At 62.4% G+C, this 115,343-nt stretch carries 75 protein-coding genes, 2 pseudogenes and 1 riboswitch (2 of these 78 running past the window's edge); of the genes and pseudogenes, 25 read left to right on the forward strand and 52 right to left on the reverse strand.

Annotation, left to right across the window (positions count from 1 at the left end):
• On the forward strand, positions 1-1,839 hold the 3' portion of the coding sequence (locus BTIS_RS03710) for a lysylphosphatidylglycerol synthase transmembrane domain-containing protein (protein WP_094662774.1). The gene continues 594 nt to the left of window position 1, outside the view; the window shows 1,839 of its 2,433 coding nt (coding positions 595-2,433); the start codon falls outside the window, past its left edge; it ends in the stop codon at positions 1,837-1,839.
• 182 nt (positions 1,840-2,021) lie between these two features.
• Entirely contained in the window at positions 2,022-2,303 is a 282-nt protein-coding gene (locus BTIS_RS03715; RefSeq protein WP_093959424.1) for an HU family DNA-binding protein, read from the forward strand.
• A 179-nt stretch (positions 2,304-2,482) separates the two neighbouring features.
• Here BTIS_RS03715 and pafA read toward each other — a convergent pair whose 3' ends face one another.
• From pafA to arc, 5 genes are all read right to left on the reverse strand, one after another.
• On the reverse strand, positions 2,483-3,934 hold the full coding sequence (gene pafA, locus BTIS_RS03720) for a Pup--protein ligase (protein WP_094662776.1): 1,452 nt from the start codon (positions 3,932-3,934) through the stop codon (positions 2,483-2,485).
• Positions 3,935-4,138, reverse strand: coding sequence for a ubiquitin-like protein Pup (locus BTIS_RS03725; RefSeq protein WP_094662778.1), 204 nt, complete (start codon positions 4,136-4,138; stop codon positions 3,935-3,937).
• Between the two features lie 76 nt (positions 4,139-4,214).
• The gene (locus BTIS_RS03730; RefSeq protein ID WP_094662780.1) at positions 4,215-5,057 is read right to left on the reverse strand and encodes an inositol monophosphatase family protein; all 843 of its coding nucleotides are present in this window, start codon (positions 5,055-5,057) and stop codon (positions 4,215-4,217) included.
• 106 nt (positions 5,058-5,163) lie between these two features.
• Positions 5,164-6,729 (reverse strand): depupylase/deamidase Dop, encoded by a 1,566-nt coding sequence (gene dop, locus BTIS_RS03735; RefSeq protein WP_169713048.1) that lies wholly within the window; start codon positions 6,727-6,729, stop codon positions 5,164-5,166.
• A 76-nt stretch (positions 6,730-6,805) separates the two neighbouring features.
• On the reverse strand, positions 6,806-8,323 hold the full coding sequence (arc, locus tag BTIS_RS03740; RefSeq protein WP_211279426.1) for a proteasome ATPase: 1,518 nt from the start codon (positions 8,321-8,323) through the stop codon (positions 6,806-6,808).
• Between the two features lie 363 nt (positions 8,324-8,686).
• On the opposite strand from arc, the gene serB reads away from it, so the two are divergent.
• From serB to BTIS_RS03755, 3 genes are all read left to right on the forward strand, one after another.
• On the forward strand, positions 8,687-9,316 hold the full coding sequence (gene serB / locus BTIS_RS03745; RefSeq protein WP_094663088.1) for a phosphoserine phosphatase SerB: 630 nt from the start codon (positions 8,687-8,689) through the stop codon (positions 9,314-9,316).
• A gap of 141 nt (positions 9,317-9,457) precedes the next feature.
• Positions 9,458-10,807 carry a TrkH family potassium uptake protein gene (locus BTIS_RS03750; protein WP_245819252.1) on the forward strand — a complete coding sequence of 450 codons (1,350 nt, stop codon included), beginning with the start codon at positions 9,458-9,460 and terminating at the stop codon, positions 10,805-10,807.
• Between the two features lie 76 nt (positions 10,808-10,883).
• Positions 10,884-11,546 (forward strand): potassium channel family protein, encoded by a 663-nt coding sequence (locus tag BTIS_RS03755; protein ID WP_375137734.1) that lies wholly within the window; start codon positions 10,884-10,886, stop codon positions 11,544-11,546.
• Between the two features lie 34 nt (positions 11,547-11,580).
• Here BTIS_RS03755 and BTIS_RS03760 read toward each other — a convergent pair whose 3' ends face one another.
• The 6 genes from BTIS_RS03760 to rpoZ form a co-directional block, all read right to left on the reverse strand.
• The gene (locus BTIS_RS03760; RefSeq protein ID WP_245819254.1) at positions 11,581-13,110 is read right to left on the reverse strand and encodes an RsmB/NOP family class I SAM-dependent RNA methyltransferase; all 1,530 of its coding nucleotides are present in this window, start codon (positions 13,108-13,110) and stop codon (positions 11,581-11,583) included.
• Positions 13,103-14,065, reverse strand: coding sequence for a methionyl-tRNA formyltransferase (fmt, locus tag BTIS_RS03765; RefSeq protein ID WP_094662784.1), 963 nt, complete (start codon positions 14,063-14,065; stop codon positions 13,103-13,105). The genes BTIS_RS03760 and fmt overlap by 8 nt, the downstream gene beginning before the upstream one ends.
• A 120-nt stretch (positions 14,066-14,185) precedes the next feature.
• Positions 14,186-14,890: an HAD family hydrolase gene (locus BTIS_RS03770; protein WP_094662786.1), complete on the reverse strand. Its 705-nt coding sequence runs from the start codon at positions 14,888-14,890 to the stop codon at positions 14,186-14,188.
• Positions 14,891-15,070: 180 nt separating this feature from the next.
• Positions 15,071-17,311, reverse strand: coding sequence for a primosomal protein N' family DNA-binding protein (locus BTIS_RS03775; RefSeq protein ID WP_094662788.1), 2,241 nt, complete (start codon positions 17,309-17,311; stop codon positions 15,071-15,073).
• 183 nt (positions 17,312-17,494) lie between these two features.
• Positions 17,495-18,712 (reverse strand): methionine adenosyltransferase, encoded by a 1,218-nt coding sequence (gene metK / locus BTIS_RS03780; RefSeq protein WP_094662790.1) that lies wholly within the window; start codon positions 18,710-18,712, stop codon positions 17,495-17,497.
• Positions 18,713-19,091: 379 nt separating this feature from the next.
• A complete protein-coding gene (rpoZ, locus tag BTIS_RS03785; protein WP_093960326.1) occupies positions 19,092-19,376 on the reverse strand; it encodes a DNA-directed RNA polymerase subunit omega in 285 nt (94 codons plus the stop codon).
• 155 nt (positions 19,377-19,531) lie between these two features.
• Between rpoZ and ilvD the strand changes: the two genes are divergently transcribed.
• Positions 19,532-21,394: a dihydroxy-acid dehydratase gene (gene ilvD, locus BTIS_RS03790; RefSeq protein ID WP_094662792.1), complete on the forward strand. Its 1,863-nt coding sequence runs from the start codon at positions 19,532-19,534 to the stop codon at positions 21,392-21,394.
• 1,586 nt (positions 21,395-22,980) lie between these two features.
• Here ilvD and gmk read toward each other — a convergent pair.
• From gmk to glmM, 12 genes and pseudogenes are all read right to left on the reverse strand, one after another.
• On the reverse strand, positions 22,981-23,577 hold the full coding sequence (gene gmk / locus BTIS_RS03795; RefSeq protein ID WP_094662794.1) for a guanylate kinase: 597 nt from the start codon (positions 23,575-23,577) through the stop codon (positions 22,981-22,983).
• A gap of 344 nt (positions 23,578-23,921) precedes the next feature.
• Positions 23,922-24,770: pseudogene (pyrF, locus tag BTIS_RS03800) on the reverse strand (orotidine-5'-phosphate decarboxylase); the annotation flags it as partial.
• A 62-nt stretch (positions 24,771-24,832) separates the two neighbouring features.
• Positions 24,833-28,210, reverse strand: a complete 3,378-nt coding sequence (gene carB, locus BTIS_RS03805; RefSeq protein ID WP_094662798.1) for a carbamoyl-phosphate synthase large subunit — start codon at positions 28,208-28,210, stop codon at positions 24,833-24,835.
• Positions 28,203-29,438 carry a glutamine-hydrolyzing carbamoyl-phosphate synthase small subunit gene (gene carA / locus BTIS_RS03810; protein WP_245819257.1) on the reverse strand — a complete coding sequence of 412 codons (1,236 nt, stop codon included), beginning with the start codon at positions 29,436-29,438 and terminating at the stop codon, positions 28,203-28,205. The genes carB and carA overlap by 8 nt, the downstream gene beginning before the upstream one ends.
• 67 nt (positions 29,439-29,505) lie before the next feature.
• Complete coding sequence (gene nusB / locus BTIS_RS03815) at positions 29,506-29,931, reverse strand: transcription antitermination factor NusB (protein WP_094662800.1); 426 nt, start codon at positions 29,929-29,931, stop codon at positions 29,506-29,508.
• A gap of 21 nt (positions 29,932-29,952) precedes the next feature.
• Positions 29,953-30,510 (reverse strand): elongation factor P, encoded by a 558-nt coding sequence (gene efp, locus BTIS_RS03820; RefSeq protein WP_094663098.1) that lies wholly within the window; start codon positions 30,508-30,510, stop codon positions 29,953-29,955.
• Positions 30,511-30,702: 192 nt separating this feature from the next.
• Positions 30,703-31,902, reverse strand: a complete 1,200-nt coding sequence (gene tuf / locus BTIS_RS03825; protein ID WP_094662801.1) for an elongation factor Tu — start codon at positions 31,900-31,902, stop codon at positions 30,703-30,705.
• Positions 31,903-32,111: 209 nt separating this feature from the next.
• Positions 32,112-34,238 carry an elongation factor G gene (gene fusA / locus BTIS_RS03830; RefSeq protein ID WP_094662803.1) on the reverse strand — a complete coding sequence of 709 codons (2,127 nt, stop codon included), beginning with the start codon at positions 34,236-34,238 and terminating at the stop codon, positions 32,112-32,114.
• A gap of 30 nt (positions 34,239-34,268) precedes the next feature.
• Positions 34,269-34,739 (reverse strand): 30S ribosomal protein S7, encoded by a 471-nt coding sequence (gene rpsG, locus BTIS_RS03835; RefSeq protein ID WP_093960335.1) that lies wholly within the window; start codon positions 34,737-34,739, stop codon positions 34,269-34,271.
• 5 nt (positions 34,740-34,744) lie between these two features.
• On the reverse strand, positions 34,745-35,116 hold the full coding sequence (gene rpsL, locus BTIS_RS03840) for a 30S ribosomal protein S12 (protein WP_093960336.1): 372 nt from the start codon (positions 35,114-35,116) through the stop codon (positions 34,745-34,747).
• Positions 35,117-35,469: 353 nt separating this feature from the next.
• On the reverse strand, positions 35,470-36,126 hold the full coding sequence (locus BTIS_RS03845; protein WP_094662805.1) for a peptide deformylase: 657 nt from the start codon (positions 36,124-36,126) through the stop codon (positions 35,470-35,472).
• A gap of 184 nt (positions 36,127-36,310) precedes the next feature.
• Positions 36,311-37,681 carry a phosphoglucosamine mutase gene (gene glmM, locus BTIS_RS03850; protein ID WP_094662807.1) on the reverse strand — a complete coding sequence of 457 codons (1,371 nt, stop codon included), beginning with the start codon at positions 37,679-37,681 and terminating at the stop codon, positions 36,311-36,313.
• Positions 37,682-37,924: 243 nt separating this feature from the next.
• Here glmM and BTIS_RS03855 point away from each other — a divergent pair, with 243 nt between their 5' ends.
• On the forward strand, positions 37,925-39,133 hold the full coding sequence (locus tag BTIS_RS03855) for an ATP-binding protein (protein ID WP_094662809.1): 1,209 nt from the start codon (positions 37,925-37,927) through the stop codon (positions 39,131-39,133).
• A 241-nt stretch (positions 39,134-39,374) separates the two neighbouring features.
• Here the strand turns inward: BTIS_RS03855 and thiC are convergent, their stop codons facing one another.
• The 3 genes from thiC to BTIS_RS03870 form a co-directional block, all read right to left on the reverse strand.
• Complete coding sequence (gene thiC, locus BTIS_RS03860; RefSeq protein WP_245819259.1) at positions 39,375-42,107, reverse strand: phosphomethylpyrimidine synthase ThiC; 2,733 nt, start codon at positions 42,105-42,107, stop codon at positions 39,375-39,377.
• Positions 42,104-42,209, reverse strand: a riboswitch (TPP riboswitch). Its footprint overlaps the gene before it by 4 nt.
• A gap of 97 nt (positions 42,210-42,306) precedes the next feature.
• Positions 42,307-44,529 carry a YhgE/Pip domain-containing protein gene (locus BTIS_RS03865; protein WP_094662813.1) on the reverse strand — a complete coding sequence of 741 codons (2,223 nt, stop codon included), beginning with the start codon at positions 44,527-44,529 and terminating at the stop codon, positions 42,307-42,309.
• Between the two features lie 93 nt (positions 44,530-44,622).
• Positions 44,623-46,722, reverse strand: a complete 2,100-nt coding sequence (locus BTIS_RS03870) for an efflux RND transporter permease subunit (protein WP_158216827.1) — start codon at positions 46,720-46,722, stop codon at positions 44,623-44,625.
• Between the two features lie 235 nt (positions 46,723-46,957).
• Between BTIS_RS03870 and BTIS_RS03875 the strand changes: the two genes are divergently transcribed.
• Positions 46,958-47,602 carry a TetR/AcrR family transcriptional regulator gene (locus BTIS_RS03875; RefSeq protein ID WP_094662817.1) on the forward strand — a complete coding sequence of 215 codons (645 nt, stop codon included), beginning with the start codon at positions 46,958-46,960 and terminating at the stop codon, positions 47,600-47,602.
• Here BTIS_RS03875 and BTIS_RS03880 read toward each other — a convergent pair.
• From BTIS_RS03880 to BTIS_RS12280, 19 genes and pseudogenes are all read right to left on the reverse strand, one after another.
• On the reverse strand, positions 47,599-47,856 hold the full coding sequence (locus BTIS_RS03880) for a helix-turn-helix domain-containing protein (RefSeq protein ID WP_211279421.1): 258 nt from the start codon (positions 47,854-47,856) through the stop codon (positions 47,599-47,601). The genes BTIS_RS03875 and BTIS_RS03880 overlap by 4 nt on opposite strands.
• 58 nt (positions 47,857-47,914) lie before the next feature.
• Positions 47,915-49,462 (reverse strand): ABC transporter substrate-binding protein, encoded by a 1,548-nt coding sequence (locus BTIS_RS03885; protein ID WP_158216828.1) that lies wholly within the window; start codon positions 49,460-49,462, stop codon positions 47,915-47,917.
• Positions 49,459-50,403 carry an ABC transporter ATP-binding protein gene (locus tag BTIS_RS03890; protein WP_158216829.1) on the reverse strand — a complete coding sequence of 315 codons (945 nt, stop codon included), beginning with the start codon at positions 50,401-50,403 and terminating at the stop codon, positions 49,459-49,461. Before BTIS_RS03890 ends, BTIS_RS03885 begins: the two co-directional genes overlap by 4 nt.
• A gap of 2 nt (positions 50,404-50,405) precedes the next feature.
• Positions 50,406-51,338 (reverse strand): ABC transporter ATP-binding protein, encoded by a 933-nt coding sequence (locus BTIS_RS03895; RefSeq protein WP_094662825.1) that lies wholly within the window; start codon positions 51,336-51,338, stop codon positions 50,406-50,408.
• Between the two features lies 1 nt (position 51,339).
• Positions 51,340-52,230, reverse strand: a complete 891-nt coding sequence (locus BTIS_RS03900) for an ABC transporter permease (protein WP_158216830.1) — start codon at positions 52,228-52,230, stop codon at positions 51,340-51,342.
• A gap of 14 nt (positions 52,231-52,244) precedes the next feature.
• Positions 52,245-53,189 carry an ABC transporter permease gene (locus BTIS_RS03905; protein ID WP_094662829.1) on the reverse strand — a complete coding sequence of 315 codons (945 nt, stop codon included), beginning with the start codon at positions 53,187-53,189 and terminating at the stop codon, positions 52,245-52,247.
• 338 nt (positions 53,190-53,527) lie between these two features.
• A complete protein-coding gene (locus BTIS_RS03910) occupies positions 53,528-55,252 on the reverse strand; it encodes a helix-turn-helix domain-containing protein (RefSeq protein ID WP_094662831.1) in 1,725 nt (574 codons plus the stop codon).
• 19 nt (positions 55,253-55,271) lie between these two features.
• Positions 55,272-57,869, reverse strand: a complete 2,598-nt coding sequence (pepN, locus tag BTIS_RS03915) for an aminopeptidase N (protein WP_094662833.1) — start codon at positions 57,867-57,869, stop codon at positions 55,272-55,274.
• Positions 57,870-58,048: 179 nt separating this feature from the next.
• Complete coding sequence (locus tag BTIS_RS03920) at positions 58,049-59,857, reverse strand: ribonuclease J (RefSeq protein WP_094662835.1); 1,809 nt, start codon at positions 59,855-59,857, stop codon at positions 58,049-58,051.
• Between the two features lie 63 nt (positions 59,858-59,920).
• The gene (gene dapA, locus BTIS_RS03925) at positions 59,921-60,826 is read right to left on the reverse strand and encodes a 4-hydroxy-tetrahydrodipicolinate synthase (protein WP_094662837.1); all 906 of its coding nucleotides are present in this window, start codon (positions 60,824-60,826) and stop codon (positions 59,921-59,923) included.
• 64 nt (positions 60,827-60,890) lie between these two features.
• Positions 60,891-61,805: an ADP-ribosylglycohydrolase family protein gene (locus tag BTIS_RS03930; RefSeq protein WP_245819261.1), complete on the reverse strand. Its 915-nt coding sequence runs from the start codon at positions 61,803-61,805 to the stop codon at positions 60,891-60,893.
• Between the two features lie 95 nt (positions 61,806-61,900).
• Entirely contained in the window at positions 61,901-62,647 is a 747-nt protein-coding gene (gene dapB / locus BTIS_RS03935) for a 4-hydroxy-tetrahydrodipicolinate reductase (protein WP_094662839.1), read from the reverse strand.
• A gap of 108 nt (positions 62,648-62,755) precedes the next feature.
• Positions 62,756-64,048, reverse strand: coding sequence for an MFS transporter (locus BTIS_RS03940; protein ID WP_158216831.1), 1,293 nt, complete (start codon positions 64,046-64,048; stop codon positions 62,756-62,758).
• Between the two features lie 159 nt (positions 64,049-64,207).
• Positions 64,208-65,497: an MFS transporter gene (locus BTIS_RS03945; protein ID WP_245819293.1), complete on the reverse strand. Its 1,290-nt coding sequence runs from the start codon at positions 65,495-65,497 to the stop codon at positions 64,208-64,210.
• A gap of 261 nt (positions 65,498-65,758) precedes the next feature.
• Positions 65,759-69,907, reverse strand: a complete 4,149-nt coding sequence (locus tag BTIS_RS03950; protein WP_094662845.1) for an ATP-dependent DNA helicase — start codon at positions 69,905-69,907, stop codon at positions 65,759-65,761.
• Positions 69,907-74,568 carry a PD-(D/E)XK nuclease family protein gene (locus tag BTIS_RS03955; RefSeq protein WP_158216832.1) on the reverse strand — a complete coding sequence of 1,554 codons (4,662 nt, stop codon included), beginning with the start codon at positions 74,566-74,568 and terminating at the stop codon, positions 69,907-69,909. The genes BTIS_RS03950 and BTIS_RS03955 overlap by 1 nt, the downstream gene beginning before the upstream one ends.
• A 69-nt stretch (positions 74,569-74,637) precedes the next feature.
• Positions 74,638-75,606 (reverse strand): serine hydrolase, encoded by a 969-nt coding sequence (locus BTIS_RS03960; RefSeq protein WP_143248860.1) that lies wholly within the window; start codon positions 75,604-75,606, stop codon positions 74,638-74,640.
• A 2-nt stretch (positions 75,607-75,608) separates the two neighbouring features.
• On the reverse strand, positions 75,609-76,496 hold the full coding sequence (locus BTIS_RS03965) for a serine hydrolase family protein (RefSeq protein ID WP_169713047.1): 888 nt from the start codon (positions 76,494-76,496) through the stop codon (positions 75,609-75,611).
• 81 nt (positions 76,497-76,577) lie between these two features.
• Positions 76,578-76,649 (reverse strand): annotated as a pseudogene (locus BTIS_RS12280) (zinc-ribbon domain-containing protein); the annotation flags it as partial.
• Between the two features lie 160 nt (positions 76,650-76,809).
• Between BTIS_RS12280 and BTIS_RS03970 the strand changes: the two are divergent.
• From BTIS_RS03970 to BTIS_RS04000, 7 genes are all read left to right on the forward strand, one after another.
• On the forward strand, positions 76,810-78,291 hold the full coding sequence (locus BTIS_RS03970) for a serine/threonine-protein kinase (RefSeq protein ID WP_245819263.1): 1,482 nt from the start codon (positions 76,810-76,812) through the stop codon (positions 78,289-78,291).
• Positions 78,292-78,438: 147 nt separating this feature from the next.
• Positions 78,439-84,372, forward strand: coding sequence for an Ig-like domain-containing protein (locus BTIS_RS03975; RefSeq protein WP_094662853.1), 5,934 nt, complete (start codon positions 78,439-78,441; stop codon positions 84,370-84,372).
• Positions 84,373-84,383: 11 nt separating this feature from the next.
• Positions 84,384-85,655 carry an AAA family ATPase gene (locus tag BTIS_RS03980; protein WP_245819264.1) on the forward strand — a complete coding sequence of 424 codons (1,272 nt, stop codon included), beginning with the start codon at positions 84,384-84,386 and terminating at the stop codon, positions 85,653-85,655.
• A gap of 6 nt (positions 85,656-85,661) precedes the next feature.
• Positions 85,662-86,867, forward strand: coding sequence for a DUF58 domain-containing protein (locus BTIS_RS03985; RefSeq protein ID WP_420807008.1), 1,206 nt, complete (start codon positions 85,662-85,664; stop codon positions 86,865-86,867).
• The gene (locus BTIS_RS03990; protein WP_094662859.1) at positions 86,864-89,374 is read left to right on the forward strand and encodes a transglutaminase TgpA family protein; all 2,511 of its coding nucleotides are present in this window, start codon (positions 86,864-86,866) and stop codon (positions 89,372-89,374) included. The genes BTIS_RS03985 and BTIS_RS03990 overlap by 4 nt, the downstream gene beginning before the upstream one ends.
• Entirely contained in the window at positions 89,371-90,474 is a 1,104-nt protein-coding gene (locus tag BTIS_RS03995; protein WP_094662861.1) for a PP2C family protein-serine/threonine phosphatase, read from the forward strand. The genes BTIS_RS03990 and BTIS_RS03995 overlap by 4 nt, the downstream gene beginning before the upstream one ends.
• A 5-nt stretch (positions 90,475-90,479) precedes the next feature.
• Positions 90,480-91,148, forward strand: coding sequence for a variant leucine-rich repeat-containing protein (locus BTIS_RS04000; RefSeq protein ID WP_094662863.1), 669 nt, complete (start codon positions 90,480-90,482; stop codon positions 91,146-91,148).
• Positions 91,149-91,162: 14 nt separating this feature from the next.
• On the opposite strand, the gene BTIS_RS04005 is transcribed toward BTIS_RS04000, so the two are convergent.
• Entirely contained in the window at positions 91,163-91,786 is a 624-nt protein-coding gene (locus BTIS_RS04005) for an FHA domain-containing protein (RefSeq protein WP_169713049.1), read from the reverse strand.
• Positions 91,787-91,951: 165 nt separating this feature from the next.
• Here BTIS_RS04005 and BTIS_RS04010 point away from each other — a divergent pair, with 165 nt between their 5' ends.
• Positions 91,952-93,199, forward strand: a complete 1,248-nt coding sequence (locus tag BTIS_RS04010; RefSeq protein WP_094662865.1) for a putative ABC transporter permease — start codon at positions 91,952-91,954, stop codon at positions 93,197-93,199.
• A gap of 224 nt (positions 93,200-93,423) precedes the next feature.
• On the opposite strand, the gene BTIS_RS04015 is transcribed toward BTIS_RS04010, so the two are convergent.
• Together BTIS_RS04015 and rpoB are read right to left on the reverse strand one after the other, a co-directional pair.
• A complete protein-coding gene (locus BTIS_RS04015; RefSeq protein WP_094662867.1) occupies positions 93,424-97,569 on the reverse strand; it encodes a DNA-directed RNA polymerase subunit beta' in 4,146 nt (1,381 codons plus the stop codon).
• A 106-nt stretch (positions 97,570-97,675) separates the two neighbouring features.
• Positions 97,676-101,302: a DNA-directed RNA polymerase subunit beta gene (gene rpoB, locus BTIS_RS04020; protein ID WP_094662869.1), complete on the reverse strand. Its 3,627-nt coding sequence runs from the start codon at positions 101,300-101,302 to the stop codon at positions 97,676-97,678.
• 2,046 nt (positions 101,303-103,348) lie between these two features.
• Here rpoB and BTIS_RS04025 point away from each other — a divergent pair.
• Entirely contained in the window at positions 103,349-104,383 is a 1,035-nt protein-coding gene (locus BTIS_RS04025) for a YwqG family protein (RefSeq protein ID WP_245819295.1), read from the forward strand.
• 333 nt (positions 104,384-104,716) lie between these two features.
• Here BTIS_RS04025 and BTIS_RS11840 read toward each other — a convergent pair whose 3' ends face one another.
• Positions 104,717-104,929 carry a hypothetical protein gene (locus BTIS_RS11840; protein WP_158216833.1) on the reverse strand — a complete coding sequence of 71 codons (213 nt, stop codon included), beginning with the start codon at positions 104,927-104,929 and terminating at the stop codon, positions 104,717-104,719.
• A 60-nt stretch (positions 104,930-104,989) separates the two neighbouring features.
• On the opposite strand from BTIS_RS11840, the gene BTIS_RS12030 reads away from it, so the two are divergent.
• Positions 104,990-106,114 (forward strand): exonuclease domain-containing protein, encoded by a 1,125-nt coding sequence (locus tag BTIS_RS12030; protein WP_245819265.1) that lies wholly within the window; start codon positions 104,990-104,992, stop codon positions 106,112-106,114.
• A gap of 19 nt (positions 106,115-106,133) precedes the next feature.
• Here the strand turns inward: BTIS_RS12030 and purC are convergent, their stop codons facing one another.
• The 3 genes from purC to BTIS_RS12205 all read right to left on the reverse strand — a co-directional run bounded on the left by purC (position 106,134) and on the right by BTIS_RS12205 (position 107,973).
• On the reverse strand, positions 106,134-106,886 hold the full coding sequence (gene purC, locus BTIS_RS04040) for a phosphoribosylaminoimidazolesuccinocarboxamide synthase (RefSeq protein WP_094662872.1): 753 nt from the start codon (positions 106,884-106,886) through the stop codon (positions 106,134-106,136).
• Positions 106,887-106,993: 107 nt separating this feature from the next.
• Positions 106,994-107,470, reverse strand: a complete 477-nt coding sequence (locus tag BTIS_RS12200) for a sugar-binding domain-containing protein (protein ID WP_275542040.1) — start codon at positions 107,468-107,470, stop codon at positions 106,994-106,996.
• The gene (locus BTIS_RS12205; RefSeq protein WP_275542041.1) at positions 107,419-107,973 is read right to left on the reverse strand and encodes a sugar-binding domain-containing protein; all 555 of its coding nucleotides are present in this window, start codon (positions 107,971-107,973) and stop codon (positions 107,419-107,421) included. The genes BTIS_RS12200 and BTIS_RS12205 overlap by 52 nt, the downstream gene beginning before the upstream one ends.
• Positions 107,974-108,230: 257 nt before the next feature.
• Between BTIS_RS12205 and BTIS_RS04050 the strand changes: the two genes are divergently transcribed.
• The 7 genes from BTIS_RS04050 to BTIS_RS04080 form a co-directional block, all read left to right on the forward strand.
• Complete coding sequence (locus BTIS_RS04050) at positions 108,231-109,220, forward strand: phosphotriesterase family protein (protein WP_094662874.1); 990 nt, start codon at positions 108,231-108,233, stop codon at positions 109,218-109,220.
• 6 nt (positions 109,221-109,226) lie between these two features.
• A complete protein-coding gene (locus tag BTIS_RS04055) occupies positions 109,227-109,895 on the forward strand; it encodes a 3-dehydro-L-gulonate-6-phosphate decarboxylase (protein WP_094662876.1) in 669 nt (222 codons plus the stop codon).
• A gap of 220 nt (positions 109,896-110,115) precedes the next feature.
• Complete coding sequence (locus BTIS_RS04060) at positions 110,116-111,078, forward strand: sugar kinase (protein WP_094662878.1); 963 nt, start codon at positions 110,116-110,118, stop codon at positions 111,076-111,078.
• A 23-nt stretch (positions 111,079-111,101) separates the two neighbouring features.
• Positions 111,102-112,466 (forward strand): MFS transporter, encoded by a 1,365-nt coding sequence (locus BTIS_RS04065; protein ID WP_211279422.1) that lies wholly within the window; start codon positions 111,102-111,104, stop codon positions 112,464-112,466.
• Positions 112,467-112,508: 42 nt separating this feature from the next.
• The gene (locus BTIS_RS04070) at positions 112,509-113,396 is read left to right on the forward strand and encodes an L-ribulose-5-phosphate 3-epimerase (RefSeq protein WP_094662880.1); all 888 of its coding nucleotides are present in this window, start codon (positions 112,509-112,511) and stop codon (positions 113,394-113,396) included.
• Positions 113,397-113,458: 62 nt separating this feature from the next.
• Positions 113,459-114,151 carry an L-ribulose-5-phosphate 4-epimerase gene (locus BTIS_RS04075; RefSeq protein WP_094662882.1) on the forward strand — a complete coding sequence of 231 codons (693 nt, stop codon included), beginning with the start codon at positions 113,459-113,461 and terminating at the stop codon, positions 114,149-114,151.
• 672 nt (positions 114,152-114,823) lie between these two features.
• Positions 114,824-115,343 carry the 5' portion of an AEC family transporter gene (locus BTIS_RS04080; protein ID WP_094662884.1) on the forward strand. 428 nt of this gene lie beyond the right edge of the window, so the window shows 520 of its 948 coding nt (coding positions 1-520); the start codon lies at positions 114,824-114,826; its stop codon lies off the right edge, out of view.

Raw genomic sequence — 115,343 nt, forward strand, 5'->3', positions numbered from 1 at the left:
TTCGCCATCGGCCGCCTGATCGGTCTGCTCATCCGATTCGCGCTGGGCACGCAGAACAAGGGCGTGTGGGGCAGGCAGATGGTGCAGGCTCTGGCGGGAATCGGCCTCGATGTGGTCGAACTGCGGCGCCGCGACCCCAATCTTGCCGAAATCGGCCGGCTATCACTCGCCGATGATCTGTCGCCGTTCTCCCGTATCTACGACGTGCGCGTTCGGACCGGGGAGCGATACGTCATCTCGGTCTGTGACGAGCAGACCCGTACCGTCGGGTATCTGTCCCAGCTGTGGCGGTGGCTCCGAATGGCGTCCGGCGTGGATCTGCGACGCGACCGTTCGATGTCGGAGGCGACACATCATCACGTCGATCTTCTGCTCACGCTACGCAATATCGGGCTGGAGACGCCGAGTGTGTATGCACGCGCGGAAAGCGGCGAATCGTCGATCATGGCGTTTCGCGCCGACCCATCCTTCACACCATGTGACTGGAATACCGTGAAGGACGACGATCTGGTGGAGGTGATGGACTATCTCGCCGCGGCGAACCGTCGTGGCGTGACGCACCGAAACATCACCCCCGAATCCTTCGCCCGTAGCGGTACCGGACGCATGGTGCTCGCTGGATGGCTCAACGGGGATGACGCCAGCTCGCCGGCGAACGTGGCCATCGATCGGGTGCAGATGCTTGCCGCATTGTCGTGCCGTGTGGGGATCGGGCGGGTCATCCGCTGCGCGGAACGGAGCTGGGGACGCGATGCGCTCACCGGTCTGGTGCCGTTCGTGCAGAATGTGGCCGTGGCCCGAGCCACCCGTACGGATGAGTTCTGGAGTCGTGAGACGCTCAAATCGTTGCGTCATGCCCTCGAGGAATTCAGTCCGGACGAGGAGAGCGGCGCGATCGAATCGGTGACGCTGTCACGGTTCAACGTCAAGTCGTTCGTCACTCTGGTGCTGCTGATCGTGGCGGCCGTGGTGGTGTTCACCCAGCTCAAGCCGCAGGACTTCCTCAACGCCGTGTCCCAGGCCAATCCGTGGATGGCCGCACTGAGCTTCCTGTTCGGCGTGTCATCCTGGATCGGTTCCGCCGTGGCGCTCGGCGCGTTCATCGATCCGGATCAACGTTCGACGTCGGGCATTCTGGCCTCGCAGGCGGCGGGAAGCTTCACCACGGTTTCCATGCCCGCCGGTGTCGGTCCGGCGTTCGTGAATCTGCAGTATCTGCGCAGGATCGGCTATCGCAATGCCAAGGCGACGGCGATCATGAGCGCGGTATTGGCGGTGCAGGCGATCACGATCGCGGGTCTGCTGGTCGTCATCGGCATCTTCACCGGGCGCAATACGCTGTCGGGCATGATTCCCACGAATACGCTGGTCATCGCCATCGGTCTGACGGCCTTTGCGATGTCGGCTGCCATGATCGTGCCGTTCACACGTCGTATGATCATCGACCGTCTTGTGCCGATCGTGCTGTCGTACGCCCGCCAGCTGGTGGAACTGCTGTCGCAGCCGCGCAAACTGTTCGCGGCGATGGGCGGCTGGCTGTTGCAGAACCTGCTGCTGGGACTGAGCTTCTGGGCGGCGCTCATGGCGCTGGGACAGCATGCAAACCCGCTGGAGATCACCTTCATCTATGTGCTGACCAATACACTGGCTTCGGCCGTACCCACGCCGGGCGGTCTGGGTGCGATCGAAGCGGCGTTGACGCTGGGATTCACATCGGTGGGCATCCCGTATGCGGTGGCGTTGTCCGCGACGCTGTTGTTCCGTCTGCTCACCTATTGGCTGCGCATACCGATCGGAGCGGCCGCGATGAAATGGATGAACGTCCACGGTCTGCTGTGATATCCGCCCCAGACGCCTCTCAATCCGATTCCACCGGTGATTGTTTGGCGAAAAGGGCGTAAAAAGGGCGTCATTTTGCCGATTTATGCGGTTTTTGCGGATCCGATACGTTACAATCGGTTGTGGTCCAAGGGATTCCCGTCTTAAGAAGGGGCTCCCACGTCATAGAAGGAAATGTGATTATGGCATACAACAAGTCTGACCTGGTGTCCAAGATCGCTCAGAAGTCCAATCTGACCAAGGCCCAGTCCGAAGCCGCCGTGAACGCCTTCCAGGAAGTGCTCGTCGAGTCCCTGAAGTCCGGCGAAGGCCTCAAGCTCACCGGCGTGTTCTCCGCCGAGCGCGTGAAGCGCGCCGCCCGCACGGGTCGCAACCCGCGCACCGGCGAGACCATCAAGATCCCCGCAGGCTACGGTGTGAAGCTGTCCGCCGGCTCCCTGCTGAAGAAGGCTGTCGCCGAGTGATCTGACACCATACGGTGCATGGCCTTACGGAAGCGAACAACCGAAAACGCTTCGTGCAGGCCGACTCGTAAAGACTTGTGAAACTCCCGATCGGATTGCCCGGTCGGGAGTTTTCGTTATCCGCTTCGTTATCCGCAGTATCGCATGACAGCCGTGACAGTCATGACGGTCATGACCAGCTAGGAGAGCACCGCCAGCACCCGTTCATAGGCCTCGGTGGGTACGGGGCTGAAGGGGTCAAGCAATTCCGCATCCATGCGTTCGGGACTGGTCAACGTCACGTGAGTCCAATCGCAGCTGAACTGAACGTCCCGGCCAAGCGCCGCCTGAACGAACCGTCCACGCAATGCGGCGCGTGTGTCCGCGGGAGGATTGTTCACCGCGTGTTCGATGGCGGTGTCGTCAAGCACCGTGCGCATCAGACCACCACGTTCCAAGCGCGGAAAGATCGTACCGTTGACGATGTCATGATAGTCAAGATCGATCTGTCCCACACGCGCATCCGACATCCGGGGATCACGCTGCCGCATCGCGCGAATAAGACGCAGCTTGGCGGCCCAGTCCACCCAGGACGCCAGATCCATCCAGCGATCGGATTCCACGGCGTCGAGCGCCTGACGCCATAGGGTCAGCACGTCGTGGCCGCCGGCCGAAGGCACCGTCACATCATGGTCCGCAAGGAAATCCTTCACGATTTTCAGATACGCGCGCTGCACCGTCAGCGCACACGTCGTGGACCCATCCGCAAGCCGCAACGTCGCGCGTCCGGTACGATCACGGCTTACGGAACGGATCGCCTCGCCCGGATCGGCCAGCGTGAACCGTTCGAATCCGGACGGACGCCCGTCACGCCACGCCTGCTCGATCACGCACAGCACCAGATGCGTGGCCGCGAGCTTCATCCAGGTGACGGTCTGCGACCGGTTGGAATCGCCGACGATCACATGCAGACGGCGGAACAGGTCGGAATCGGCATGGGGCTCGTCACGGGTGTTGACCATCGGGCGTGAACGCGTGGTGGAACTGGAGACCGCATCATCGAGGAATTCCGCGCGCTGCGAGATCTCAAACCCGTCGGGGATCAACGGGTCAGCGGTGAATCGTCCGGCACCGGTGTACAGCTGCCGGGTGACGAGGAACGGAATAAGCTCCTGCTCGATGGCGTTGAGCGGCACCTGACGGCGCAGCAGATAGTTCTCATGGCAACCGAAGGAGTGGCCGGCGGAATCCACGTTGTTCTTGAACAGGTGGATGCGCGCATGGTCATCGGTCTTGCGCAACGCGTCCTGGGCCTCGATGGCAAGACGACGCATGACCCGCTCCCCCGCCAGATCCTGCGCGAGCGCGGCCAGCGGATCCAATGCCTCGGCGGTGGCGTATTCCGGATGGCTGCCCACATCGAGATACAGTCGGGAACCGTTGGTCAGATACGTGTTCGTGGAACGCGAGCGCGACACCACGGGACGGAACATGGTCATCGCCACCTGTCCCGGGTCCACTGGTTTGGTCGTTTCGGTCACCGCCACGCCGTATTCGGTCTCGATGCCGAAGATACGGTCGAATCCCGTCGCATGTTCGGCACCGGCATGGGCTCCGGTGCCACTGTCACGGCTGTCGCGTAGCTGCGGCACTCACTCGCCGCCCTTCTGCACGAAGCTGGACACGTATTCCTCGGCGTTGGTTTCCAGCGTGGATTCGATGTCGTCGAGCAACGCGTCGAGTCCGGACGCCTGTTCGGCGAAATCGGATTCCACGCGCGTGGTCTCCTGTCCTTCGGCCTGTGCCGACTGCGAGTCCTGTGCCGACTGTTCGCGGCGTTCCTGCTCCTGAGGCATGTGCTCTCCTTATGTGTTGTGCTGTTATGCAGTTTCGTATTGACGAATTGACGAGTCTGCGATCAGTTCTAGTCGTCTATTGGAGATAGGGACGCAGTTCGTCCATGATGGGGCCGTTCGATGCCACGATGTCGTTGTTCGCACCCCACACCACGTCGGTGCCATCCCATCGTTCGATATGCCCCTGGGCCTCGCGGAGCACCACGGATCCCGCGGACACGCCGGGCACGTCCCACGAATGCAGGGACGGCTCGAAGTAGGCGTCATACGTGCCGTCGGCCACCTTGCACAGGTCCATCGACACCGGGCCGACGCGCTTGACGTCGGCGGGCTTGCCGGCGATGGCCGCCACGGTCTTCAACGCACGGGCGGATTCATCGGGGAAATAGGACATGCCGAAGCTCACCACGGAATCCTTGAGCGTATCGGTGGTGGAGGGCATGATCTTCTCGCGCTTGGCCCCCTGCTTGGTCTCCCTCACGCGGATGGCACCCTTGCCTTGGGCGGCCATGTAGGTCAGACCGAGTGCCGGGGCGTGCACTACGCCAAGGATCGGCACGCCGACGTTGTTGTCATCCACTTCGAACAGGGAGACGGTGACCGTCCATTCGGGCATGTTGCGCACGTAGTTGATGGATCCATCGACGTGGCCGATGCACCAGTAGAGTCCGCCCGGCTTGATGTCGGAGACGACCTCCTCCCAGCAGTCATGCGGTTCGATCGCGTTGATTCGTTCATGGCAGTACCGGACCAGACGCTCATCCACTTCGGAGGAGAACATGCTGCCACGTCGTGTCTTGGTGTGCACGGCCTTGGTGAGATCGTGCGGCTTGATCTGATCCTGTAGGGCCAACTCGCCGGCGTCCTTGAGTACTTCGGACACGTTCACGGTGAGTTCTCGCAGATCCCTGTCTGTCATAGCGTCTCCTTCCTGCGGCATCCCGATACGCCTGTCACACATTGGTTCCGGGCCGTATCGGCGGCGCTCTGGCTCGCCGGCCACTATAGTATCGTCTTTCGGTTGGTCAGTCGTTCGTCAACGCGGAAATATCATCCACGGTTTTCGCGCCGTCCAGTATGGTACGGCATGCGGCCTCGGTGTGTTCGCCGGGGTCGGCGATGTCGATGTCGTGCAGCTGGCCGTCGCCACCGCGAACGGTGATCGACCGCCATGAGACGGCCACCACATCCTCGGGGAACCGGCGGACCACTTCGGCGCGCAGCCACGCACGCGTATTCGTCGGAGCATGCGTGCCGGCATTGTCGATGGCGTTGCCGTCGATCAGCGTCGTCGTGCGGGATCGTACGGCTTCGAACACCGACGCCTTGGGTTCCAACGCGGCCCATGCGATGTCCATCGCGCGGATTCTCGGATCGTCCCAGGCAAGGGAACGCTTGGAACGCAGCCGTTCCATGAGCTGCCATTTGAGTAGCCATTCGAGTCTGCCCGCCGCAACGTCCATGCCCATGCGCTCGTCGTCGTCGGCGTGACTGACGCGAGCCGTGTCTTCAAGCGCCGTGCCCCACATGCTCATGATGCGCGTGGTGGGGTCGTCCGGCCAGAGCGGTTCCCCTTCGATATCGGTGCCGTAGACGCCCGCCGCCACCTCGTAGACGGCGGAGCGCAGCAGCACCTGCGTCTGCCATGCCGTGATGGGAGTGCCGGATTCGGTGTCATACGCCTGCCGCAGCGTCAGATCATGGGAGACCGTGTGGATGGCCTCGACCGGGTCTGCGGGAGTGATCCGCTGCACAAGCGACGTCAGATCGTAGCCGACCTCGTCGGCGTGCTCGGCAAGCCATGCGATCATGCTGGTAACGCCCAGCCGCAACACCTCGGGCGTATCCATGCGGTTGGCGTCGCCCACGATCACGTGAAGACGACGATACCGGTCGGTGCTGTGCGATTCGTCACGGGTATTGATGATCGGCCGATCGAACGTGGTCTGCAATCCGACCTTGGCATGCACGTAGTCGGCACGCTGGGAAAGCTGGAATCCCGCCGTCTCGCACCGTTCGCCCAAACCGACCCTGCCGGTGCCGCAGTAGATCTGCCGGGTGACGAAATGCGGCGTCATGATCGCGATCAGCGTGTCGAACGGCACGGATCGGAGGATCTGATAGCTTTCATGCGACCCCCAGCTGGCACCCTTGCCGTCCACGTTGTTGCGGAACAGTTCGATGCGCTTGCCGGTCCGCGCGGACGCCTCCCGAGCAGCGGCGAGCATGAGTCGATCCCCGGCACGGTCGTAGAGCAACGCCTGGAACGGGTCAAGGGTCTCGGGTGCCGAATACTCGGGATGGGCATGATCCACATAGATGCGTCCCCCATTGGGAGCGATCGTGTTGATCACCTGCAACTGCGGGGAATCGGTGAGCATGTCACGCCGGGCGGACGCCCGCTCCAGACGGTAGCCGCGCGCGTCGTTGACCGGATCCTCACCGCGATAATCCCAGCGGATGTGCCGACGCGCATCGTCGGCGGCACCGTCCACCACGTCGAACGATAACTGCACGGGGTTCGCCCGGGGATTCGTCCTGTCGGTCACAGCGTATTCGGTTTCCGTACCCATCGCACGAAGCACAGTCATTGTTGCGGTTCTCCCATCTTTTGGTATGCGTTGCTGTATGCCGCGGTCGTCACACGTCGTCGTCGCGCGCTGTCGTCTATCGCCGTACGGGGATCATGGCGGTGACCCGACCGGATTCGATGCTGTTGAGGCGCGCCCACTGCTCTGGATTGACACCGCCGATCGAATCCACCGATTCGCGGTATTCCTCCTCGATGCCACGGCCAAGCATCGCCGCATCGAGACGCGCCGGACTGCCGGCCGCGATCGAAGCCTTGACTGCAGCCGTCTTGGCACGGTCCACGATGTTCCTGAGCATCGCGCCGGAGATCAGATCACCGAAATACACACTCGTCCACGCGCCCTGATCGTCGGCGATGTCGCACACATGACGGCTCTCATCACGACGGAAGATATCACCCACCATCACGGCGATCAGGTCATCGGCGGTCACCCCGCCAACCAATGGAAGATCATCAGTCAGATAATGCCGAAGAATGGACGAGGCCTGCGGACCCCGAGGACGGTCAATGCGAATCTTCACATCAAGACGGCCGGGCCGCAGTACCGCGGGATCGATCATGTCCACACGATTCGACGCGCCGATCACCATCACATTGTTCAACGTCTCAATGCCGTCAAGCTCAGCCAGGAACTGCGGAACGATCGTCGTCTCCACATCCGAGGAGACGCCCGAACCGCGGGTGCGCAGCAGCGAATCCATCTCATCGATGAACACGATCACCGGCGAACCGTCGGCGGCCCGACGCCGCGCACGATCGAAGATCGAACGAATGATGCGTTCGGACTCGCCCACGAACTTGCTGAGGATCTCCGGCCCCTTGACCGACAGGAACACGCCGGAACCGCCGTCGGTCCCCTGCGCCAGGGAATGGGCCACCGCCTTGGCGATCAACGTCTTGCCGTTGCCGGGCGGACCATACAACAGCACGCCACGCGGAGGATTGAGATCATACCGCTCGAACAGATCGCGATGCAGGAACGGCAGTTCGACGGCATCGCGAATCTGCCCGATCTGTGCATCCAGACCACCGATGTCGTCGAACGAGACATCAGGCGTCTCCTCCAACACCAGATCATCCTCGTCCGGACGGGCCAGCTTCTCGATCGCGAACGAGAACGACGGATCCACCACCACACGGTCCCCACGCGTCAGCTCCTCATTGGCGAGCGCGCTCGCACGTCCCGCCACGGACAGCTGCCCCGACTGGTCGGCGAGCAGCAACCGGCCGGACGCCAGCGTCTCCTCCACCGTACGAACCGGGCCGGCGACCGGCAGATCCCGCGTGGCCACGATCACCATGTTCTCATTGAGCAGCACGGTCTGCCCGCAGGCGAGACGGTCGACATTCACCAACGACGACACGGGCACCACCATGCGCCGCGACCCCATGATCACCTCGGCGGCCGCATGCCGTACACCATCCTCATCGATATGACTGGAATCCACGCGGACGAACAGTGCGAAATTCTCCGGCGGCTGGGCCAGGGAATTCAACTGAGACTTGGCCTGACGCAGCTCCTTGCCGGCACGGTTGAGCGCCTGGGCCAGCGCATGGTTCTTCGCCTGCAGCACATCGGCGTGCTCGGCCATGCGCGTGTACCGGTCCTGAAGATCGTGCAGGTCGTTCAGGACATCGGACCGCTGCGCATCATCGGACTGCGAGGCCCCCACGGCGTCGCGCCCATTCATCTCATCGTTCATCGTCCGCGCAGTTCCTCCCATCGGACCATACCGTCAGCGTCTCATTAGTGTCTCATTGACCGCCGTACGCGGTAATTACGGTTATTGATACCAGACTACGCGACCCGCCACCCACGACGACGATTGTCCCCGCGCATGTCAACAATGGGTGGAATGCGCACAGGTTCTCTCACTTCCATTCATCACGTCACGACCACCCATACCATCGTCGCCGAAACGGACGGCGGCGGTGCCCCCACTCCCGTCGACGGCATGAGGCTGATCGTCATGGACGTCGACTCCACACTGATCAACGAAGAGGTCATCGACATGCTTGGCGAGGAGGCCGGCGTCGGCGAACAGGTGGCCACCATCACCGAACGTGCGATGCGCGGTGAGCTCGACTTCCGCCAGGCGCTCGCCGAACGTGTGGGACTGCTGGCTGGCATGGACGCCTCGATACTCGACCGCGTCTATCACCGCACCAGTTTCACGCCGGGCGCGCTGGATCTGGTGCGCACCGCCCATGAACGCGGCTGGAAGGTGGGCGTGGTCTCGGGCGGATTCCATGAGTTGGCTGACCGTCTGGTGGCCGACGCCGGGATCGATCACTGTCTGGCGAACACGCTTGAGGTGGCGGACGGTAAGCTCACCGGACGCCTGATCGGCGATCCCGTGACCAAGGAGACGAAGCTCGAGGCACTCCGCCGCTGGGCCGGTGAATACGGCATCGGCATGGACCACACCGTGGCGATCGGCGACGGCGCCAACGACATCCCCATGATTCAGGCGGCCGGTGTGGGCATCGCCTTCTGCGCCAAGCCCAAGACCCGTGCCGCGGCACCGTATGCGATCGACGAGCGCGATCTCATGCAAGTGTTCGCCATCATCGATCAGAACTGAGACCCCTCCCACGTCACATCGCAGCGTCGGCCCGGCTCTCTTGTCGTCCTACAGAGTTAGCGTGTCGAAGTGGACAACGATAGACGATCCGTGTGGCGTGGGTTCTCATCCGGGTTCTCATCGCAAAACAAGACTCCGTCCGTGCGCAGGGCATTGACCGAACGCCTGCTCTCGCATCCTGGACGATTGTCCCTCGCATACTTTCTTGTGCTGATCACCGTCGGCACGGTATTGCTCATTCTTCCTGCGACGTCACGGAACGGGCAGTTCACCGATTTCAACACCGCGTTCTTCACCACAGTATCGGCGTTGTCCACCTGCGGCATCGTCATCGTGGATACGGCCGCGTACTGGAATCTGTTCGGACAGGCCGTGATCCTGCTCTGCATCCAGTTCGGTGGTCTTGGCGTCATGACGTTCGCATCGCTGATCACCATGACGATCAGCCGTCGCATCCGCGTCACCCAGCAGCTGCTTGCCGCCGACGAACTTGGCGCATCGAAACTCAGCGAGGTGCGATCGGTGATCACCGTGGTGCTGGTCTGCACGTTCAGCGTGGAGATCATCGCCTTCAGCATGCTGTTTCCCGCCCTGCTGCGACTGAACAACGGGCAGCTGTCGCAATCCTTGTGGGAGGCGCTGTTCTTTGCCGTGGCGTCGTACAACAACGCCGGCTTCACTCCAGACACCGCCGGCCTGTATATCAACAGCTGGTCGGTCGGTCTGCCGATCCTGCTCAGCGCATTCGTCGGCACCCTCGGTTTCCCGGTGATCCTCAACGTCTTCCAGTGCGCGCATAAGCGACTCAGCCCCAAACGATGGAACCTGCACACCAAGCTGACGGTGGTGACCACGCTGTCGATCGTCACCACGTCGCTGCTGTGGTTCCTCGCCGTGGAGTGGAACAATCGGGTCCTGTTCCAGGACGCCGACCTGTCATCGAAGCTCTGGCATGCGCTGGTGGCGGCCGTCATGCCGCGCTCGGCCGGATTCGACATCTCATGGATGCCGCATGTGAGCGAGCAGACGAAACTGTTCATGTCATGGATCATGTTCGTGGGCGGCGGCTCGGCATCCACCGCCGGAGGCATTCGCGTCACCACGTTCGCCGTGCTGATCCTGGTCTGCCGTGCCGCGTTCCTGCGACGCAAGGACGATTCGGTGTTCGGCAAGCGACTGCACACACAGACCGTGATCATGTCCGTTGCCATCACGGCCACCTGCAGTGTGCTGATCTATGTGGCATCGCTGATCCTGGTCGCCATCACCGACCGTTCGCTCACCGACATCGTGTTCGAATGCTGTTCAGCGTTCGGTCTGGGCGGGTATACGCTGGGCGTGGCTGACCCGCATAATCCCGGCACCCTGTATGTGCTGGCGGCGCTGATGATCATCGGTCGACTCGGCCCGATGACGGTGGCGTACGCCATCTCCAAGCCGCAACCCCCGCAGGCGGTACGGTATCCGGCTGAAAGTATCATTGTCGGTTAGTTTTCGATAGGTGGTGACGATGATTCCCGCATTGCAGCAACTGTTCGCGCACGGAACTACGAAAGGGAAGGAACAGATGGGCGCCATGCACGGCGAAAGCCGGTCGATTCTGGTGGTTGGTCTGGGCAGATTCGGCACGGCGGCGGCCCGTACGCTGGGCGAGCTCGGCGAGGACGTGCTCGCCGTGGACAAGGACCCGATGATCGTGGCCCGTTGGTCGGGCAACGTTCCGGTGATGGAAGCCGATCTGACCGATCCGCTGGCTGTCGAGCAGATCAACGCCTCGCATTTCGACGCCGCGCTCGTGGCCATCGGCGACAGCGTCGAGGCGTCGATTCTCGCCACCGGCAATCTGCTCGACGCCGGCATTCCCGACGTGTGGGCCAAGTCGGTGTCGCATCAGCACACCCGCATCCTGCAGCGCATCGGCGCCAGTCATGTGTTCCGTCCGGAGACGGATGGCGGCAAACGTGTGGGGCACCTGTTGGCCAGTCGATTCCTCGACTACATCGAGATCGAGGGACCGTACTCGGTGGTGAAGGTGCTCACCCCCTCCTCCGTGTGCGGGCAGAGCATCGCGAACGCGCAGATCCGCGAACGGTTCGGCGTCAGCGTGATCGGCGTGAAGAATCCGGGCGAGGAGTTCCAGTACGGTTCCACCGACATCGTGATCCGTCACAACGCCGAGCTGATCATTCTCGGCGCGCAGAAGCAGATCGACCGGTTCATCGAAAGCTGAACAGCTGATCCGTAGACGCCGAACCGTGTCCGTCTCAGCGTCTGCGAATCAGACTGATGAACATCTGATCGGTGCCGTGAAGATGCTCGAACAGCTGCACGTCGCCGGGGACGGCCGGCAGCGGCAGCGCGGGATTCACCGCTCGTAGCACCGCGACGGCATCCAACCGTTCGGCGTCCTTGCGCTCGGCGAGCACGGCGTCCACGATCCGTCGGGTCTCGTCAAGCGCCGGCGAGCAGGTCACATAGGCCACCACTCCCCCGGAACGCGTGGCGTCAAGCGCCGAATTCAGCAGCGCACGCTGGATCGGTGCCAGTTCGACGATGTCCTCCGGTTTCTTGCGCCAACGGGCCTCGGGCCTGCGCCGCAACGATCCCAGACCGGAACAGGGGGCATCCACCAGCACGCGGTCGAAGGCATCTGGATGATCCGCTCCGATTTCACGACCGTCGCGCTCCCACACATCGCCGATCGTGCCGTCAGGCAGAGCCCGGACGTTGTCGCGCACCAGTTTGGCACGATGAGCGCTTGGCTCGTTGGCGTTGAGCACGGCATGGCGTTGGGCGGCCAATGCGCCCAGCAGTGCGGTCTTGCCACCCGGACCGGCACACATGTCAAGCCATGTGTGGTCTCGGTCTGTACGGGCCTCGGAATCTTCTCCGCCTTCAAGAGGCGCATAGGCGAGCGCCAGCGCCGCCAGTTGGCTGCCCTCATCCTCCACACCGGCCAGTCCGGCACGCACGTAGGCGAGTCGTTCCGGATTTACGCCGTGCACACGCAACGCGTACGGGCTCCACCGTCCCGGTTCGTGTTCGGCGTTCTCGGGCAGCTGCGCGATGAGTTCGTCGCGGGACACCAGACCGGGGCGCGCCACCAGGGTGACATCGGGTGCGGCGTTGTCCGCGGCGAGCATGGCGGCGATGGGATCCGTCGTTGCATCGTGTTGCGGTTCGTAGCCGGCGACGTTCCAAGCGTTCGTCAGTTCCTCGACGATCCACGCAGGGTGGGAGTACCGTACGGCGAGGCGTTCCGCGGGCCGACTCTTATCGATGCGCGAAACCGCGATCGATTCCCACTCCTGACGATTGCGCGCCACGATCTTGTGCATGACCGCGTTGACGAATCCGGCGCTGCGTGCCCCCGCCTTCGACCGGGCCAGATCGACGCTTTTCGAGACGGCCGCATGATCGGGGACGTTCATGAACAATGCCTGGAACGCGCCGATGCGCAGTACATCGAGCACAGCGGCATCGATGTCATCCGTACGTCGTTTGGCGGCGGATGCGATCACCGCGTCGATCATGCCTCGCCATCGCTGCGTGCCGTAGACCAGTTCGGTGGCGAAGGCCCTGCCGCGCGCATCCATACCCGATGCGGCCAGAGCACGTGGCAGCAGCAGATTCACGAAACTGTCGGACGCACTGACCCGCGACATGACGTCATAGGCCACGGTTCGTGGATCGGCCGGCGGCTTGTTCGCCGGGCGACGCCGCCCGCTCCCGTTGGTCGGACGTCCCGGTCTGCGGGAATCGCGTTTGCCGGATCGCGAGACGTATTCAGGCACAGCGCGCCTCCGAACCAAGTCGGGCGCCACGGGCCCAGTCGGCCGCTTGCATGGCCTTCTTGCCTTGAGCCTTGACCTCGAGCAGTTCCAGCGGCGTGGTACCGGTGCCGACCCATACGTTGCGCTTGCCGGCCTTGAGTTCGCCGGGAGCAAGATCCGCGGGAACGTTGGGCGCGTCGCCGGCCGGCGCGGCGGCGAGGATATGCAGCGTCGACGGTTCCGCATCGGTCGCCGCGTCCGCCGTGAACAGGCACCAGGCACCCGGATCGGGCGTACAGGCACGGATCTGCCGGTCGATGGTCTCCACCGGGGCGTCGAAGGTCACATGGGCGTCGTCGGTGCGGATCTTGTCGGCGACGGTCACGCCGTCCGCAGCCTGTTCAATGGGCCGGGCGGTGCCATCGGCGACGGAACGCATGGCCTCCACCAGCAGCGGAGCCCCACTGACCGCCATACGGCTCAGCAGTTCACCGGATGTTTCACGATCGCCGATATCGGTATGGTTCTGCAGTAGGATCGGGCCTTCATCCATGCCGAGCGTGATACGGAACACGGTGGCGCCGGTGCTCGGCTGGCCGGACCAGACGGCCCGCTGTGCGGGAGCGGCGCCACGCCACTGCGGCAGCAGCGAGAAATGCAGGTTGTACCAGCCCTTGGGCAATGCGTCGAGAACGTTCTGCGGCAGAATGCGACCGTAGGCCACCACGGCGGCGGCCTCGACGTTCAACGCGGCGAGCTCGTCCACGAATCCCTCGTCGCGCGGATTGCCGTCGATCACCGGAATGCCAAGCTCCTGCGCCGCCACCTTGACGGGACTGGGCGTCAGTCGCCGGCCACGGCCACGCGGGGCGTCGGGACGGGTGAGCACGCACGCCACCTCGATGCCGTCGGCGTCCGCAAGTGCCTTCAACGACGGCACGGCAACTTCGGGAGTGCCACAGAACAGAATCCTCAATACATTGGTCCTTTCGTTATTTCGTTATTGTCGTCATTCTCATTATTCAGTTGGGTAGGGTAATGCGTTGGGCAGGCTCACGTCATGTGGACTCACATCAGATTGCGTGAGCCCGGCCCGTCACTGCACCGGGGGAATGTTCACACCGTTCTCGATGAGCAGTTCGCGCAGCTTGCAAGGATCGGAGAACCGCACGCCTCGGATGCCGGCCTCGTTGGCCCCCACGATGTTCATGGCCTTGTCATCGATGAACACGCTGCCTTCGGCGGTGATACCGAACTCCTCCAACGCCTTCTCGTAGATGTCGCGATGAGGCTTGCGCATCTTCACGAATCCGGAGACGACCTTGCCGTCGAGCGCGCGAATGATGTCGCACTGCTCCTCGGCCACATGGAACAGGCTCGCCTCCCAGTTCGACAGACCCCATACGCCCAATCCGGCGGCCTTGAGATCATTGACCAGCACACGGGCACCCGGCACGACGCCGGTGAGCGAGTCGCGGAAGTTGTTGACGTAGTAGCGCAGAATATCGGCCCACTTGTCGCCATGCGTGGAGCGCATCCAATCGATCGCCGTCTCCGGGGATTCACCGCCGTCCATCATGTCATTCGCATCGTAGAAGCCGGATACGTCGTTATCGAGAAACTCGTCGATGGTCCGCTGACTGTAGCGGGGCAGCAGCACCGCTTCCGGATGCCAATAGATCAGTACATTGCCGAAGTCGAAGATCACGTTTTCGATCGGCTTGCCCATCGCGCCGGCGGCGTTGCCATCCCCCACCAGCACATCATATTCCATTTGCGGTTCTCCAGGCCAACCCTTCATGACGACTCCTTGTCCCGTGTCATAGTTCCATAGATCATGTCGGATGTGATTGCCTCAACCATCGAAACACGCCGCACGGACGACGACACGGTCCACAATGGCCAGCATCGGCCAGCACGGCTCCATGACGCACGCCGCACCACGATCGTCAGCCGTATCAGCGCAACCATGACGCCACGGTCAGAGCACATCCTTGGGATTGATCCTGAACCGCAGCTCCCCACCGGCACGGGACGCCACATGCTTGGCCACCGCGGTACGCAACCGTTCCGCCAACTCGCCGCTGCGTCCCCGAGGCACGCGGACCAATGCCCGCACACGGTCGGTCACGCCATCAAGCTGACGACGCAGCCCCGGTTCGGGAGGGATCTCCACCGGACCAAGCACGGACGGATAGTCATCCTCGCCACCATCCGCTTCGCCGGCTGACGGAACGCTGATCACGGACAAGTCACCGGTCAACGCTCCGATACGATCCAGCAAGGTCATCACGGCCGTGCGATCGCCCCACACCACGGCCGCCGATACACTGGGCGGCAATACGGTCTCCGTGCGTTCCGCCACTTCCCGGGATGCGAGAATACGCGAATCCCAGACCACCAACGACTGTGCCAGCGCGGGATCGGACTCGCCGATCAGCATCACCTGACCACCGATCGTACGCGGCACGCATAAGGCGGCGGCACGCATCCACGCCGTCAACGCGTCTACGCGCGCGTCGATGCCCGGCGCGTACAGGCTGGTCCACGCATCAAGAATCGCTACCGCCTGGTAGCCGTTGGTCTCCGACGCCATGCCGCGGATGGGCATCACACGAGGTTCGGCCCCGGGCGTGGCGATGACGATCTGCGGCTTGTACGCCACGTCCTCGATGATGCCACGCGGCTGATTCGGCGTGGAAATCATGACCGGTACGCCGCGAAACAGCCCCTGCAACTCCTGCATGGTGCCTTCCGCGTCCACGCGCACGCCGTACAATCGTTCGCCGCCGCATTCCCGACACCGCCAGTGCACCGCCGCGGCCCCGCACCACAGACATTGCGGAGCCGCGTCGGCCATGCCGCGCAACGGGCCGGAGCATCGGCGGCACCGCGCCTGACGTCGGCACCGGGAGCAGGCGAGCACCGTGCCCGCACCCCGATGCGGGACGGACAGCAGCACGGGACCGCCTTTGTTCAACGCACGGTTGATGACGCCCACCGCCACGTGAGGCATGCGGGCGCCGCGGGCCGGCTCGGCGAGACGTGTCAGTTCCTCACGGTTGAGCCACCGGATCCACGGCGTCAGATCCTTGGCCGCCGCACGGTTGGCGGTCACCTCCACCACGCTGGAATCATGATCGACGTCCCATTGGCTTTGCGGACTGCGCGCATGACCGGCCACCAGCAACGTGCCGCCATGCGCCTGAGCCCGCAGACGCAGCACGTCGCGGGCGTTCGCATAGGGCATGAGACCGTCGGCGTTCTGATATGCGGCATCGTCGACGATGGCGAACAGCGCGTTGCCCTCCACCGGCGCGTACATGGCCGCGCGCACGCCGATCACGCATCGCACCGCGCCCGACGCGACGGCCATATACGAGCGGTATCGCAGTTCCGGGGCCATTGACGCGCCGAGTGTCGCCACGTCACCCGACCATACGCCGTTGCCGCTTGACGATGGCGCGTAGGGACGAAGCCCATAGGCGGCGAGACATCGCGACAGGTCGGCGACATGACGCATATCGGGCAGCACCACGACCGCCGAGCGGCCACGCATCAGCGTATGGGCGACCGCCCATGCCAGGTCCCTGGCCCACAACCGAGGACCGGGAAGATTGTCCCAGACCACCTGGGCATAGGAATGGGAGTCCAACGCCTGTACGAATGCGTGCACGGACGAGTAGCTGGATTCGATGCGGGACAGCCCTTTGAGCACCGGCTCGGCGAGCATGGTCTCCAGTTCCGCGCCTCGGGCGGAGACCGCCCTGTCCCCCGGCGACCATTCACGGTCGACCTTGGCGCTGCGCGGCGGGACCGCCACGCGGATGATATTGGCACGCGTGCCGCCGAAGGCATCGGCCACACGGGTGATGTCCTGCCGCATCTGACCGGACAGCACCACGCGCGGGGATACCACGCGTTCGAGGAATCGCAGCGAGGATGTGGGAGTATCGCTGGTGGAGGCACGTTCCCAGATGAACCCGTCAATCAGCTTATGGCCGAACCGCACACGCACACGCACGCCGGGTCTGGCGTCCGCGTCCTGCCGCTCATCGATCAGATAGTCGAATGTCCGTCCCAGATGCGTGGCCTGCACGTCGATGATCACCCGTGCGATGGGATCATGCGACGCCGGCGTCTTCTCCGCCGGGGCACGCTTGCGCCTGCGCCGCGGTGCAAGACCGTCGAGCGCCGGCTGTTCGGCATGCGTCCCCGTCATTCCTCCAACGTATCACGCACGTCCCGGGAAGACGGGATGTGGACAATGAAAAATCGGTCCGTGTGCGTCACCCGGTTGCTCACCGGCGATGCACACGGACCGATGCGAACGATTACCGCACGATCACACGATCACGTATCGCGCTTGATCACATGATCGAACAATCGAACAATCGCACGATCATCAGATGGCGGCCTTGAGCTCCTCCACCTTGTTGGTCTCCTCCCACGGCAACTGCACGTCCTTGCGGCCGAAGTGACCGTATGCGGCGGTCTTCTCGTAGATCGGGCGCTTGAGGTCGAGCTCGTCGATGATGGCGGCGGGACGCAGGTCGAACACCTTGCGCACGGCCTGCTGGATCTGCTCGCGGGTCACTCCGCCGATCTCGGTACCGAAGGTCTCCACATTGATGGAGACGGGGTCGGCCACACCGATCGCGTATGCCACCTGCACCTCGACGCGGTGCGCAAGGCCGGCGGCCACGATGTTCTTGGCCACCCAGCGGGTCGCATAGGCAGCGGAACGATCCACCTTGGACGGGTCCTTGCCGCTGAACGCGCCGCCGCCGTGGTGGGCCGCACCACCGTAGGTGTCGACGATGATCTTGCGCCCGGTCAGACCGGCATCGGCTGCCGGACCGCCCAGAACGAAGGAACCGGTGGGGTTGACGAGCTGACGGTAGTCGTCGTGCTTCACGGTGTCGTCGAGCACATCGTTCAGTACGGGGTCGATCACGTGCTCCTTGAGCTGGCCGCGCAGCCACTCCTGGGTGACTTCTGGATCATGCTGGGTGGAGATGAGCACGGTGTCCACACGCAGCGGATGATCGTTCTCATCATATTCGATGGTCACCTGGGTCTTGCCATCCGGACGCAGGTGCGGCACCTCGCCGGACTTGCGCACCTCGGTCAGACGGAAGGCGAGACGGTGGGCCAGATACACGGGCAGCGGCATGAGCACGTCGGTTTCGTCGGTGGCATATCCGAACATCACGCCCTGATCGCCGGCACCCTGAGCCTCGTAACGCTCCTCACGGCTGGCCGCGGACTCCTGCTCGGTGTTGAGACGGGCCACGCCCTGGTTGATTTCGGCGCTCTGGCCGGTGATGGCGACGATCACGCCGCACGAGTCGGCGTCAAGACCGACTTCGGAGGAGGTGTAGCCGATGCGACGCAGGACCTCGCGCACCTTGGACTGCACGTCCACGTAGCCTTCGGAAGTCACCTCGCCGAATACGAGGAACACGCCCGTGGCGGCCGAGGTCTCGACGGCGACATGGGACTGGGGATCCTGACGCAGCAGATCGTCGAGGATCTCATCGGAAATCTGGTCGCAGACCTTGTCGGGATGGCCTTCGGTCACCGATTCGGCGGAGATGAGCTTGCGCTCCTGATTGGACATATCATTCCTTTCCGGACTTATCGCCCCGCTCAACGGCGAAGCACAATGATACGGTTCTGTTTTCTGATATTTGGAGGAAGGCTGTAAAAAAGGGCTCGTGCCCGCCCGATCGGATGGATCGGGTGGCGCGAGCCCTCAGTTCGTTCGCTCCTGACGTTCAGTTCTACACTTCGCCCACTTGTTCGGCAAGTGCGTCGTGAATATTCATATGAATATTCAGCTCACTGCGTTATCGACAGTCGACTATCGACGGACAAATCGTCGGATAGACGGATAGGGAGTGTCGCAGCGAAACCGTAACGAATGACGATCGAATGGGAATGAACGGAAATCAAACGGTGGCCGGAATGATCGGGATGATAGGAAGATCGGACGGGGATCAGTTGCCCTCGTTCAGATCGTCCTCACCGAGCGTCTCCTCGAGAAGACCGTTGTTGATCTCGCGGAAGGCGATGGACAGCGGCTTCTCCTGGTTCTGGTATTCCACCAGCGGGCCGACGTTCTGCAGCAGGCCTTCATTGAGCTGGGTGAAATAGGAGTTGATCTGACGTGCGCGCTTCGCGGCGAAGATGGCGAGCGCGTACTTGGAGTCGGCGTGCTGCATCAGATCGTCGATGGGCGGGTCTGCAAGTCCCTGAGGTTCCGGGCTGGTACCAAGTGCCATTGGTTCTCCAAATCTTGAATATATGTGAAAGTACTTTCCTAGGCGAGTGGATTCTACCCCAAACGGTCCGTTTTGTGAAGACCTATTGTGAAAATCCTTCCATATATCGACATTAGCATGCCTCTACGTTGGTCCCGAATGGTTGAATGGGAGCCATGACAGAAATGCGATCCGCAAAACTCATGAATGGGCGCGTATTTGCTGGTGCCCGTGCTCTCTATCGCGCCGCCGGTGTCGACGGCAAGGACTTCGGAAAGCCGATTGTGGCCATTGCGAACTCCTTCGACGAATTCCTCCCCGGCCATGTTCACCTGAACAAGGTGGGCCGTCTGGTTTCCGAGGCAATCAAGCAGGCGGGCGGCATCCCCCGCGAATTCAACACCATGGCCGTCGACGACGGCATCGCCATGGGGCATACCGGCATGCTGTACTCGCTGCCGAGCCGTGACATCATCGCCGACACGGTCGAATATCAGGTCAACGCCCATTGCGCCGACGCTCTGATCTGCATCCCCAACTGTGACAAGGTCGTTCCGGGCATGCTGATGGCGGCTCTGCGACTGAACATCCCCACCATCTTCGTCTCCGGCGGCCCGATGGAGGCCGGCACCACGGTGCTCGCCGATGGCACCGTGAAGAAGAACACCGATCTGATCTCCGTGATGTATGCGTCCGCCGACGACAACGTCTCCGAGGAGGATCTGCTCAACTATGAGAAGACCGTGTGCCCCACCTGCGGCTCCTGCGCCGGCATGTTCACCGCCAACTCGATGAACTGCCTGACGGAGGCCATCGGTCTGGCACTGCCGGGCAACGGCACCGTGCTCGCCTCCCACAAGTACCGCAAGGAACTGTTCGAGAAGGCCGGCCGTGAGATCGTGCACATCGCCAACCGCTACTACCACGAGGACGATGACTCGGTGCTGCCGCGCTCCATCGCCACCAAGCACGCGTTCGAGAACGCCATGACCATGGATGTGGCCATGGGCGGTTCCACCAACACCGTGCTGCACATTCTCGCCATGGCACAGTCCGCCGACGTGGACTTCACGCTTGACGACATCGAGCGCATCAGCCACACCGTGCCGTGCATCTGCAAGGCCAGCCCGTCCGGCAAGTGGGAGATCTCCGACGTGCATCGCGCCGGCGGCATCACCGGCATTCTCGGCGAGCTCGATCGCGCCGGCAAGCTGCACCGCGACACCCATTCCGTCGATTACCCGTCGCTCGAGGCCAAGCTTGACGCGTGGGACATCATGCGCCCCACCTGCATCGACGAGGCCAAGCGTCTGTTCCACGCCGCTCCGGGTCATATCATCTCCCCCGAGCCGTGGACGCATGAGACGACGTTCGACACGCTGGACACCGATCGTGAGAACGGTGCCATTCATGACATCAACCATCCGGAGATCCACGAGGGTGGTCTGGCTGTGCTGCGTGGCAACCTTGCCCCCGACGGATGCGTGGTGAAGACCGCCGGCGTGCCGGAGGAGATCTGGAAGTTCCGTGGACCGGCTCTGGTGGTCGAGTCCCAGGAGCAGGCCATCGAGGTCATTCTGAACGACACCCTGAAGCCTGGCATGGCTCTGGTGATCCGCTACGAGGGCCCGAAGGGCGGCCCGGGCATGCAGGAGATGCTGTACCCGACGTCGTTCGTCAAGGGCAAGGGCATCGGCAAGCAGGTGGCCATGCTCACCGACGGCCGCTACTCCGGCGGCTCCTCGGGTCTGGCAATCGGCCATATCGCTCCTGAGGCCGCGAACAAGGGCCCGATCGCACTGATCAAGAACGGCGATATCATCAACATCGATATTGAGAACCGTCAGGTGAACGTGGAGCTGTCCGACGAGGAGCTGGCTCAGCGTCGCGCCGAGCTAGAGGCCGGCGACGGCTATGTGGCCCACCGCGACCGTAAGGTGTCGCAGGCGCTCAAGGCCTACGCCGCGTTCGCGCGTTCCGCCGACAAGGGCGCCACGCGTGACCCGGAGCTGATCAACAAGCTTTCCGGTCTGGCGTGATCTCGGGATTGATCCCGCGTAATCACGTAATCGCGTAGGCGATAGAGCATCGACTGGCGGGAGGGGTCCCGACTCCGATGCTCTGTGCAATGAGGGTGGTTCACCGTTTGCCGGTGGGCCACCCTCATTGTCGTATTGGGGCAGTTGTCGATTGGGTAGTGCCGTATTGAGCAGTCTGTTGCGATACGGAAAATCCATAGGGAAACGTGGGAGTTGAGCAAAAGCCTTATCCTCACATACCGTGTCGCGCCATTGCTATCACAGGCATCCCGACGAGCCGCCAACCAAATCGTCAATCACACCTCGACACGCACAACAAATGAACATCCCCACCTTACGACTGTCGGTTTCCGTCGTCCATCAGCGGTCGGCGAAGGTGATGTCGAACGCATTCAATGTGGGCCTTCGCCGTCCATTGTCCATCCCACTCTGCTTGTGGAATCCAGCGATATGAATCAAGACAGGCATTGTTGAGTGTGGCCTGTTCATTGGGGAAGTGTCCATACGCCTATCCACATGTCGGATATCAGAACCAATTACACGCTTCCCAAATCCAAACGATCCCAGTTCGTTTTTTGGGTGGGGAGTAAGTTCTCTGTTTTCTCAGTGGGGAAGCCTGGGTATGAGGGGACAGCCATGGCAGAGAATACTAAATTGGACTGTATTGTCGTTCTCTGCCAGCGGCTGTGGCAGAGAACGTGAAATTATGCCATCTTGACATTCTCTGCCACGAAAATCTTCCGTTATGGCCAGATGCTGATGCGACGACGTCCACTATTCGATACTTTTGCAGTGGTTTTGAACAGTGGTGGGCGCTATCCTCCGATTGATCCGCGGCAGGGAACGCGATATGACGTCAAATTCGCGTTGTCTGCCAAGATGCGTGGCAAAGAAAGACGATTCGTTGACTGATTAGCTTTTCTGCCAAGATTGTGTGGCAAAGAATGATGAATCATCCTATTTTTGTGTTCTCTGCCAGAAGCCATGGCAGAGAACACATATTGAGCCTCGCTGATCATTCTCTGCCACGCGACGCTCACATACTGGAACCATGTCCATGGCATGGGTATGTATCTTTATCGTCTGAGCCTTATGCCTCATTCCGGACGCTCGACCCCAGCTCAGGTCACGCGTGATGGTCGTTCTGCTACGAATCCGAGGGCGTGACGGTCTAGGGACATGTGAGGAGATCGAGGAACCGTAAACACGGTTTCATATATGCGTATATGCTCTGATGTTTGGCCTAATCCTGCCGCAGGCGTTGCTGTGGTGATGTTTGTGTGGACATCTCTGATTGATCCCCGATTGCATTCGTATTGACTCGGGCTCCCGTCGATACAAGATCATTGCGGATGCCCAACACGAGACCCCACGCCCCCACTACGCCCCCAAATCAACGCGTGATGCGTGCGGCATCGCCGTGGCATTCCGCCAAGGCATACACCAATATGTCGAATATCCCAACTCGGTATACGTCACACCCCACTACGCCCCCAAATCAACGCGTGATGCGTGCGGCATCGCCACGGCAGAACATGAAGGCGTAACCAATACGTCGAATGTTCTGCCGTGGTGATGACGCTCCATCACGCGTTGATTTGGTATTCGCGGGCGATGAGGGTCCACAGCTCCTCCGCCGCTTGTTCGACGGTGGTGTTGGTGATGGTGACGTCGAATTCGGATTCGGCGGCGAGTTCGACTTTGGCGGTTTCGAGGCGTCGGGCCTGCTGGGCGGGGGTTTCGGTGCCGCGGCCGATGAGGCGGCGCTTGAGTTCGTCGAAGCTGGGGGGTGCGAGGAAGACGTAGAGGACGTCGAGGCCGAGTTCGGGGGCGCGCTGTTTGACGCGGCGGGCGCCTTGGAGGTCGATTTCGAGGATGGTGGGGGTGTTGGAGGCGAGGTGGTCGAGGACGGGTTGGAGGAGGGTGCCGTAGTGGGCCATGCCGTGGACGACGGCGGTTTCGAGGAATTCGCCGGCGGCTTCTTTGGCTTGGAATTCCTGTTCGGTGAGGAACCAGTAGTTGATGCCGTTGCGTTCACCGGGTCGGGGTGCACGGGTGGTGGCGGAGACGGAGACCCAGATGTCGGGATGCTGTTCGCGGAGTTTGGCTTCGACGGTGCCTTTGCCAACGGCGGTGGGTCCGGTGAGAACGATGAGTCGTCGGGGGGATGCGGGGGTGGGCATGGTTCTTCTCTCTTTCTGGGTTGGATGGGTTGGGACGACTGCACCCGGCTCCCCGCATGAAGGTGCGGGAGGCCGGGTGCGGATATGAAAAGAGTTCAGAGGTTGGTGGGACGGCTGTTGATCTTGAAACGATCATCGTCGCCGAGGATGTCGTTGCCACGGGCTACGGGTTTTGCCGGCTGCGTGGGGACGTATCGGGTGGATTTGACCTCGGTGGTGGGGGTGGAATGCTGGGCGGGCTGCGGCAGTGGCTTGATGTGCACCTGGGGAGCGGTGCCGTCGGCGAGGTGGGCGGCGCTGAGGGCCGGGTCGAGTCCAGGGTACTTGGGTTCGGGTTCTGTGGCCTTTTCCTTGTCGCCTTCCTCCATGGCTTCGTAGAGTGCCTGACGAACGTCGATGGCGATGGCCTCGGTGGCCGCGGAGAGATCGGCGATTTCAGGGCCCTTGGAGGAGATGGACCGGGAGACGGTGACGAGCACGTTGCCTTTGGTGCCTTTGAAGACGGTCTTGAGGTCCTTGGCTTCAGCACCCTGCCATCCGTAGCCGGGAGACAGGATCGGTCCGGTGAAGACGGAGGGATCGACACCGCTGGTCTTCATCCACTGGCCGATGGTGGCACCGATGATGAGGCCGACCGATCCCATGCCTTCCACTCCTTCATTGAAGTTCTGGGCGGCGTGGGCGACACCGTAGGCCACGGTCTGGCCGGGGAAGTCACCACGCTGGCGGATTGCGGACTGGAGGGAGATGCCTTCGGTGTTGGATGTGACGGATGCGACGAATACTCCCCTGCCGTTTTCAAGGGCTTCGCCGACCAGATTGGTCAGGGAACGGAAGCCGTAGTACGGCAGCAGGGTGATGGCGTCCGCCATCATGGGGGCATCGGGTTTGAGATAGGCGTCGGCGAGGGCCGACACGGTGGTGGGCAGACCGCCGCGCAGGCAGTCGACGATGGTGATGACGCCCATCTGGCGGGCGGCGAAGAGCGCACGCTCGAGCGCGGCGAATCCCTTGGATCCGTAGCGCTCGAACATGGGCATCTGGAATTTCACGGCTGCGGCACGGCCTTGAGCGGCCTGCAGCATGCGCATGGCGAATAACTCGGCACCTTTCGCATCGACGTTATAGCCCCATTTGGCGAGGAGCTTGCGATGCGGATCGATGCCGACGCACAGAGGTCCATACATGTCCATGGACGCCTTGAGTCGTTTACCGAATTCCGAACGTTGGACGATAGTCTGGGCCTCTGCTGCTGTCATTTGAGTTCGCGCCTTTCCAGTTCGAACAGCTGCTGAGCATGTTCCTGAATGCTCAGAATCTGATAATCCTGCTTCTTTACTGCCTCGATCGCCAGCAGCACCGCCGAGAACTCAGTGATGGTGGTGAACTGCGGGAGATCGGCGGCGATGGCAGCCGCACGAATGGAGTATCCATCCGAACGGGAGCCACGCGAGTTGGGGGTGTTCAGCACCATGTCGATCTTGCCCTCTTCGATGAGCTCGACGACATTCTTTCCGGTGCTGCCTTCGGCATGACGCACCTTGGTCTCGTCGGAATCGAGACGTCCGGTGATCTTGTCGACAATATTGGATTCGATGCCGTAGCGACGCAGCACGGATGCGGTGCCTTCGGTGGCCCAGATATGGAATCCAAGCTCGACCAGACGTACAGCCATCAGCGGCAGCTGACGCTTGTCGGTATCGTTGACCGAGATGAACACGTTGCCGCTGGTCGGCAGGCCACCGTCGTAGGCAGCGAGCTGGCTCTTGGCGAACGCGTGCGGGAAGTCACGGTCGAAGCCCATGACCTCACCGGTGGAACGCATCTCAGGTCCGAGAAGGATGTCAACGGTCTTGCCGACCGGCGTGCGGAAGCGCTTGAACGGCAGCACGGACTCCTTGACGGCGACCGGCTGTCCACGACGCACGTCACCACCGTCGCCGTGAGGCAGCAGCAGACCGTTGGCGCGCTGATCGGCGATGGTCTCGCCGGCCATGATGCGAGCCGCGGCCTTGGCCAGCGGGGTGCCGGTGGCCTTGGACGCGAACGGCACGGTACGGGATGCACGGGGGTTGGCCTCGATCACGTACAGGGTGTTCGACATGAATGCGTACTGCACGTTGACCAGACCGCGCACGTTGCAGCCGCGGGAGATGGCCAACGTGGCCTCGCGCAGACGACGGATCTGATCGTCGGACAGCGTGCTCGGAGGAAGTGTGCATGCGGCGTCGCCGGAGTGGACACCGGCCTCCTCCACGTGCTCCATGATTCCGCCGATGTACAGTTCCTCGCCGTCGAACAGGGCGTCGACGTCGATTTCGATGGCGTCGGACAGGAACTTGTCGATGAGCAACGGGGACGGCAGACGACCGGAGACGACCATGTCGGCCTTGGCTTCGTCGAGGGCGCGAGCCACGTACTTATGCAGCTGTGCGTCATCGTACACGATCTCCATGCCGCGGCCACCGAGCACGTAGCTCGGACGGACCAGCACCGGGTAGCCGATGTTGTTGGCGGCTTCCTGTGCCTCTTCGAGGCTCAGCGCGGTACCGTAACGCGGTGCGTTGAGGCCTTCCTTGCGCAACACTTCGCCGAAAAGCTCACGGTTCTCGGCAAGATCGATGGCTTCCGGCGTGGTTCCGAGGATCGGGACGCCGGCGGCCTTGAGTCGGGCCGCGAGCGACAGCGGCGTCTGACCGCCGAGCTGCACGATCACACCCTTGATCGGGCCCATTTCCTTCTCGGCCTCGTAGATCTCGAGCACATCCTCGAAGGTGAGGGGCTCGAAGTACAGGCGATCGGACATGTCGTAGTCGGTGGACACGGTCTCAGGATTGCAGTTCACCATGATGGTGTCGTAATCCTTGCCGAGCTCCTGCACGGCGTGCACACAGGTGTAGTCGAACTCGATGCCCTGACCGATGCGGTTCGGGCCGGAGCCGAGGATGATCACGGCCTCGCGGTCGCGCGGACGGAGTTCGGACTCGTCGGCGTAGCAGCTGTAGTAGTACGGCGTGACGGCGTCGAACTCGGCGGCGCAGGTATCCACGGTCTTGTACACGGGGTGCAGACCGTAGGTCCAGCGAAGCTCGCGGATGGTGTTCTCGCCTTCGTCGCCCAGACCACGCAGGTGTGCGATCTGCACGTCGGACAGGCCGGCCTTCTTGCCCTTCTTCAGCAGTGCCGGGGTGAGGGTCTTGGCGGCCTTGATCTCCAGAGCGGTCTGGTCGATCAGCAGGAGCTGAGCGATGAACCACGGATCGATCTTGGTCGCCTCGAAGATCTGCTCGGCGCTGGCACCGCCCCAGATGGCACGCTGCACCTGCTGGTAGCGGTGCTCGGTCGGCACCTTGATCTTCTCAAGCAGATCGGCGACCTCGGCGGCGTCCGGCTTCTCGCCGTCCCAGCTGAAGGCCATGTGACGCTTGTCGATGGAGCGCATGGCCTTGCCCAGGGACTCCTGGAAGTTGCCGCCGAGGGCCATGGCCTCGCCGACGGACTTCATGGAGGTGGTGAGGCGCTGCTCGGCGCCGGGGAACTTCTCGAATGCGAAACGCGGCACCTTGGTGACCACGTAGTCGATGGTCGGCTCGAAGCTGGCCGGCGTGGACTGCGTGATGTCGTTGCGAATCTCATCAAGCGTGTAGCCGAGTGCCAGCTTGGTGGCGATCTTGGCGATCGGGAAGCCGGTGGCCTTGGACGCCAAGGCGGAGGAACGGCTCACGCGCGGGTTCATTTCGATGACGATGATGCGGCCGGTCTCGGGGTGCACGGCGAACTGGATGTTGCAGCCACCGGTATCCACGCCCACACCACGGATGATGGCGATGCCGATGTCACGCAGCTTCTGGTATTCACGATCGGTGAGAGTGAAGCACGGAGCCACGGTGATCGAGTCACCGGTGTGCACGCCGACGGGGTCCACGTTCTCGATCGGGCAGACGACGACCACATTGTCCTTGCGGTCGCGCATGAGCTCGAGCTCGAATTCCTTCCAGCCTTCAATGCCTTCCTCGATCAGCACCTCGTCCGTGGGCGAGTAGTGGATGCCTGCGCCGGCGATGCGGTGCAGCTCCTCCTCGTCGTGGGCGATGCCGGAACCGAGACCACCCATGGTGAAGCTCGGGCGCACGACCAGCGGGTAGCCAAGCGTGTCGGCGATGCGGTCGCACTCCTCAAGGGAGTGCGCGATGAAGGATCGCGCGGATTCGGCACCGGCCTCGTCCACGACCTTCTTGAAGAGCTCACGGTCCTCGCCACGGTCGATGGCCTCCAAGGAGGCACCGATCAGTTCGACGTTGTACTTCTTGAGCACGCCGGCCTCGCCGAGCGCCATGGCGGCGTTCAGGGCCGTCTGTCCACCCAGGGTGGGCAGCAGGGCGTCGGGGCGTTCCTTGGCGATGATCTTCTCGAGGATCGGAACGCTGATCGGCTCGATGTACGTGGCGTCGGCCATTTCCGGATCGGTCATGATGGTGGCCGGGTTGGAATTCACCAGAATCACACGGATGCCCTCTTCACGAAGCACGCGGCATGCCTGCGTTCCGGAATAATCGAACTCCGCGGCCTGGCCGATGACGATCGGGCCGGAACCGATGACCATTACGGAGTGAATATCGGTGCGCTTAGGCATTGACACTACCTTCCTTGGAATCCTTGTGATTGAGCATGAGATCGACGAAGCGATCAAACAGATACGACGCGTCGTGCGGGCCGGCGGCGGCCTCGGGATGATACTGCACGGAGAACGCCGGAATGTCGAGGCATTCGAGGCCTTCGACAACATCGTCGTTGAGATCGACGTGGCTGACGCGGGCCTTGCCGTAGTGGCCGTTGTCATACGGGGTGACGATGGTTTCACCGATCGGTGCGTCGACGGCGAAGCCATGGTTGTGGGCGGTGACCTCCACCTTGCCGGTGGTCAGGTCCTTGACCGGCTGGTTGATGCCGCGGTGTCCGAACTTGAGCTTGTACGTGCCGAATCCGAGTGCGCGGCCCAGCAGCTGGTTGCCGAAGCAGATGCCGAAGAACGGATAGCCGGCGTCGAGCACCTTACGCAGCAGGTCCACGGTGTCGTCGGCGGTGGACGGATCGCCGGGGCCGTTGGAGAAGAAGACACCGGTGGGGTTCATGGCCTGAATCTGCTCGAACGTGGTGGTCATCGGCACGACATGGACGCGGCAGCCGCGCTCAGCCAGACGATGCGGCGTCATGGACTTGATGCCAAGATCCACGGCGACGACGGTGGCCAGAGGATCCTTGCCTTCGAATTCGCCAGTGGGCTCCACGGTGTAGGTCTCCTTGGTGGAGACTTCCGGTCCGAGGTTCGCGCCGCTCATGGTGGGCTGTGCAGCCACCTTGGCAAGCAGTACGTCGACCGGAACGATCTTGCCCGACTCGTCGGTCAGGGCGTCGCCGGAGAAGATGCCGGCGCGCATCACGCCTGCCGAACGCAGGTGACGGACCAGCTTGCGGGTGTCGATATCGCAGATGCCGACGATGTGCTCCGCCTGCAGATCATCATCGAGGCTGCCAGTGGCGCGCCAGTTGCTCACCACCGGGCTGGGGTCACGCACCACATAGCCAGACACCCAGATACGTGAGGACTCGGGATCCTCACGGTTCACGCCGGTATCACCGATGTGGGGGAATGTTTGGACGACGATCTGACGATCATAACTCGGGTCGGTCAGCGTTTCCTGGTAGCCGGTCATGCCCGTGGCGAAAACAATCTCGCCAAAGGTCTCGCCGACGGCTCCATATGGCTGGCCGACGTAGACCTGCCCATCCTCGAGGACGAGAACGGCATTCGTTGCATCATAGCTACCCACGGCAGTGGGCTCGGACTCGTTGAGGCTCACTAAATCCCCCTTAACAGCGGATTATCTCTGAAATCACCATACCCACGGGCGTGGATATAGGCGATGTTCAGTCATTGACGTTTTCTTGATTTTCTTCGGATTTCGCGGCCACTGCGGTCAGCAGGCCGTGAATGAAGTTGGGCGATTCGGCGTCGCACAGCGTCTTCGCGAGCGATAGCGCCTCATCGATGGCCACTCCTGCGGGAACCTCGTCGTTGTAGACGATCTCCCACGCTGCGATGCGCATGATGTTGCGGTCGACCACCGGCATACGGGAGACCTTCCAGCTGGTGGAGCACTCCCCTAGCAGCTGGTCGATGTCCTTGCGGTGTTCGGCAACGCCACGCACGATCTCGATGGCGTACTCGGGCAGCGGCGTCTGTGCGCCGGGGTGTTCGATGCGCTCAGCAAGAAGGGACAGGATGTCCTGTCCCTTCTCGTCGGCTTCATACAACGTATTCAGAGCCCTTTTGCGGGCGGTGGAACGTGCCATGAAGGTATGATCCCCTTACGATCAGTTCTCGCGACCGAGGTAGGAACCGTCGCGGGTGTCGACCTTGATCTTCTCGCCCTCGTTGATGAACAGCGGAACCTGAACCTCCGCACCGGTCTCGACGGTGGCGGGCTTGGTGCCAGCGTTGGAACGGTTGCCCTGCAGACCGGGCTCGGTGTGCGTCACGGTCAGCACGACGGAGGCGGGCAGTTCCACGCTCAGCGGGGTGCCATCGTGGAAGGACACGATGCAGTCGGTGCCTTCCAGCAGGAACTTGGAGTCGACAAGGTCACGCGGGATCATGATCTGATCGTAGGATTCCATATCCATGAAGACGAAGTTGTCACCGTCCTCGTAGGAGTACTGCAGCGTGCGGTTGTCGACGGTCTCGAACTGAATCTTCATACCGGCGTTGAAAGTCTTGTCGACGATCTTGCCCGACAGCACGTTCTTGATGGTGGTACGCACGAAGGCGGGGCCCTTGCCCGGCTTGACGTGCTGGAACTTGATGACGGTCCACAGCTGGCCGTCGAGGTTCAGTACGGAACCGTTTTTGATGTCATTGGTAGTCTGTGCCACGTTCACTCACCTATTTCATATTGATTACAGTGGAGCTTAAAATAGCCTTGGCTATTATGCCATACCGTCTATACAGGTATGTTCATGCTCCGTTCATATATTTGCTTTTATATAAGAAAATGCCTCGGACCCAATGGATCCGAGGCATTTTCTATTGCGCTAGTTCAAGCGTGTCGATCCGTCTGAAGAAAATCAGGCGAGGATCTTGGTGACACGGCCCGAGCCGACGGTGTGGCCACCCTCGCGCACAGCGAAGGTCAGGCCTTCCTCCATAGCGATCGGCTGGATCAGCTCGACCGTGAAGGTGGCGTGATCGCCGGGCTGGACCATCTCGACGCCTTCCGGCAGGGTGATGACGCCGGTGACGTCGGTGGTGCGGAAGTAGAACTGCGGACGGTAGTTGGAGAAGAACGGCGAGTGACGGCCGCCCTCATCCTTGGTCAGCACGTAGACTTCGCCCTCGAACTTGGTGTGCGGAGTGACAGAGCCCGGAGCGGCCACAACCTGGCCACGCTCCACGTCGGTACGACCGAGACCACGGAGCAGCAGACCGGTGTTGTCACCAGCCTCGCACTCGTCCATCTGCTTGTGGAAGGTCTCGATGGAGGTGACGGTGGTGCTCTGGGTGTCACGGACACCAACGATCTCAACCGGGGTGTTGATGGCGAGCTTACCGCGCTCCACACGACCGGTGACAACGGTACCACGGCCGGAGATGGTGAAGACGTCCTCGATCGGCATCAGGAACGGCTTGTCGAGGTCGTGGACCGGGGTCGGGATGTATTCGTCGACAGCGTCCATGAGCTTCTTGATCTGCTCAACCCACTTCTCGTGGTCCGGAGCGTCGTCGTGCAGAGCGCCGTAGGCGGACACGTGGATGACCGGGCAGTCACGATCGAAGCCGTTCTCCTCGAGGAGGTCACGGACCTCTTCCTCGACGAGCTCGATGAGCTCCTCATCGTCGACCATATCGCACTTGTTCAGGGCGACCAGGATCTTCGGCACACCAACCTGACGGGCGAGCAGCACGTGCTCGCGGGTCTGGGCCATCGGGCCGTCGGTGGCGGCCACAACGAGGATGGCACCATCCATCTGGGCAGCACCGGTGATCATGTTCTTCACGAAGTCGGCGTGGCCCGGGCAGTCGACGTGAGCGTAGTGACGCTTCGCGGTCTGGTACTCGATGTGGGAGATGTTGATGGTAATACCACGAGCAGCCTCTTCCGGAGCGGAATCGATCTGGTTGAAGTCGTACTCCGGGTTGATGTCCGGGAACTCCTCGTGCAGCACCTTGGAGATGGCGGCGGTCAGAGTGGTCTTACCGTGATCGACGTGGCCGATGGTACCAATGTTAACGTGCGGCTTAGTACGCTCGTACTTTTCCTTTGCCATGTGTTTTTGTCCTCCTGGACGTCTCGTAGTTTGCCTGTGCAAACCATGCACAAGACACTCTCGACATATTACTGGGTTTTTTGGATTTACGCCACTATATGCGCCTGTCGCCCCAGCGAACAGTAGAAATTCTACTGTCCGCCGAAGACGAAACGGCGCATGGCGTGGCGCTGATCACCGACTATGAATGCCGGTGATCATAGCGTGGCTCACTCGCCGCGCTGGGCCTTGATGATCTCGTCCGAGACGCTCTTCGGCACCTCGGCGTAGGAGTCCATCTGCATGGTGAACATGGCGCGGCCCTGGGTCTTGGAACGCAGGTCGCCGATGTAGCCGAACATCTCGCTCAGCGGCACCTTGGCGTCGATGACCTTGACGCCGGCGGCGTCGGTCATGGACTGGATGTTGCCACGACGCTGGTTCAGATCGCCGATGACGTCGCCCATGTACTCCTCAGGAGTACGCACCTCGACGGCCATGATGGGCTCGAGGATGACGGGCTTGGCCTTCGGAGCAGCCTCCTTGAACGCCATGGAACCGGCGATCTTGAAGGCCATTTCGGAGGAATCGACCGGGTGCATGGCACCGTCGGTGACGGTTGCCTTGACGCCCACGACCGGGAAGCCGGCGAGCACACCGGATTCCATGGCTTCCTTGACGCCGTCCTCGATCGGCTTGATGAACTCGCCCGAGATGTGGCCACCGGTGACGGTGTTCTCGAACTGGAAGGTCTCGCCGGCCTCGGTATCGAGCGGCTCGAAGTTCATCAGGACCTTTGCGAACTGGCCGGAACCACCGGTCTGCTTCTTGTGGGTGTATTCCTGGTTCATGACGGCCTTGCGGATGGTCTCGCGGTAGGCCACCTGCGGCTTGCCCTGGTTGCACTCCACCTTGAACTCGCGACGCATACGGTCGACGATGATGTCGAGCTGGAGCTCACCCATGCCGGAGATCAGGGTCTGGCCGGACTCTTCGTCGGTCTTCACCTGGAAGGTCGGGTCCTCTTCGGAGAGCTTCGCCAGAGCGATGCCCATCTTCTCCTGATCGGCCTTGGTCTTCGGCTCCACAGCCACCTCGATCACAGGATCGGGGAAGGTCATGGAATCGAGGGTGATCGGGTTGGCCAGATCGCACAGGGTGTCACCAGTGGTGACGTTCTTCAGGCCCACGAAGGTGTAGATGTTACCGGCGGACGCGGAGTCCATCGGGTTTTCCTTGTCGGCGTGCATCTGGAAGATCTTGCCGATGCGCTCCTTCTTCTCGCGGGTGGAGTCAAGCACGGAATCGCCCTGCTTGACCTCGCCGGAGTAGACGCGCACGAACACCAGCTTGCCGTAGAACGGGTGGGTGGAGATCTTGAAGACCAGCGCGGCGAACGGATCATCCTTGGTGGGCTTGCGGTCGATCTCGACGGACTCGTCACCGGGCTTGAAGCCCCTGATGGCCGGCACGTCCTCGGGGGACGGCAGGTAGTCGATGACGGCGTCCAGCATCGGCTGCACACCCTTGTCCTTGAAGGCGGAACCGCAGAACACCGGGAAGGCCTCACGGTTGATGGTGAGCTTGCGCACGGCGGCACGGATCTCTTCCTTGGTGATCTCCTCGCCGCCGAAGTACTTCTCCATCAGCGCATCGTCGGTCTCGGCAACGGTCTCAAGGAGCTGGGTGTGGTACTGCTCAGCCTTCTCCTTGTACTCGTCCGGAATCGGGTCCATGTTGTAGTGGGCACCCAGCTCGTCGCCGGTGTTCCAGTCGTAGGCCTTCATCTCAACGAGGTCGATGACGCCGGTGAAATCGTTTTCGGCACCCATCGGGATCTGCATGACGAGCGGGTTGGCACCCAGCTTCTCCTTGATGGTGTCCACCGAGTAGTAGAAGTTGGCACCCAGCTTGTCCATCTTGTTGATGAAGCAGATACGCGGGACGGAGTACTTATCGGCCTGACGCCACACGGTCTCGGACTGCGGCTCCACACCTTCCTTGCCATCGAACACGGCAACGGCACCATCGAGCACGCGCAGGGAGCGCTCCACCTCGGCCGTGAAGTCCACGTGGCCAGGGGTATCGATGATGTTGATCTGGAACTTGTCCTCGGTGTCGTGGGTCTGGCGGTTCCAGAAGCAGGTGGTAGCAGCGGACTGAATGGTGATACCGCGCTCCTGCTCCTGAGCCATGAAGTCCATCGTCGCGGCGCCATCGTGCACCTCGCCGATCTTGTAGTTCACGCCGGTGTAATAGAGGATACGTTCCGTCGTCGTGGTCTTACCGGCATCGATGTGAGCCATGATGCCGATGTTGCGAACCTTGTGCAGGTCCGAAAGCACCTCTTGTGCCATGGGTATTCCTTAACTCTTATCCGAACGAAATTACCAGCGGTAATGAGCGAAGGCCTTGTTAGCCTCTGCCATCTTATGAGTATCCTCGCGACGCTTGACAGAAGCACCGAGGCCGTTGGAGGCATCGAGGATCTCGTTGGCCAGACGCTCGGCCATGGTCTTCTCACGACGGGCGCGGGAGAAGTCGGTCAGCCAGCGCAGCGACAGGGTGTTGGCGCGGTTCGGCTTGACCTCGACCGGCACCTGGTAGGTGGCGCCACCGACTCGGCGGGAACGCACCTCGAGGGACGGACGAATGTTGTCCAGAGCGCGCTTCAGCACGGAAACGGGCTCCTGATCGGTCTTCTCCTTGACGATATCGAGCGCGGAGTACACGATGTTCTCGGCGATCGACTTCTTGCCGTCGAGCAGAATCTTGTTGATGAGCTGAGCAACCACCGTCGAACCGTAGATCGGATCGGGCAGGAGCTGGTGCTTCTTAGCGGGTCCTTTACGTGACATTTCTCTTACTTCGCCTTCTTTGCTCCGTACAGGGAACGACCCTGCTTGCGGTCCTTGACACCCTGGGTATCGAGCGCGCCACGCACGATGTGGTAACGCACACCCGGCAGATCCTTCACACGGCCGCCGCGCACGAGCACGATGGAGTGCTCCTGCAGGTTGTGGCCCTCGCCCGGAATGTAGGCGGTGACTTCGATGCCGGAGGAAAGGCGCACACGGGCGACCTTACGCAGTGCCGAGTTCGGCTTCTTCGGGGTGGTGGTGTAGACACGGGTGCACACGCCGCGACGCAGCGGGCTGCCCTTCAGCGCCAAGGTCTTCGACTTCTTGGGCTTCGGCTGACGTCCCTTACGGACGAGCTGTTCAATCGTAGGCAACTTAAGTTCTCCGATTCACATGGATTACTGTTCTTCTGTGGAGCCGCCACGCCGCGGCATGAAGACACGTTCCATGAATCGGAAAGTCGTATCAGCCACAGTCCACCGGCCCGATGGCCCTTCATCCTCAACTCGCCGTTACCGGTTCGTTTCCGTGGAATCCGGGATGTCCCACTCGAACGCAGCCCTAACATATGCCGCGTTAATGGCACACACAAATATTGATTATATCACAAGGCACGACTTTGCGACACGCCGAACATCCCGCCCATCGCATCGTCGGGAAAAGGATGCGCATGGCCGATGACGATGCCGGTCTTGCCCCGGTCACGTCATCGGCAACACGCATCGAATCACAACTCAAAACCGAGCTCGCGGGCGGCGTCGGTGGGCACCGGATCCTCGCACCAGTAGTCCTCAAGGTTGTCGTAGGTGGTCAGGCTGCGGATCTCGGCCTTGTCGATGTACAGTTCGCCACTGAGATGATCGGTCTCATGCTGGAAGATGCGTGCCGGCCAGCCGTGCAGCTGTTCCTTGTGGTGCTGGCCGTTCTCGTCGTCCCACTCGGCGGTGATGTCGAGCCAACGACGCCGCACCGCCTGATATCCGTCAAAGCTCAGGCAGCCCTCATAGAAGCTGGCAGTCTTCTCCCCCACCGGCGTGTACACGGGGTTGATAATCACGTGGAACGGGAATTCGGCCACCTCGCGGGGATCGTCCTCGTCGTCGCGCACATGGTCCTCCACCACGGCGAGGGCGAGCCCCAGCCCGATCTGTGTGGCGGCGAGGCCGACGCCGGGAGCCTCGATCATGGTGTGACGCATGGTCTCGATGAGCTTCTTCAGTGTGTTCTTCGTCAGCTGACCGGTATAGCGCGCGGTCTGCTGACGCAGCACGGGCTCTCCCGCCTGCACGATGGGCAGCAGACCATCGTTGGCCCTGGCGTCCTTGAGCATGAGTTCCACATCGCGATTGAGGCCCATGTCAATCTTGGTGTTCTTTCCAAACATAACGATTCTCCTTTGAGTCAGTACCTTGCTGAGTCAGTACCCTGCCTCGCTGAGTCGATGATTCGAATCAGCGAGGCGGTAAGTGCACAGGCCGTTGAACGGCTCGCGCCCCGCACCGTCGCAACCGACGGCGAGAGGCGCGAGCATACGCGCGACACGCGCGGAATCGGACCCGATGAAGGTGTTACAGGGCGAGTTCGTCGGCCACGACCTGGGCCAGACGCGCGCACACCTCGTCGGCCTGCTCCTGCGTGGCGGCCTCGGCCATCACACGGACCAGCGGCTCGGTGCCGGACGGGCGCAGCAGCACGCGGCCGGTGTCGCCGAGCAGCTTCGATTCGCGCTCCACGGCGGCCTGCACCTTGGCGTTCGTGTTGGCGGCCATCTTGTCGACGTTCGGCACGTTGACAAGCTGCTGCGGCAGCTGCGGGAAGTCGGCGGCCAGTTCCTTGAGGCTCTTGCCGGACTTGACGACCTCGTTGCACAGCGTCAGCGCGGTAAGCGTGCCGTCGCCCGTGGTCGCGAACTCACGGTTGATCACGTGGCCGGACTGCTCGCCGCCCAGCGAATAGTTGCCCTTGAGCATTTCCTCGAGCACATAGCGATCACCCACGCTGGTCTGCACGGTCTTGATGCCCATGTCCTTGAGCGCCAGCTTGAGGCCGAGGTTGCTCATCACGGTCACGACGAGCGTGTCGTGGTTGAGCTTGCCCTCACGCTTCTTGGCACGGGCCAGAATGCCCATGATCTGATCGCCGTTGACCATGTTGCCATCCTCGTCCACGGCGAGGCAACGGTCGGCGTCACCGTCGAACGCCACACCCATCACCGCGTCGGACGCCTTGACCATGGCCTGCAGCTGCTCGGGATGCGTGCTGCCGGCGTGCTTGTTGATGTTGTAGCCGTCCGGGGACGCATTGATGACGATCACGTCGGCACCCGCGCGACGCAGAGCCGTCGGGGCCACGACGGAGGTGGCGCCGTTGGCGCAGTCGGCCACGATCTTCAGACCCTTCAGCGGCTTGGTCTGCGTCTTGTCGTCGTTCAGCGGCGCGATGGAGGAGACCAGATGGTCGATGTACAGCTTGGTGGCGGTTTCCGTATCGTGCGAGATGCGGCCCACGCCGGCACCGGTGGGGCGATCCCAGTCCTTGCCGAGCACCGCCTCGATCTCGTCCTCCTTGGCGTCGGGCAGCTTGAAGCCGCCGCGGGCGAAGAACTTGATGCCGTTGTCGGGCATGGGATTGTGCGACGCGGAGATCACGGCACCCATCTCAACGTTCAGCACGGATGTGAGATAGGCCACGCCGGGCGTGGGGATGATGCCGGCGTCGATGACGTCGAATCCACCGGCGCTCATGCCGGCCGACAGCGCGGCGGCGAGGAAGTCGCCAGAGACACGCGTATCGCGGCCCACCAACGCACGTCGGCGTCCTTCGCTTTGGTCATCGCCCAGCACTCGCACGGCCGCATCGCCAAGATCAAGCGCCAACTGAGCGGTCAGATCACGGTTCGCCAATCCACGAACACCATCGGTTCCGAACATCTTCGGCATATTGCCATACCCTCTATCTGAAAAAGAAGCATTACCGAGCACCATGGTACTCATGGACATGCCTGCGCTACGCCATGCCGCATGAATACTGCCCGTTTTCATCGCATTTGCCCTGCGAACCTCGCAACGACGACGGAGTCGTTCGCACGGCCGCGCACCGACGTCGTTCGTGCGCCCGCCACGCCGACGACGGACCGCATGAACCGTATGATGTGTGGTATTCGATATCCGATCGAGGGGAGCATGATGGGCGACGGCGCAATGCGGCAGGACGGCGTGCTGGTGAGGATCACGGGATACGACGAGGGGCGCGTGCACTACTACGGCGTGATGCCGAACGGCCACGCCACGCAACTGACCTTTCCTCATCAGGAGGTGCTCGACATCGGCGACGTGATGCTGGTGGGCACGGATTTCTATGTGAAGGCGCCGGAATCGGCCTGGCCGCTGAAATCCCGCGTCGGCGTGGTCCGGCGTGCCCTTGACGACTGCGTCATACTGGAGACCTCCGATGGGCTGGAGATCCTAGAGGGCGATTATCCGCAATCCATCATGCCGGGCAACACCGTGGAGTTCACCGATCTGTTCGGCATCGAACGGGTGCTGTGGCCCACGGCGATCAGACCCGGCGAAAGCGACCATGACGACGACATCAAGCAGTACCGGATCACCCCAAGTGATGATCCGTCACTGACTTTCGCATCGTTCGGCGGATACGAGCAGGTCATCGTCCGCGCCAAGGAGCTGATCGAAACCCAGTTGGGCAACAGCGCACAGATGCGCGCGATCGGCGCGAAACCGATCAAGGGTGTGATCTTCACCGGGGCACCGGGAACCGGCAAGACCCATCTGGCGAGGATCATCGCCAATGTGGCCGACGCGCAGTTCTACCTCGTCTCCGGACCGACCATCGTCAGCAAATACGTGGGCGACAGCGAGGAGACGCTGCGCATGATCTTCGCCGCCGCGCAAAGCGATCGGCGGGCCATTATCTTCTTCGATGAGATCGACTCCATCGCCGGGTCCCGCGACGCCGACACGAACGGCGTGGGCAAGCGTCTGGTGGCGCAACTGCTGACGTTGATGGACGGATTCGCATCCAAGGGCAATGTGGTGGTGGTCGCGGCGACCAACCGCATCGAGGACGTCGACCCGGCGCTGCTGCGTCCGGGACGGTTCGATTGGCAGATTCCGTTCCCGATGCCAAGTGAGCATGACCGGCTGGGGATTCTGCGCGTGCAGGAGCGCGCGCTCCGAACCGAAGGGGAACTGCCACTGGCCGATATCGCCGCCCGCACCGAGGGCTGGAGCGGTGCCGAGGTGTGCGCCATATGGACCGAGGCGGCGCTGGTCGCGGCCAAGGATAATCGCGGTGCGATCCGGTCGGATGATCTCATGACCGCGTTCGAACGGGTTGAACGCCGTCCGGAGCTGCGCCGGCACAGGATGTGAACGCGCGACGCGAATCTGCGCGAATAGACGAATGGGGGGCCGCCCTGCTCCGGATGCTTCCGGACCGGGACGAGCCCCCATATTCGTTTGCCGATCTGTTTCCGCACGATCCGGTCGATAACGATAACCACGTCAGATCATTATCAACCGGATCGTGAGAATCATCAGATCGCCGAATCACCAGCTCATCGAATCACCAGATCATCGAATCACCAGCTCATCGAATCACCAGATCATCGAATCACTCACTGGCCTTGGCGTAGAGCTTGCCGCCCTGGGCGCGGAACTTCTCGCTCATCTGGTCCATGCCCGCGGCGATGTCCTCGGCGCTCATGGCGGCACCGGACCGCACGCCGCTGTCGGCGACCGCCTGAGCGGCCACATCGACGGCCGGCACCTTGCCGGAGATGGTGTCCTGCACCAGCTGCTCCTGCTGCGCCGCGTTGCCGAACTTCTTGCGGATGTTCTGGCTGATGGCCATGGAACAGAACTTCGGTCCGCACATGGAGCAGAAGTGCGCCATCTTGGCCGGCTCGGCGGGCAGCGTCTCGTCGTGGAAGGCGATGGCGGTGTCCGGATCGTAGGCAAGGTTAAACTGGTCGAGCCAACGGAATTCGAAACGCGCCTTGGAGATCGCGAGATCGCGGTCCTGGGCGTGCGGATGATGCTTGGCGATGTCGGCCGCGTGGCAGGCGATCTTGTAGGCGATCACACCCTGCTTCACATCGTCCTTGTTCGGCAGACCGAGGTGTTCCTTCGGCGTGACGTAGCACAGCATGGCCGTGCCGTAGCGGGCGATCTCCACACCGCCGATGGCGGAGGTGATGTGATCGTAGCCGGGTGCCGTATCGGTGGTAAGCGGTCCGAGCGTGTAGAACGGAGCGCCGGAGCATACCGCCTTCTCCAGTTCGATGTTCATGCGCACGGTGTCGAACGGAATGTGGCCCGGGCCCTCGATCATCACCTGCACATCCTTGGCCCAGGCGCGCTGGGTGAGCTCACCCAGAGTCATGAGCTCAGCCAGCTGGGCGGCATCGTTGGCATCGGCCAGCGACCCCGGACGCAGACCGTCGCCCAATGAGAACGCCACGTCGTACTTGGCGAAGATGTCGCACAGTTCGTCGAAGTGCGTGTACAGGAAGCTTTCCTGATGGTGCTGCAGGCACCACTCGGCCATGATCGAACCGCCACGAGAGACGATGCCGGTCACGCGGTTGGCGGTAAGCGGCACGAAGCGCAGCAGCACGCCCGCGTGGATGGTCATGTAGTCCACGCCCTGCTCGCACTGCTCGATCACAGTGTCGCGGAACAGCTCCCAACTGAGCTTGGAGGCGTCGTCCTCCACCTTCTCGAGGGCCTGATACATCGGCACGGTGCCGATCGGAACCGGGGAGTTGCGCAGGATCCATTCGCGCGTGGTGTGAATATCGTTGCCGGTGGACAGGTCCATCACGGTGTCGGCACCCCACTTGGTGGCCCACGTGAGCTTCTCCACCTCCTCATCGATGGAGCTGGTAACCGCGGAGTTGCCCATGTTGGCGTTGAGCTTGGTGAGGAACTTCTCGCCGATGATCATCGGCTCAGCCTCGGGGTGGTTGATGTTGCACGGCATGACGGCGTGGCCGGATGCCAGCTCCGAACGCACGAGCTCTACATCGCAGTTCTCGCGCTCGGCGACGAACTTCATTTCGGGGGTGATGATGCCGTGGCGGGCGTACCACATCTGGGTAACCGGATGGTCCTTGGCCTTCATCGGGTTGTGACGGCGGCCTCGCCATTCCTTGGTGGCCTTGCCGCGCTTCATGGCGCGCTTGCCGTCATCGGCGAGATTGCGACGACGACCCTCGTACTCCTCGACATCGCCACGGTCCTTGATCCATGCGAGGCGAAGAGGCTGCAGGCCCTCCTTCGGATCGCACTTGGGGCCTTCGGTGCTGTAGTCGATGAACGGCGGGTTCGGTCCGACTCCGGGGGTGTCGGACAGCTTGATCTCGGTGTACGGCACTTCCAGATCGTAGGTGCCGTGCTGGTTTTCGAAATGCACGGTCTTGGTCTTGCGGATGTGCGCCTTGTCACGCTGCTTGGAATCGCGGGCGGCGATGTCGACGCGCTGCTGCTTGGTGAGCTTGGCGGCGGCCTTGGCATCCTTGGCGTTGGTGAACTTCTTCTCGGCGGCGGGTTCGGCCGAGGTTTCGGCGGCAGGCTTCTCGTCACGCTTGGCATAACCGTGACGGGCGTCACCACGCACCGACTTCCACGCGTCCACCATGGCCTGGGTTGCGGCCTGCGGATCCGACGCCTCGGTAATCGCCTTGGTGACGAACCATCCGGCGGCCTTGGTCCCGGCCAGCGTGGCGATGTCGTCGACGGTCACTCCCCCGCCGACCGCCACCGGGTACACGCAGGCCGTGGCCATGGTGTTCACACGATCCACGGTGAGCAGTGTACCGTGCTCGTCGGCGGCCGATGCGGCCTCGAGCTCGGGGGTGGCCATGTGGAACGGGGTGGCCGCGATGTAGTCGATGCATCCCTCCGGGATCTCGTTGAGGATCGGCACCAGACCTTCGATCTCGGCGGACAGGCCGATGATGGCGTCATCGCCGAGCAGTTCACGTGCCTCGCGCGGTTCCACATCGTTCGGCCCCAGATGGACACCGTCGACCTTGATGCCCTTGTTGCGGCACTGCCAGACGACGTCGGCACGGCCGTCGAGCACCAGGGCGACGGAATCCGATTTGTCGTTGTCCTCGATGATCTGGGCCACATCCTGGGCCAGACCGGCGAGATCACGGGCGGTGACGTGGCGTGCGGAAACGCGGATGAACGTCACTCCGCCACGCAGCGCGTCGTCCACCACATCGGTGATGACGCTATTGGCAATGTCCTGCGGTCCTACGACGAGCGATGCTGACAGATCGAAACCGTCACGCATCGAAACGTAGGGGAACCGTTGTGATTGTGCAGGATTCTGCATGAACTTTCCTAACTTCCTACGGCGGCATTACCCGACCAGGTTCTACGGTCTCGGACGCTTTCCGATCTCAGCCCTCGCATTTGGGCACCCGTGTGGACATGATTCACGCTAGCACTGCATACCGCGATTCCCCATATTGATCTGGCGTGTCGCACCGGCTTGTGGTATTTGACCGCCGTCATTACACGACGGTCGCCAATCACAGACCGAACAATGCCTTGACCCGGGCAAGGATGCCTTCCTGGGACGACTTGTCACCGGAGCCATCGGCATCGGTCGCGGCGGAGTCATTGGCTTTGTCGCCCGTGTCCGGTTTGTCGACACCGGACACCACGTAGGTAAACTGCACGCGATCCACGTTGGTATTGTCGGGCGCGACGAACGAATGCGGCGTGAAACCGGTACCGAGTTTGTCGTCAATGGTCTTCTGCAGTTCGTCGAGCACCTTGCGGTCGATGCCGTTGACGGATTCGGCGAGCGCCGCATTCCCTTCGGCGAGGGTTCGGGTGCCGGAGGCCGCCGTCTGCGCTCCTTCGGCCAGTTGACTGGCACCTGACTTGGCGTTTTGCGTTCCGTCGGCCAGTTCGCTTGTCCCCTGTGCGAGTGTTGACGCGCCGGAATGGAGCGTGGACGCTCCCGTTGCAAGGGTTCCGGAGCCTGAGGCGAGTTCGGATGCGCCCGCATTGACTGCGGCGGATCCGTCCGCGACCTGCTTGGCTGCGGTGTTCAGTGCGTCCAGCGAGTCGGATGGCATGGCGTTCAGTCCCTGTGCGACCTGATTCATGCCGTTGGCGAGCTGTGCGGCACCGCCGGCGACGGTGGAGGATTGCGTGGCGTCGAATTGGTTGTTCAGTGTTGCGGCACCGGTGTTGAGCGAGTCGATGCCATCGCCGAGCTGGGCGTATCCGTCGGATGCCTGCTTGAGCGTCTGGGCGCTACCGGTGTAGGCGCCGGCCGTTTGGTTGGCTTTGGCGAACGCTTCGATGGCCTGATTAAGCGCCGCCTGCTTGTCGGCGTTCTGCGGATCGACGACGTAGGCCTGCAGTGCGGTCTGCATTTGCTGCTGGGCGGCAGCGGCCTGCTGCGCCGCCTGCTGCGCGGCGGTTTCTGCGGTCTGCTGGCTTTGTTTCAGTGTTGTCTGGTACTGGCTGCTTCCAGTGCTGAGTGCACCGATGCCGCTGTGGAGGTTCTGCCAGCCGTCCTTCAGCGTCGGCTGTGAGGGGTCGTTGCTGGATTCGCCAAGCTGGTGGGCGAGCGTGTTCGCGCCTGAGGTCAGCTGTGGCACTGCCGCGGAGACAGCGCCGACACCGGTGGTGAGTGCGTTGACGCCGTTGGCGAGCTGTTGCGAACCGGAGGCCAGCGTCTGTGTGCCTTGGGCGAGTGACGTGGCACCCTGTTGGACACCCTGTGCACCGGCGGCGAGCGAGCCGGTTCCGTCCGCCAATTGCGAGGCTCCGGTGTTCACACTGCTCGCGCCATTGTGCAGCGCGGCGAGGCCCTGATCGAGCGTGTTCGCGCCGGATGCCAAGGTCGCGTTCCCATCGGCGAGCTGCGATGAACCGTCGGCGAGCTGGGTGGTGGCGTCTTCAAGCTTGCTGGTCTGTTCGGTGAGTTTCGAGGTGTCCTGCGAGCTCAGGTCGATGGCGAGGTCGAGGTTCATGCCGGCGATCTGCCATCCGGAGTATTGGAAGTCCTTGGCGGTGCCGTGGATGTGGAATGTCTGGGATTCCCCGGGCAGCACCATGGCCGAGACCACGGTGTTGCTGCCGGATGTCGCCAACGTGGCGTCGGAGTCGGTGATGTCATAGGCGTTTTGCGGGAACGTACCCTGCGCCTGCAGCACGTAGCTTTCGGAGAAGTCCTTGACGGTGTCATCGTCGTTGGCGTTGATGGCGAGCGTGATGTCGAGGTCGCCGTTCCTGCCCGCAAGGTCATCGGGGTCGATGGTCGTGCCGTCGAGCGTATAGGTGATCGCGATGGTCCATGGCAGGGTGGTGTCTGCAGCCATGTCCCCCTGGTAGTAGAACGGCTGGTCGGCGGTGGTGGTCAGTGATACGTGACCATCCTTCTGCTGGAGTTTCTGGTCCGTCGTCAGGTTGGTGACGTTCGTGTAGTCGGATGGATCGTCGATGTCGGTTGCGGCGTTCGCATCGAACACGTTGACGACGTAGATGCCCTGTGCGGCACCGTCGGCCGCGGTTTTGACATAGACGACCTCGTTTTTCTTGCCGGATGACGGCTCTCCGATCGCGGAGGCGTCGGCTACGGTGCGCGTGGCGGATGCCGCCGTCGCGGATGCCGCCGCGGACGGCTCCCCGGCCGAGGCGACGCCGATGCCGAAGATGGATGCGGTCAGCACGGCGATGGCGGATGATGCGGCGACGATGGATCGCAGCGAACCGCCGGATGACATGTGCATCATGGGAAAACTCCTTAGTTGGGTCTTTGACAACTGGACTACAGATAGGTGGGTTTGAATGGGTTGTATGGACGATTCGTGATCAGGTCCGCGCGATTATTTCCGCGAGGGGATGCGAAACATGGTGGTGCGTTGGATCAGCGGATCGGCGACGCGCAGCAGCCATGGCAGGAACACGAACATCATGAGCATGGAGAGGAACGCACCGCGACCGATGAGCGTGCCGAGTTCGGAGATCACGCCGTTGGTGGCGATGAGGTTCACCGATATCCCGGCACAGATGAGGATCGTGGCGGAGGTCAGGATCGTCACGGCGGAATGGTGGATCGCCGATCGTGCGGCATCCTTCGCGTTCATGGTTCGTCGTCGGTCGAAGTATTCGCGTGCGTAGATGATCGCATAGTCCACGGCGGCGCCCAATTGCACGGCGTCGATGACGAGGTAGCCGATGTAGTTGAGACTACCGCCCGTCAGATACGGCACGGACAGGTTCATCCAGATGGCCACTTCGATGGCCAGGAGGATCACGATGGGAATCGAGATGCTGCGGAACATGATCATCAGCACCAGGGCGATGGAGCCGATGGAGAATATCCGCACGATCGGCGTGTCCTGGCGCACGGTATCGCGCAGATCGTAGATGCTGACCGTGTTGCCGACCAGACGGTAATCGTCGCCATAATATGCGCCAACCGTCCGTCGCATCGTCTCGACCATGTCGTAGGCGGTGTCGCTTTCCGATTCGACGTCCAATGTGATCACGATGCGCGACCAGCCATGCGACAGCACCTGATCCGCCGTGGACTGGGGCACGATTGCGGTGGGGAGCGCGCGCCCGGCCTCGGTGATGTATGAGGTCACGCCGGTGACGTGATCCAGCCGTTCGATGGCATCGACGGTCTTCTGTTCGTCGGCCCATCGGCCTTCGGGAACCATGACGACCCATGTCTCCGATTTGCCGAATGCGTCGTCGATACGCTTGCTCTCCCGTTCCTGCACGCTGCCGTGTGCGGTCATGCCGGACGCGCCGTAGACGAAATCGTTGCGATCCTGCGCCAGATAGGCGGGAACCGCGCAGACGATGATGACCAACGCCACCGGCAGCATGATCCTCTGGCAGACTTCGGCGAATCGGCGGAACGACGGCAGCAGGTAGCGGTGGCGCAACGCGTTCAGCGGCTTCAGCATCATGAGAATCAGGCATGGCATGAGGAACATGACGGACAGGAAACTGAACACGATGCCCTTGGCGAGCACGACGCCCATGTTCACGCCGATGCCGAAGCGCATGACGGTGAGCGACAGGAATCCGAAAAACGTGACGGCCGCGCTGGAGAGCACAACGGAGAAGCCGCGCATCATCGCGTGCGCCATGGCATCTTCGGGGTCGGCGTACCTTTGCTGCTCCCTGCGGAACGTGTGCAACAGCACGATCGCGTAATCCATGGATACAGCCAGCTGCAGAATGGCGCCACAGATCTGGCTGATGAACGAGATCTCCCCCAGCACGATGTTCGTACCCATGTTGATGACGACAGCCACGCCGATGACGATGAGGAAGATCACCGGTTCGAACCACGAGTTTGACGTGAGCAGCAGAATCAGCACCACGACGGCCACGGCCGCAAGCATGATATAGACTACCTGCTGCGCCGTGGACTGCTGGGCGTCGGCGGTGCTGACGGCGTCGCCGGACATCGACACGCGGGTCGCGCCATCCCGTTCGGCAACGGCACGGGTATCCCGCAACGCCGTCGGACCCTTGTCCGATTCGACGGTGAGCTGGTACAGATATCCGTCGTCGGTCTTCCATGTCGATACCGTCTTGGCATCCTGCACGGAGGCCGGCTGCCTGATATCGACGACGCTGCCGAGCCACATGACCTCGGTCACGCCATCGACGTCGGCGAGTTCCTTGGAGATCGTCTCCGCCTGCGCGGCGTCGATGCCTTCGGCATACAGACGGGCATTGGGAGTGCCACCGCCGAATGCGGATTTCATGTCGTCGAGCGCGACGACGGACGGGGAATCCTTCGGCAGATAGTCCGTCATCGAATAGTTCACGCCAACGTACGGATATATCACTCCGCACACGAGAGTAAGCAGGGCGAAGAACCCCACCACCCATCGGCGGTGATGCAGCAGCCCCTTGCAGACGTTCAGCATGGTTTTCGTCTTCCGTTTCCACAGTGCCATACGACAGGTGATCCCTCGCACGGCAGTCATCACACAACAACCGATATATATGCAACATATGAACATTAACCAACAGTTGTTGTTTTACAATTGGCATTATGACAACGACGACATCGGGAAACAACCGCCACCGAAGGCAACGAACGTCGCCTAGACGACAAGATAATCAACAAGTGTTGTTTATCTCGAATATCGATGTCCCGAACCGAAAGCGAGAACCATCATGGACCGTCGAATGCGTCGAACCCGTACGCAACTGCTGCGGGCCCTCATCAGCCTGTTGGAGACCAAGCCACTGAACGACATCACAGTGACGGAACTGACAAGAATCGCCGACATCAACCGAGCCACGTTCTACGCGCACTACAAGGACGTGTACGAACTGTTCGACGAACTGAAAACCGAATGCTGCATCATGCTCCGCGAACTCATCGTGCGGCACGCCGAGGAGATCCAGCATGGCGACACAGCCGGTATTACCCGGGAGATCTTCGAATACTTCGACGACAACGAGCAGATGTTCACGCTGCTGACGTACAACGGGGACACGACGCTATACGGCGACATCATCATCACCCTGCAGAATGCGCTCGCCGAAACGGTGCTGCCTGTTAAGTGCGGGGAGCATTTCTCGAACCGTCGAACGGTCAATCGCGACGATCATCAGGAAATGATGCTGTTCGTCTACCAATTCGACTTCATCGTGGGCGGGCTGGTGAGCCTTCTTCAGCGATGGTTCACCAACGGCCGCAAGGAAAGCGTGGAAACCATGGCGGCCCTGGCCGACAACTACGTGCAGCGCATCGGCCCCGAGGCGTTCGAGCGCAGCATGAGCCTGATCGAAGCCGACGGCGCCAAAGTCGTCGCCCGGACCGTCTAGCGACCGTCGGACCGAAGAAACGAGCACGCGATCCACAGCCGCACACGCGAGGATTCCCGCCCCAGATCCAGTCCGAGCAACCGCTCGATTCTGTCGAGACGGTTCTCCACGGTGTGTCGATGCACTCCCAGCGCCTTGGCGGCATCGTCATCGCCGACGATCAACCATGCACGACGGTCGTAGACGCCTAATACGGCGGCCTTGGATCCGGACACGATACCACCGGAATCCATCGCCGCATACAGTCGCTCCACTACACACACCATGTACGCCGTGCGTTGCGCACGTCACGCCATGCGATCAACCCTCTTCTCATTCCTGCGCGATGGTGGTGTCGGCGAGCTTGTACTCGCCCAACGTGGTGACGGAGAAGTCCTTCACCTGATCACGGACGGCAAACAGTCCCGGCTTGTACACCAGCGGGATCTCCGGCGCATCGTCGGCGATGATCTGCTGCACCTGCGCGTAGTACCTGAGTCGGGTGTCGCGATCGGAATCGGCGGCCGCCTTCTTGATCAGATCGTCCACCTGCGGATTGGCGTACCCGGAATTCACGTTCGCACTGGACGAGAACATGTACTGCATCCATTCGTCGGGATCGGAGATGTCGTTGGTCATCTCGAACATGGCCACGTCGAAGTCGCCGGACGTGCGGTTGGAGTACACGGTGGTGGAATCCAGCGTCTGCAACGTCACGTCCACGCCAAGGTCCTTCCACGACTCCTGCAGGATCTGCGCGAGCATCGCCTTCTCCGGATCTCCGGACTGCACCTGAATCGTCAGCGAGAAATGCTTGGGGGCGTTCGACTTGGCGAGTTCCTCCTTCGCCTTCTCCATGCTGTATCGCAGATCCTTCACATCTTTGGAATATCCCATGAGGTTCTTCGACAGCATGGAATTCGCCGACTCGGCCTGACCGTAGTACACGGCGCGCACGATGGCTTGCTTGTCGATGGCGTAGGCGAGCGCGCGGCGTACATGCACGTCATCGAGTGGCTTCTTGCGGTTGTTGAGGTTCACCCAGATCAGCGACGTAGAGGGGAACGACGCCACGTGCACGTTCTTGGTCTTGTTGAGCGCCGACACGGACACGGCCGTGGGGAATTCGTCAATCTGCGCCTGTCCGGACTGCACCATCTGGCTGCGCGTGTTGGCATCAGACACGTATTTGAAGGTCACCGAGTTGAGTTTGGGCTTGCCCTTCTCCCAGTAGTCGTTGTTGCGGACGAATTTGATGTAGTCGCCCTTCTTCCATTCGCCCACCTTGTATGGGCCGGTGCCGATGGGGTTGGATCGAAACGCCGTTTCGCTCATACCGGCGAAGTCGGCGGGCATGATCGAGATGGCAGACATCGACAGGTCGCTGAGCAGCGGGGCCCACGGCTCCGACAGATCGATGCGCACCGTGTAGTCGTCGATCACGTCCACGCCGCTGATCGCCTCGAACAGGAACTGCCACGGCTTGTCGTCGCGGGCGGTTCGGGCGAAGTCGATGGAGAACTTCACGTCCTTGGAGGTCATTTCGGTGCCGTTGTGGAATTTCACGCCGTGCCGCAGGTGGAACGTCCACGACAGCTGGTCGGCGGACTCGTCCCATGATTCGGCGAGTCCGGGTTCTACGCCGGAACCGTCGGCCTTGTTGCGGGTGAGCGTCTGATAGACCTGCTGGATCGCCCAGATATCGCCATTGCTGTAGCCGGTGGCGGGCAGCATGTCGGTGGTTTCCAGCGAGCGCGCCACGACGAGGTCCTGCGTGTCGGCCGCGGTCGAATGGGATCCGCATGCGGATACGGATATCGTCATCACGGCGGCGAGCACCATGGCCGCCGCCTTGCTCAGCATCGGGATCATTCGCATCATGCCTGCTCCTCGTCGTGTTCGACATCGTTCGTTCCGGCCGCCAGTCGTTCTACGTATGCGCTGGACAGTTTGGGGATGGCGTCGATCAGACGCCGTGTGTAGGCGTTGGCGGGGTGGCTGAACACCTGTTCGGTGGGGCCTTCCTCCACGAGGTCGCCGTGGTAGATCACGTAGGTGCGTTCGCAGATGGATCGCACGATGTTGAGGTCGTGCGAGATGAACAGGATCGACAGGTCGAGCCGCTTGTTGAGGTCCATGAGCAGGTTGATGATGCCCGCCTGTACGGAGACGTCGAGCGCGGCGGTGGGTTCGTCGGCTATGAGCAGCCATGGGCGTACGGCGAGAGCGCGGGCGATGGCGACTCGTTGGCGTTGTCCACCGGACATTTCCGCCGGCAGGGCGTCGAGCATTTCGACGGGCAGCTCGACCAGGTTCATCAGGTATTCACAGTATTCGTCCGCCTGCGTGACCATGACCACCTTGTGGTAGAGGATTACTTCGCGCAGCATCTTGCGTACGGTCAGGCGCGGGTCGAGTGAGGCGTACGGATCCTGGAAGACCATCTGGATCTCGCGCCACTGTTCGCGGGTGCGTTTGCGGCCAAGTTCGTGTCCGTCGAATTCGATGGTTCCCGTGTAGTTGTCGTTGAGTCCGACGACGGCTCGGGAGATGGTGGACTTGCCAGATCCGGATTCGCCGACAAGTCCGACGATCTCGCCGAGGTCCACGTGCAGATCGGCGTGCTTGACCGCAGTGAACCGGGTTTTGCGACCGTGCTGACGGGTGACGAATTCGATGTTCAGCCCGCGTACGTCGAGCAGTCTGGTCTGGTGGGGCTGCGGCTGGGATGATTCTCCGAACGGGTTGACGATGCGTCCTTCGTTGCCTGTCTGTTCGGCCTTGGCTTCGGCCGTTTCGATCATGTCGTTCCATGTGGCCATGATCATGCTCCTTTCCGGCCGCTGTCGGCGTTGCCGTCGCTGTTGTCGACGCTGTTGTCGACGCCCCCGTTGTCATCTCCGGTCTTGGCGGCCTTCATGACGCCCTTGAGGTACGGCGTGGAGCTGAGCAACTGCCGCGTGTACGAATCCTTGGGCGTGTCGAAGACGTCGCGCAGGGTGCCTTCTTCGACGATCCGTCCGTGGTAGATCACACTGAGTGTTCCGCATAGTTGCGAGACAACGGCCAGATCGTGCGTCACGTACAGTAGTGCGGTGCCGGAGTCAGCGATGGACCGGAAGATGTCGAGGATCTGCTGCTGGATGGTCACGTCGAGCGCGGTGGTTGGTTCGTCGCAGAGCAACACCTTGGGTTTGCATGCGATGGCGGCGGCAATCATCACGCGTTGGCGCATGCCGCCGGACAGTTCGAACGGATAGGAGTCGAATCGGTCCTCGGGGTTGGTGATACCGACGCTTTCCATGAGTTCAATGGCTCGGGCGCGGGCGTCGGCACGGCTGAGATGCTCCTGTTCGCGCAGTGCGTCCACGATCTGCCAGCCGACCTTCATGATCGGATTCAACGCCACGGCCGGCTCCTGAAATACCATGGACACGCCCTTGCCGCGTATGACGGGATCGTAGTTCGGCGCTGACGGTCCCAGCACTTCCTTTCCGCAGACCTTGATGCTTCCGGAACGATAATGTGCGCCCTTGGAGAACAGCCCCATCACGGCGCGCAATGTCAGGCTCTTGCCGGATCCGGATTCGCCCACGAGGCCATGGGATTCGCCGGGGCGTACGCGGATGGTGAGGTTTTTCACCGCGGGGACGCGTTCGCCGTGCTTGTCCACGTCGATGGTGAGATCGACGATCTCAAGCGCGTATTCGTAGTCCGGTGCGGTCTTGCCAGATGTGGTCATGTCAGTCGCAGTCATGTCAGCGCCTCACTTTCAGCACGTTGGCGAGTCCGTCGCCGATGAACGACAATGCCAGAGAGATCAGGATGATAACGATGGTGGGGATGACGGTAAGACTGTAGACGCCGGCGGCGAGGAACTGCTGACCGTCGTTCATCATTTGTCCCCAGTCGGGGGTGGGCGGCACGATACCGAGTCCGAAGTAGCTCAGGGTGACGATGATGCCAAGGTTCACGACGATGTCGCTCATGGCGTAGACGATGCCCTGCGATGCGATGTTGGGGATCACGTGACGGAACAGCACCCAGCCGTCGGTGAAGCCGGACGCCTTGCAGCTGGCGATGAACTCGCGGTCGCGCAGGATCAGCGTCTCACCGCGGCTGATGCGCGTGTACGGCACCCATGACACGGCGGAGATGGCAATGAAGATGGACATGCCGCCATTACCGAGCACGAATACGAGCACGATGACCAGCACGTAGAACGGGAACGATGAGACCAGATCGGCGAGTCGCATGATCACGGTGGGAACGGCGCCATCGAAGTATCCTGCGATCGCTCCCAGAATCGTGCCAATCACCAGCGGGGTGAACACGGCCATCACGGCGACGAACAAATCGATGCGGCCGCCGTACAGCAGTCGCGCCCAGATATCACGACCGTACTGGTCGGTGCCGAGCGGGTGGGCGGAGGACGAGCCGAGCATGGCCTCACGCAGGCTCTGATGGGTGGGGTCATACGGGGTGAGCAATGGTGCGGCGATGATGAGCAGCGCGATCAGACTGAGCATCACGCATCCGATGACGAGTTCCGCACCGATGCGTTTCCGTCTGCGCGGCTTGGATCCGGTGAGTTTGATCTTGGCGTAATCCTTGTTGGCCTGTGCCACGGGGATCTTGGTTTCCGACATGTCGTTCTCCTCTCTCATCCGCGCTTGGCGGCGCGCGGATCGAGGGCGCCGTATACGAGGTCGGTGATCAGATAGACCAGCACCACGATGATGCCGAACACCACGGTGAGGGTCTGCACCACGGGAAGGTCGCGCTTCATCACGGAGTCCATAAGCAGCTGACCAAGCCCGGGCACGGCGAATACATTCTCCACCACGAGCGTGCCGCCCACCAGGAATCCGACCTGAATACCGAGCACGGAGACCGCGGAGATGGAGCCGTTGCGCAGCGCGTAGTTGAACAGCACCGCCCGGCCGCTTAATCCCTTGGCCCGGCCGAAGTTCACGTATTCGCTGTTCACGGAGTCCTGCAGCGACTGGGTGAGACTGCGGATGATGATCGGCGCGATCGACACCGCCACGGCGAACGACGGCAGGATGAGGGCGGCAACGTCGACGCCGCCGGACACCGATCCGATGGGGAACCATCCGAGTTGGATGGCAAAGATCTGTAGCAGGATCGCGCCGAGGAAGAATGTGGGCCAGCCCTGTGCCACGGCGTTGAGTATGCGCACGAACTCGGTCACCACGCGCGATCCGCTGGTGGCCACCCAGACGCTCAACGGCAGGGCGATGATCACAGCGAACACCGCGGCCAGCACCATGATGATCAGTGTGACCGGCAGTCGGGTGGCGATGAGCTCGACCACCGGCGCCTTGGCGGAGTACGAGGTGCCGAGATTGCCGGTGCACAGGTCACCGAGGAACCGCAGATACTGCTGCCAGAGCGGATCGTTCAGTCCCCAGGATTCGCGTAGCGCCTCGAGCGCCTGCTTGCTGGCCTTGGGACCGAGGGCCTGCACGGCGGGATCACCGGGGGTGAGCTTCAGCAGGAAGAAGGTGAGCGTGGCACAGCCCCACACGGTGGGGATAAGCAGCAGCAGCCGTTTCCCTATGTATAACCATTTCGATCCACTCATGGCTTGCTTCCTCTCATATAGGCATCTGTAAGGGATTGTTCCTCACGAGAGGGGGTCAAACAATGGACGTTCAGTGAGTACTCTTCATCAAATTGGACATGATATCCATAGCATCGTCATCGTGAAACAATAGGGTCGCAATATTCGGAATCATCGGCGAATCGTTGATTTTGCAACGAAATGACACCCATGGGAATGGCTGCGGGACATCCATCCCGTAACACACGGCACACATGACCGCAGGAAGAACATAACGTGGAATTTACACAGGACGCGGAACGGCGTGATCATACGACCTCATGATTGCACGACTACGGCGACTACGCGGACGGCGCGGACTATCCGCGCAGGAACGAGCAGGCGATCCACAGGCGTACGCGCGACGCCTCCTGCCTCAGATCCAGTCCGAGGACCCGTTCGATCTTGGACAGACGATTCTCCACGGTGTGCCGATGCACGCCGAGCGCCTTGGCGGCGGCCCCCACGTTGAACGAGACGGCGAACAGTTCGCGGATGGTGGCCATCAACGTATCCGACTCCTGACGGGGAAGCCGTCGCAACGGTGCCAGCAACTCGGACGCATACGCCACAGCCAGTTCAGCATGAATCAGCTCGTGGGCGGAGATATCGGCAAACTCACGCCCTTCGCCATTAAGCCGGATACGGTACATGTCCTGAACGGCCGACGCAAACCCGTCCTTCAGCGCACGCCATGAGGGGCAGATGACTGACCCGCAGTCGCAGTCGTCGCGCATGCACAACGCGCCCAGCACCTCCGACGCATCGTCGTCACCAACGATCAGCCATAGACGCCGATCGTACACGCCGAACACCGCGGCACCGGATTCAGGAATGATTCCTCCGGAATCCATCACCTCGTACAGGCGATCCACTACGTCATCGCCGTCCACACAGATTAATCGCAACGGCGGCCGCGGTACGGCATGCCACAGCTCCCCCGCCATCGGCAGCAACGTCTCGCCCTGCCCATCGGCGAACGCGGCGAACATCGCGGTACGCAGACGGCCGATGCGTCTGCCGGACGACTGCAGTCGCGGCACCACGACCGACAACACGTCGGCGGCGGCCATGGTCAGCGAACGCAACTGCACGTCGGTCCGCGCATTCCGGGGTGCGCTGGCCACCATGATGCCGGTGAGCACGCCGCCACGCCCGCCAATCGCCGCACCGGAGCCCGCCATCGAACCACCGACCGAACCACCGGAGGATGCGGACGGATCGCGCACCACGCAGGCGCAGCAGCTATGCCCATTCTGCACGCCAAACACGGTGGTCAACGCCGGATTGGCTTGGGACTGGGCGGCCTTGGCGGCCAATCGCATGGCCCAATCCTGGGCTTGTTTGCCGAAGGTGCGGTTAGAGATGTCAACCACCGTGCCATCGGCGTCGACGTAGGCGGCCCACCCGCCGAGCAGTCTGGCCATGGTGGAGATCACGCCGTGCAGCGGGTCCTCGCCGGATGCGGATTTGAGCATCTGCCGTTGCATGAGCAGGGACCGTCGCATGGTCTCGTCATGCCGGTCGGCGATGGCCTTCGAGACGGTTTTGACGACGGCAAGGAACGGGATCCTCAGCGGTACGTCGAACATCGGCAGACCGCCGCGGGCGGCCGCATCGAGCAGGGCGGCCGGCGCTGACGGGTGCTTGACCCCTACGCCGAACCCGATGGCGAGCACGCCCGCCTGCACCAGCTGGGACACATAGCAGTCGCACCACTGCCGATAGGCCTCCCGCTCGTCGGTGAAGCGGGCCGGCAATCCCACCGCCTTGCGCGCGGCGACCAGCAGAGCGTGATCGTCGGCGGCGTCCATGGGTTCCGTGGGAAAGTTCGTGCCGGTGGTAAGCAGCACCTCGCCGGGCTCGCTCCACATGGCGATGTCGGCGATCTCCGCGGGATGAACCCACGATATGGGCCGGTCGAGTGCACCCGGCTCGCCGGGACAGGTCAAGGTCAGTCCCAGTTCCGGGTCGGCGAGCAGACGACGAAGCGTAACGCCGTCGGATGACGGGTCACGCTTCGAGGATGATGATTCGGCGGTCATATCGGCTGCAGGCTGCGGACTACTGCAGGGATTCGTTGTACCGATTCACGGCGAGGGTGCGCTTGGAACCGGCGAGGTTCTCGAGCACCAGACGGCGCAGGGCACGATCGGCGTCCTCGTGATCGGCGAGCCAGGCGTCGCCGGCGGATACCAGCGAGGCCGGATCGGCATAGCCCGGGTACAGGCCGTTGAGCAGCGTTTCCGCCATGTGGTAGGTTTTGTTCTTCCACACCCAGTCGATCACGGTGAAGTATTCGTCGACGTACGGGTCGGCGAGCTCGCGGCTGTCGGTGCCGGAGAAGGCGTAGGCCACGGATTCCATCTGCGAGTTGGTCAGCTCGTCGTTGTGCAGGGCCTGATCCCATGCCCAACGCTTGGCCTCAGCGGTGTTGATCGCGGCCTTGGCACCCACGGCGAATTCACGGTTCTCCGTGGTGTCGCGGCGGGCGAGCTCGGCGTCGATGTCGGCGACGTCGATCAGACCCTGGTCGGCGAGCGCGTGGATCAGCGACCAGCGCAGGTTGTTGTCGATGTCGAGGCCCGGCAGCGTGAGCGTGCCGTCGAGCAGGCCGCGCACGTGTGCTTCGAATTCGCTGTCGTGACCGTAACCGAGGTAGGCCTTGAGCAGCTGGAACTGGTTGTCGGACCCGGCCTTGGCGTCAAGCGTCAGGGTCCACAGGTTCCTGGACACGTCCTCGAGCACGGCGGCGCGGCGGGCGGAGGCCACGTAGTGGTGCGCGGTGGTGCTGATCTGCGCGATCGCGTAGCGGAAGGTGGTGGATTCGGTTTCGCTGGCGAGCGCCTTGAGGCTCACGGCGATGAAGTCCTCGGCGGGCAGTTCGCCGTCGCGGGTCATGTCCCACAGGCTCAGCCACACCACGGCGCGGGTGAGCGCGTCGGAGAAGCGGTGGAGATTCTTCAGGGCGAAGTCGAGCGAAGCGCTGTCGAGACGCAGCTTGGTGTAGGTGAGGTCGTCGTCGTTCACCAGGATGAACGCCGGACGCTTGAGTCCCACGGCGTCGGCCACCTCGGTCAGTTCGCCGTCCACGTCGAGTTCGAAGCGCTTGGTCCGGGTGACCGCACCGTTCTCGTCCACGTCGTAGAAGCCGACGGCGAGACGGTGCACGCGCAGCACGTTATGATCGACCGGGGCACTTTGACGCAGTGCGAGCCTGATGATCGTATCGTCGGCGGCGGTCTCCAGTTCGGTGGCGATGGTGTTGATGCCGGCGGATTCGAGCCACTGACGGCTCCATGCCTTCAGGTCGCGGCCGCTGGTCTGTTCGAGTTCGTCGAGCAGGTCGGCCAGTGTGGCGTTGCCGTACGAGTGGGCGGTCAGGTAGTTGTGGATGCCCTGGAAGAAGCGATCACGGCCCACGTAGAACACGAGCTGCTTGAGCACGGACGCGCCCTTGGCGTAGGTGATGCCGTCGAAGTTCACGTACGTGTCGTTGAGATCGTTGATGGGAGCGACGATCGGATGCGTGGTGGGCAGCTGGTCCTGACGCAGGGCCCAGCTCTTCTCGCCGGCGCAGAACGTGGCCCAGTCGTTCGACCAGTCGGTGGCTTCGGCGGTGGCGAGCGTGGACATGAATTCGGCGAACGATTCGTTGAGCCACAGGTCGTTCCACCACTTCATCGTGACCAGGTCGCCGAACCACATGTGGGCGAGCTCGTGCAGGATGGTCTCCACGCGGCGGTTGGCCAGCGCGTCGGTCACCTTGGATTCGAACACGTAGGAGTCGCGGATCGTCACGGTGCCGATGTTCTCCATGGCGCCGGCGTTGTATTCGGGGACGAACAGCTGGTCGTACTTGGCGTACGGGTAGGGCACGCCCCACTGGTCGTTGTAGAACGCGAAGCCCTTCTTGGTGATGTCGAACAGGTAGTCCACGTCCTTGGCCATGGCGTCCTTGAGCGCCTGACGGCAGTAGATGCCCATGGGCACGGTACGGCCGTCCTCGTTCGCGTAGTCGGTGTGCCAGCTGGCGTACGGACCGGCCACGAGGGCCGTCAGGTAGGAGCTCATCGTGGGCGTGGTGGCGAATGTCCAGCGGCGCGCGGTTTCGGCGGGCTTGTCGCCGAGCGTACCGGGTTCGGTCTTCTGGTCCACGTCCTCGACGGATGCCACGGTACCGATGGAGATGACGTCCCACGACTTGGGTGCGGTCACGGTGAAGTCGAACGTGGCCTTGATGTCGGGCTGGTCGAATACGGCGTACATGCGGCGGGCGTCCGGAACTTCGAACTGCGTGTACAGGTACACGTTGCCGTCGGAGGGGTCCACGCTGCGGTGCAGTCCCTCGCCGGTGGTGGAGTAGCGGCACAGCGCCTTGACCTCGACCGTGTTGTGCTCGGCCAGACCGGCGAGCGCCACGCGCGAGTCGGCGTACGCCGTGGCGTCAAGTGCGACGCCGTTGAGTGTGATGGATTCCACGGAGTCGGCGATCAGATCAAGGTAGGTCGACTCCCCCGGCTTGCCGTCGAAGGTGACGGTGGTGTTCGAGACGAAGGTCTTTGCGCCCTTCGTCAGGTCGAGTTCCACCGTGTATGCCGCGTGCGAGACGATTCCCGCGCGTTCCTCGGCTTCGATTCTGGTGAGATTGGCTCCCGGCATGGTTTCCCCTTCCTTGTTCGCGGTTCTGCCTGTTCGTTGTTGTTGATGCCGACCGATGGCCGCGCCCGCTATGGGCGTGTACCGGTACGGCGTACGTGTTGGTAATGGTACGTGGTGCGGATATGCACGGATATGCGTAGGCTCCCCTCGTGTGAGGGGAGCCTGAATCGTCGGTACGATTACTCTTCCACGTCCTGCGCGATGTCGGCCACGACGGGCACGATCATCGGACGGCGGTGGAGCTTGCGCGCCACCCAGCTGCCCAGCGTGCGGCGCATGATCTGCTGCAGCTGGTGGGTGCTCTTGGTGCCCTGCATCATGGCATCCTCGAGGTTCTGCACGATCTGCGACTGCACCTGGCGGAATTCGCTTTCGTCCTCGGCAACGGCGTTGAGGTAGATCTTCGGACCGTTGACCACTTCGCTGGTCTCAGTGTCGACCACCACGAAGCTGGAGACGAAGCCCTCGGTGCCGAGGATGCGACGCTTCTCGAGCTCCTCGTCGGTGAGCTCGCCGACCGAGTCGCCGTCCACGTACACGTAGTTGCACGGCACGGAGCCGACGATGGCGGCCTGACCATGGTAGAGATCCACCACGTCGCCGTCCTCGGCCAGCACCACGTTCTGCGGGTCGACGCCGGTTTTCACGGCGATCAGGCCGTTGGCCACGAGGTGGCGGTTCTCGCCGTGGATCGGCATGGCGCACTTGGGCTTGACGATGTTGTACATGTACAGCAGCTCGCCCTCATTGCAGTGACCCGACACGTGCACGGCGGCGTTGTCGCGGTTCACCACGCGGGCGCCCATCTGCACAAGCTTGTTGATCACCTTGTACACGCCATGCTCGTTGCCCGGAATCAGGGAGCTGGCCAGGATCACGGTGTCGAACTCGTTGACCTTGATGTACGGGTGGTTGCCGTCGGCGATACGGCCGAGCGCGGCCATCGGCTCACCCTGGGATCCGGTGCACATGAAGACGAGCTTGTCGTCCTGCACGTCCTCGGCCTGCTTCATGTCGATGACGGTGTTCTCGGGGATGTGCAGGTAGCCCAGATCGGAGGCGATGCCCATGTTGCGCACCATCGAACGGCCCACGAACACCACCTTGCGGCCGTACTTGTGCGCCGCATCAACCACCTGCTGCACGCGGTGCACATGGCTGGAGAAGCTGGCGACGATGATCTTGCGCTTGGCTTCGGCGAACACGCGGTCGAGTGCCGGACCAATGGATGTCTCGGGCTTGACGAAGCCCGGGATCTCGGCGTTGGTGGAGTCCATCATGAGCAGGTCCACGCCCTGCTCGCCCAGACGGCCGAACTCCACCAGATCGGTGATGCGGTGGTCGAGCGGCAGCTGGTCGAGCTTGATGTCGCCCGTGTCGATGAGGCTGCCGGCCGGGGTCTTGACGAACACGGCGAGCGCGTCGGGGATGGAGTGGGTCACGGTGACGAACTCGAGGTTGAACGGACCGACCTTGAGACGATCGCGTCCCTCGACCTCCACCTTGGTGGGGTTGAGATGATGTTCCTTGCACTTGGCGTCCACGAAGCCGAGCGTGAGCTTGGAACCGATCAGCGGGATGTCGGGACGGAGCTTGAGCAGGTAGGGCACGCCGCCGATGTGATCCTCGTGGCCGTGCGTAAGCACCAGGGCCTCGACTTTGTCGAGACGGTCCTTGATGTAGCTGAAATCAGGCAGGATCAGATCGACGCCCGGCTGCTCCTCCTCGGGGAAGAGCACACCGCAGTCGATGAGCAGCAGGTGACCGTTGTATTCGATCACGTTCATGTTGCGGCCGATCTCGCCAAGGCCACCCAGCGGCACGATGCGCATGGATCCCTTGCGGTACTTCGGCGGTGCGATCAGCTCCTGACGCTGGCCCCTGGACTGCTGGGCGGGCCTGCGGCCGCGACGGGATCCACCGCTCCTGCGGGATCCGCCGCGCTTCTTGGCGGTGTTGGAATTATTGGTGTTTGTTTCTTTGACCATTCTCTTGTTTTTCCGTTTGTTTCTTGCCCCCGCCTATACGGGAGCGACGCTTGGTTGGTCCGCTCAGAGCAGACCGGCAGCGCGCATGCCCTCCTCGGCCTTGGCGATCTGTGCGGCGTTGGGGCCGATGTTCGGCAGACGCATGGTGGTGTCGGGAATGTATCCCCTGACCTTGCAGGCGGCCTTGGCCATCACTGCCTGATAGCCGTCACCGTTCAGGGAGTGCACCAGCGGTGCCAGCTGGTTGGCGAGACGGCGTGCGGTGGCGATGTCACCCTCGTCGAACGCCTCGACGAGACGGCGCATGGGATTGCTGGCCACATGCGCGATCACCGAGATGATGCCGACTGCGCCGATGGACAGGAACGGCAGGAACAGACCGTCATCACCGGAATACCATGCCAGACCGGTGCGTTGCTGCTTCTCCACGGCCGCGGCGAGATCACCGGTGGCGTCCTTGACGGCCTTGACATGCTCGAGTTCGGCGAGACGATCATACGTTTCGATGGACACCTTCAGTCCGGTACGACCCGGCACGTCGTACACGATGATCGGCTTCTCGGCGACCTCATCGACGGCCTTGTAATGACCGACGATGCCTTCCTGACTCGGACGCGAATAATACGGCATGACGACGAGCACGGCGTCCGCGCCAGCCTCCTGGGTCTGCTCCACCATACGCACGGTGTGCGCGGTGTCGTTGGAACCCGCACCGGAGATCACCGGCACGTCCACGACCTCCTTGACGGCCTTCACCAACGCGACCTTTTCATCCATGTGGGTCACCGGCGATTCGCCGGTCGTGCCGTTGACCACCAGACCATCGGCGCCGTCGGCGACCAGATGACTGGCCAAAGCCTGAGCGGCCTCATAATCCACATTGCCATCCGCGGTCATCGGCGTGACCATAGCGGGAAGGATACGCCCGAACGGGGCAGGGTCGAGAAGATGCATTGTACCGTCACTCATATCGCTTACCGTACTTCGGATTGTGGACTCGGACAGGACGATGTCCACAATACGCAGACGTGGTCTACTCAGTTGCGGCGGGGAACGCGGCAGCCGCCTTGTCGATCAGACGATCGAGCAGATCGGTGCCACGCATCACGCCGGTCCATGGATTGGCATCGTACCCGTAGACGATGCCCGCCAACGCTCCGGCCACCGCGGCAGTGGTATCGGTGTCACTACCCAGATTCACCGCCTCGCGCACACAGTCCGCATAGCAGTCGGTCGTCGTCAGACACCAGAACGCGGCTCCGAGCGTAGCCAGCACAAATCCGCTGGAACGAACCTCACTGCGCGATGTGACATGCGGATCCGGCACCTCGGCGATGGCCCAGGCCCTGTCGATCGCCGCAGCACGGCGATCCCGAATATCACTGTCATCATCGGCATCGCCGTCGGATGTGGAAGCCAGCCAGGCGGGCGACTCCGCGATCAGCAGACGCGCGGCGTGAATGAAACGCACACACGCACTCGTGCTGATCTCATGCGCATGCGTGATCGCACTCACCGCACGGATGTCATCATCGGAGCAGTCGACGAACGCAAGCGGGATGATGCGCATCAGACTGCCGTTGCCGTTGTCGCGCTCGCCGTCCCGTCCTTTGCCGCTGGCCAGGGCATAGCTGGTCGTGCGGCCGATGTCGAACACCTTGCCGTCGGGCGTATACTCGCCGTTGCGCGCCCACGCGACGAACCTGCCACGCATGTCGTCGACGTTCACCGTGCCGTTGTTGTCGGCGAGCGAATCCAGCGTGCCGAGCATCATCGCGGTGTCGTCGGACCATGTGCCGGCGGGCTGGTCGTGCGTGCCGTGACCGACCATATCGACGCAGCGGAAGGTGTCCCGCGGATTGAACTCGTACGGCACGCCGAGCGCGTCACCAACCGCCTGCCCATATACGGCCGCCCTGAGCGTCGCCTCCATCACATCATTCAGCATCGTGAAACCTCCATAACCGTACGTATCGTACCCGCCGCATCCGGACTGCCGCATCCGGCGCAACCGTCGCAACGGCGAATGCTATCCTGCTTGATTTACAGATCAAGGAACTTGTCAAGGCCGATGGTCAGACCGGGGTGCGCGGACACGCTGCGCACAGCGAGCAGCACGCCCGGCATGAAGGAGCCGCGGTCGAAGCTGTCGGCGCGGATGGTGAGCTGTTCGCCGGCGTTGCCCAGCAGCACCTCCTCATGCGCGTTCAGGCCGCGCAGACGCACCGCGTGCACGTGGACGCCGTCGATCACCTGGCCGCGCGAGCCGCCGTCGGTTTCGGTGGCGTCGGGCATGGGGCCGAGTCCCGCGGCGCGGCGGGCGTCGGCGATGGTGTGCGCGGTGTGGATGGCGGTGCCGCTGGGGGCATCCACCTTGTTCGGATGATGCAGCTCCACGACCTCCGCGGATTCGAAGTATCGGGCGGCCAGACCGGCGAAGTAGTCGGCCAGCACGGCGGAGATGGCGAAGTTCGGCGCGATGAACACGGCCTGGTCCTTGCGCGGAGCGGCGGCGAGTGCGGCACGAACCTGATCGAGCTTCTCGTCGGTCCAACCGGTGGTGCCCACCACCACGTCCACGCCCTGACCGATCAGCGCGAGCACGTTGTCCAGCGACACGGACGGCACGGTGAACTCCACGGCCACGTCGGTGTTGTCCGGGTTCACCTGCGTCAGATCGTCGCCGGCGTCGAGCGCCAGCGCCAGTTCGGTGTCGTCCGCCTGAGTGACGGCGTTGACCACATTGCCGCCCATACGGCCCTTGGCACCGATCACGGAAACCTTGATCATCGATATCTCCTTTGCATCGTGATGCTGTCTACCAGCGTGTTTGATGTGCTCCAGTTGGTTTGTTCTGTATATTATGTGTCTATCATCACCGGTCGAACCGTCACCCAGTCACCGGTGGAACCGCTCACGCAGAATCCGTATCGTCTTCGGCAGCATGATCGTGAACGCGGTCAGTCCGAGAATCCACAGCGGGTATTGGATGAGCACGGCCATGCGCATCGCATGATCGGTGTACAGGCTCGGGCTGGTGGCGCCCTGCGCGTCGAGCAGCAGACCGACGCCGAGGAACACGATCGCCGACGACAGGAATCCGCCCGTATTGGCGAAGCCGGTCGCCGCGCCGAGATTGGCGGGGCTGTTGGTGTCACGCGCGAAATCGAATGCGATGTTCGACGCCGGACCGCCGCTGGACATGGCCAGCAACAGCAACACCATGAACCAGGTGGGATGCGGACCCGGGGTCAGCAGCAGGATCGTCCAGCAGATCATCTGCGCGCCCACGGTAGTGTAGACGATCGCCGCGCGTCCGTGAATGGGATGGAGACCCGCCACCCGGCCCATGATGAACGCCCATGCCACGTTGATCACCATGCCGATCGCCAGATACGCGCTGGCCTGAGCGCGCGAATAGTGTTCCACGGCGAGCAGGAACGGGAATCCCCACAGTTGGTTCATCATGTTGATGGAGAACCAGGTGGTGGCGTGCACCCAGAATCCGCAGAACGTGCCCGGGGTCTTCAGCGCCGCACGCAGTCCGTTCAGCGCCGCGCGCAATCCTCCCTGAGGACGTTCGTGATGACGGCCGGTCTGGTTCGGATCGTCACGGACCCCCATCAGCACCGCGGAGGCGATGCACACGCCCACGCCGGTCAATGACAGGAACGCGACCTGCCAGTTCGTCAGACCAAGCAGCCAGACGAACGGATAGATGGAGATGATCTGCCCCATGCCGCCGAGCATGGACGTGATCTGGTTCATCAACGGCACCTGACGGAACGGGAACCATGCGGACACCAGACGGATCACCGAGATGAACGTCATCGCATCGCCCATGCCCACGATGCCGCGCCCGACGATTGCGAGCGCGGTCACGGGCGCGATGGCCATCATCGCCTGGCCGACGGCCATGAACAGGCCTCCGGTGGCGATGAGCTTGCGCGCGCCGAACCGGTCGAGCAGCACGCCGGCCGGTATCTGCATGATCGCGTAGACGAACAGCTGCAGGTACAGGAACATCGACAGCGACGTACTGGTCGTGTTGAAATGATGGGCCGCCTCGATGCCCGTGGCCGACAGGGATGATCGGCAGGTGACGGCGAAGACGTAGCCGGCCATGGCCACCGCCCACATCGCATATGCCTGTCCGCCGCCCAACCGCGGAGACTGCGTCTTCTCTTGCACGGACCGCCCGGTCGAACGTGGCGTATGTTCACTCTCACTCACTCGCACATGATATCGCCGTGCCGCCATATCTGCCGGTTTTGCCCACGGAACCGTTGGAAACCGACCGGATTGCCGGGTAGACGGTGGAGGGACCGTGTCCGGGGGACCGCGACCGTATCAGTCGATCATCGTGGCACGACGCCGGCGACGGGCCAGACCCCATGCCAGCGCGGCCAGCGGAACCGCGCACGCGGTGGCGACGAACGGCAGCGTCATACCGGCGGGTACGCCCATGGAGTCGAGCACCACGCCTCCGATGGAACTGCCCAGCGAAACGCCAAGGGAGTTGCCCGTGGCCAGCCACGACAGTCCTTCGGTCAGCGACTCCTCAGGCACGATCTCCTTGATCAGCAGGTTGCCGGTTGCGAACGTGGGGGCCACGAATAGTCCGGCCAGCACCTCGACCACGCCCAGCGCGATCAGATTGCCGGTGAACAGGCGGAATCCGATGTACCAGACCGACAGGATGGCAAGCAGCACCACCATGTGGCTCCAATGCGACCCCTTGAGCTTGATCGATCCGAATACCAGCGCGCCGACCAGAGAGCCGAGGGCGAACATGGCCAGCTGCAGTCCCACGAGCTTCTCCACGCCCATCGCCTTGGTCATGGCCGTCACCGACACATCGAACGCGGAGAAGCTCGTGTTGAACGCGATGAACACGAGCACCAGCAACGCCACGCCCGGATACAGGAGTGCGCTTTTGACATGTCGCCGCGTGCTCATGGCGTTGATCTTTCTGGAGGATTCACCGGCACGCACGTTGCCGCCCTCCCCGATCACGCTGCCACCGGCATTGGCCTCCACCGGCGTGACCGTGATGACGGGCGGCTGCGTGGACTTGAGCGAGAAGAATACACTGCCGCCGATCAGTGCGCACAATGCCGGGAACACCAGCTGGGAGACCGGGTGCACGCTGGTGGCAAGGAACGCGGCCATGATCGGGCCGAGGATGAACACCGTCTCGTCAATCGCGGATTCAAAGGCGTAGGCGGCGTTGAGCAACGTGTCGTCCTGCTGTCCGCGCAACGCCCATGCCCAGCGGGTGCGGACGAGCGCGCCGAACGCGAACTGCGTGATGCCCGTGAGCACGGCCAGCACGAACAGGACGGCCAGTGGGATGCGCAGCAGCGCACCCAGCGCAAAGGACAGCATGGCCACCACCTGCACGGCGAGGGCCACCCGTCCCACCTTGAGCTGGCCGAACCGGTCGAACATGCGGGCGTAGAACGGCGTGACCACGGCCGCCGACAGCACATACACCGCGCTCATGGTGCCGGCTACGGTCCAGTTGTCGTACAGATGGTTCAACGCCAACACGATGCCCAGACCCATCATGGAAATGGGCATGCGCGCCACAGCCGCCGCGGCGCAAAACGCCTTGGCACCCGGGGTGCGGAAGATCATCGCGTATGGGGAGACATGGCGGACGGAGCCGCGCGCTCCCCCATCCGGAACCCCCTGCACCTGCGTATGCGGTTTTTCGGATTTCGAATTCGTCATGTGTCGACAACCTCATGGAACTCTTGTTTTCGACTGGTCATCATCGGACCGACCGACTCATACGGACAATCCGATGAGCAAGGGTTCCGGCGTTCTCATGGGGTCCTTGTGACTCCGTGGGCCCAGTGAGAAGGCGGGCGGCTTGGCTTCCGCGGCATGATCGCGTCAGTCGTTGTCGGACTGCGTTGGCAGGCCCTTGAGCATACGGGCGATGATCTCGTCCTCGCTTCTGGGCAGGGCGTGCAGTTCACGTTCCGACTCGTCGGCGACGCTGAGGTAGTACAACGTGGCGTCGATGCGATCCAACGGTACTTCCCTGATGCGGGACCACAGTAACCGATACAGATCGAGTTGGGCAAGTTTCTCCTCGATGTCCTGCGTGTCGGTCGGTTTACGCCCGGTCTTCCAGTCCACCACGGTGAATCGACGGGCGTCGGCTGGGTCATCGAGACCGCCGGAGAACACGGCGTCGAGCTTGCCGTTGACAACCTGTCCGCCGATGACCGCCACGATCGACTGTTCCGTACACACCGCGTTGCGCTTCGCCCATCGGGAGTCGATCAGACGATGCTGCCAGGTGAGCAGGTGGCGTTCCCTCACGTCCAAAGTGCCGTCGACGAGCGCCCGATCCCGTTCCGCGAGCTCGTCGATCATGGTCGCACGCATATCCTGCGACGGCATGGCGATCGAATCCGCGGTCTGGAGCATACCGTCGCCCTGCGGGCAGATGAACCGGGCGGCCCAGTCGTGGAACTGCGTGCCGGCTTCCGCGGCCGGCGAGGAGCTGCGCGGAATCGGCCGGATGACTCCCGCCCACATCCGGTACCGTTTGCGGTCGTATGCGCGACGCGCCTTGGCATCGGTGGGAGCATTATCGTCCGTAAGCGTCATGCGCTTCTGGATGGAGGTCACGTTCTGCCTGCCGGAGGTGAGGATGCGTTTGCCATGTTCCTCGAGCGCGGACATATCCATGTCCAGACTCCGATCGGCATGGGAGCCCAGCACGTTGCGCGCATAGTCGAGCAGTGTCTGAGGCGCGCCGGTTCCCACCGTTGTGGATTCGTTCGGATGCGCCGCGCGCACTTCGCGTACGCTGTGGTCCACGGCTTCGATCACGGAATCCGTCAATGGCCGCGGCCATGGCACAAGCTTGTATTCGGCCTGCGCGACCGGTTCGAGCCATGCCTCGCCGACTACGGCGTTCTCATATTCCTCGGCATGGTCGCCGGCGAAGAAACCATAGAGGAAACGCACCCTGCCGTCCGGCATGATGAGCTCATCCGGCAGATTCGTCGGCACGCCGACGACATCCGATCGTCCGGCGAGCGCCTCGTGCACTTCCATCCAGAAGTTCGAGGCATGTGATTCCAACTCGCCGATGATCGTTTCGGCGATGTCGAGGGCGGCCTTGTTGACACCTGTTGGCTCGTCGTTCGACGAATCGTCCACTGGATCATCCGTTGGGTCGTCGGTCAAATCATCCGTCAGATCATCGGTCAGATCATCGGTCAGATCATCCGGGGCAAGGGTCGTCGTCATACGCGACAGATTGTTCGGCTCAGCGCTGAACGTGAGCAGCGCGGCATGCTTGGCTCGTGTGAGCGCCACGTACATGAGTCGACGTTCGTCGGCGTGCAACCGTCGTCCGTATTCCTCACGCTGACTGAGGAATACGTCATCGGCATCATCCGCCGCGTCCTCCACCGGATCGTCCTTGCCCGACGCATACACCTCCTGGTACACGCGTTCCACGGTGTCGAGAACGTTGAGTTGCATGATCGCATCGCCGTCCACGTCGGCGTCATGCGGGAACCTCGGCAGGATGGCGGAGTCCACGCGAACCGGCACGGGCACTGCGGTCCGATCCTCCAGCCAGGTATGGGCGGTCTCCTGATATTCCGGCGGAATCCACTGACCGTCGACATCCGTTTTGCCGTACCGCTCGATGCTGACGTTCAACGAATCACCCTGATTGCTGGGGAATCCCTTTGAGGTCAGGCCGGCCACGACCACGGCATCCCATTCGAGCCCCTTGGCCTGATGGATGGTCATCAGCGTCACGTCGGCCTTGCCGGAACTCTGCCCGGCACCGGTTTCCGGGACTTTGCTCAACGCGTCGACCCACGTGATGAATCCCCTCAGCGAGGGTGCCAAATTCTCCGGCAGCTCCTGCAGGTACGTATCGGTCAGGTCCGCAATGGCATCCATCGGCGCGCGTGCCATCGTAGGCGCATGCCCACCGTCATGACCGGCGATCGCCTGCGCCACCACGCAGTCGATATCGAGGCCAAGCTGTTCGACGGCGATGTGCAGCATGTCGGGCAACGGCAGATGCATGTGGGATTCCATGATGCGCAGCATGGACGAGACTTTCAGGAACAGTCGCCTACCGCGCGGGGAAATCGTCGTGCCATCAAGTTGATGGGCAAAGTCCGCGGATAGGAGAAGATCGGCGAGGAACACGCCATTGGGCACACTGTCACGATACTGGTTGACAATGCCCTTCCAATCGCGTCGCGGCTCGTGTCCGGTGGCGAATCCTGCGGTCACCAGCGCCCGATATCGGTATTCCGTGTTCGCGTCGTCGGCGAGTTTTCCGACGATCTTGAGATCGTTGGCACCGATGGAGAATCGTGGCGTAGCCATGAGGCGCATCAACGAACCGGTATCGCTGTGGTCGGCCACCGCATGCAGCAGAGCCAGCAGATCCTTGATCTCCGGACGGTCGAGCAACGCAGAATAGCCCACTACCTCACAGGTGAGACCCGCCTGTTCGAGCGCCTCTCGATAGTTGGGAATCATGGTCTTGGAACGGAACAGCACGGCCACGTGCGTGCCGTCGATCGTCTTGCCGTGGCTGTCCACGCCATACAGTTCCTTGGCCTTGCGGGCGAATCGAACCGTCGCGTCGATCTCCTGGCCGCGCGTGACGTAGCCTTGCACGCCGACAGTGCCCAGCGGGGAGGTCGCGGCATCGTCTTCGATCCAGGGATTGAGCACGTCCACATCCACTTCGCGCATCAGCGAACTGCTCGGACGACGCGGCGCACTGCGTAGCGGTATGGTCAGATCGTTGGCGGCGTCGAGCACGATGCGCGGATTGCGTCGGGTATAGGTCAACGCATACGGCCTGTATGGAGCACCCGGGTCGTTGTGCGAAGCATCCATGCCGAAGTCACGCTGGAACATGCGGAACGCCCCCGGACTGGCACCGCGCCACGCGTAGATCGACTGGAACGGATCTCCCACCGCGTTGACAGCGGTATGCGCGCCTGTACCGCCGCTGGCACCATCCGTGTGGAACAGCGCAGCGAGCAATGTGGCCTGCGTGGTGGATGTGTCCTGATATTCGTCCAGGAACACATGGGAGTAACGACGACGGTATTCCTCACCGATCGAGGGGAAGCGCCGGATGAGCTGGAATGCGGCGATGGTGAAATCGCTGAACTCCGCCATGCCGGCACGTCGCTTGGCGTTCTGGAATTCCTCGGCCAGTGTGAGCAGCAGTTCACGCCGACGGGTGACGTCGCGCAACGCATTGGCATGATACAGACCACGGGCATGCCGGTATGCTTCGACACGAAGCGCGTACTCGGCAGCACTTCCCGACTTTTTGGGTTTCCTCGGTTTCGACGGTTTTTTCTCGGGAATCACCTCGTCGCCGATCAGCGCATCCAGTCGCTTGATGAACGCGGCATCCCAGGCGCGAATCCGTTCCACGGCGTCATGGAATGTCAGCACATCGCCGCCGATCATGGCGTTCGCAATGGCATGAGACAAGTCCATGAGCTGAGTGGTCAACTCGGAGAACCGTCCCATATCGGGGGCATCATCGCCGTCGGTATGGGGAACGGAATCGTTTGACCCATCGTCGGATTCCGAGACGGCGAACAGCAACGCCATATGCTTGCCAATCACGTCGGAGGCCAGCTGGTAGGCGCCGGCTTCGCTCAACGGCTGTGTGTTCTGGTCCATGCCGACCAGCAATCCGTACTGTCGCACGATTGACTGGAAGAAGGCGTCGTAGGTGAAGATCTCGGGCTTGAGGAACGCGCTGTCGGGATCGGTTCCACCGATCGCGTCCGTGGCCACGGCCTTGGTCACGGCTCCGGACACACGGTCCAGCAGCTCGGATGCCGCCTTGCGGGTGAAGGTGAGACCGAGGATGCGTTCGGCCGGTACACCACGCTCGATCAGTGCAATAATGCGGTTCGTCATCGTGTAGGTCTTGCCGGAGCCGGCTCCGGCCACCACCAGGATGTCGTCGTTCACCGGGGCGTCGATAACCGCCGCCTGTTCGAAAGTCGCCGCCATTATCGGACCTCCAATACGGATGTGATGTCGTCGGCACAGGCGGGACAGGCATCCTTGTGCCGGCAATACTTGATGTGGTTGTCATCGGGGTCGGCGAGCAGTCGCGTCGACTGTACGGCTCCGGCCGCATAGAGCACACGCGCGATCATGGTCAACGCCCAGATGGTCTGTGTGCCACGACGGTCGAGCAGGCTCTTCCACGCGGCCTCGCTGACGCCTTCCGGCGGCACGGTCGGTAGTACGGGCTCATCGAACAGCTTGTCGATGGACGACAGGTAATACCGCGGCTTGAAACCATCATTGATATGGCCGTTGCGGAACAGGGCCGGCTGATAGCAGGCCTCGCTCACACGACTATGCGATGGCGCTTCCTTGTCCTTGACAAAGAACAGTCCGGACTGTCCGATGAGGGGAATCTCCGGGAGCTTACGGGGCTGAGTTTCGGAGGCGGTCGCATCAGGCATCAGCTGTTCGTCGAACTGCTCGCCCAGCTGGTAGCACACCAGCTGCAGATCGCTGAAGCTCTCCTTGACGGTCCGTGCCTTTCCGGTCTTGTAGTCGATAAGACGCAGCTGACGGGTGCCATCGGCCATCACTCGCGTCTCCTCACGGTCCATACGGCCCGCGATGCACACCTGCAGATCAGGCTGCATGCCTTCCGGCCAACCGCCGACCAGCGCGCCAAGCATGCCGTACAGATCGTCACGGCTGATCCGCGTCACACCCGGCATGGCATTGTACGCTGTCAAGATCCAATCCAGATCAAACCGGGCGAGAAACGGCTTCTCGCACGTCACGGATTCGAGGGTACCAACCGGAACGGGCTCCCCCTTCAAGCCTTGGCGTCCGTATGTATCGCCTTCGGATGCGCCCTGTCCACCCTGTGCCGTGGCGCTGTTCACGAAATACTCGGCGATGTGATGCAGCAGCGTACCTGCCGAACGGTCCTTGACCATGGCGTCATATCGCTCGGCCACGGTGGGGATATCCTCGGGATTCACGCGCAGTTCGGCATAGATGTCGCGCATGCGGTCGGCAATGGCGGCAATTTTCGCCTCCGGGGTCGATCCCGGCTGATTGCCCGGCATGTCCAGACCTTCGGAACTGGCACGTTCGGCCACGGCATGGATGACAGTGCCAAATCCGGTGGCCACAGTCGATGGGCGCGGTCCCACGAACTGATTGTCCATCAGCCAGCACACCGGGCAGTTCCAGATGCCGTCAACCGCCGACGGCGAAAGCCGCACCGTAGGGGCGGACGACGTGTCCTCCTCTTTCGCGGTCCGATCATCGATCAGCCGTTCCTCCTTCCTCGACAATCCGTTGGGTACGGATGTGGCAGGGAAGACCACGGCGTCATCCGGCAAATCGTCGTCAGATGTCTCCGGGTCGGCATACACGAACGGCCAGTTGGACGGATCGGCGACGGCAACACCCTGATCACTGAGATACCGCAGCGTGGCCGCCGCATCCCGCACGGCTTCGGCCCCAACAACGTCCTTCCCTGCGGCAAGCATGGCTCTGGCCTCGGTCACGATGCCCCGAAGGCTGAGCTCCAACCCGTGGAATCGTTCCTCTTCGCCCACCTCGGTGTACCGGGTGAACGATCGGCTCTTGTCTTCGGCATCCTCACGTACAAACAGTTCGGGCATCAACCCATACAGGAAGTCCGACGGTACATGGTCGTCATCCGACACCGCGCTCACCTGCACCTGCGCTTCGGCTCGGGTAAGTGCCACGAGGAAACTCCGCTTCTCGCCGTAGAGCACCGATGCCACTCGTTCCGAACGGCGGGCAGCCAGATCGCCGACAGTGTCCAAAGCGACCGAGGAGGCCAGTCGGCCGTGGAGCATCACGTCGGCCAGATCATCGGCGCCGAACATGGTGTTGCGTGCGGCCAGATTCGGCCAGACCCCTTGCTGCATGGCCGGCATCCACACCAGCGACCAGCGCCGTCCGATCGCGCCGGCCGGCGTGGTGAGCGTCACCGCCTCTTCCAATGGACGGACGTGAGCGAGGGAATCCGCTTCAAGCTCCATACCACGCACCTGTGCCAGAAACGCGACCACATCATGCTGCGCGCCGGTGGATTCGGCGAACTGGAACAGACGCATGGCGGTGTCGAGTCGATCGTTCGCGGCACGGCCGTCGGCATCGTCATGCAACGCCTGGCGCTGCCATCGTTCGGCCACGTCGGCCGCCTGCCAGGCCTCCCACAGCACGTATCGGGCCTCACGCGACGGTATGGCGGGAAGCCTTCCGGCCACGACGCCGATCATCGTCCATGCGCGTTCGAATGCGGCGGCTTCCGGATCGGTCCAGATTCGCTGCCGTGATGCAGTGTCGGATTCATCGGATTCCACGGCAAAGCGGGAGCCAAGCACCTTGTGGATCGCCTGCATCATCCGTTCGGCGGGATCCCCACCAGCGGCGAGCAGCAGATTCATGGCGTCGACGCCGAATCCCATGGATGCGGTGTCGGCCGACGACCCCTGACCCATCAGCGAATCGTCCACGTTGATCGCAGCGTCGTCATGACGCAGCCGGTCGCGCAGCGCATACCAGTCGTCCATGATCGTGCGCAGCAACGCTCGATCCATCGTCGTCGAATCGTCAGCCGTCGCAGCGTCCGCCGTATCGTCATGCTCGGGCTGGGCGATCACACGCGCCAATGATTCCAACGCATTCATGGCGGCATCGATCACGGATATGCGCAACGGGTGTGCGACCCCCGCCGTCATCACGCTGACCAGCGGGCTTCGCAGCAGCATACGCATGCGGGAGCGGACGAATGCGGCAAGCGCCCGGGCATTCATCGACGTGCCGTCAATGCCCTGTTCCCGGAGCATGGCCAGTTCGATGATGGCGAACAGTCCCTGGATGAACGGCTCCTCCTTAAGAGGTTTCGTCACCGACGAGTAGCGCACCGGCACGCCTTCGCGACGCAGTCGTTCGCCGAACGTGCGCACGGTGCTGTTGTCGTGGGCGATCAGTGCCATGTCGTTCCACGACGTGTGACCGATCGTATGCGCGTGCTGCATGCGCCATACCACGTCGTCGAGTTCCTCCCCCGGGCTGCGGTACAGAGCCGCACGCACACTGCCGTCAGGGGATGCGGCCGGCACGTCGCTGCCGGGGACAGCAAGCGACGTGATCGGCACCGCGCCCGGCCATTGCGGCATCTTGCCCAGTCGATCGGCGAGCGGCACCGACGTTGGTTCCAGGGAAAGGATGCCCAGCGACGTGCGTGCAGCGACCAGATCGCGATATGAGTAGGAGAATGAGTCCGGCGAGGTCCACACATTGCCGTCAGTACCGGCAACGCCGTTGGCGACCTTGCCATTCCCGTCTTCCCCATGATTCACTGATGTGTTGTCCTCAGGAATCAGCTGTACCGCGAACGCGCCAAGACGACCCAGATTACGGTCGTTCACCATGGTTGCCACGGTGGTGGAGTCATCAGTGGAATCGGCTTCGGCATCTTCGATGATGTCGTCCAACGGCTGTTCCGTGGCACGAAGAAACAGGAACTCCGGATATGATCCGCGGAAGCCCTGCACCGCCTCGTCGGGATTGCCGACCAGTATCAGCCTGCCTCCCGCCCGTTCGATCGCCTGCAGGAACGCCATGCCGGCAAGCGTCACATCCTGTACGTCGTCGACGATCACCACACGGGGAATGGCCGCATCGTCGGACGGCAACGCCTCGCGTATCGCCTGCCGCACGGCTTCGGTGCCTTCGACCAGCAGGCGTGACGCATCCAGCCGGTATTCGTTCGGGTAGGTGCCGTTGATCGCCTGAATGTATTCGCGGCGCAGCGCGAACGCGGCCCTCCACTGTGTGGCCAACCGTTCGCCGCGTATGCCGGATTCGCCCGAGGCGTCGGCCAATGTGGCGATGATGGCGTCCTCCTTGGAGGAGGATGCGCCGAGTTCGTTCATACGGGCGAGCATGTCGCGCAACTGGTTGATGAACACGTCGCTGATGCCGTGTTCAAACAGTTCGTCGGTGGAGGCACTGCGCATGTTGCCGACAGCGGCACCGGCTCCGGCATTGGCGTTCGCGATGCCCGCTGACATGTCCGGGTTCGCCGCATCGGACGCGGATACCAGACCGGTCCAGTTCGCGGATGCGAAATACGCGGCGAGTAGTCGGCAGGTGTCACACTGGTCGCCCGCCCGCACATGGGCCATATGTGACGCCAGTACGGAACGGAGGATGGCGTCCTGTTCGGCGCCGTTGAGCAGTTTCGGCCCGGGAAGTCCTTCGCGGCCACGCATGGCGGAGATGATACGGAACGCCAGTGCCGCCAGCGTGGTCACCGGTCGGGCGAGCGAGGTCTGTCCCACGTCACGAATCACCCGTAGGCTCAGTTCATCGGCGATGACGCGGTTGGATACGATCATCACGGCACCTGTCGGTGTCGCCTCATCGTAGGCGGTTTTGTCCGCGGTTCCCGGCCTGCCGCCATAGAGCACTTTCAGCGCAAACGTCGTTTTACCTGATCGCGGCGGACCGGCCACCAGCATGGTGCGTGTGATCCGGGCATCCTCGGAGTCCCCAGTTCCGTAGGGAAGCGCCCTCCCCTCCAGCAGGTGCTGGGCCTGCGCAAACGCCTGATCGATCGTCATTGCCTCGTATGGCGTACGTTGTTTCGTCATGCCACCCATCCTATCCTCATCGGGTATGGGTGGCGATTTTCTGCAACTCGCTACGCGGCATCTACGATCCTACTGGTTCATTGCATCCCACACCGTACCGGAGATGGCGCGGATGTTGGCCTGCGCCGTGGAGTTCTCCACGTTTTCGCTCATTACGGTGATCACGTAGTCGCCCTTGGTACCGTATACGATCGCCGCGTCGTTCTCGGCACCGGGAATCTCGCCGGTCTTGTTGGCCACCTTGGTGCCGTCGGGCACGCCTGCGGGGATCTTGGTCCGGCGGGTCTGCTTGAGCAGCAGATCGAGCATCCTGCCGCTCATATCGGCGGAGATCAGCTGTCCCCGATACACCTTGGCCATGAAGGCACCGGCGTCGTTCACCGAGGTCTGCTTGAGGCTGGAATCATGCGTGCCCGAATCGTACAGCAGGTCGTTCATCGCGGTTTCGTTGAAACCATTGGCCTTGGCCGTGCTGTTGACGATCTGGAAGCCCGCCTGCGCATCGCCGCCTCCGAGCGTCTTGACCAGCGTGTTGGTGGCCTGATTCGAGCTGACGGTGATCATCTGGGTGAGCAGTTCGTCGATATTGGGGGTTTCGGTCAGCTTGCCCTGACTGATCTGATCGTAGACGGCGAGCATCACATACAGTTTGATCACCGAAGCGCTGGGCTGCTGATGGTCGTTGATTGAGATGGCCGCTCCGGTGGTCATATCCTCCACGTACAGAGACCAGGTGCCGGAGTATCCGCCAAGCTGCTGTTCGAGCGCGGTTTTCATCGTGTCGAGTTGCGTCTGCTTGGCCTGTTTGGCGACATCCGTCGGGTTTTCACTGGGTGTGGAGGTTGCGGAATCGGTGGGTGACGACTGTTTTTCGGCTTCGGACGAGGCACTGGCCGATGCGTCCGGCACGGTCTTGACGATCAGACGCGTGGATGCCGCGAAGGCGAGTCCGACCACGACGAGGACGGTGATCAGCGCGACCGCAATGATCCGGAACGGATGATGGATCGTGGGATTGGCACGGACGTGTTTTCCCACGGTCACTTCACCTCGGCGGCGACTTCGGCAAGGATGTCACTGGTCAGCGCTGCCGCACGATCCTTGCCCATGTTCTGGGTGAGCACGGCCACGGCGACGTCCGTCTTACCGGTCTTCATCACGATGAAGAAGTTGTATGAGTTCTTGATGCCCTGTCCGCGATGGCCGTTGAGCGTGGTGCCGGATGGCGCGTTCACCCCTTCGCTTGCCAGATCGAAGGACATCAGGTCGGTGCCTCCGGCCTTGGCTGTGGCGGCGAGCATCTTGGTTGCGTCGGATGCGGACGTGTAGTTCTCGTATCCGGAGTTGGATGCGGCCACATCGCCGAACATGCGCTGGAAGTCGGTGTTGCCGTAGCCGGCACCGGACGCCCAGCCGTTCAGGGCCGATAGTCCGCCAAGATCACCGATGGCGGTATTGCCATCGTCGTTGCTCATGGTGCGCATCATGGATTCGGCGGAGGACATCGCGGATGCGTTACCGGCATCCTTCGCGGACAGATACACGGGAAGATAGAATCCGGCGGCCACGAACTTGGAGTTGGCCTGCTGCGAATCGAATTCGTCGCCGTCCTCTACCGGCCGCACGCTGACCGCCGCGTCGGTGGAGGAATAGGAGTTCACGATGGACTGCAGCTTGTCCGCATCCAAATCGGTTGCTGGCGTACCACTGACAGTTGGCGTTGCCGTTGGAGCCTGCGTCTGCAGCGCAGTCTCACTTGGCTGGGGGGATGCCACGTTGCCGTCCATGATTCTGAGTACCTCGTAGGCGACGCCGCCGGTCACGACGAGGGCGGCCACGACCGCGGCGATGATGATCGGAACTATTGCGTTCGTCTTCTTCGGCTGGGTCCCAGCTGTCTGAGCCCCGGTCGGCTGGGTCCCGGTCATTGAAGGTTCCGGAACCGGCTGGTTCGGCATGGTCTGAGTGGGTGACTCCGACGTTGAGCCGGCGTCATCCGGCGGCACCGGTGCCCCGCAATTTGAGCAGAACAGCGCATCCGGTTCCAGTGCAGCACCGCAATGTGTACAAATCTTTGTCATGCCAAACGCCCTTCCCTGAACTACCTCTATATCAGCTCTTCTGAGCGAACATTCTAATCATGAGTCGGCATCGCCTGCCGACTGTGTCCCGGCGATCTCCGATACGGGTGCGGTAGGATGCAGACAGCATGAACCGCGATTCCAAGGAGCTGGTCACTGCATGATGCTCGCCGATCCACCTCATCTTGAAGGCTACGATTTCATCCGCACGCTGGGTTCCGGCGGCACGGCCACTGTGTTCCTGTACCGCCAGCGGGTGCCGAACCGTCAGGTGGCGATCAAGGTGGGCAACCGTCCGATCACGGACGCCGGTGTGCGACGCCGATTCCACGATGAGGCTGATTTCATGGCCAGGCTTTCCGAGCACCCGTTCATCGTGACCATCTATAACGCTGGCATCACCGCCGACGGCCGTGGCTACATGGTGTTGGAATATGCGAGTGCCGGTAGCTGCCGGGATCTGATGAAGCGCCGTCAGCTGTCCGTCGATGAGGTGTTGTCCTGCGGCATCAATGTGGCGAGCGCGTTGTATGCCGCCCATCGTCAGGGCATCATCCACCGCGATCTGAAGCCCGCCAACATCCTCATCTCCGCGCAGGGGCTTCCGTTGCTTGCGGACTTCGGCATCTCGGCCAACGTCTACGCCACCGGCGTGATGGGGTTTTCGATTCCGTGGGCGGCACCCGAAGTACTGCTTGGCAGATCGTCCGGCTCGGAGGCGGCCGATATCTATTCCCTTGCCGCCACGCTGTTCGCGCTGCTCGTGGGGCGTTCCCCGTTCGAGTACGGCTATGAGGTCCATGATCGCAATGAGCTGGCCCAGATGATCGTCAACGCGGATCTGCCGCGCATCCGACGTGCGGACGTGCCCAAGGGGTTCGAGGATGTGCTGCGCAAGGCGATGGCCAAGGATCCGGACGACCGGTATTATTCGGCGCTGGAGTTCGCACGGGACATGCAGCGCGTGCAGATGCGCGAGTATGGGCATCAGACGCCGGTGACGGTGGAGGAGGTGCCGCAGTTTCCTCCGCAGCGGGTCGGTGACCGGTCCGGAAGCGACACGTCGCAGAAGGCCCCTGGCGGTGGTTTCGGTTCCGTGCCGCAGACCGCACCGGAGCGGCATGGCCGGCGCAGGATCGTGCTGGCGTCTGGTGCGGCGATTGCGGCGATCGTTGCGATTGTGCTGTTCATCACGCTGGTGTTGCCGAATGTCGACGCCGTATCGGGAGGGCGTGCCGCTCCGACCGCCGGCGGTGGCATATCGTCGTTGGGTGGATCGTCCCGGTCGCCATCGCCCGACGATTCTTCCTCCGATGGTTCGTCCGATGCGAACGGCACGGATGACGCTGACGGTCAGTCGTCGGAGACGGTTCCCTCCCCTACCGGCCTGAGCGGATCATATACCGGCACGTCGGTCACCTTCACTTGGACGAATCCGGATCCGCGGGACGGCGACCGGTATTCGTGGACTCGCATCACCGGCGATGCGGGAGATCAGGAGGCAAAGGCCACGCTCACGGATTCCACCACGCTGCGTCTGGAGAATGTGACCGACGATCAGACATGCGTTCAGGTGAGCATCGTGCGGCAGGACCGTCGGATGTCGCAATCTCCGGCCACCGCATGCGCAGTACGTCGATGATCAGGGAATGGCGGCGTGACGACGTTGTGCTGACGGTAGTCGGGTAGTGTGCAGGACGGGGGCGGACGGGTGTTCGCCCCCAGTGATTCGGCCTATCATGGCTCATATGATTCCGGCCAACCGGCCGGTAACGGAACAGGGGGTGCCATGGGTCGCGAGAATCGGTCGACCGCACATTCGACGTTACGAGGGGTTCGTCGTCGTGGTCCGCTCGCGCCGTTTCTTCGCAATCGGTGGCTGGCTCCGCTGATCGGCCTGCTGCTGGTCATCGGCATCGTCGTGGGTGCGATCATCGTCGAATCGATCACCCGCCGTCATGTCCAGCTGGACGATGGCACGGTATGGGTCACGTCGATCAGCAATCAGAAGGCCGCACGATTCAATGTCCGTCTCAAGGAGGCCGACGCATCGGTCTCCTCATCCGCCGCCAGCTTCGACGTGGGACAGTCGGGTTCCGACACGGTGCTCACCGAAGACTCTCAGGCGCTGCAGATCATGGCATCCACCGTCGCCGTGGATGGGCACACCGATCTGCGCGCCGATACACAGACCATGGTGGCCGGCTCCACCGTCGCGTTTCTCAATACCAAGACCGGCAATGTCTGGGTCGGGGATGCGGGCAAGGTCGACGCCGTGACCCCTACCACCGGCAGTCCTGTCATGAAACTCGGTTCGGGCGGCCGGATCGCCGTGGACCATCGTGGCGTGGTCTATGGATACCGTCCCGCCGATGCCATGGTGCTGGTACTCGACGATCCTCGTGGATCAGTCCGCGAATGGGGCTCGCTCAATGATGGCAAACGACTGAACGCCGATGATTTCACCGTGGTCTCGGATACCCCGGTGGTCGCCTCGGACACCACGCTGATCACGCCCAAGGGCAAGGCGAAGCTGCCGATCACAGGCAAGGTGACACTGCAGGATCCCCCGACGGACGACGCCCAGCGCGATTGGGTGGCGGCTGCCTCGACCACCGGCCTAGTTCTGGTGGATCTCAACCGGCCGACGGTCGATCCCACCACGCTGGCGGCCGGCGGCCAGGGCGAGGCGGCCCGGCCCGTATCGTCCGGCGGATGCGTGTGGGCGGCGTGGAGTCGTAACGCCGACAACTTCCTCAAGACGTGCGATGTGAACGGCGGGGACGCCTCGGGTAAGGACGCACGATTCGTCACGCTCAAGGAGATCGACGCCACCTCACAGCTCCGGTTCCGCACGAACCACCGTCTGGTGGTGCTCAACGACATGACGGACGGCAAGGTGTGGAATCCGGACGATTCCACGAACGCGATCAAACTGCAGTGGGATCAGATCAGGTCGGAAAACCCCACTACCAGCCGGGAGAGCCAGAACACCGCCGACAATCACCGCGACTTCGCCCAGACATGCTCGGCGGCATCGGGGTCGATCAGGGCGGTGGACGACACGTTCGGCGCTCGCGCCGGGGGCGAGCAGATCCTCGACGTGCTGCGCAACGACGAGCAGACCGACTGTTCGGTGCTCCATATCGAAAAGGTCGAATCCCCGGGCGGCGGCGTGAGCGTCGCGCCGGTCTACGACGGACGGTATCTGCAGCTCGACGCCACACAGGCGGGCACCGGAACCGTACGGTTCTCGTATTCGATCTCCGACGGTCACGGTCAGTCGTCCTCGGCCACCGTGACGTTGAACATCACGTCCGCCGACGGCGATCATGCGCCCGCGCAGACCGACGTGTCCCCTGAGTATCAGGTGGAACAGGGTGCCACGTATACGGCGAACGCCCTGGCCAGTTTCTCGGACGATGATGGCGATCCGATGACGCTGGTGTCGGCGAATCCCACGAACTCCGAGCAGGTGATGGTCTCCACACGACCGGACGGACAGCTCGTGTTCAACACCGGCTCGCAGACCACGGGACGCGTGGCCGTGAACGTGACCGTATCCGACGGCGAGCAGACCGGAACCGGAACCGTCTACTTCTCCATCCGTCCGGCCAACACGCTCTCCCCCGTAATCGACCCGGTGGTCAAGCAGACCCAGCCGGGGACCAGCACCACGGTGGATCTCAAGCCCTACGTGCACGGCAATTCCACGCAGCCGGTGCAGCTCGGCTCGGTCTCCCAGCCCGACGGGGCTACGGCGACCGCCAACGCGGAGACCATGTCGTTCACGTTCACCGCCGCCAACCCCGGCACCTATTACGTGCCCTACAGCATTCTGCAGGGATCGAAGCAGTCCACGGGTCTGGCACGCGTCGAGGTCGCCAAGGCCAGCGGTGATTCGGCGAAGCCCGTCGCCACCAACGATGTGGCGCTGCTTGGCGACGGCAACACCGCGATCGTGGAGCCGTTGTCCAATGACGTGGATCCTCTCGGTGGCGTACTCGCCGTCACCTCGGTGAGCGTGGACCCCGCCACCGGCATCAAGGCGGGGATCGTCGGCAACAAGCGCGTGTATCTGACGGCACGGCAGACGCCAGACAAGCCGGTATCGGTCTCCTATACGGTGGCCAACGCGCAGGGCACTTCCGAGGGGCGCATCGTACTGCAGCCGCCGGCGTCGGCCAGCCAATCGTCGGCACCCAAGGCCGGCAACATCAACGCCCAGGTGCGTACCGGAGGCATCGTGACGGTCGACGTGATGAACCATGTGACCGCGGCTGGAACCGTTACACTCGACACCGATCTGACCTATGACCGACAGACGCTCCCCGGTCTCGTCTTCGTCTCCGGAGACACCGTCCGTTATCAGGCCGGCGATCAGGAGGGATCGTTCCCCGTCACCTATACGGTGCGCGATTCCCTTGGCAATACGGCGTCCGGCACGATCACCTTCGCCGTGCATGCCTCGGACGCCGAAGGCAAGTCGGCCCCCACACCGGCCGATGTGACCGCGCAGGTGGCCGCCGGAGACAAGGTGCGCATCCCGATCGACCTGACCGGCATCGACGTGGATGGCGACGGCGACACGCTGAACGGACTGGGCAACACCGTTCCCTCGCTCGGCCGTGTGACCGAAGTGGGTGCCGACTATCTGATCTACGAGGCGTATGCGGATTCGTCAGGCACCGACACGTTCACCTACGCCGTGGAGGACTGGACCGGGCAGCGCGCCCAGGCGCAGATCCGTGTGGGCGTGTTCCGCGGCGGTTCCGATTCCGGAGTGTTCGCCCGCGACGACACGATCGCCGTGCGACCGGGGACCAAGGTCGACGTTCCGGTACTACTCAACGACATCTCCGGCGACGACGAGAACCTGACGCTGGACAAACAGCTCAGCGTGCAGGGTCTGGATTCGGCCACGGTCAAGGACGACATGGTGGAGTTCACGGCACCCGACTCCCCCGGCACCGCCTACGTGATGTACACGGCCCGGACCAAGGCCGGACTGACGGACACCGCCACGTTGAGTGTGACCGTGGCCGCCGACGCGCCGATATCGCCGCCCACCGCCTACGACTATAAGGTGCCCGCCAGCGCCACGGTGGACAAGCGGACCGTGGACGTGGACGTGCGCGACTGGATCGCGAACCCGTCGGGCAGTGTGGACGATCTCGAGGTGAACGTGGATGCGAGCGCCTCGGACCATGCCCGGCGCAAAGGCGGCACCTCGTCCACGACGATCTCGGTGGATCTGACCGATGCCGCCCGGGCCGTGCCGTACACGGTGACCAATACGCGATACCATGTGACATCCACCGCGTTCATTCAGGTGCCCGCCTATGGCGTGTTCCCGCCGACGTTGCGTCCGAAGGCACCGGATCTTACGGTGCGAGCGGGTGAGACGATCGATATTCCCATCGCCGACCATGTGCGCGTGGGCGCGGGCAAGACGGCGCTGATCGCGTCGAAGGACTCGGTGAGCGCCACCAAATCGGATGGCGGCAACATGTATGTGAACGAGACGACGTTGCGGTTCACCGCGGCCAGGGACTATTCCGGTCCTGCGTCGATCACGTTCACCGCGGTGGACGGTCGCAAAAGCAAGGGGACGATCGTGAACTCCGCCGTGCTGACCCTGCCGATCACGGTCGTGGGCAAGGATGCGCCTGCCCCCACGTTCTCCTCACCCACGGTGGATGTGGTCCCCGGCGAGGATGCGAAGACGATCTCCCTGTCCGCGTTCACCAAGGCACCGGACGGTTCCGACGCGTCGTCGTACGCGTACTCGTCGTCGGGACTGTCCACGCCGGTGAGCGCCACCGTGGCGAAGAACGGCGAACTCACCGTGAGCGCGCCGACGGACGCCAAGCCCGGCACCACGGTGAACCTGCCGTTGACGATCGACTACGGTTCCGGTCAGGTCAAGACCGGCGTGACATTGCGAGTGACGCAGACCGATCGTCCGATGGCCCGTGTTCCCGATGTCTCGGTGAAGGTCAAGGCCGGGGAGACGCAGCAGGTGAATGTGCTGCGGGATGCCTACAACCCGTTCCCGGACACCCCGTTGAAGCTGGTGGGCGCTTCGAGTGAGGGGTCCCACGTCTCGGTGAAGTATGCACAGGATGGCATGGTGTCGATCATCGCAGCGCAGGATGCGCCGGCATCCACGAACCGGGTGGTGGTCACCGCCGAGGACGGCACCGGCGACACTTCACGCAGGGTGAGCGCCACGATCACGGTATCGGTGGTGGGCCTGCCGGATGCGCCGTTGCTGTCCCCGATCACGGATCTGCCTTCGGATGGCACCGTGAGCCTGTCGTGGACGCCGGGGTCGGCGAACGGCAGTCCGATCGTCGAATATCAGGTGGAGTATGACGGCGGTTCCGTCTCATGCGGTACGAACACGTCATGCCGGGTCACCGGATTGGAGAACGGCCGCGAATACTCGTTCACCGTGCGCGCACGCAACGAGGTGGGATGGTCCAAGCCGTCGAACACGGTGAAGGCGACGCCGGATCGCGTGCCAGCGGCACCGGGCGGGGTGACCGTGACCGGCGGCTATCATGCGGTGACGGTGAACTGGTCCGCGCCGGGGGCAGATGGCGGCGTACCCGAATCGTATACGGTGACGATCAACGGTGCCGGAGGGACGCAAACGCAGACCGTGTCCGGCACGTCCGCCACGTTCTCCGTGGACAACAATGCCGGCGGTGCGGCGTTCTCCGCCACGGTGAAGGCGCACAACCGCGCCGGCGACGGTCCGGAGGCGATGAGCGGCCAGCCCGGCACGCCGTGGGGTGACATCGACCCGCCGTCGCTGACCCTGGAGCAGTCCGGGGATACGATCCGCGGCACGATCGGCGAAATCAACGATCATGGCGCGGGTTGTGCGAGCGTGACGGTCAGCCGTGGCGGACCTGTTTCGTGCACGGAGCGCTCATTCAGTTTCACGATCGACAAATCCGAATACTTCAAGGACGTGTCGGTGTCGGTTACGGTCACGCCGTCGCGTGAGGGCACGCATGGTGCCACGGTCTCGCAGACCATCGTTCCGCAGACCGAAGTGGCCCGACCCGACCTGCAGGTGAGCGCCAACGGCAGTACATGCACGGCCACGTGGAAGGCCAACGGCCTGTTCGACAGCGTCTCGGTACGGTTCGGCGACAAGTCGAGCAGTGACGCGAACGGATCGCTGAACGTCGATCTGAGCCCATGGACGAGCTGCCCGACGGCCACGGCCACGCAGTCGCTGAACGGTCACGCCGGTCAGACGGTGACCGCGGGCGAACCCACCGGATACGTGTACAAGGTGGCTCCCACGATTGACACGAATGGCTTCTGGCTGGAATGGGATGGTGCCGACCGCAACCATCTGGTGGTGCGCAACACGAACGGTTCGGCGGTGAACACCTACGGCAAGGAGCCGGTGGTCGAGCTGAGCGTGGACGGCGCGGCCGTGCCGAACGCCTCGGTGACCGACGGCACGGTGATCGACCTGTCGCAGATGAACGCTCCCGCGGACCCGTCCAAGTGGCGGCTCAAGGTGTCGCTCAAGGGCGAGGATGCGTCGTTGAACGCCGACTCCGGCGATCAGACCATTCGCGGAATCCGTCCCACCGCATCGACGGCCTCGTATCTGACCGATGACGGACGATTCGTCACGCAACCGACCACGACCCCGACGGCGGCCTATCTGGTACGCTTCCGGATGTCCTCATGAAGGAGCACGACATGGATGACAACAACATGGATGACGACGCGACCCGTCTCGGACGGTTCCGGGGATTCACCCCGAACCAGGATCAGGAGTCCTCGGACGACACCGATGAGACGCGGCTGGGAGCGTTGCCGCACATCGGCCGTTCCAACACCACCGTTCCCACACAGCCGCTCGGCCAGTCGCCAGTACCGCGGGCGGACTCGCAGCGCACGGCCCACCGTCATCCCCTGATACCGACGGAGCATCCCAGGCGCGGCCAGTCACCCGTTTCGACGCCTACCCGCCAGCAGAGGACTCCCCGGCCGGCCGAGGTTCGCGGCCCCGCTTCGGATGCGTCCATCACGCGGTTCGGCGAGGTGTTCAACGCCATCGTGGACAACGTGTCGGAAGCGGTCATCGGCAAGGAGCATACGATCCGGCAATGCGTGACCGCGCTCATGGCCGGCGGCCATGTACTGCTGGAGGACAATCCCGGCACCGGCAAGACCCAGTTGGCCAGAGCCATCGCCAACTCGATCGAATCGCCGTTCAAGCGCATCCAGTTCACCCCCGATCTACTGCCCGGCGACGTGGTCGGCGTGACCTTCTACGACCAGCAGACCGGAGCGTTCACCTTCCGCAAGGGGCCGGTGTTCGCCGCCACCGTGCTCGCCGACGAGATCAACCGAGCGTCGCCCAAGACGCAGTCCGCACTGCTGGAGGTCATGGAGGAGCAGAAGGTCACCGTCGACGGCGTGACGCACGACGTTCCCCAGCCCTTCATGGTCATCGCCACGCAGAATCCGATCGAACAGCTGGGCACCTACCGGCTGCCCGAAGCCCAGCTCGACCGATTCCTGATCAAGACCTCGCTGGGAGACCCCGGACACGAAGCCAGCCTGAGCATCCTGCGCGAGGCCCGGGTCCGTGATCGTGCCGCCACCGTCCGACCGGTCACCACCGGCGCGGATGTACTGGCCATGCGCGCGATCGCCGAAACAGTGCACGTCGACGACGCGATCCTCGAATACGTCGTCCGTCTGGTCGAAGCAACGCGACACAACGATCGGATCGCCGTCGGCTCCTCCATCCGAGGCGCACTCGCGCTCGTCCGTTCCGCACGCGTATGGGCGGCGGCCGATTCACGCAGTTACGTGGTGCCCGCCGATGTGAAGGAACTCGCCTCGGCGGTACTCGCCCATCGCGTGATCCTCACACCCGAGGCCACGTTCGCAGGCGACACCACCGACAGCGTGATCGCCTCGGTGCTTGACGACGTGGTCGCCCCCACCATCGGCGCATAGGACGCGATCATGGCACGACCGATCCCCCTTTCCCGATTCCGCCCGACAACGGCGCTGCTGCAACGCGCCCTTCTGCGGGATTACGTCTCCCCGCTCGGCTGGACCATACTGGTCGCCGCCGTGCTGTGCGCGGTAGGATACATCGCCCTCGGGTGGAACGAACTGCTCTCCATGACCGTGATCTGGACGATCCTGCTCATCATCGCGATCGTGATGTCACTGGGCAACACCGGCTTCTCGGCACGGCTCGACGTGCCCGCACGACGCATCATGGTCGGGGACGACATCACCGTGAACGTGACGGTGAGCAACCCCGGGCGCGCCACCACGGCACACGCCCACGGCGATCTTCTGATCGGCGACGACCATGAGGGCTTTCCCATCCCCGCACTGTCCCCACGGCAAAGCAGACAGACCGCCATCGGGTTCACCGCCGCGTCGCGGGCCGTGTTGTCCGTAGGACCGTTGCGGGTGCGCAAAGGCGATCCGTTCGGTCTGATCCGCCACGAAAAGACCGTCGCCGACCGGATCGACGTCTACATCCACCCCCGTACCATACGACTGCACACGCTGAACGCCGGAATCCAACGCGATCTGGAGGGACAACCGAGCGGCGACATCGTGGACGACGATCTTGACTTCTACGGACTGCGCGAATACGAACCGGGCGACGACATGCGCAACGTGCACTGGCTGTCCACCGCCAAGGCGGGCACGCTGATGATCCGACAGTATGAAGCCACGCGACGCACCACCACCGCGCTCGCACTCGACGTGGATCCCACGCACTACGCCAGCCGCGAGGAATTCGAACTCGCCGTATCCGTCCACGCGTCGATCGGCGTGCAATGCCTGATGCAGCAGCGTCCGCTGCGAACCGTGGTCGCCGGTCACCGCGACGACCCCCGCACCACCATGACGTTCCTCGACGCCTGCAGCGCCATCGAGCCGAAGGACCGGCCGGAGACGAATCTCGCCGCGTCGACCCTGAACCACTGTCCCGACGCCTCGCTCTACTGCCTCACCGTGGGATCCGGCAACCCCGATGACGACATCAAACGCATGATGCTCACCATGCCGCCAGGCTCATCGCGCATGGTGTTGCGAACCGATCCCAGCGCGCAACGATCCCTGCGACGGTTCGACGGCTTCACCCTAGCCGTCATCGGTAGTCTCGACGACCTCCCGCTGATCATGGAGGCCATGGCATGACCGCCCGCACCACCGTTCCCGGCTCCTGGGCGGATTCGCCCAACCCCACCATCCTCGTCTCGCGCACCGCGGCACCGGGATCACGACTCCCCCGTCGTCGTGTGATGGCACGGCTGCGATCCGATCAGCACATCATCATCAACGCCATCGTCATCATGCTGGCGAATCTCACGGCATCGCTGAACCTGCTCGGCGTCTACGGCACACCAGCCGCATGGGCGGCCGGAGCCATCCCCGCGGCGCTGATCGGCATCGCCTGCGCGCTCGCCGGCAGAAGCGCATTGCTGCGATTGTGGTGGCAACTGCTGCTGCTCGCGATCGCCCAATTCGTCATCGGACCGGTGATCGCCCTGCCCCACACCACGATCGCACGGGTGATACCCACGCTCGACACGATCGCGCAGGGCGCGGCCGCCACAATCGGGGCGTTCAAGTACATCATCGCCATCGAGCCCGCGGTGGGCACCGGAAGCGGTGATCTGATGGCCCTGTGGACCATCGTGCTGTGGGCCACGTTCCTGTCGGGCGTGTTCGCGTTCTCCACGAATCCATTGCTGTCACTGCCATCCCTGGCGATCGTGCTGGTGAATCTTGCCGCCTGTGCGGCGTTGGGCACATCGTCGGGATTCCACCCCGTCGTCATCGGTGTGCTGATCGCCCTGACCATGCTGATCTGGATGAGCTGGCGCATGCGTCTGCTGGAGGCGAACCGTCTGCTCGCCGCCGTACTGATCACGGCACTGGCCACGATCGGTGCCGGCGGCGCCGCGTTCGCCATCGACGGACAGCGTCAGGTACTGCGTGATCATTACGATCCGCCGCTCAGCCCATACGGCTATACGAGTCCGCTGAGTGGTCTGCGATCGTATGTGAAGGATCATAAGGACGACAAGCTGCTCACCGTCACCGGTCTGCCCGCCGGAACGCCGGTACGTCTGGCGGTGATGGATCGTTTCGACGGTTCGGTATGGAATCTGTCCGATTCGTCCGCAGCGTTCGGCTCGTCCGACTACCGCCGTGTGGGCGACACCATCGACGGCGACCGCACTGACCGGAGTGGAAGCAAGCTCAAGAGCACGCCGTTCACGGCGACGTTCACCGTGCACAACGGACTCGGTGACGTCTGGCTGCCCACGGCAGGCGAGGCGTCCTCCGTATCGTTCGGCTCGTCGGATCTGTCACAGTCCTTCTACTACAACGCCGGCACCGATTCCGCGCTGCTGTCGTCCGGACTCGATTCCGGACTCACATATGTGGAACATGGTCGGCTCACCGAGCAACCGAACGCCCAGCAGATCACCGACGCCGACGCCGCGCCCATAAGCCAGCCGAAGGCCCAGGATGTGCCGGATTCGGTGGAGTCCGCGGCCACGTCGTTCGCCGGCGGCGAGACGAAAGGCGGTGCGGCCGCGCAGAAGCTCGCCGACAAGCTCAAGGAGAACGGCTGGTTCTCCCACGGTCTGCAGGGCGACTATCCGTCATTGCCCGGCCACGGCGCCTACCGCATCGATCTGCTGCTCAACGGCAGTGCCATGGTGGGCGACAGCGAACAGTACGCCTCCGCCATGGCGCTCATGGCCCGTGATCTGGGTCTTCCGTCACGCGTGGTGATGGGCTTCCTGCCCAAGGATTCCGACGGCAGCATCTCCGATGAACGCACCATGGTACGTGACGACGGCACCACGAGCATCGACTTCACCGGCAACGACATCGACGCCTGGGTGGAGATCCGACTCGACAGCTACGGCTGGGTGGCGTTCTACCCCACCCCCAAGGAGACGAAGATCCCGAACGACGATCAGAACCTCACACCGCCGAATCCTCAGACGCTGGTCCGCCAGCCTCCCGTGCCGTTGCAGGACCCGTTGCGCGAACAGAACCGTACCACCAGTCAGACGAACATCGGCGGCAGCGACGCGAATGCGAACACCACGGCCTTCTGGCGCATGTTGCGGCTGATCGCCGGGCGGGTGGCGTTGTACGGCAGCCCGTTGTGGATCGCTCTGATCATCGTCGGCGCGATCCTGTTGTTCAAGTCGATCCTGCTGAGACGGGCACGAGGCCGGGGCTCGCCGAGCACGCGCATCGCCCAGGGATGGCGTTGGCTGTGCATGCTCGCCGCCCAGTGCGGCACGCCGGTGTCCGGAACCCGTCGTGAGCAGAGCCGTATGCTGGCCGACCGGTTCTCGCTGTCGGCGGAGACGCTGGACGATCTGGGCAGACGCGCGGACCGTGCCACGTTCTCCGGCGAGGATACGGACGAACGTACGGCGGCCGACTACTGGACGGACGTGGACCGGGTCCGTCAGGCCATGCTGCGGTCACTGCCGAAACGTCAGGCCATGATCGCCCGACTGTCGGTCAGGGGATTGTTCGCCAATCCCGTGGATTCGATGGCCCATGAGGACGCGCCGGGCAAGCCGGGCAAGACAACCAAACCGAATAAGCCTCGTAAGGGCTTCATCCATACTGTTTTCCACACTCACACCATGCAAGGAGCATCATGACCCACGTGTATCTCGACGCGGCGATGATCTGCGACATCGGTCGCAGGCGCAGTACCAATCAGGACCACGGTCTGGCAAGCGGCGGACTGTTTCTGGTATGCGACGGCATGGGTGGCGGCGTTGCCGGACAGGAGGCCAGCGCGCGTACCATCCGTCACTGCGAGTCGTTGATCGACAGGGAACGTCGCTCCAAATCCGACATCGCCGCGGTCATCGACGAAGCGCAACGTGACGTATGCGAACTCGGTCGCGAACTCGGCGGCATTTCCGGCACCACGCTCACCGGATTGGTGCTGTCAGACATGGGCAACGTCGTGACCGGCGAACCATACAGCACCCGCACCGACGTCAGTGGATTCCCCGACGAGGACGACGACACCATCGACGGCATTGCCGCGGTGCCTGATGCCGTGGTCACCGCCCGCCTCGATCTTGAGGATCTGAACGACGACACCATCGACTCATTGCCGGATGCCAACGGAACGGGATTCCCCTGCGTACTCGACTTCGACGCCGACACCATGCCGTCGTGGTATGTGGTGAACATCGGGGATTCACGAACCTATCATCTTGACGCCCAGCCGGGCGGAGGCTGGAGCGCCTCATCCATGGTGCAGGTCACCCGGGATCATTCCCGCCGTCAGGAGCTGATCGACGCCGGAGTGATGCTGCCGGAGCTTGCCGACCAGCTGGTGCCGCGCAATCTCATCACCCAATGCGTGGGCGCACCGGAGGGCATCGACCCCGACTACTTCCGCGCCGATCTGCCCGGACGGTTCATCGTCTGCTCCGACGGACTGCATTCCGAACTGGACGACGATGCGATCGCGGCGATCGCGGCGGTCAACCGTGATCCGCGTGAAACCGTTCAGGCGCTTGTAGATGCGGCGCTCGCCGCAGGTGGCAAGGACAACATCACGGTGATCGTGGTGGATACGGTCTGCTCGTCCACCGACGTCATGGCGTCGCGTGACGATAATGCCGCATGGTCGTATGTAAAGATCGCCCGCAATGAGGACCTTTCCAGCATCAGCGAGTCGACACTGGATACACTGCGAACAGTGGCCGCCCGTCATCGGCCTGACAGCGTTGGGGAGTGAATGTAATGGTTGATTATGATTCCGCCGTCAGGGCGGTGCAGGATCCGAATGCGGACCCGGTGTTTCTGGCACGGATCGCCTACGAGAACCCGGAGTTCGGCGCGAATGTGGCGGCGCACGAGCGGGCGTATCCCGGACTGTTGCGTTGGATAGCCGAATTCGGCGACGACCGGGCGAAGGCCGAGGCCGCGGAACGCGGATATCGGGGAAGCGGACCAGCCACACCCCGCAACGACGGCACTCGCAACAACACCCGTCACAACGCACAGCCAGCGCAGCAGGCGCAATCGGCACAGCCACAATCGTCACCGTCACAATCGGCGGCACCAGCGCAGCCGTCGGCACCGCAATCGGTCGCACCGCTGATTCCCGAGCATCAGCAGAAGCCTCAGTCCCGACCAGGATCCGAGTCTCGCGGCTCTCAGCCTCAACCTCAACTGAACGATGGCGCGAACAGCAATCACGGCAATCCTTACGGATTCACCGTGGAACAGGCGCTCGACCCGCATACCAGTGCGATTACGATCGCGCAGATCGCCCAATACGCGCCCGAGCTGCGTGTCTATCTGGCACGGAATCCCAGCACATATCCGGAATTGCTTGACTGGCTCGCCCGGCAGCACGATCCGCAGATCGACGCCGCCTTAGCCGAGCGTCGTGCCGCAAACGCATAACGCGTTCGCCTTGATCAGCCTTCTTCGAGGTTGAAGAACTGGTCGCCGATCCGCACCGTACAGGGCACGGTTACCCTCACCGGACGTTCCTTCACCGGGATCTCCTCGCCATTGACGATGAGGTAGGTGCCGTTGAGGGAACGGTAGTCCTCGATCCATAGCCGTCCCTCGCGGTCGAAACTCACTGCGGCATGGTTGCGTGATATGGTACGGGTCGGATCGTCGAGTTTCTGCGGCAGTACGCCTTCCGGTACGGCCTTGGTGGGTTTGCGACCGAGCAGTGCGCTGTGATCGAGAATCACGGTCTGCCCGGTGGAGTCGTTGCGCAGCACATACCGGTGTCTTGGCCGCCGATCGATGAACGACGAGGACAGCACGGTGCCGTCCCAGTCCGCGTCGCCGTAGACGCCGGCACTGGTACTGGCGCTGGTATCCGTATTAACGGCATTGGTAGCATTAACGGCATTGGTAGCATTAACGGCATTGGCGACTTTGCCATTGGCCGGTTCCGCGGATGCGGCGGAAGCCCCCGACTCATATGTTCCACCGGTGTTCGTTCCCGACGAATGCCCCTGCATGGTGTCGTCGTCATACCATCCGGGTTCCGGTGGCGGAGGATAGGGAATGCTTCTGCTCATACGTTCAGTCCTACCACATGCGTGGCATTACGACGATGACTGCAGTATCCGATGCCATGACTTGCCGCGCGAATTGCCATATGACTTACCGTATCGATCATCATGCCGGCCGTTACCACTGCCGATTAGGATGGACAGGACGATCACATGCACCGGAGGGGGATCATGACCGCACCGCGCACCACCGCAGACGTCGACGACAACGCAGACGAGGAAGCGGACGCCAACAACGACGAAACAGCCTCGAACGATGACATCATCGACGAGATTCGTCTGCCACTGCTCGCCAAAATCTACGGGGCGCTGTGTCTGATCGTTGGCGCGGTCGCGTTCCCACTGCTGATATGGGCCATCATCGTGGTGGTACGTTCGATCGACATGGCCACCATCCCGCCCACGCTCACCGTGATCCTCACTGTGGTGCATGCCCTGATGCTGGTGTCCGGCAGCGCGGCGCTCATCGTGTTCGGCGTGCTGCTGCTGCGTAACCGACGAAGGTACGCGGCTCGCTGGGCGTATGTGCTGATGCCGATCACCATCCTGCAGGGTCTGTCGAATCTCGCGTTGTTCGGTTTGGGACCGGGTCTGCTGCTGCAACTGCTGCAGCTGGCGCTGTTGGTCGTGATCTCCGTCACCGCCGATCCGCTGCTGGCACTGGAACGACGAAAGCAACGGCTGCTGCGACGGATCAAGGAGCAGGACGAGCTCGCGGCGGCGGCCAGGATCAACATGGTGGGCCGTGATCTGACGGGTCGCGGCTACATCGCATTGGATTTCTTCAATCTGTTCTGGGTGTTCGTCGTGGCAAGCGTGGTGGGACTCGGCATCGAAACCGTGTATCACATGGCGTTGTATCACGGCGAACTGCAGGATCGGGCGGGTCTGCTCTACGGACCGTTCTCCCCCATCTACGGTTTCGGCGGCGTACTGCTTACGGTGTTTCTCAACCGACTGTGGAATCGTAATCCGGTGCTGATCTTTCTGGCCAGTGCGGTGATCGGCGGCGCGTTCGAGTATGCGACCAGCTGGTTCATGGAGGTGGCGTTCGGCGTCACGGCATGGGATTACACGGGTCAGTGGCTGTCGATCGGCGGCCGTACGAGTGGAAAATACATGATCATGTGGGGATTGCTGGGTGTGATCTGGATCCGGTGGTGTCTACCTCGACTACTCAGATTGATCAACCGTATTCCGTGGCAATGGCGGTATGGTCTGACCGTGCTATGCTTTGTGCTCATGTTCATCAACGGCACGATGACGCTGATGGCGCTGGACTGCTGGTATTCGCGGGTGTCCGGTCTTGAACCGAGCTCCCCCATCGAGATGTTCTTCGCGAATCATTACGACAACGCCTATATGCAGCATCGATTCCAGACCATGACCATCGATCCGTCGCTCACCGGTCGCGTGTGAGCGTATGGATTTGTGGGAATTTGTGGGAATGCGCGTTTGTGGGAATGCGCGTTGACGACGCCTACCGCGTGGCGTGAAACAGCGACGTGAAACATGTGAAACAATGGCGTGAAACATGAATCGCGCCTGAATACGACAAGGGCCGTGGCCCCCGAAACGGGAGTCACGGCCCTTGGTATATCGATATCGGCTGTCGTATCGACTCAGTGCACTGCCGAATCAGCTCACTGGGCGTCGCCGGCCGGCTGATCGCCGTCGGCGTCACCGTTGGCGTTGCTGTCGTTGTCGGTGTTGTCGTCACCGAACGCGCCGGACAGATCGCCGAGGTGCGAGCCGTTGCCGTCAGCGTCGCCGCCGAGATCGTTGAGGAAATCGTCGGGGTTGAAGTCGTCGCCAAGGCTCAGATCACCGAAGTCGATGTTGGAGAAGTCCACATCGCTCAGATCGGCGTCGGACAGATCCACCAGACCGTCGGCGTTGTCATCGCTCAGACCGAAGCTCGGGTAGATGGTATCGCGGATGGCCTTGTCGGGCTCCACGCGGGCGTTGCGGTAACGCGCCAGACCGGTACCGGCCGGGATCAGCTTACCGATGATCACGTTCTCCTTGAGGCCCTTGAGATCGTCGACCTTCTGGTTCAGGGCGGCTTCGGTGAGCACGCGCGTGGTCTCCTGGAAGGAGGCCGCGGAGAGCCAGGAGTCGGTGGCCAGCGAGGCCTTGGTGATACCCATGAGCTCGGGACGACCGGTGGCCGGACGCTTGCCAGCCTTCAGGGCGGCCTTGTTGACCTCCTTGAAGCGGGCCTTGTCGACCAGTTCGCCCGGCAGCAGCTCGGTGTCGCCGGAGTCGAGCACGGTGTAGCGACGCAGCATCTGGTGCACGATGACCTCGATGTGCTTGTCGTGGATGTCCACACCCTGGGAGCGGTACACGGTGTGCACTTCCTCCACGATGTTCACCTGCGCGGCGCGGGCGCCCATGATGCGCAGGATCTTCTTCGGATCCACGGAACCTTCGTACAGCTTGGTGCCGCGCTTGATGTGCTCGCCGTTCTTGACGCGCAGCGGCACGCGGGTCGACACCTTGTAGTCGAAGTGGTCCACCTTCTCGCCATCGGCGTTGCAGGCCTCGGGATCGTCCGGGAACAGCGTCACCACGCGACCGGTCTCGTTGTCCTCGACCTTCACGGTGCCGTCGTACTCGGCGATCATGGCCTCACCCTTAGGCGTACGGGCTTCGAAAAGCTCCGTGACACGGGGAAGACCCTGGGTGATATCGGCCGCGGCGGCCACACCACCGGAGTGGAAGGAACGCAGCGTCAGCTGGGTACCAGGCTCACCAATGGACTGGGCGGCCACGATACCGACGGCCTCGCCGGTGTCCACCAGCTTGTTGGTGGCCAGCGACCAGCCGTAGCACTTGGCGCACACGCCTCGACGGGACTCGCAGGTCAGCACGGAACGGGCCTTGACCTCTTCCACGCCGTGGGCCACGAGATCCTTGAGCACGTCCATCGACAGGGCGTCGTCACGGTGGTAGAGCACCGTGGTGCCGTCGGCCGGGTCGATCACGTCGGCAGCGAGCAGACGGGAGTACGGACCACCATCGGCGGCCTTGACGAGCGTCAGGTTGCCGTCCTCGTCACGGTCGGCCACGCGCATCTTCAGACCCTGCTTGGTGCCGCAATCCTCCTCGCGCACGATCACGTCCTGGGAGACGTCGACCAGACGACGGGTCAGGTAACCCGACTCTGCGGTCTTCAGTGCGGTATCGGCCAGGCCCTTACGTGCACCGTGCTGGGAGATGAAGTACTCCAGCACGGACAGGCCGTCGCGGTAGTTGGACTTTACGGGTCGAGGAATCGGCTCGCCCTTCGGGTTTGCCACGATGCCACGGATACCAGCGATCTGGTTGATCTGCATCATGTTTCCTCGTGCACCGGACTGCACGATGATCGACAGGTTGTTCGTCGGGAGGAAGCCCTTCTCGACGGCCTTCGACACGTCGCTGGTGCAGTCGTTCCACAGGTTGATAAGCTGCTGACGACGCTCCTCCTCGGTAAGCAGACCCATGTCGTACTTGCCGTTGATCTTGCTCGCCTGCTCCTCGGCCTTGTCGATGTACTCGTGCAGTTCCGGCGGCTCGATGACGTCGGAGAACGCGAAGGTCACGCCGGACCACGGAGCGCGGGTGAAGCCCATGTCCTTCAGGGCGTCCAGAGACGCGGCCACCTGCTGGGTGGAGTAGCGGGAGGCGATGTCGTCGACGATCTTGCTCAGCTGCTTCTTGCCCACCTGGTAGTTCACATACGGATAGTCCACAGGCAGCGTGCTGTTGAACAGCACACGACCGTAGCTCGTGGCGAACAGGGTGGAACCGTCAACGAAGCGCTCCTCCTTGACAACCTCGGGGCTGCCGGGCTGCGGGTCGACGACCTTGAGCTCCTTCGGCTCCCAGTTGGCGGGCAGCACAAAGTCGGCGGGCACACGCACCAGCACCTCGGCCTGCATGTCGATCTCGTGCAGATCGAGGGCCATGCGGCACTCCTCGAGCGAGGAGAAGACGCGGCCCTGGCCCTTGGCGCCTTCCAGCACGGTGGACAGCCAGTACAGACCCAGGATCATATCCTGGGACGGCATGGTCACGGTGTGGCCGTCAGCGGGCTTCAGAATGTTGTCGGAAGCCATCATCAGCGAACGGGCCTCGGCCTGGGCTTCGGCGCTCAGCGGCAGGTGCACTGCCATCTGGTCACCATCGAAGTCGGCGTTGAAGGCGGCGCAGGCAAGCGGCGGCAGGTGGATGGCCTTGCCTTCCACCAGGATCGGCTCGAATGCCTGAATGCCCAGACGGTGCAGCGTAGGTGCACGGTTGAGCAGCACCGGGTGCTCGGAGATGACCTCCTCGAGCACGCCCCACACCTCGGAATCGCCACGGTCGACCAGACGCTTGGCGCTCTTCATGTTCTGCGCGTAGTTGAGATCCACCAGACGCTTGATCACGAACGGCTTGAACAGCTCCAGGGCCATCGGCTTCGGCAGACCGCACTGGTGCATGCGCAGCTCCGGACCGACCACGATCACGGAACGGCCGGAGTAGTCGACGCGCTTACCGAGCAGGTTCTGACGGAAACGACCCTGCTTACCCTTGAGCATGTCGGACAGGGACTTCAGCGGACGGTTCGAGGCACCCGTCACCGGGCGGCCACGACGACCGTTGTCGAACAGGGAGTCCACGGCCTCCTGCAGCATGCGCTTCTCGTTGTTCAGCATGATCTCGGGGGCACCGAGGTCGATCAGGCGCTGCAGACGGTTGTTACGGTTGATCACACGACGGTACAGATCGTTGAGATCGGAGGTGGCGAAACGGCCACCGTCCAGCTGCACCATCGGGCGCAGATCCGGCGGGATCACCGGAATCACGTCAAGTACCATGGCCTCCGGGCTGTTGCCGGTGGAGATGAAGGCGTTGATCACCTTCAGGCGCTTGAGGGCGCGTGCCTTACGCTGACCCTGCTTGGTCGTGGCGATCACATTGCGCAGGTTCTCGGCCTCGCCCTGCAGATCGAAATCGTGCAGGCGCTGCTTTATGGCCTCGGCACCCATGCAGCCTTCGAAGTAGTCGCCGTAATCGTCGACCATCTCACGCCACAGGTCCACATCGCCTTCCATGTCGCCGGGCTTGAGGGACTGGAAACGATCCCACACGGCGGTATGACGGGCGATCTCGTCGTTGTAACGCTTGCGAATGGCCTTGAGATCACGCTCGGCACCGCTCTTGAGCTTGGTCTTGGCGGCGGAGGAAACCTCGCCGGAGGCCTCGAGCTCGCTGAGATCCTCCTCAAGCTTCACGGCACGCTTGTGCAGCTCGTTGTCACGAGCCTTCTCCAGATTCTGGATGCGCACATCGAACTCGTCCTGCAGGTCGGGCATGTCCTTGTGACGCTGCTCCTCATTCACGGAGGTGACCATGTAGGCGGCGAAGTAGATGACCTTCTCGAGGTACTTCGGCGGGATGTCCAGCAGGTAGCCCAGACGGCTCGGCACACCCTTGAAGAACCAGATGTGGGTCACGGGGGCGGCCAGCTTGATGTGGCCCATGCGTTCACGACGCACGCGGGACTTGGTCACTTCCACGCCGCAGCGCTCGCAGATGATGCCCTTGAAGCGCACGCGCTTGTACTTGCCGCAGGCACACTCCCAGTCGCGGGTCGGGCCGAAGATCTGCTCGCCGAACAGACCGTCCTTCTCAGGCTTGAGGGTACGGTAGTTGATCGTCTCGGGCTTCTTCACCTCGCCGTGGCTCCACTTCAGGATGTCCTCGGTGGTGGCCAGACCGATCCTCAGTTTGTCAAATGCATTAACGTCCAGCACTCTATGTCCTGTCTGTTTTGGTTCTTTACTGCTTCACGTATTGTTTTCGGGCAGGGGCGCGCGTCGGTGCCGCACACTTGCGGTGTGCGACGCGCGCCCGTCTGCATCAGCGGTAGGTCGGTTCCTCGGACTCGGTCGGAGCGCTCGCACCGGCTTCCGGACGGGCACCGATGTTGAAGCCCAGGTCGTCGGATGCGGAGACCGGATCGTCGTCCTCTTCCTTCATGTCGATGGCCACGCCTTCGGCGTTGAGCACCTCGACGTTCAGGGACAGGGACTGCATTTCCTTGAGCAGCACCTTGAAGGACTCCGGAATGCCTGCGGGCGGTAGGTTGTCGCCCTTCACGATCGCGCCGTAGACGCGCACACGACCGTCGACATCATCGGACTTGATGGTCATCATCTCGTGCAGCGTGTAGGCGGCACCGTAGGCCTCGAGGGCCCACACCTCCATCTCGCCGAATCGCTGGCCACCGAACTGGGCCTTACCGCCCAGCGGCTGCTGCGTGATCATCGAGTACGGACCGGTGGAACGGGCGTGGATCTTGTCGTCGACCAGGTGGTGCAGCTTCAGGATGTACATGTAGCCCACGGAGATCGGCTTGCCGAACGGCTCGCCGGTGCGGCCGTCGTACAGCCATGCCTTGCCGTCGTCGCCGACGAGCTTGTCGCCGTCGCAGTTCGGCAGGGTGGTCTTCAGCAGGCCGTTGAGGGCATCCTGACGCACACCGTCGAACACCGGGGTGGCGACCGGGGTGTTCGGTTCGGCCTTCTCGGCGCCGGCGGGGATGTGCTTCTTCCACGCGGCCTCGAGATCCGGGTCGATGTTGATGTCCCAGCCGGAGTGCGCGATCCAGCCCAGGTGCAGCTCGAGCACCTGACCGAGGTTCATTCGGGAAGGCACACCCAGCGGGTTGAGCATGATGTCGACCGGGGTACCGTCGGCGAGGAACGGCATGTCCTCCTCGGGCAGGATTCGCGAGATGCAGCCCTTGTTGCCGTGACGACCCGAGAGCTTATCGCCCACGGTGATCTTGCGGTGCTGGGCGATGTACACGCGGATCATGGAGTTCACGCCAGTGGGCAGCTCGTCGCCGTCCTCCTCGGCGTCCTCGCGGGTGATCTCCTTGACGGCGATCACGGTACCGGTCTCGCCGTGGGGCACGCGCAGCGAGGTGTCGCGCACCTCGCGGGACTTCTCGCCGAAGATGGCGCGAAGCAGACGCTCCTCCGGGGTCAGCTCGGTCTCGCCCTTCGGGGTGACCTTGCCCACCAGGATGTCGCCGGCCTCGACCTCGGCACCGATGCGGATGATGCCACGCTCGTCGAGGTTGGACACGGCGTCCTCGCTCACGTTCGGCAGGTCGCGGGTGATCTCCTCGGCGCCCAGCTTGGTCTCGCGGGCGTCGATCTCGTACTCCTCGATGTGGATGGAGCTCAGCGTGTCATCCTGCACCAGACGCTGCGAGATGATGATGGCGTCCTCGTAGTTGTAGCCGTTCCACGGCATGAAGGCGACCAGCAGGTTCTTGCCCAGAGCCATCTCGCCCTGATCGGTGGCCGGACCGTCGGCCAGCACGGAGCCGACCTCCACACGCTCACCCTCGTGGATGATCGGCACCTGGTTGTAGCAGGTGGTCTGGTTGGAACGCTGGAACTTGGCCAGCTTGTAGCTGGAGGTGGTGCCGTCGTCGTTCATCGTGCGGATGATGTCGGCGGACACGTAAGTCACCACGCCGTCCTTCTCGGCCTTCACCACGTCGCCGGAATCCACCGCGGCACGCCATTCGCCGCCGGTGCCCACCAGCGGGCGCTCGGAACGGATCAGCGGCACGGCCTGACGCTGCATGTTCGCACCCATCAGTGCTCGGTGGCCCTCATCGTGCTCCAGGAACGGAATCAGCGAGGAGCCGACGGACACCATCTGGCGCGGGGAGACGTCCATGTAGTCCACGTCGGAGACCGGGACATCGACCGCCTCTTCCTCGTTGGCTCGGGCCAGGGCGTCGTCGTGCACGAAGCGACCCTCGTCGTCCAACTCCTGGTTGGCCTGGGCGATCACGTGGTCGGCTTCCTGATCGGCCGTCATGTATTCGATCTCGTTGGTCACCTGACCGTCGATCACCTTGCGGTACGGCGTCTCGATGAAGCCGAACGGGTTCACGCGGCCGAAGGTGGCGAGGGAGCCGATCAGACCGATGTTCGGACCTTCAGGGGACTCGATCGGGCACATACGTCCGAAGTGGGACGGGTGCACGTCTCGCACATCCATGGAGGCACGGTCACGGGACAGACCGCCGGGGCCCAGAGCGGACAGACGGCGCTTGTTGGTGATGCCGGCCAGCGGGTTGTTCTGATCCATGAACTGGCTCAGCTGGGAGGTTCCGAAGAACTCCTTGATCGTGGCGGCCACGGGGCGGATGTTCAGCAGGGACTGCGGGGTGATGGCCTCGGCGTCCTGCGTGGTCATGCGCTCGCGCACCACGCGCTCCATACGGCTCAGGCCGGTACGCAGCTGGTTCTGGATCAGCTCGCCCACCTGACGGATACGACGGTTGCCGAAGTGATCGATATCGTCGGTCTCGACGCGCAGTTCGATGTCCTCGCCGTTGCGCTTGCCCGGGAAGGTCTTGTCGCCGGCGTGCAGCGTGACCAGATACTTCAGGGTGGCCACGATGTCCTCGGGCTTGAGGCTGCGATCGTTGATGTCGCCTTCCAGACCGAGCTTGCGGTTGATCTTGTAGCGACCAACGCGGGCCAGATCGTAACGGCGGGTGTTGAAGTAGAAGGAGTCGAGCAGGTTGCGACCGGCCTCCGGGGTGGCGGTGTCGCCCGGACGGATGCGGCGGTACAGCTCGGTCAGGGCGCGGTTGCGGATCTCCTCGTCGCTCGGACGCTGGTCGATCAGCGGGCGGCCGGAGGAATCCTTCGGGGTCACGGCGTCCATCTCGTGGGCAAGGGCGTCGAGCACCAGCGGGTAGCCCTGGAAGGCGTCGTGGATCTCGCGCTCGGTCATGCCGATGGCCTCGAGGAAGATGATGGCGGACTGCTTGCGCTTGCGGTCCACGCGCACGCCGAGCACGTCACGCTTGTCGATCTCGAACTCAAGCCAGGCACCGCGGCTCGGGATGATCTTCGCGCCATAGACGGTCTTGTCGGTGGAGCGGTCGCGGGAGCTGTCGAAGTACACGCCCGGGGAACGCACGAGCTGGGAGACGATCACTCGCTCGGTGCCGCCGATGATGAAGGTGCCGTGCGGGGTCTGGAGCGGGAAGTCGCCCATGAACACCGTCTGGCTCTTGATCTCGCCGGTGTCGTTGTTGCAGAACTCAGCGTTCACGTACAGCGGCGCGGAGTAGGTGTAGTCCTTCTCCTTGCACTCCTGCACGGTGTGACGCGGCTCTTCGAAGTAGGGGTTGGAGAACGTGAGGCTCATGGTCTGGGCGAAGTTCTCGATCGGGGAGATCTCCTCGAAGACCTCCTCAAGACCGGAGGTGTGCGGCACGGTGTTGGTGCCATTCGCCAGATCCTCCTCGACGCGCTTCTTCCAACGCTCATTGCCGATCAGCCAGTCGAAGCTGTCGGTCTGAACGCCCAGCAGGTACGGGACGTCGATGGGTTCCTTGATGGAACCGAAGTTCACGCGCGGCGAGGCCTTGTGCAGCTTGATGTCATGCTCATCCGCACGAGCGTAGACTTTGGTGGTATTGGTTTGTGTGCTTTCGGCAGCCAAGATGGGATAGTCCTTCTCGTTCGCTGTTATTCCAACGGCCAGGAAACGGACTCCGCGCAATCGTGGTATACAATCGTCGCGGGCGTTTCCCCAGTTGATGTATGCCCGCTATATGACACACGTCGCTAATCGTCAAAATATTAGCACGCTCTCGCGTGTCGCGCAACTCGGTATGTATACTTCTTGGACTTTTTCATCCCACACGTCTTCCGTTGCTCATTCCGTTTTCTCTTCCATCCAGCCTCTCTTGTATTCCTTCAAGTCAGGGCTTCGGATTTCGTCACTACTTCTTTTCGGTTCAACGCGTGACGCTCCAACCGGCTGACAGGCGTGGTTACCGTCCGGTATTTTCCCTGCCAAGCACACACAAGAGGCATCATCCATCTTCGTCATAGCGACCGGATCTGGGTATAACCATGTCACCAGCACCCCTATTTTCGCCTCTGCCCTACCCGGCAATAACCAGATCGGAAGCACATGCCTCTGCTTTTCATCTCGCCTGTTGGTATCTGGTCCTTTGCTTCCCATCTATTTCCCGTCCATCCAGTCACGTCGTATTTGGACCCAACCATCCTCAACCAACTCCGACGTCCAGTAACGATTGGCCGGGACAACACCCTGATGACACTTCATATCAGCCATGTCACAGAGCGGACAATCGCAGACAGTCGGATGATGCGGAACGAACAGCCAGACGGCACAGCGGACAACCACGTGACAGACAATCAAGTGGCGGACAACCAAGTGGCGGACAACCAAGTGGCACAGAACGGACAAATAATGGATCGACATTTTCCCTGCCACAAGCTATGGCACAGAACGGCGAAATCCCCGCACGGAGTATTCTCTGCCACGGGTCATGGCAGAGAATGTCAAAATCATCCAAATCGACGTTCCCTGCCACGATTTGCCGCCACACAATGACCAGCAGAGCGTTTTACGCATTCCCTGCCACGATCGTCTGGCAGAGAAAACACGAAACCGGTTCCAGTGGCATTCTCTGCCACGGCCATCACCCTGTTATCACGCCCAAGACCGAGAAAACCACGGATTTCATGCCATATCCATCGGATTTACGCGCGAATATGACGGAATTCCGCGGCAGGGAATGACGGAAAACCTCATATCGTCATTCCCTGCCACACCCTTTGGCAGAGAATGCCAACAACCATTCATACACCATTCTCTGCCACCACAATCGCTGGAACCCGCCATCCCGAAGCCCCCCATAATCCCCCTCCCCAGAAGCGCAACCAGGCGCTCTCTACAATCGATCATCTCCCTGAGTCCAGATCCCCTTCCTTACGTCCAAACCGCATTCCGCGAGACTGTCTCTTTATGTGCGTAACCCCTGATCGCTGGTGATCGACAGGAGCGTCTCGGTAAGTGGGGATTGCCTCGACAGGTGTGTGACTGGTTTTGGCTGCCACCGGTCGTGATGCCGGCGGGAAGGGTCTCCCGCTGAGAGCCGCGCCGATCAAAGCGGTGACGACAGGCAACAAGACGGCTCCCCGCCTCGGTGCGTATCCGACGCACGCATGCGCCGAACAAGCACCGGGCGCACGCCCCGCTACACATATGACGCACAGAGACGTCGAACAAGCACCGGGGACACGCTCCAGTGCTTGTTCGACGCACGTTTGTGCCAAACCCGCACCGAGCCGCACTCCTCGGTGCTTGTTCGACGCACGCTTGTGACGAACCCGCACTGAGGGACACCTCGGTGCGTATCCGGCATCCGTATGCGACAAACCCGCACCGAGGGGCGTGCTTCACTGCGTATCCGACGGACATCCGAGACGAACCCGCAGTAGGAAACCCGATCCAGTGCGTATCCGACACACGCATGCGACCAAGACCAGTTACACATTTGCCAAGGCACTCCCGCATCCCCATATATATTCCCCATACATTCCACGTTCCGCATACGTTCACATTGACGATCTACGCTGGTGATGGAAACGATGATTGGAACGGTGATGATGCCGTTGCGATCATTCGTCGTAGTCGTAGGAATCGCAGGAGTCGTAGGAAAGCGTGAACATCATGATGCCCGACATCACACCGTCATCGCAATCACCGTCATCGCAATCACCGGCACAATCGTCAACCCAATCGCCGCTGCCGTCGGAAACGGAACGGCTCGCCGATCGGATCGTCGACATGATCCGCACACAAACCAGCAAACCGGCGATCGAACTCCACGTGGAGGCTGCGGACGGCACTGCAATCGAGGGTCAGAGACTCCGCGACTGCGGCATGGACGCGCTGGCCGTGCCGGACCTGTTGGACACCAAGTACGGTGGACCGTTCCTGCTTCCCGACGACTACGAGCTCCCGGTCAACCCCGGTAACGGCGTGCCGATGGTACTGCTCGCGCAATGGAACTTCGAACGGCTCCCCCGTCTGGAGGGCTTTCCGCAGAATGGCCTCTTGCAATGCTTCGTGGACGCCACCGACGATGATCCCGATCAGGATTTCACGCAAACCACCGACGACGGCAACGACAGCACTGACGGCAACGACGACAGCGAGAACGACAAGGCGTGGGAGTCGTGGAAGATCCGTTACATTCCCGCCAATCTGCTGTCGACCGATGCCCCACACGCCGCACAGGTGATCACGCCGCACTGGCAGCTTCGCCACGGCTGCGTGAAACCGACGCAGGTGCCATTCGACGACGAGAACATGCAGTTCAAGTTGCACGGCGAACTCACCACAAGCCCCATGGGCGTGACCGATTATCGCTATGAGGATCTGTTGGAATCGTGTCTGGATCAGCTCGACGACGGGGATCGCGAACTGTTCGATGACGAATACGCCGACATGGAGAATCTGCTCTTCCAGAGAATCAGCGGGGATGGTCACCGTCTGGGAGGCTACCCGTTATTCACCCAAGACGATCCACGTACGTACATGGATGAGGACGATGCTGCGGATCTGGTCATGGTGGCGCAAATCAACAGCATCGAATTCAAGATGATGTTCGGCGACAACGGCATCGGACACATTTTCATCCCCTCCGCCGCGTTGCACGACACCGACTTCAGCCAGGCCTTCTATCAGTGGGACTGCTACTGATTCAAAACTGATTCATACTGATTCACTAGTTCAGGTTTCGGCGTGGCGCAACTTGTGCGGCGCGTGCGCATATTCAGGTCGTATATGCCGCCGCGACGAGATGACGAATCAGATTGCCGAGGTATTCGATCGGTTCGATACCGTGAGATCTTCTCGTCGGCGAGCGCCAAGTCGCGATCCCACCGACCTCGCCTGCCGAAGCCGTCGAGCGGCCAGAATCATCAAACTGTCAAAACCATCAGCACCGTCAGAACAGTCGAGCGACCGCAACAGCCAGCACGATCAGAACGACCAACCGTCCGACACGCCCATCGTCGCCCATTCGTCCTTCATTCAGCCCTGACGGCTGATGCCGCCTTTGTGACCGGTGGCTTTGAACGGCGCTCCGCCGCGACGCCCCCCTGATGGGAATCCGCCGTTGCGCCCGCGAATCTTGCCGTCATTCCCCCAGCCTGCGTTCCAGCCGCCCTTGTTCTTGCCCATATTGGGCGTAGTCGTCCTGTTCGTCATACCATCAGTATGCATCCAGTATGCATCAGCAGACATCAGCACGCCGCGCTCCACTGACGGACGCCGGCGTCAGGAACATCGATCACAAGGAGAGCCATGCCACAGTCGGGAGCGCGAGGATTCGCAGTGGTCGATTTCGAAACCACGGGGCTGGTGCCGGAGCGCGGTGACCGGGCCATTGAGATCGGTATGACACTGCTCGCCCCCGACGGCACCATCGAACATGAGGACGAGACGCTGATCCACGTCAGTCGCGATCTGGGTCCGCAGCATGTGCATCATATTCGCGCGGCGGATCTGCGCCATGCGCCGGAGTTCGACGGCATCGCCCGGCAATTGCGCGACTATCTGGCAGGTCGTGTCTTCGTGGCGCATAATGTGGCATTCGATTCGCGCGTGCTGCGTAGCGAATATGCCCGACTGGGGTACGACATTCCCGTTCGCGGAACATCATCAGCCTCGTCAGCACTATCAGCCTCGTCAGCACTGTCAGCATCGCCACGCAATTCCGTCGCACGCAATTCCGCCACGCACTCCTCCACCACGTTGTGCACCATGCGTCTTGGAGGCAAGCTGCTCGGCGTGCGTTCACTCGCCGCGTGCTGCAATCGGTTCGGCATCGGCAATCCGGATGCGCACAGTGCGCTGAGCGACGCCCATGCCACGGCCCTGCTGCTGCGTGAATACATGCGCATGATTCCGGATTGGCCGGGCTGGAACGCCCACCTCGACGCCGCCGAACGCGCGATCTGGCCGCGGATCGGCGAGGACATGGTCCGCTGGACGCCCCGCCCGACGCATACCGACACGGGAAGCACGTTCACCGACAACCCGTTCACCGACAACCCGTTCACCGACGAACCCATTCCCATTACGGAACGCCAGATCGCCGGGAGAGTCGAGAATGTCGGAAACCGTTCCAGCGTCGGTCCCGCGGGAACAGCCCATACCCAGACCACGCCCACTCCCCCGCCGCGACTGCGCGAAGGCGACCGCATCGTGCTGACCGGCTCGATGTCGCAACGCCGATCCGACTGGATCGACGACCTGTCCGCGGTGGGGATCGTCGTCTGGCCGTCGGTCACCAAAAAGGTGCGTCTGGTGGTGGCCGCCGACGTGGATTCGGAATCCACCAAGGCGCGCAAGGCCCGCGACTACGGCATCCCCATCGTCAGCGAGCGCTGGCTGAAAACCGCCATCGAAAACGGCGTCGACGCCTGACTAAGCGTCTCGCAACCGCCTACTCCGCGCGGTCGATCTGTTCCTCGTCCGCCAGAGCGGTCAGACGTCCGTAGATCTCCTCGTAGGCGGGGATGATGCTGCCGAGACCGCGGCGGAACAGGTCCTTGTCGAGGTGTTCGATCTGCCCGCTGCCGTCCTTGAGATCCCACAGTCGGCAGGTGTCGGGGGTGATTTCGTCGGCCAGCAGGATGACGCCGTCGGCGGTTCGTCCCTCCTCGATCTTGAAATCGACCAGTCGCACGTCGATCTTGGAGAAAACGTCCGTCAGCGCGTCGTTCACCGCGTAGGCGATGCGGGAGATTTCGGCGAGTTCGTCTTCGGTGACGATGCCGAGCGCCACGAGTCCGTCGTTGTTGATGAACGGATCGCCCAGGTCGTCGGATTTCACGCAGAATTCGAGGATCGGCTTCTTCAGCGGAGTGCCTTCCTCGACGCCGTAGCGTTTGGCGAAGGATCCGGCGGCGGTGTTGCGCATGATGATCTCGAGCGGGAACATGTCCATCTTCTGGACCAGCTGTTCGGTGTCGGAGATCCTGCGGATGAAGTGACTGTCCACGCCGCGCGCTCGCAGCAGGTCGAACAGCACTGCGGTGATGCGATTGTTCAGGCTGCCTTTGCCGGCGATCTGTTCCTTCTTTTCCCCGTTGAACGCGGTGGCCTGATTCATGTATTCGACCCAGAGCACGTCCGGCTCGTCGGTCGCGTACATTTTCTTGGCCTTGCCTTGGTAGAGCATTTCCAGTTTCTTCATGATTCGCCTTTACGGTTGAGGTTGAGCGGTAATGGCGTTCACCCGATCGACGGAGATCGGATGAACGGGCATCAGCGTATCATCGGACGACCTGCCACGCCCGTGGGTCAGTGAACATCTGTTAACAGCTTCTCCGCGGTGTAGTCGTCGGTGACCAGTGCGGAGATGAGTCCGCCCTTCATACAGGCGCGGATCGCGGGGATCTTCGGATCTCCCCATGCCACGCCGATGACCAGGGGGATGCGCTTCAGCCGTTCGATGTCGATCGATATCGTTCGGTCGCATAGTTCGGTGTGCATGTGGTTGCCGTCCTTGTCGATATGGTGTCCGCAGATGTGTCCGACGACGCCGTGGCGCAAGAGTTCTCCCGCCTTGCGCTGATCGATGTATGCGTCGAAGATGTGTCCGGAGCGCTCGCGGGTGACGGCACCCACGCCCACGATGGCCACGTCGGCACCGCCGCCCAGTGCCAGTGCCGTGGCGATCTGCGGTTCCTTGCGCATGGCGGTGGCGAGTTCGGCGTTCGATAGGATCATCGGCACCGGCAGGAGCGTGAACGTGCCGCCGAGCCGTTGCGCCAGCATACGGCAGATGTCGGGGGGGAATCGGTCATCGGATTGTCGGGGCTCAATGTGCCGATCATCTGGGCGACGTTCGATTTCGGCCAGTCGAGCACGGGGATCTCCCGCACGGTGGCGGCCACCGCACCGCCATTCGAAACGGTGATCAGCGAGTCGGGCGCGCAGATCTCCGTGAACAGGGCCGCCGAGTACCGCGGCACGATGACCTTCGGATCCTCTCCGTGTTTCACTTCGGCCACGCGGGCGTGCTTGAGCCCGTACTTCTTCTTCAGCCCCTCCTCCAGCGTGCGCATACGCTCCAGTACATGGCCGATGCTGATGTGCACGATGCCCATGTCCCGTGATTCCTTGAGCAAGCGGGACACCGTGGGTCGGGAGTATCCGATCTCCTTGGCGATCTCGGCCTGGGTCTTGTCTTCGAGATAGTAGGAACGCGCCACCCGCAGCATCAGATCGACGTGTCGACGGGATGTGGATGTAGCCAGAATCGATTCATCGTTGAACATATGTTTATGTTATCTCCGTTTATTCAAGACACGCAATAGTCGCCAACCGTTTGTCAGTACTGAAAAATCAGCGATTTAGGACTCTTCGATATCACGAACGATCGTGCGTATGCACATATGTTCATCGACGTGATATTGCGCCGCGCGGACGCCGCATAGATTGTGAATCGTCAACGACAACGACCACGGGAACGACCCCGAGGCCTGACGAACAACCAGCCCGTCACGGATGACGGACCCAGACAAAGGAGTACAACATGGCATTCGCACGTACGATCTTCGGCGACGTCGACCCCAGCACCCTTGGCGTGGTGGACTGCCACGACCACCTGATCCGCGTCGGCGCGGGCGAGGTCTACATCGACGGCGACCACCAGCTCGACTCGGTCGAGAAGGCCATCGAGGAAGGCGTCTACTTCGCCGAGGCCTCCAAGAAGTGGAGCCCCAACGGCGGCACCGTCGTCGACATGTGCCCGATCAACTGCGGCCGTGACCTCAACAAGCTGGCCGAAGTCACCAAGGCCGTGGACGGCCTGCAGGTGATCGCCGCCACCGGCTTCCACCGCGAGCACGTCTACCTGGAGACCCAGTCCCACTGGATCAACCGCTACAGCGTGGACAAGGTGGCCGAGCTGGTCATCGCCGACATCCGCGAAGGCATCGACAAGAACGACTACTCCGGACCGATCGTCGAGCGCACCCCGTACAAGGCCGGCGTGATCAAGGTCGGTACCGCCTACGGCAAGATCACCAAGTTCGAGCGCAAGTGCATGGAGGCCGCCGCCATCGCCGCCATCGAAACCGGCTGCCCGATCAACACGCACACCACGTACGGCACCTGCGGCCTCGAGCAGGCCGAGGGCTTCCTTGAGCTGGGCGTGCCGGCCAACCAGATCGCCATCGGCCACATCCAGCGCAACGCCGACGTGTACTACCTCGAGCAGATCCTCAAGCTCGGCGTGTACCTGGAGATCGACGGCACCAACCGCATCAAGTACCAGCCCGACTCCAACCGCATGATGGAGCTCAAGGCGTTCTACGAGGACGGCTTCGCCGACCGCATCCTGCTCGGCACCGATTCCGGCAAGCGCGGCTACCAGAAGGCCTACGGCGCCACCTCCGGCGTGGACTACAACCCGGCCGTCGACGGCCCGCGCATGGTCGACGAGGGCTTCGACCGCGAGTACATCGAGAAGCTGCTCATGAAGAACGCCCAGGAGTTCTTCACCTTCAAGAAGGAAGGCTGATCCACGATGGCAGAGAAACTCGCCCAGCCGCGCCTGCAGATCGCGCTCGACACCACCGACATGCCGAGCGCCCTGCGCCCGCTCAACCAGGCCATCGATCAGATCGACGTCATCGAATGCGGCACCATCCTCATCATCGCCGAAGGACTCAAGGCCGTCCGTGAGATCCGCGCCCTGTACCCGAACAAGACCATTCTGGCCGACGTGCGCATCGCCGAAGCCGGAGCCCTCATCGCCCGCAACTGCTTCGAAGCCGGCGCCAACTGGGTCTCCGTCGTCGCAGGCGCGTCGCTCACCACGGTGGAGCAGGTCGTCAAGGTCGCCGACGAATTCGGCGGCGAAGTGCAGATCGAACTCGGCGAGGACTACGACGCCGACAAGGCTCGCAAGTGGAAGGAACTCGGTGCCAAGCACGTCATCGTCCACCGCTCGCGTGACGCCGAGGTCGCCGGAACCCTCAAGTGGGGCGAAGATGACATCGCCCGCATCAAGGAACTCCACGCCATGGGCTTCACCGTCACCGTCACCGGCGGCGTGAACGTCAAGGACATCCCCTTCTTCGAAGGCGCACCCGTCGGCGTGATCATCTCCGGACGCGGCATCGTCAAGGCGGAGGACCCGCTCGCGGCGGCCACCGAACTGAAGAACACCATCAGGACCGTCTGGCCCGAATAAGCCGATCGGACACCAACCGATCACACCCGATCAGCCAACACCGGACAGACAACGCGGAGCCGATCATCGACGAGGGGACCGGCTCCGCTCCAATCGTCCGCATAACCACTCCGAACAAACACAACAAAAAAATGGGGTGCTCCCTGCCCGGAGCGCCCCATACCGGAAAACCCTTATCCAAAGAATTTTCACCACGATTATAGTCACAAGGAAGTGCGCCATGACTGCCACCGAACCCAAGTACGATCTGTCGACCATCGGCGAAGGCCAGATCCGATTCACCGTCGAGCGCGGCGAACGACTGATGTTCACCCGCTCCGTCCACATGAACCCCGCCTGCTCCGAAGCCAACGTCGCCGGCCTGCTCAGCCAGCTCGGCCGCCAGACCCTGTGGACCAGCTCCCTGCCCGAAGGCGACCTCGGCGACTACATCCTCGCCGAATACCGTTCCGTCGGCGTGCACATGGACACCATGGTCCGTCGCCCCGGCGGCCGCACCGCACTGTACTTCATGGAGCCCGGCGAATACCCGATGCCCGCCAACGTCATCTACGACCGCGAATGGACCACCTTCCGCGCCACCGGCATCGACGACTACGACTGGGATGAGATCCTCAACACCAAGGTCATCTTCCTCACCGGCATCACCGCCGCCCTGACCGACACCACTGCCGAAGTCGTGCGCTACGCCGCCGACGAAGCCGTACGCCGCGGCGTCGAAGTGATCCTCGACGTGAACTTCCGCCGCAAGCTGTGGAGCGGCGAAAAGGCCCGCGAAGTGCTCGAGCCCATCGCCAAGGAAGCCACCGTGCTGTTCTGCTCCATCGCCGATGCTGAAAAGGTATTCGGCATCACCGGCACCCCCGAAGAGGTCACCGCCGAACTGCAGAACCGCTTCGGCTGCAAGTACATCGTCTCCACCAACCACACCGACGGCCCCTACCTGCGCGGCCGCGAAGGCTTCTACCCCTACCGCACCACCCCGGTGAATGTTGTCGACCGACCGGGCGCCGGCGACTCGTTCGTCTCCGCCACCATCCACGGCTACCTGTCCGGCGACATCCGCGAAGGCGTCAAGTGGGGACAGTACGCCTCCAAGGTGGCGCTCACGCACAAGGACGACCTGACCCGCGTCCGCCCCGGCGAACTCGACATCCCGCTGGGCACCGACATCGACCGCTGAGTGGTACGGAAGGAACACGCATCATGTCCAGCACAATGGCAGCTTCAACTAAGTCCGCAGGCCTGACCGCATACGAACAGATCGATTCCCGTCCGCTGAGCGGTCACCAGAAAAGCATCATCGGACTGGTCATCGCAGGTAACATTTCCGAATTCTTCGATATGTTCCTCGTCGGATTCGTCGTCTCTCTGCTTACCAGCGCATGGCACCTCACCGGCATGGAAGCCGGCGTCATTCTGGCCTGCTCGGGACTCGGCACCGTCATCGGCTCGATCATGTGGGGTCGTCTTGCCGACAGGTTCGGCCGAAAGCACGCCTTCCAATGGTGTGTGATCTGCTTCGTGGTATTCACCATCCTTTCCGTGTTCCTGCCTGATCGTGCATGGATTCTGCTCGCCATTCTTCGCGTTGGTGTCGGTATCGGCGTAGGCGGACTCAATATCACCTCCATCCCCTACGTGCAGGAATTCGTGCCGACCAAGCACCGCGGCATGCTCTCCGGCCTCGCCTCCGTGTTCATCCCGCTCGGCCTGTTGCTCGGCTCCGTTGCGCAAAGCGCCATCGGCGAGCACTGGCGAATCCTCCTCGCCCTCGGGGCAGTCCCGGTGTTGCTGCTCTTCTGGCTGCGCGCCGTCCCCGAATCCCCGCGCTTCTACCAGACCAAGGGACAGGACGACAAAGCCCGTGAGGCACTCGCTTGGGCCATGGAAATTCCGGTGGACGAAGTCGGTGCCCTGCCTGAAGTCGAACAGCAGCAGAAGGTCAGCTACTCGGTGCTGTTCAGCAAGCATCTGCGCTCTCTGATCATCGTCAGCGTCGGTTCATTCTGCTTCATCATGGGCGGTTTCGCCATCCAGTCCTGGGGACAGACCCTTATGAAGGACGCCTTCGGCTTCTCCACTCAGATGGTCGCCTATCTGTTCATGGGCGTATCCGTCGCCGACTGCATCGGCCGTTTTGGCTCCGCATGGCTCGCCGACGTGATCGGCCGTCGCTGGACCATGTTCATCTTCGGCATCATCGGTGCTGCAGGCTGCTTCTACGCTGCGTTCTTCCACAACTCTGGCTGGCAGTTCTACATCGCCGTGCTCATCATCATGACGTTCGCCGATGGCGTGTTCGGCATCCTCAACGCATTCGGCGGCGAACAGTTCCCGAACGATGTGCGATCCACAGGTCTTGGTCTTGGCTACGGCATTGGTGCCACCGCAAAGATCATCGGCCCCGCTTTCATGGGCGTGCTCGTCGGTGGCGACTTCGTCTCCCAGAACATCGACATCTCCGTCATCACCACCGCCTTCACCTTCTTCGGTGTCTGCCTCGTCATCGGCGCGATCATCTACCTGTTCGCGCAGGAGACGAAGGGCAAGGACCTCGAATCCCTGTAATTCCATTCCAAGCACACACATCAACAGTCAAGGACAACAATCATGACCGTCAACGCCGTCGGCATTTACGAAAAGGCCCTGCCAACCGGACTGACATGGGAGGAGACCTTCGATCTCGTCCACGATCTCGGATTCAACTTCCTCGAATTCTCCATCGACGAAAGCGACGAACGACTCGCCCGCCTCGAATGGACCGAGCGCGAACGCGAGGAATTCCGCAACGCCATGTGGAAGACCGGTAGCCGCATCAACACGCTCATGCTCTCCGGACACCGTCGCTTCCCGCTCGGTTCCGCCGACCCCGCCATCCGCGCCAAGGCACTGGACATGATGGCCAAGGCCATCGATCTGGCCGTCGATCTCGGCGTGCGCAACATCCAGATGGCCGGCTACGACGTCTATTACGAGCCGAAGACCGAATCCAGCCGCGAATGGTTCATCGAGAACCTGAAGACCTGTGTGGAAATGGCCGCCAAGAAGATGGTGATGCTTTCCATTGAAACCATGGACGACCCCTTCCTCAACTCGCTGAGCAAGGTCGACTATCTCAAGACCCAAATCCACAGCCCGTTCCTGCAGGCCTACCCCGACGTCGGCAACCTCACCGCCTGGCCCGAAAACGACGTGGCTCACGAAATCGAATCCAACATCGACAACATCGTGGCCGTGCATCTCAAGGACACCAAGCCCGTAACCGCCAACTTCCCGGGCCAGTTCAAGGAAGTGCCCTTCGGCGACGGCACCGTCGACTTCGAAGCCGTGCTGCGACTCTTCCACCGGCTCGGCTACAACGGCAGCTACACCGTGGAGATGTGGACCAGCAAGGCCGACGATCCCATCGCCGAAGTCAAGAAGGCCAAGGCCTACTTCGACGGACTGTTCGACAAGATCGGCATCGTTCAGGAACCCATCCTGAGCCGTGCCGCCTGATCACTACGATCGTAGAATACACGAAAACACTAGCCAGCAATTGAAAGGATAGGTTACGAGTTATGGCTACTTTGGCTGATTATGGTCCTGAGGTGCGTGCCGAGGTCAAGCAGGTGCGTGAGGTGGTCTCCACGTTGCATCAGCAGTTGATCAAGTGGAATCTGGTGGTGTGGACGGCGGGTAACGTGTCGCAGCGTCTGCATACGGCGGATCTGTTCGTGATCAAGCCGTCGGGCGTGCGCTATGAGAACCTGACGCCGAACTCGATGGTCGTGGTGGATCTGGACGGCAACGTGGTCGACGGCACCGAGGCCCCCTCCTCGGATACGGCGTCGCATGCGTACATCTACCGTCATATGCCGGACGTGTATGGTGTGGTGCACACGCATTCGACGTATGCGACGGCGTGGGCGGCGACGGGTCAGAACATCCCGTGCGGGCTGACGATGATGGGTGACGAGTTCGGTGGCCCGGTGCCGGTGGGCCCGTTCCGTCTGATCGGTTCGGAGGCGATCGGCGAGGGCGTGGTCGAGACGCTGAGGAAGTATCCGAAGTCTCCGGCGGTGCTGATGCAGAACCATGGCCCGTTCACGATCGGCAGGGACGCGGAGGGCGCGGTGAAGGCCGCGGCGATGACCGAGGAGGTCGCGCATACGATGTGGGCGGCGCGTCAGCTGGGCGAGATCATCGAGATCGACCAGGCGGACATCGACAAGCTCAACGACCGCTACCAGAACGTGTACGGCCAGCACTGACGTGATGGAGCGCCTCCCGCGTTGCGCGGGGCTCGGCGTACCGTTGTACGCCTTCGTCCCGCGCGCCTTGGAGTCGCACGCATCACGCCGGTGCCGCGGCCCGCGTCGCCGGTGCGCGCCCCGTTAGTGCGAGGCCTTTCGTTGGTGTGAGCTCACACTAGCGTCGTAGGCCTCCGAATCGTTGGAATTTCAACACCCCCGTCTTTTGGTGTGATCACACTAAGGGACGGGGGTGCTCTCTATTCGGGCAGATTTCGGAATATGGGATCGAACGCGGTAATAGACAGGGGTCGGACACGGGAACGGATCAAGAACAGCCGGCTTGACTACCTAGGACTACCTACTACCGAGGATTATCTACTACCCAAGACTGCCGAGATCCTCGGCTTGTTAAGACAAGCTTTCTCCCCGAAATGCATATATGTCCCATTCGCATTTCGAGGAGAAAGCTGGAAACCAGTTAGCATCCCATCGGTTTTCACAGTACTGTACGGTGTGGCGCGCATGCGACCGACGACCGACGGCATCGACGCCGATCTCACGCCACCGTACGAATGACACATACGAGCAACGTCGTATGGCATACATGAAACGGCAGACGTCATACGCCGCGCACAAACCAACAGACGTCGTACGCCACGCACGAAACGGCAGCGACAGCAAGGGAGGCTGATCTTGGGACTCATCTCCGCGATGCAGGGGTTCTGCGTCATCGGCATCATCATTCTCATCGGCTATATCGCAGCCCGGTTCCGCATCGGAGGCCCCACCGCACAGATGGTACTCAACCGATTCAGCTATTTCGTGTCCACACCGTGCCTGATGTTCGCGATCCTGTCGAAGGAGCACCTGTCCGACGTGTTCAAACCGTCGATCGCGGTGGCAATAGCGTGCGCGGTGATCACCGGCGCGATCTTTCTGGGACTCAATGCCGCGGTGTTCCGCATGGGACCGGCGGACGCGACGATCGGTGTACTGGATTCCATGTATATGAACGCGAACAACATCGGTCTGCCAATCGCCACGTATATTCTTGGCAATCCGGCGGCGGTGACGCCGATCGTGCTGATTCAGCAGGTGCTGTTCACGCCGATCGCGCTCACGTCGCTGGATCTGTCGTCGCGCGGCAAGGTGAGTGTGAAGGCGATCGTGACGCAACCGCTGCATCAGCCCATTCTGATCGGTGTGATGA

The sequence above is a fragment of the Bifidobacterium tissieri genome, assembly GCF_002259645.1.
Lineage (GTDB): Bacteria > Actinomycetota > Actinomycetes > Actinomycetales > Bifidobacteriaceae > Galliscardovia > Galliscardovia tissieri.

Bases quoted from the DNA above. Each gene is read 5' to 3' on its own strand.
- dapB (WP_094662839.1), bottom strand. From the start codon at position 62,647: ATGATCAAGGTTTCCGTGATCGGTGCCAAGGGCCGTATGGGCGGCAAT.
- purC (WP_094662872.1), bottom strand. From the start codon at position 106,886: ATGAAGAAACTGGAAATGCTCTACCAAGGCAAGGCCAAGAAAATGTAC.
- BTIS_RS03945 (WP_245819293.1), bottom strand. From the start codon at position 65,497: ATGATCTTCCGCACCCCGGGTGCCAAGGCGTTTTGCGCCGCGGCGGCT.
- BTIS_RS12200 (WP_275542040.1), bottom strand. From the start codon at position 107,470: ATGCTGGCGCAACGGCTCGGCGGCACGTTCACGCTCCTGCCGGTGCCG.
- BTIS_RS04050 (WP_094662874.1), top strand. From the start codon at position 108,231: ATGGCATTCGCACGTACGATCTTCGGCGACGTCGACCCCAGCACCCTT.
- BTIS_RS03870 (WP_158216827.1), bottom strand. From the start codon at position 46,722: ATGGCACTGTGGAAACGGAAGACGAAAACCATGCTGAACGTCTGCAAG.
- BTIS_RS03930 (WP_245819261.1), bottom strand. From the start codon at position 61,805: ATGCTGAATGATGTGATGGAGGCGACGCTCAGGGCGGCCGTATATGGG.
- BTIS_RS03990 (WP_094662859.1), top strand. From the start codon at position 86,864: ATGACCGCCCGCACCACCGTTCCCGGCTCCTGGGCGGATTCGCCCAAC.
- metK (WP_094662790.1), bottom strand. From the start codon at position 18,712: ATGTCCAATCAGGAGCGCAAGCTCATCTCCGCCGAATCGGTGACCGAA.
- BTIS_RS03965 (WP_169713047.1), bottom strand. From the start codon at position 76,496: ATGACCGGGACCCAGCCGACCGGGGCTCAGACAGCTGGGACCCAGCCG.
- BTIS_RS03900 (WP_158216830.1), bottom strand. From the start codon at position 52,230: ATGTCGGAAACCAAGATCCCCGTGGCACAGGCCAACAAGGATTACGCC.
- nusB (WP_094662800.1), bottom strand. From the start codon at position 29,931: ATGGCACGTTCCACCGCCCGCAAAAGGGCTCTGAATACGTTGTATGAA.
- serB (WP_094663088.1), top strand. From the start codon at position 8,687: ATGAGGCTGATCGTCATGGACGTCGACTCCACACTGATCAACGAAGAG.
- BTIS_RS03890 (WP_158216829.1), bottom strand. From the start codon at position 50,403: ATGGCCACATGGAACGACATGATCGAAACGGCCGAAGCCAAGGCCGAA.
- BTIS_RS03725 (WP_094662778.1), bottom strand. From the start codon at position 4,138: ATGCCTCAGGAGCAGGAACGCCGCGAACAGTCGGCACAGGACTCGCAG.
- BTIS_RS03855 (WP_094662809.1), top strand. From the start codon at position 37,925: ATGATGGGCGACGGCGCAATGCGGCAGGACGGCGTGCTGGTGAGGATC.
- tuf (WP_094662801.1), bottom strand. From the start codon at position 31,902: ATGGCAAAGGAAAAGTACGAGCGTACTAAGCCGCACGTTAACATTGGT.
- dop (WP_169713048.1), bottom strand. From the start codon at position 6,729: ATGACTGTGCTTCGTGCGATGGGTACGGAAACCGAATACGCTGTGACC.
- fusA (WP_094662803.1), bottom strand. From the start codon at position 34,238: ATGGCACAAGAGGTGCTTTCGGACCTGCACAAGGTTCGCAACATCGGC.
- BTIS_RS03775 (WP_094662788.1), bottom strand. From the start codon at position 17,311: ATGACGGGGACGCATGCCGAACAGCCGGCGCTCGACGGTCTTGCACCG.
- BTIS_RS03715 (WP_093959424.1), top strand. From the start codon at position 2,022: ATGGCATACAACAAGTCTGACCTGGTGTCCAAGATCGCTCAGAAGTCC.
- BTIS_RS03865 (WP_094662813.1), bottom strand. From the start codon at position 44,529: ATGATGCACATGTCATCCGGCGGTTCGCTGCGATCCATCGTCGCCGCA.
- BTIS_RS03955 (WP_158216832.1), bottom strand. From the start codon at position 74,568: ATGACGAAACAACGTACGCCATACGAGGCAATGACGATCGATCAGGCG.
- carB (WP_094662798.1), bottom strand. From the start codon at position 28,210: ATGCCTAAGCGCACCGATATTCACTCCGTAATGGTCATCGGTTCCGGC.
- BTIS_RS03845 (WP_094662805.1), bottom strand. From the start codon at position 36,126: ATGTTTGGAAAGAACACCAAGATTGACATGGGCCTCAATCGCGATGTG.
- BTIS_RS03770 (WP_094662786.1), bottom strand. From the start codon at position 14,890: ATGAAGGGTTGGCCTGGAGAACCGCAAATGGAATATGATGTGCTGGTG.
- BTIS_RS03730 (WP_094662780.1), bottom strand. From the start codon at position 5,057: ATGACAGACAGGGATCTGCGAGAACTCACCGTGAACGTGTCCGAAGTA.
- BTIS_RS04065 (WP_211279422.1), top strand. From the start codon at position 111,102: ATGTCCAGCACAATGGCAGCTTCAACTAAGTCCGCAGGCCTGACCGCA.
- arc (WP_211279426.1), bottom strand. From the start codon at position 8,323: ATGGCCGAGCACGCCGATGTGCTGCAGGCGAAGAACCATGCGCTGGCC.
- BTIS_RS04005 (WP_169713049.1), bottom strand. From the start codon at position 91,786: ATGAGCAGAAGCATTCCCTATCCTCCGCCACCGGAACCCGGATGGTAT.
- BTIS_RS03975 (WP_094662853.1), top strand. From the start codon at position 78,439: ATGGGTCGCGAGAATCGGTCGACCGCACATTCGACGTTACGAGGGGTT.
- BTIS_RS04075 (WP_094662882.1), top strand. From the start codon at position 113,459: ATGGCTACTTTGGCTGATTATGGTCCTGAGGTGCGTGCCGAGGTCAAG.
- BTIS_RS04055 (WP_094662876.1), top strand. From the start codon at position 109,227: ATGGCAGAGAAACTCGCCCAGCCGCGCCTGCAGATCGCGCTCGACACC.
- ilvD (WP_094662792.1), top strand. From the start codon at position 19,532: ATGACAGAAATGCGATCCGCAAAACTCATGAATGGGCGCGTATTTGCT.
- rpoZ (WP_093960326.1), bottom strand. From the start codon at position 19,376: ATGGCACTTGGTACCAGCCCGGAACCTCAGGGACTTGCAGACCCGCCC.
- BTIS_RS03970 (WP_245819263.1), top strand. From the start codon at position 76,810: ATGATGCTCGCCGATCCACCTCATCTTGAAGGCTACGATTTCATCCGC.
- BTIS_RS03875 (WP_094662817.1), top strand. From the start codon at position 46,958: ATGCGTCGAACCCGTACGCAACTGCTGCGGGCCCTCATCAGCCTGTTG.
- pepN (WP_094662833.1), bottom strand. From the start codon at position 57,869: ATGCCGGGAGCCAATCTCACCAGAATCGAAGCCGAGGAACGCGCGGGA.
- dapA (WP_094662837.1), bottom strand. From the start codon at position 60,826: ATGAGTGACGGTACAATGCATCTTCTCGACCCTGCCCCGTTCGGGCGT.
- glmM (WP_094662807.1), bottom strand. From the start codon at position 37,681: ATGCCGAAGATGTTCGGAACCGATGGTGTTCGTGGATTGGCGAACCGT.
- BTIS_RS04025 (WP_245819295.1), top strand. From the start codon at position 103,349: ATGATGCCCGACATCACACCGTCATCGCAATCACCGTCATCGCAATCA.
- BTIS_RS04010 (WP_094662865.1), top strand. From the start codon at position 91,952: ATGACCGCACCGCGCACCACCGCAGACGTCGACGACAACGCAGACGAG.
- BTIS_RS03895 (WP_094662825.1), bottom strand. From the start codon at position 51,338: ATGACTGCGACTGACATGACCACATCTGGCAAGACCGCACCGGACTAC.
- BTIS_RS03980 (WP_245819264.1), top strand. From the start codon at position 84,384: ATGGATGACAACAACATGGATGACGACGCGACCCGTCTCGGACGGTTC.
- BTIS_RS12205 (WP_275542041.1), bottom strand. From the start codon at position 107,973: ATGTTCAACGATGAATCGATTCTGGCTACATCCACATCCCGTCGACAC.
- BTIS_RS03905 (WP_094662829.1), bottom strand. From the start codon at position 53,189: ATGAGTGGATCGAAATGGTTATACATAGGGAAACGGCTGCTGCTGCTT.
- BTIS_RS04070 (WP_094662880.1), top strand. From the start codon at position 112,509: ATGACCGTCAACGCCGTCGGCATTTACGAAAAGGCCCTGCCAACCGGA.
- BTIS_RS03950 (WP_094662845.1), bottom strand. From the start codon at position 69,907: ATGGCGGCGACTTTCGAACAGGCGGCGGTTATCGACGCCCCGGTGAAC.
- thiC (WP_245819259.1), bottom strand. From the start codon at position 42,107: ATGCAGAATCCTGCACAATCACAACGGTTCCCCTACGTTTCGATGCGT.
- BTIS_RS03755 (WP_375137734.1), top strand. From the start codon at position 10,884: ATGGGCGCCATGCACGGCGAAAGCCGGTCGATTCTGGTGGTTGGTCTG.
- BTIS_RS04060 (WP_094662878.1), top strand. From the start codon at position 110,116: ATGACTGCCACCGAACCCAAGTACGATCTGTCGACCATCGGCGAAGGC.
- BTIS_RS04000 (WP_094662863.1), top strand. From the start codon at position 90,480: ATGGTTGATTATGATTCCGCCGTCAGGGCGGTGCAGGATCCGAATGCG.
- BTIS_RS03920 (WP_094662835.1), bottom strand. From the start codon at position 59,857: ATGGTCAAAGAAACAAACACCAATAATTCCAACACCGCCAAGAAGCGC.
- BTIS_RS11840 (WP_158216833.1), bottom strand. From the start codon at position 104,929: ATGTCTGCTGATGCATACTGGATGCATACTGATGGTATGACGAACAGG.
- BTIS_RS03885 (WP_158216828.1), bottom strand. From the start codon at position 49,462: ATGATGCGAATGATCCCGATGCTGAGCAAGGCGGCGGCCATGGTGCTC.
- BTIS_RS03995 (WP_094662861.1), top strand. From the start codon at position 89,371: ATGACCCACGTGTATCTCGACGCGGCGATGATCTGCGACATCGGTCGC.
- BTIS_RS03910 (WP_094662831.1), bottom strand. From the start codon at position 55,252: ATGACCGCCGAATCATCATCCTCGAAGCGTGACCCGTCATCCGACGGC.
- gmk (WP_094662794.1), bottom strand. From the start codon at position 23,577: ATGCCCACCCCCGCATCCCCCCGACGACTCATCGTTCTCACCGGACCC.
- rpsG (WP_093960335.1), bottom strand. From the start codon at position 34,739: ATGTCACGTAAAGGACCCGCTAAGAAGCACCAGCTCCTGCCCGATCCG.
- BTIS_RS12030 (WP_245819265.1), top strand. From the start codon at position 104,990: ATGCCACAGTCGGGAGCGCGAGGATTCGCAGTGGTCGATTTCGAAACC.